100 protein-coding genes and 10 pseudogenes (2 of these 110 running past the window's edge) are annotated in these 112,075 nt (G+C 73.0%); 58 read left to right on the forward strand and 52 right to left on the reverse strand.

What is annotated here, in order from left to right:
• A protein-coding gene (locus tag ACGF8A_RS16485) for a DUF4031 domain-containing protein (protein WP_393108623.1) crosses the window boundary here: on the forward strand, positions 1-16 show its 3' end. 245 nt of this gene lie to the left of the window's left edge; 16 of the gene's 261 nt are visible here — the last part of the coding sequence; its start codon lies beyond the left edge, outside the window; the stop codon is at positions 14-16.
• 54 nt (positions 17-70) lie between these two features.
• On the opposite strand, the gene ACGF8A_RS16490 is transcribed toward ACGF8A_RS16485, so the two are convergent.
• Together ACGF8A_RS16490 and ACGF8A_RS16495 are read right to left on the reverse strand one after the other, a co-directional pair.
• Positions 71-1,165 (reverse strand): GNAT family N-acetyltransferase, encoded by a 1,095-nt coding sequence (locus tag ACGF8A_RS16490; protein WP_393108625.1) that lies wholly within the window; start codon positions 1,163-1,165, stop codon positions 71-73.
• 27 nt (positions 1,166-1,192) lie between these two features.
• Positions 1,193-1,837 carry a hypothetical protein gene (locus ACGF8A_RS16495; protein ID WP_393108627.1) on the reverse strand — a complete coding sequence of 215 codons (645 nt, stop codon included), beginning with the start codon at positions 1,835-1,837 and terminating at the stop codon, positions 1,193-1,195.
• Positions 1,838-1,866: 29 nt separating this feature from the next.
• On the opposite strand from ACGF8A_RS16495, the gene ACGF8A_RS16500 reads away from it, so the two are divergent.
• Both ACGF8A_RS16500 and ACGF8A_RS16505 read left to right on the forward strand, forming a co-directional pair.
• Positions 1,867-2,544: a maleylpyruvate isomerase family mycothiol-dependent enzyme gene (locus tag ACGF8A_RS16500; protein ID WP_393108629.1), complete on the forward strand. Its 678-nt coding sequence runs from the start codon at positions 1,867-1,869 to the stop codon at positions 2,542-2,544.
• Between the two features lie 123 nt (positions 2,545-2,667).
• Complete coding sequence (locus ACGF8A_RS16505; protein WP_393108631.1) at positions 2,668-3,372, forward strand: copper homeostasis protein CutC; 705 nt, start codon at positions 2,668-2,670, stop codon at positions 3,370-3,372.
• Positions 3,373-3,746: 374 nt separating this feature from the next.
• Here ACGF8A_RS16505 and ACGF8A_RS16510 read toward each other — a convergent pair.
• Positions 3,747-5,058 (reverse strand): annotated as a pseudogene (locus tag ACGF8A_RS16510) (ATP-binding domain-containing protein).
• 220 nt (positions 5,059-5,278) lie between these two features.
• Here ACGF8A_RS16510 and ACGF8A_RS16515 point away from each other — a divergent pair.
• Positions 5,279-5,464 carry a hypothetical protein gene (locus tag ACGF8A_RS16515; protein WP_393108633.1) on the forward strand — a complete coding sequence of 62 codons (186 nt, stop codon included), beginning with the start codon at positions 5,279-5,281 and terminating at the stop codon, positions 5,462-5,464.
• A 17-nt stretch (positions 5,465-5,481) separates the two neighbouring features.
• A complete protein-coding gene (locus ACGF8A_RS16520) occupies positions 5,482-6,642 on the forward strand; it encodes a glycosyltransferase 87 family protein (protein ID WP_393108635.1) in 1,161 nt (386 codons plus the stop codon).
• Here ACGF8A_RS16520 and ACGF8A_RS16525 read toward each other — a convergent pair.
• Complete coding sequence (locus tag ACGF8A_RS16525) at positions 6,594-8,237, reverse strand: DNA repair helicase XPB (RefSeq protein ID WP_393108637.1); 1,644 nt, start codon at positions 8,235-8,237, stop codon at positions 6,594-6,596. The two genes, ACGF8A_RS16520 and ACGF8A_RS16525, sit on opposite strands and share 49 nt — an antisense overlap.
• A 250-nt stretch (positions 8,238-8,487) precedes the next feature.
• On the opposite strand from ACGF8A_RS16525, the gene ACGF8A_RS16530 reads away from it, so the two are divergent.
• On the forward strand, positions 8,488-8,844 hold the full coding sequence (locus ACGF8A_RS16530; protein ID WP_393108639.1) for an ATP-binding protein: 357 nt from the start codon (positions 8,488-8,490) through the stop codon (positions 8,842-8,844).
• Here ACGF8A_RS16530 and ACGF8A_RS16535 read toward each other — a convergent pair.
• The 3 genes from ACGF8A_RS16535 to ACGF8A_RS16545 form a co-directional block, all read right to left on the reverse strand.
• On the reverse strand, positions 8,822-9,052 hold the full coding sequence (locus ACGF8A_RS16535) for a hypothetical protein (protein WP_393108641.1): 231 nt from the start codon (positions 9,050-9,052) through the stop codon (positions 8,822-8,824). The genes ACGF8A_RS16530 and ACGF8A_RS16535 overlap by 23 nt on opposite strands.
• Before the next feature lie 83 nt (positions 9,053-9,135).
• Positions 9,136-9,264, reverse strand: coding sequence for a hypothetical protein (locus tag ACGF8A_RS16540; RefSeq protein WP_393108643.1), 129 nt, complete (start codon positions 9,262-9,264; stop codon positions 9,136-9,138).
• A 191-nt stretch (positions 9,265-9,455) separates the two neighbouring features.
• On the reverse strand, positions 9,456-12,011 hold the full coding sequence (locus ACGF8A_RS16545) for a helicase-associated domain-containing protein (protein ID WP_393108645.1): 2,556 nt from the start codon (positions 12,009-12,011) through the stop codon (positions 9,456-9,458).
• A gap of 122 nt (positions 12,012-12,133) precedes the next feature.
• Here ACGF8A_RS16545 and ACGF8A_RS16550 point away from each other — a divergent pair, with 122 nt between their 5' ends.
• Complete coding sequence (locus ACGF8A_RS16550; protein WP_393108647.1) at positions 12,134-13,126, forward strand: hypothetical protein; 993 nt, start codon at positions 12,134-12,136, stop codon at positions 13,124-13,126.
• A gap of 204 nt (positions 13,127-13,330) precedes the next feature.
• Positions 13,331-13,966, forward strand: coding sequence for an HAD family hydrolase (locus ACGF8A_RS16555; protein WP_393108649.1), 636 nt, complete (start codon positions 13,331-13,333; stop codon positions 13,964-13,966).
• Here ACGF8A_RS16555 and ACGF8A_RS16560 read toward each other — a convergent pair.
• Positions 13,942-14,193, reverse strand: a complete 252-nt coding sequence (locus ACGF8A_RS16560) for a hypothetical protein (protein WP_393108651.1) — start codon at positions 14,191-14,193, stop codon at positions 13,942-13,944. The two genes, ACGF8A_RS16555 and ACGF8A_RS16560, sit on opposite strands and share 25 nt — an antisense overlap.
• 164 nt (positions 14,194-14,357) lie before the next feature.
• Here ACGF8A_RS16560 and ACGF8A_RS16565 point away from each other — a divergent pair, with 164 nt between their 5' ends.
• A complete protein-coding gene (locus ACGF8A_RS16565) occupies positions 14,358-14,741 on the forward strand; it encodes a cold-shock protein (RefSeq protein WP_393108653.1) in 384 nt (127 codons plus the stop codon).
• 7 nt (positions 14,742-14,748) lie between these two features.
• On the opposite strand, the gene ACGF8A_RS16570 is transcribed toward ACGF8A_RS16565, so the two are convergent.
• From ACGF8A_RS16570 to ACGF8A_RS16585, 4 genes are all read right to left on the reverse strand, one after another.
• Positions 14,749-15,591, reverse strand: coding sequence for a 1,4-dihydroxy-6-naphthoate synthase (locus ACGF8A_RS16570; RefSeq protein ID WP_393108655.1), 843 nt, complete (start codon positions 15,589-15,591; stop codon positions 14,749-14,751).
• Positions 15,588-16,292, reverse strand: a complete 705-nt coding sequence (locus tag ACGF8A_RS16575; protein ID WP_393108657.1) for a futalosine hydrolase — start codon at positions 16,290-16,292, stop codon at positions 15,588-15,590. The genes ACGF8A_RS16570 and ACGF8A_RS16575 overlap by 4 nt, the downstream gene beginning before the upstream one ends.
• 23 nt (positions 16,293-16,315) lie before the next feature.
• Positions 16,316-16,786 carry a DUF2771 domain-containing protein gene (locus ACGF8A_RS16580; RefSeq protein ID WP_393108659.1) on the reverse strand — a complete coding sequence of 157 codons (471 nt, stop codon included), beginning with the start codon at positions 16,784-16,786 and terminating at the stop codon, positions 16,316-16,318.
• A 62-nt stretch (positions 16,787-16,848) separates the two neighbouring features.
• The gene (locus tag ACGF8A_RS16585) at positions 16,849-18,273 is read right to left on the reverse strand and encodes an MFS transporter (RefSeq protein ID WP_393108661.1); all 1,425 of its coding nucleotides are present in this window, start codon (positions 18,271-18,273) and stop codon (positions 16,849-16,851) included.
• Positions 18,274-18,574: 301 nt separating this feature from the next.
• Between ACGF8A_RS16585 and ACGF8A_RS16590 the strand changes: the two genes are divergently transcribed.
• The 4 genes from ACGF8A_RS16590 to ACGF8A_RS16605 all read left to right on the forward strand — a co-directional run bounded on the left by ACGF8A_RS16590 (position 18,575) and on the right by ACGF8A_RS16605 (position 25,033).
• The gene (locus ACGF8A_RS16590; RefSeq protein WP_393108663.1) at positions 18,575-19,501 is read left to right on the forward strand and encodes a DUF3027 domain-containing protein; all 927 of its coding nucleotides are present in this window, start codon (positions 18,575-18,577) and stop codon (positions 19,499-19,501) included.
• 319 nt (positions 19,502-19,820) lie between these two features.
• Positions 19,821-22,934 (forward strand): sacsin N-terminal ATP-binding-like domain-containing protein, encoded by a 3,114-nt coding sequence (locus ACGF8A_RS16595; protein WP_393108665.1) that lies wholly within the window; start codon positions 19,821-19,823, stop codon positions 22,932-22,934.
• A gap of 185 nt (positions 22,935-23,119) precedes the next feature.
• The gene (locus ACGF8A_RS16600) at positions 23,120-23,992 is read left to right on the forward strand and encodes a calcium-binding protein (protein ID WP_393108667.1); all 873 of its coding nucleotides are present in this window, start codon (positions 23,120-23,122) and stop codon (positions 23,990-23,992) included.
• A gap of 138 nt (positions 23,993-24,130) precedes the next feature.
• Positions 24,131-25,033: a hypothetical protein gene (locus ACGF8A_RS16605; protein ID WP_393108669.1), complete on the forward strand. Its 903-nt coding sequence runs from the start codon at positions 24,131-24,133 to the stop codon at positions 25,031-25,033.
• Here ACGF8A_RS16605 and ACGF8A_RS16610 read toward each other — a convergent pair whose 3' ends face one another.
• The 3 genes from ACGF8A_RS16610 to ACGF8A_RS16620 all read right to left on the reverse strand — a co-directional run bounded on the left by ACGF8A_RS16610 (position 25,034) and on the right by ACGF8A_RS16620 (position 28,797).
• On the reverse strand, positions 25,034-27,427 hold the full coding sequence (locus tag ACGF8A_RS16610) for an HAD-IC family P-type ATPase (RefSeq protein WP_393108671.1): 2,394 nt from the start codon (positions 27,425-27,427) through the stop codon (positions 25,034-25,036).
• 122 nt (positions 27,428-27,549) lie between these two features.
• A complete protein-coding gene (locus ACGF8A_RS16615) occupies positions 27,550-28,404 on the reverse strand; it encodes a class I SAM-dependent methyltransferase (RefSeq protein WP_393108673.1) in 855 nt (284 codons plus the stop codon).
• Between the two features lie 111 nt (positions 28,405-28,515).
• Positions 28,516-28,797, reverse strand: a complete 282-nt coding sequence (locus tag ACGF8A_RS16620; RefSeq protein ID WP_393108675.1) for a DUF2530 domain-containing protein — start codon at positions 28,795-28,797, stop codon at positions 28,516-28,518.
• Positions 28,798-28,971: 174 nt separating this feature from the next.
• Here ACGF8A_RS16620 and ACGF8A_RS16625 point away from each other — a divergent pair, with 174 nt between their 5' ends.
• The gene (locus ACGF8A_RS16625; RefSeq protein ID WP_393108676.1) at positions 28,972-30,423 is read left to right on the forward strand and encodes an NCS2 family permease; all 1,452 of its coding nucleotides are present in this window, start codon (positions 28,972-28,974) and stop codon (positions 30,421-30,423) included.
• Here the strand turns inward: ACGF8A_RS16625 and ACGF8A_RS16630 are convergent.
• Entirely contained in the window at positions 30,416-30,598 is a 183-nt protein-coding gene (locus ACGF8A_RS16630; protein WP_393108678.1) for a ribbon-helix-helix protein, CopG family, read from the reverse strand. The two genes, ACGF8A_RS16625 and ACGF8A_RS16630, sit on opposite strands and share 8 nt — an antisense overlap.
• Before the next feature lie 152 nt (positions 30,599-30,750).
• Between ACGF8A_RS16630 and ACGF8A_RS16635 the strand changes: the two genes are divergently transcribed.
• Positions 30,751-31,188, forward strand: a complete 438-nt coding sequence (locus tag ACGF8A_RS16635; RefSeq protein ID WP_129803609.1) for a MarR family winged helix-turn-helix transcriptional regulator — start codon at positions 30,751-30,753, stop codon at positions 31,186-31,188.
• A 28-nt stretch (positions 31,189-31,216) separates the two neighbouring features.
• On the forward strand, positions 31,217-32,599 hold the full coding sequence (locus ACGF8A_RS16640; protein ID WP_393108680.1) for an MFS transporter: 1,383 nt from the start codon (positions 31,217-31,219) through the stop codon (positions 32,597-32,599).
• Between the two features lie 22 nt (positions 32,600-32,621).
• On the opposite strand, the gene ACGF8A_RS16645 is transcribed toward ACGF8A_RS16640, so the two are convergent.
• A complete protein-coding gene (locus ACGF8A_RS16645) occupies positions 32,622-32,840 on the reverse strand; it encodes a hypothetical protein (RefSeq protein WP_393108682.1) in 219 nt (72 codons plus the stop codon).
• A 103-nt stretch (positions 32,841-32,943) separates the two neighbouring features.
• Here ACGF8A_RS16645 and thpR point away from each other — a divergent pair, with 103 nt between their 5' ends.
• Positions 32,944-33,516 (forward strand): RNA 2',3'-cyclic phosphodiesterase, encoded by a 573-nt coding sequence (thpR, locus tag ACGF8A_RS16650; RefSeq protein WP_393108684.1) that lies wholly within the window; start codon positions 32,944-32,946, stop codon positions 33,514-33,516.
• A gap of 177 nt (positions 33,517-33,693) precedes the next feature.
• Here the strand turns inward: thpR and ACGF8A_RS16655 are convergent, their stop codons facing one another.
• The 3 genes and pseudogenes from ACGF8A_RS16655 to ACGF8A_RS16665 form a co-directional block, all read right to left on the reverse strand.
• Entirely contained in the window at positions 33,694-34,689 is a 996-nt protein-coding gene (locus ACGF8A_RS16655; RefSeq protein WP_393108686.1) for an aldo/keto reductase, read from the reverse strand.
• Positions 34,690-34,743: 54 nt separating this feature from the next.
• Positions 34,744-35,046: pseudogene (locus tag ACGF8A_RS16660) on the reverse strand (Uma2 family endonuclease); the annotation flags it as partial.
• Positions 35,047-35,166: 120 nt separating this feature from the next.
• Positions 35,167-35,841, reverse strand: coding sequence for an SGNH/GDSL hydrolase family protein (locus ACGF8A_RS16665; protein WP_393108688.1), 675 nt, complete (start codon positions 35,839-35,841; stop codon positions 35,167-35,169).
• Positions 35,842-35,928: 87 nt separating this feature from the next.
• Between ACGF8A_RS16665 and ACGF8A_RS16670 the strand changes: the two genes are divergently transcribed.
• Complete coding sequence (locus ACGF8A_RS16670) at positions 35,929-36,909, forward strand: WD40 repeat domain-containing protein (protein ID WP_393108690.1); 981 nt, start codon at positions 35,929-35,931, stop codon at positions 36,907-36,909.
• Here ACGF8A_RS16670 and ACGF8A_RS16675 read toward each other — a convergent pair.
• Entirely contained in the window at positions 36,906-37,673 is a 768-nt protein-coding gene (locus ACGF8A_RS16675) for a TetR/AcrR family transcriptional regulator (protein ID WP_393108692.1), read from the reverse strand. The two genes, ACGF8A_RS16670 and ACGF8A_RS16675, sit on opposite strands and share 4 nt — an antisense overlap.
• 92 nt (positions 37,674-37,765) lie before the next feature.
• Between ACGF8A_RS16675 and ACGF8A_RS16680 the strand changes: the two genes are divergently transcribed.
• Positions 37,766-38,731 carry an ATP-binding cassette domain-containing protein gene (locus ACGF8A_RS16680; protein ID WP_393108694.1) on the forward strand — a complete coding sequence of 322 codons (966 nt, stop codon included), beginning with the start codon at positions 37,766-37,768 and terminating at the stop codon, positions 38,729-38,731.
• A complete protein-coding gene (locus tag ACGF8A_RS16685; RefSeq protein WP_393108696.1) occupies positions 38,728-39,549 on the forward strand; it encodes an ABC transporter permease in 822 nt (273 codons plus the stop codon). The genes ACGF8A_RS16680 and ACGF8A_RS16685 overlap by 4 nt, the downstream gene beginning before the upstream one ends.
• An 83-nt stretch (positions 39,550-39,632) precedes the next feature.
• Here the strand turns inward: ACGF8A_RS16685 and serC are convergent, their stop codons facing one another.
• Positions 39,633-40,751: a phosphoserine transaminase gene (gene serC / locus ACGF8A_RS16690; protein ID WP_393108698.1), complete on the reverse strand. Its 1,119-nt coding sequence runs from the start codon at positions 40,749-40,751 to the stop codon at positions 39,633-39,635.
• A 202-nt stretch (positions 40,752-40,953) separates the two neighbouring features.
• Between serC and ACGF8A_RS16695 the strand changes: the two genes are divergently transcribed.
• Positions 40,954-41,925: a DMT family transporter gene (locus ACGF8A_RS16695; RefSeq protein ID WP_393108700.1), complete on the forward strand. Its 972-nt coding sequence runs from the start codon at positions 40,954-40,956 to the stop codon at positions 41,923-41,925.
• Positions 41,926-42,011: 86 nt separating this feature from the next.
• Positions 42,012-42,362 (forward strand): DUF6247 family protein, encoded by a 351-nt coding sequence (locus ACGF8A_RS16700; protein WP_393108702.1) that lies wholly within the window; start codon positions 42,012-42,014, stop codon positions 42,360-42,362.
• A 36-nt stretch (positions 42,363-42,398) separates the two neighbouring features.
• Here the strand turns inward: ACGF8A_RS16700 and ACGF8A_RS16705 are convergent, their stop codons facing one another.
• Positions 42,399-42,590 carry a DUF397 domain-containing protein gene (locus ACGF8A_RS16705; RefSeq protein WP_393108704.1) on the reverse strand — a complete coding sequence of 64 codons (192 nt, stop codon included), beginning with the start codon at positions 42,588-42,590 and terminating at the stop codon, positions 42,399-42,401.
• Positions 42,577-43,422, reverse strand: a complete 846-nt coding sequence (locus tag ACGF8A_RS16710) for a helix-turn-helix domain-containing protein (RefSeq protein ID WP_393108879.1) — start codon at positions 43,420-43,422, stop codon at positions 42,577-42,579. The genes ACGF8A_RS16705 and ACGF8A_RS16710 overlap by 14 nt, the downstream gene beginning before the upstream one ends.
• 120 nt (positions 43,423-43,542) lie before the next feature.
• Here ACGF8A_RS16710 and ACGF8A_RS16715 point away from each other — a divergent pair, with 120 nt between their 5' ends.
• The 8 genes from ACGF8A_RS16715 to ACGF8A_RS16750 all read left to right on the forward strand — a co-directional run bounded on the left by ACGF8A_RS16715 (position 43,543) and on the right by ACGF8A_RS16750 (position 53,691).
• Positions 43,543-44,337, forward strand: coding sequence for a TIGR03084 family metal-binding protein (locus ACGF8A_RS16715; protein WP_393108706.1), 795 nt, complete (start codon positions 43,543-43,545; stop codon positions 44,335-44,337).
• Positions 44,334-46,013, forward strand: a complete 1,680-nt coding sequence (locus ACGF8A_RS16720; RefSeq protein WP_393108708.1) for an acyclic terpene utilization AtuA family protein — start codon at positions 44,334-44,336, stop codon at positions 46,011-46,013. Before ACGF8A_RS16715 ends, ACGF8A_RS16720 begins: the two co-directional genes overlap by 4 nt.
• Positions 46,010-47,608, forward strand: a complete 1,599-nt coding sequence (locus tag ACGF8A_RS16725) for an acyl-CoA carboxylase subunit beta (protein WP_393108710.1) — start codon at positions 46,010-46,012, stop codon at positions 47,606-47,608. The genes ACGF8A_RS16720 and ACGF8A_RS16725 overlap by 4 nt, the downstream gene beginning before the upstream one ends.
• Positions 47,609-47,614: 6 nt before the next feature.
• Positions 47,615-49,456, forward strand: coding sequence for a biotin carboxylase N-terminal domain-containing protein (locus ACGF8A_RS16730; protein WP_393108712.1), 1,842 nt, complete (start codon positions 47,615-47,617; stop codon positions 49,454-49,456).
• A gap of 81 nt (positions 49,457-49,537) precedes the next feature.
• Positions 49,538-50,698 carry an acyl-CoA dehydrogenase family protein gene (locus tag ACGF8A_RS16735; RefSeq protein ID WP_393108714.1) on the forward strand — a complete coding sequence of 387 codons (1,161 nt, stop codon included), beginning with the start codon at positions 49,538-49,540 and terminating at the stop codon, positions 50,696-50,698.
• A gap of 49 nt (positions 50,699-50,747) precedes the next feature.
• The gene (locus tag ACGF8A_RS16740) at positions 50,748-52,316 is read left to right on the forward strand and encodes a 4-coumarate--CoA ligase family protein (RefSeq protein WP_393108716.1); all 1,569 of its coding nucleotides are present in this window, start codon (positions 50,748-50,750) and stop codon (positions 52,314-52,316) included.
• Positions 52,313-53,047 carry an enoyl-CoA hydratase family protein gene (locus tag ACGF8A_RS16745; RefSeq protein WP_393108718.1) on the forward strand — a complete coding sequence of 245 codons (735 nt, stop codon included), beginning with the start codon at positions 52,313-52,315 and terminating at the stop codon, positions 53,045-53,047. The genes ACGF8A_RS16740 and ACGF8A_RS16745 overlap by 4 nt, the downstream gene beginning before the upstream one ends.
• Positions 53,035-53,691 (forward strand): TetR/AcrR family transcriptional regulator, encoded by a 657-nt coding sequence (locus ACGF8A_RS16750; RefSeq protein ID WP_393108720.1) that lies wholly within the window; start codon positions 53,035-53,037, stop codon positions 53,689-53,691. Before ACGF8A_RS16745 ends, ACGF8A_RS16750 begins: the two co-directional genes overlap by 13 nt.
• Before the next feature lie 28 nt (positions 53,692-53,719).
• Here the strand turns inward: ACGF8A_RS16750 and pdxH are convergent, their stop codons facing one another.
• Positions 53,720-54,394, reverse strand: coding sequence for a pyridoxamine 5'-phosphate oxidase (gene pdxH, locus ACGF8A_RS16755; RefSeq protein WP_393108722.1), 675 nt, complete (start codon positions 54,392-54,394; stop codon positions 53,720-53,722).
• Between the two features lie 344 nt (positions 54,395-54,738).
• Here pdxH and ACGF8A_RS16760 point away from each other — a divergent pair, with 344 nt between their 5' ends.
• From ACGF8A_RS16760 to ACGF8A_RS16770, 3 genes are all read left to right on the forward strand, one after another.
• Positions 54,739-55,839: a citrate synthase 2 gene (locus ACGF8A_RS16760; protein WP_393108724.1), complete on the forward strand. Its 1,101-nt coding sequence runs from the start codon at positions 54,739-54,741 to the stop codon at positions 55,837-55,839.
• Positions 55,840-56,153: 314 nt separating this feature from the next.
• Entirely contained in the window at positions 56,154-56,990 is an 837-nt protein-coding gene (locus ACGF8A_RS16765; RefSeq protein ID WP_393108726.1) for a GNAT family N-acetyltransferase, read from the forward strand.
• 158 nt (positions 56,991-57,148) lie between these two features.
• Positions 57,149-58,597: a PAS domain-containing protein gene (locus tag ACGF8A_RS16770; protein WP_393108728.1), complete on the forward strand. Its 1,449-nt coding sequence runs from the start codon at positions 57,149-57,151 to the stop codon at positions 58,595-58,597.
• A gap of 94 nt (positions 58,598-58,691) precedes the next feature.
• Here ACGF8A_RS16770 and ACGF8A_RS16775 read toward each other — a convergent pair whose 3' ends face one another.
• Positions 58,692-59,447, reverse strand: coding sequence for an SIS domain-containing protein (locus ACGF8A_RS16775; protein WP_393108730.1), 756 nt, complete (start codon positions 59,445-59,447; stop codon positions 58,692-58,694).
• 318 nt (positions 59,448-59,765) lie between these two features.
• Here ACGF8A_RS16775 and ACGF8A_RS16780 point away from each other — a divergent pair, with 318 nt between their 5' ends.
• Positions 59,766-60,458: a metal-dependent transcriptional regulator gene (locus ACGF8A_RS16780; protein ID WP_129796318.1), complete on the forward strand. Its 693-nt coding sequence runs from the start codon at positions 59,766-59,768 to the stop codon at positions 60,456-60,458.
• Positions 60,459-60,993: 535 nt separating this feature from the next.
• Positions 60,994-61,908, forward strand: coding sequence for an alpha/beta fold hydrolase (locus ACGF8A_RS16785; protein WP_393108733.1), 915 nt, complete (start codon positions 60,994-60,996; stop codon positions 61,906-61,908).
• A gap of 208 nt (positions 61,909-62,116) precedes the next feature.
• Here ACGF8A_RS16785 and ACGF8A_RS16790 read toward each other — a convergent pair whose 3' ends face one another.
• The 6 genes and pseudogenes from ACGF8A_RS16790 to ACGF8A_RS16815 all read right to left on the reverse strand — a co-directional run bounded on the left by ACGF8A_RS16790 (position 62,117) and on the right by ACGF8A_RS16815 (position 70,206).
• A complete protein-coding gene (locus ACGF8A_RS16790) occupies positions 62,117-62,776 on the reverse strand; it encodes a hypothetical protein (protein ID WP_393108735.1) in 660 nt (219 codons plus the stop codon).
• A complete protein-coding gene (locus tag ACGF8A_RS16795) occupies positions 62,773-63,210 on the reverse strand; it encodes a hypothetical protein (RefSeq protein WP_393108737.1) in 438 nt (145 codons plus the stop codon). The genes ACGF8A_RS16790 and ACGF8A_RS16795 overlap by 4 nt, the downstream gene beginning before the upstream one ends.
• A gap of 28 nt (positions 63,211-63,238) precedes the next feature.
• Positions 63,239-67,438 carry a CHAT domain-containing protein gene (locus ACGF8A_RS16800; RefSeq protein ID WP_393108739.1) on the reverse strand — a complete coding sequence of 1,400 codons (4,200 nt, stop codon included), beginning with the start codon at positions 67,436-67,438 and terminating at the stop codon, positions 63,239-63,241.
• A gap of 18 nt (positions 67,439-67,456) precedes the next feature.
• A complete protein-coding gene (locus tag ACGF8A_RS16805) occupies positions 67,457-68,230 on the reverse strand; it encodes a hypothetical protein (RefSeq protein ID WP_393108741.1) in 774 nt (257 codons plus the stop codon).
• A 114-nt stretch (positions 68,231-68,344) separates the two neighbouring features.
• Positions 68,345-69,506: pseudogene (locus ACGF8A_RS16810) on the reverse strand (transporter); the annotation flags it as partial.
• A gap of 37 nt (positions 69,507-69,543) precedes the next feature.
• Positions 69,544-70,206, reverse strand: a complete 663-nt coding sequence (locus ACGF8A_RS16815) for a bifunctional DNA primase/polymerase (protein WP_393108743.1) — start codon at positions 70,204-70,206, stop codon at positions 69,544-69,546.
• 316 nt (positions 70,207-70,522) lie between these two features.
• On the opposite strand from ACGF8A_RS16815, the gene ACGF8A_RS16820 reads away from it, so the two are divergent.
• The gene (locus ACGF8A_RS16820) at positions 70,523-71,908 is read left to right on the forward strand and encodes a transcriptional regulator (protein WP_393108745.1); all 1,386 of its coding nucleotides are present in this window, start codon (positions 70,523-70,525) and stop codon (positions 71,906-71,908) included.
• A 200-nt stretch (positions 71,909-72,108) separates the two neighbouring features.
• Complete coding sequence (locus tag ACGF8A_RS16825; protein WP_393108747.1) at positions 72,109-73,857, forward strand: hypothetical protein; 1,749 nt, start codon at positions 72,109-72,111, stop codon at positions 73,855-73,857.
• Positions 73,858-73,956: 99 nt separating this feature from the next.
• On the opposite strand, the gene ACGF8A_RS16830 is transcribed toward ACGF8A_RS16825, so the two are convergent.
• A complete protein-coding gene (locus tag ACGF8A_RS16830) occupies positions 73,957-75,264 on the reverse strand; it encodes an ABC transporter substrate-binding protein (RefSeq protein ID WP_393108749.1) in 1,308 nt (435 codons plus the stop codon).
• A gap of 117 nt (positions 75,265-75,381) precedes the next feature.
• On the opposite strand from ACGF8A_RS16830, the gene ACGF8A_RS16835 reads away from it, so the two are divergent.
• Both ACGF8A_RS16835 and purU read left to right on the forward strand, forming a co-directional pair.
• Positions 75,382-75,900 carry a hypothetical protein gene (locus tag ACGF8A_RS16835; protein WP_393108751.1) on the forward strand — a complete coding sequence of 173 codons (519 nt, stop codon included), beginning with the start codon at positions 75,382-75,384 and terminating at the stop codon, positions 75,898-75,900.
• A 56-nt stretch (positions 75,901-75,956) separates the two neighbouring features.
• The gene (purU, locus tag ACGF8A_RS16840; protein ID WP_393108753.1) at positions 75,957-76,868 is read left to right on the forward strand and encodes a formyltetrahydrofolate deformylase; all 912 of its coding nucleotides are present in this window, start codon (positions 75,957-75,959) and stop codon (positions 76,866-76,868) included.
• Between the two features lie 234 nt (positions 76,869-77,102).
• On the opposite strand, the gene ACGF8A_RS16845 is transcribed toward purU, so the two are convergent.
• Positions 77,103-78,269, reverse strand: coding sequence for a maleylpyruvate isomerase N-terminal domain-containing protein (locus ACGF8A_RS16845; protein WP_393108881.1), 1,167 nt, complete (start codon positions 78,267-78,269; stop codon positions 77,103-77,105).
• A gap of 53 nt (positions 78,270-78,322) precedes the next feature.
• A complete protein-coding gene (locus ACGF8A_RS16850; RefSeq protein ID WP_393108755.1) occupies positions 78,323-78,895 on the reverse strand; it encodes a sigma-70 family RNA polymerase sigma factor in 573 nt (190 codons plus the stop codon).
• A 344-nt stretch (positions 78,896-79,239) separates the two neighbouring features.
• Here ACGF8A_RS16850 and ACGF8A_RS16855 point away from each other — a divergent pair, with 344 nt between their 5' ends.
• Together ACGF8A_RS16855 and ACGF8A_RS16860 are read left to right on the forward strand one after the other, a co-directional pair.
• Positions 79,240-79,620: an STAS domain-containing protein gene (locus tag ACGF8A_RS16855; protein ID WP_393108757.1), complete on the forward strand. Its 381-nt coding sequence runs from the start codon at positions 79,240-79,242 to the stop codon at positions 79,618-79,620.
• 137 nt (positions 79,621-79,757) lie between these two features.
• A complete protein-coding gene (locus tag ACGF8A_RS16860) occupies positions 79,758-80,270 on the forward strand; it encodes an EF-hand domain-containing protein (protein ID WP_393108759.1) in 513 nt (170 codons plus the stop codon).
• Here the strand turns inward: ACGF8A_RS16860 and ACGF8A_RS16865 are convergent.
• Positions 80,254-81,216: pseudogene (locus ACGF8A_RS16865) on the reverse strand (class I adenylate-forming enzyme family protein); the annotation flags it as partial. The gene ACGF8A_RS16860 and the pseudogene ACGF8A_RS16865 overlap by 17 nt on opposite strands.
• Positions 81,217-81,460: 244 nt before the next feature.
• Here ACGF8A_RS16865 and ACGF8A_RS16870 point away from each other — a divergent pair.
• The 4 genes and pseudogenes from ACGF8A_RS16870 to ACGF8A_RS16885 all read left to right on the forward strand — a co-directional run bounded on the left by ACGF8A_RS16870 (position 81,461) and on the right by ACGF8A_RS16885 (position 85,645).
• A pseudogene (locus ACGF8A_RS16870) lies at positions 81,461-82,673 on the forward strand (amidohydrolase family protein).
• Positions 82,673-83,805 (forward strand): annotated as a pseudogene (locus ACGF8A_RS16875) (acyl-CoA dehydrogenase family protein). The pseudogenes ACGF8A_RS16870 and ACGF8A_RS16875 overlap by 1 nt, the downstream one beginning before the upstream one ends.
• A gap of 2 nt (positions 83,806-83,807) precedes the next feature.
• Positions 83,808-84,692, forward strand: coding sequence for an acyl-CoA dehydrogenase family protein (locus tag ACGF8A_RS16880; protein ID WP_393108761.1), 885 nt, complete (start codon positions 83,808-83,810; stop codon positions 84,690-84,692).
• A gap of 455 nt (positions 84,693-85,147) precedes the next feature.
• Positions 85,148-85,645 carry an ATP-binding protein gene (locus ACGF8A_RS16885; protein WP_393108883.1) on the forward strand — a complete coding sequence of 166 codons (498 nt, stop codon included), beginning with the start codon at positions 85,148-85,150 and terminating at the stop codon, positions 85,643-85,645.
• A gap of 411 nt (positions 85,646-86,056) precedes the next feature.
• Here ACGF8A_RS16885 and ACGF8A_RS16890 read toward each other — a convergent pair whose 3' ends face one another.
• On the reverse strand, positions 86,057-86,983 hold the full coding sequence (locus ACGF8A_RS16890) for a cyclase family protein (RefSeq protein WP_393108763.1): 927 nt from the start codon (positions 86,981-86,983) through the stop codon (positions 86,057-86,059).
• Between the two features lie 173 nt (positions 86,984-87,156).
• Here ACGF8A_RS16890 and ACGF8A_RS16895 point away from each other — a divergent pair, with 173 nt between their 5' ends.
• The 3 genes and pseudogenes from ACGF8A_RS16895 (at position 87,157) to ACGF8A_RS16905 (ending at position 91,306) form a co-directional block, all read left to right on the forward strand.
• Complete coding sequence (locus ACGF8A_RS16895) at positions 87,157-88,137, forward strand: zinc-binding dehydrogenase (protein WP_393108765.1); 981 nt, start codon at positions 87,157-87,159, stop codon at positions 88,135-88,137.
• A 105-nt stretch (positions 88,138-88,242) separates the two neighbouring features.
• Positions 88,243-88,792 (forward strand): annotated as a pseudogene (locus tag ACGF8A_RS16900) (MFS transporter); the annotation flags it as partial.
• 138 nt (positions 88,793-88,930) lie between these two features.
• On the forward strand, positions 88,931-91,306 hold the full coding sequence (locus ACGF8A_RS16905) for a SpoIIE family protein phosphatase (protein WP_393108767.1): 2,376 nt from the start codon (positions 88,931-88,933) through the stop codon (positions 91,304-91,306).
• On the opposite strand, the gene ACGF8A_RS16910 is transcribed toward ACGF8A_RS16905, so the two are convergent.
• The 4 genes from ACGF8A_RS16910 to ACGF8A_RS16925 all read right to left on the reverse strand — a co-directional run bounded on the left by ACGF8A_RS16910 (position 91,303) and on the right by ACGF8A_RS16925 (position 95,627).
• Positions 91,303-91,902, reverse strand: a complete 600-nt coding sequence (locus tag ACGF8A_RS16910; protein WP_393108885.1) for a flavin reductase family protein — start codon at positions 91,900-91,902, stop codon at positions 91,303-91,305. The genes ACGF8A_RS16905 and ACGF8A_RS16910 overlap by 4 nt on opposite strands.
• 80 nt (positions 91,903-91,982) lie before the next feature.
• Entirely contained in the window at positions 91,983-92,774 is a 792-nt protein-coding gene (locus tag ACGF8A_RS16915) for an enoyl-CoA hydratase/isomerase family protein (RefSeq protein WP_393108769.1), read from the reverse strand.
• Positions 92,775-92,961: 187 nt separating this feature from the next.
• Entirely contained in the window at positions 92,962-94,314 is a 1,353-nt protein-coding gene (locus tag ACGF8A_RS16920; RefSeq protein ID WP_393108771.1) for an acetate--CoA ligase family protein, read from the reverse strand.
• A gap of 119 nt (positions 94,315-94,433) precedes the next feature.
• Positions 94,434-95,627, reverse strand: coding sequence for a flavin-containing monooxygenase (locus ACGF8A_RS16925; protein WP_393108887.1), 1,194 nt, complete (start codon positions 95,625-95,627; stop codon positions 94,434-94,436).
• Positions 95,628-96,270: 643 nt separating this feature from the next.
• Between ACGF8A_RS16925 and ACGF8A_RS16930 the strand changes: the two are divergent.
• The 4 genes and pseudogenes from ACGF8A_RS16930 to ACGF8A_RS16945 form a co-directional block, all read left to right on the forward strand.
• Positions 96,271-96,722, forward strand: a pseudogene (locus ACGF8A_RS16930) (DoxX family protein).
• The gene (locus ACGF8A_RS16935; protein WP_393108773.1) at positions 96,719-97,123 is read left to right on the forward strand and encodes a Zn-ribbon domain-containing OB-fold protein; all 405 of its coding nucleotides are present in this window, start codon (positions 96,719-96,721) and stop codon (positions 97,121-97,123) included. Before ACGF8A_RS16930 ends, ACGF8A_RS16935 begins: the two are co-directional and overlap by 4 nt.
• Positions 97,124-97,171: 48 nt before the next feature.
• On the forward strand, positions 97,172-97,780 hold the full coding sequence (locus ACGF8A_RS16940; protein WP_393108775.1) for a GNAT family N-acetyltransferase: 609 nt from the start codon (positions 97,172-97,174) through the stop codon (positions 97,778-97,780).
• A 15-nt stretch (positions 97,781-97,795) separates the two neighbouring features.
• Positions 97,796-97,978: pseudogene (locus tag ACGF8A_RS16945) on the forward strand (GNAT family N-acetyltransferase); the annotation flags it as partial.
• A 19-nt stretch (positions 97,979-97,997) separates the two neighbouring features.
• Here the strand turns inward: ACGF8A_RS16945 and ACGF8A_RS16950 are convergent.
• The 3 genes from ACGF8A_RS16950 to ACGF8A_RS16960 form a co-directional block, all read right to left on the reverse strand.
• The gene (locus ACGF8A_RS16950) at positions 97,998-98,663 is read right to left on the reverse strand and encodes a pyridoxal 5'-phosphate synthase (protein ID WP_393108777.1); all 666 of its coding nucleotides are present in this window, start codon (positions 98,661-98,663) and stop codon (positions 97,998-98,000) included.
• A gap of 28 nt (positions 98,664-98,691) precedes the next feature.
• The gene (locus tag ACGF8A_RS16955; protein ID WP_393108779.1) at positions 98,692-99,117 is read right to left on the reverse strand and encodes a pyridoxamine 5'-phosphate oxidase family protein; all 426 of its coding nucleotides are present in this window, start codon (positions 99,115-99,117) and stop codon (positions 98,692-98,694) included.
• Positions 99,118-99,192: 75 nt separating this feature from the next.
• Complete coding sequence (locus ACGF8A_RS16960) at positions 99,193-100,362, reverse strand: acetyl-CoA acetyltransferase (RefSeq protein WP_393108781.1); 1,170 nt, start codon at positions 100,360-100,362, stop codon at positions 99,193-99,195.
• Between the two features lie 4 nt (positions 100,363-100,366).
• On the opposite strand from ACGF8A_RS16960, the pseudogene ACGF8A_RS16965 reads away from it, so the two are divergent.
• Positions 100,367-100,558: pseudogene (locus ACGF8A_RS16965) on the forward strand (nitroreductase/quinone reductase family protein); the annotation flags it as partial.
• A 32-nt stretch (positions 100,559-100,590) separates the two neighbouring features.
• Here the strand turns inward: ACGF8A_RS16965 and ACGF8A_RS16970 are convergent.
• Entirely contained in the window at positions 100,591-101,211 is a 621-nt protein-coding gene (locus tag ACGF8A_RS16970) for a LysE family translocator (RefSeq protein WP_393108783.1), read from the reverse strand.
• Between the two features lie 82 nt (positions 101,212-101,293).
• On the opposite strand from ACGF8A_RS16970, the gene ACGF8A_RS16975 reads away from it, so the two are divergent.
• Positions 101,294-101,746, forward strand: coding sequence for an Lrp/AsnC family transcriptional regulator (locus ACGF8A_RS16975; RefSeq protein ID WP_393108785.1), 453 nt, complete (start codon positions 101,294-101,296; stop codon positions 101,744-101,746).
• 110 nt (positions 101,747-101,856) lie between these two features.
• On the opposite strand, the gene ACGF8A_RS16980 is transcribed toward ACGF8A_RS16975, so the two are convergent.
• The gene (locus tag ACGF8A_RS16980; protein WP_393108889.1) at positions 101,857-102,492 is read right to left on the reverse strand and encodes a TetR family transcriptional regulator; all 636 of its coding nucleotides are present in this window, start codon (positions 102,490-102,492) and stop codon (positions 101,857-101,859) included.
• A 138-nt stretch (positions 102,493-102,630) separates the two neighbouring features.
• On the opposite strand from ACGF8A_RS16980, the gene ACGF8A_RS16985 reads away from it, so the two are divergent.
• Entirely contained in the window at positions 102,631-103,365 is a 735-nt protein-coding gene (locus ACGF8A_RS16985; RefSeq protein WP_393108787.1) for a VOC family protein, read from the forward strand.
• Between the two features lie 323 nt (positions 103,366-103,688).
• Positions 103,689-106,037 (forward strand): PQQ-binding-like beta-propeller repeat protein, encoded by a 2,349-nt coding sequence (locus tag ACGF8A_RS16990; RefSeq protein ID WP_393108789.1) that lies wholly within the window; start codon positions 103,689-103,691, stop codon positions 106,035-106,037.
• 65 nt (positions 106,038-106,102) lie between these two features.
• On the opposite strand, the gene ACGF8A_RS16995 is transcribed toward ACGF8A_RS16990, so the two are convergent.
• Entirely contained in the window at positions 106,103-106,258 is a 156-nt protein-coding gene (locus tag ACGF8A_RS16995) for a hypothetical protein (protein ID WP_393108791.1), read from the reverse strand.
• 18 nt (positions 106,259-106,276) lie between these two features.
• Between ACGF8A_RS16995 and ACGF8A_RS17000 the strand changes: the two genes are divergently transcribed.
• Positions 106,277-107,851, forward strand: coding sequence for a FadD3 family acyl-CoA ligase (locus ACGF8A_RS17000; RefSeq protein ID WP_393108793.1), 1,575 nt, complete (start codon positions 106,277-106,279; stop codon positions 107,849-107,851).
• A gap of 113 nt (positions 107,852-107,964) precedes the next feature.
• On the opposite strand, the gene ACGF8A_RS17005 is transcribed toward ACGF8A_RS17000, so the two are convergent.
• From ACGF8A_RS17005 to ACGF8A_RS17015, 3 genes are read right to left on the reverse strand one after another with little or no spacing between them, the layout of a single operon-like run.
• Positions 107,965-108,756, reverse strand: coding sequence for an ABC transporter permease (locus ACGF8A_RS17005; RefSeq protein ID WP_393108795.1), 792 nt, complete (start codon positions 108,754-108,756; stop codon positions 107,965-107,967).
• Entirely contained in the window at positions 108,753-109,709 is a 957-nt protein-coding gene (locus tag ACGF8A_RS17010; protein ID WP_393108797.1) for an ATP-binding cassette domain-containing protein, read from the reverse strand. The genes ACGF8A_RS17005 and ACGF8A_RS17010 overlap by 4 nt, the downstream gene beginning before the upstream one ends.
• A 17-nt stretch (positions 109,710-109,726) precedes the next feature.
• Positions 109,727-110,398 (reverse strand): DUF4097 family beta strand repeat-containing protein, encoded by a 672-nt coding sequence (locus ACGF8A_RS17015; protein ID WP_393108799.1) that lies wholly within the window; start codon positions 110,396-110,398, stop codon positions 109,727-109,729.
• A gap of 243 nt (positions 110,399-110,641) precedes the next feature.
• On the opposite strand from ACGF8A_RS17015, the gene ACGF8A_RS17020 reads away from it, so the two are divergent.
• A complete protein-coding gene (locus ACGF8A_RS17020) occupies positions 110,642-111,385 on the forward strand; it encodes a helix-turn-helix domain-containing protein (RefSeq protein ID WP_393108801.1) in 744 nt (247 codons plus the stop codon).
• Between the two features lie 22 nt (positions 111,386-111,407).
• On the opposite strand, the gene ACGF8A_RS17025 is transcribed toward ACGF8A_RS17020, so the two are convergent.
• Positions 111,408-111,917 carry a DUF6415 family natural product biosynthesis protein gene (locus ACGF8A_RS17025; protein WP_393108803.1) on the reverse strand — a complete coding sequence of 170 codons (510 nt, stop codon included), beginning with the start codon at positions 111,915-111,917 and terminating at the stop codon, positions 111,408-111,410.
• 131 nt (positions 111,918-112,048) lie between these two features.
• Positions 112,049-112,075 carry the final stretch of a GntR family transcriptional regulator gene (locus tag ACGF8A_RS17030; RefSeq protein WP_393108805.1) on the reverse strand. Its footprint extends 702 nt past the window's final position, so only the last 27 of its 729 coding nucleotides appear in the window; its start codon lies off the right edge, out of view — the gene reads right to left on this strand; its stop codon occupies positions 112,049-112,051.

Genomic DNA, 112,075 nt, shown 5'->3' on the forward strand with positions numbered 1-112,075 from the left:
GCCCAAGGGCCGGTGAGCCGGGGCCGGACAGGCCGTACGGCCGTGTTCAGGGCCCGCCGCAGCTCGTAGTTCAGGGCCGCCGCAGCTCGTACGCGAACTGCTCGTCCCCACCCTCGCTCACCCGTACGAACCCGGCCCGCTCCAAGACCCTCTGCGAGGACACGTTGCCCTTTTCCACCGTCGCGAACAGGGACCGTACGTCCTCCCGGTCCAGGGCCCGGTCCGCGAGGGCGCGCAAGGCCTCCGTGGCGTAGCCGTGGCCGCGGGCCGGCTCGGTGAGGTCGTAGCCGATCTCGGCGCGGGCGTCCTCGCCGGGGGCGCCGTGGAAGCCCATGCCGCCGATCGCCCGGCCGTCCTCGTGCCGCACCAGGACGAAGAGGCCGAACTCCGGGCGGTGCACGCCCGACTCGTACGCCTTCGCCGTCATCCCGGCGGCCTCGCGCGTGCCCTCGAAGGGGCCGCCCCCGACCCAGTCGAACCCGCCGTCGCCGCCCGTGGCGAGGTCGGCGGCCGCGCGCGGGGTGACGCCCTCCAGGGTGAGGCGGGCGGCGGGGATGACGAGATTGTTGCACCAGCGCCAGTCCGCGACCGGGGCGCGGCCCGGGAGATCGCCGCGGCCGGTGGCCCACAGGAGGGTCCGCCAGGGGTCGGCGGCGGGCTGGACGTGCGGGAAGATCGTGCCGAGGACGTAGGCGCAGAGGCCGGCGGGCGGTTCGTAGGCGAGGCCGAGGCCCTCGGCGATGTCGTGCGTGTGGAGCAGCACCTCCGCGACGCCCATCGCCGCGAAGCCCTCGCGGCCCGCGCTGCGGAAGGGATACGGGTGGAAGGCGCGCACCTCACGGGGCGTGGTGCGGATCGCCGCGGTGAGCAACGCGCCCGTGGTTTCCAGGACGTGGAGAACGCCGTCGTTGCCGACCGGTCCGAGGCCGTCCTCGCCGTCGCCGCCGAGTGTGATCTCGAAGGGCACGTAGGCGTCCTGCGCGCGGCCGGCGAGCTGCCCCGCGTAGGCCAGCAGGCAGCTCGCCACGTGCTCGGCCGTCCGACGGCAACTCCACGCCGTTCTGCCCGCGTCGACCCCTCGCCAGTCGCGGTCCGTGACCGTCCCCAGCACCGCGACGGCGCTCGTGACGGCCTGCTGCACCATGTCCCCACCCGTGTCTGCCATGCGGCGCAGAGTAGGGGACGAATGCCCTCAGGACGACAGGATTTCCAGCTCGGAGGTGAGGTTGTAGCGGGCCGTCGCCTCCCAGTGCTCCGCGCCGTAAGGGGTGCGGTACAGGCGCGGCAGGGCGAGCAGGTCGCGCAGGACGGCGGACCGGCCCGCGCGGAAGGCGTCGGACGGGACGAAGCCGTACTCCTCGCGGACGGCGGCCGTGTAGGCGGCGTACGCGGACGGCGGCGAGGCGAGGATCGCGAGGTCGGCGTCGCACAGGACCTGGCCGTTGCGGTCGTCGTCGGCGGGCGCGTGGCCCGCGGTGAGGCGGACCAGGCGGGCGACTTCGGCGGTCCTCGCCTCGGGGACGCCCGCCTCGGGCAGCGCGCGTTCGGCCAGCCGGGCCGACCGTTCCTCGTTCTCGGAGCGGTCCGGGAGGTAGACCGCGTCGTGGAACCAGGCGGCGAGGCGGACGAGATCGGGGGCGTCGGCGTACTCCTCCAGCACGTCGATGTGGTCGAGCACCGCGGTGAGGTGGGTCAACGTGTGGTAGTGCCGCTGCGGCTCCTGCCAGCGGGCGATCAGATCGTCGGCGTACGGAACCGGATCGGGGCCGCCCTCGGGGGCCCGGGCGGATTCCAGCGCCTGACGGAAGCGGACGCGAAGCGTGCTGGGTTCGGGCATGCCGTCAATTCTGCGCCTAGCGTGGGTGCATGACTTCAGCTGACATGCACGGCGAGGTACGGGACCCGGAGCTGCCGGGGCGGCTGCTGGTGGTGGAGCGGGATCAGCTGATCCCGTGGTTGCGGGGGCGGGCGGACGCGGACTTCGCCAGGCCCGCGGACGCCTGTCCGGGGTGGACGGTGCGGGACGTGCTGGCGCACTGTTCGTCGGCGCTCATGCGGGCGGTGGAGGGACGCTTCGAGGAGGGCGTGTTCTCGCCCGAGGCCAACGACCGGGACATCGCGGAGCGCGCCGGATGGACCGACGCGCGGATCGTGGACGAGCTGGAGCGCGGGATGACCGCGGCGGGGCCCGTGATCGCCGAGGCGGGCGGCGCGCTGGACGGGCTCGCGCTGGGGGAGTGGGTGCACGCGGGGGACGTGCGCGCGGCGCTCGGGGAGCCGGAGGCGTACGCCGGGAAGGGACTGCCGTACGCGCTCGAACTGCTCGTCCGGATCACGCGGGAGCGGGGGCACGTGGCGCTGCACGCCGACCTCGACGACATGGACGAACCGCTCAGGCTCGGTGACGCGAGCGGGGACCGGCCGCCGGGTCGGTACATCGGCGACGCGTCGACGCTCGTGCGGCTGTACTCGGGGCGCTCGGTGGACGCGGCCGGGTTCGAGCTGGCGGGCGTGCAGGTGGGGGAGCTGAACATCATCGGCTGACCGGCGCGGCGCCGGGCCCCGGTGGGGGCGCGACGCGGTCTCGCGGGCCCGATCCCCGCGGGCGTACCCTGATATTGGACTAGACCTGTAGCCGCTTCGGGGAATGCCCAAGAAAGGGGTGCCATGAGCACGCGTGCAGTCCTGGAGGTGATCGCCCTCGACGCCGAGGACGCGATCGCCGCCCAGGCCGGAGGCGCGGACCGCCTCGAACTGGTCACCGACATGGCGGCGGACGGACTCACGCCGTCCGTCGAGACCTTCGTCGCGATCCGGGCCGCCGTCGACATTCCGCTGCGCGTGATGCTGCGACTGGCGGACGGGTTCGCGGCCGGTGAGGTGCGGCGGCTCGTCGAGGTGGCCGGGCGGATGCGGGAGGCCGGGGCCGAGGAGTTCGTGCTCGGGTTCCTCGACGCGCACGGCGGGGTGGACCTCGACGCGGTGGAAGGCGTGGTCGGCGCGCTGGCCGGGTGCCGGTGGACCTTCCACCGGGCCATCGACAGGGCGGCGGACCGGGACGCGCTGCGCAAGTCGCTGGACGGTATGCCAGGCCTGGACACCTATCTGACGGCCGGGGCGGCCGGAGGCGTCGACGAGGGACTGCCGGTGCTGCTCGCCGAGGCGGGGCGGCGCGGCGAACCGGGGTACGAGCAGCAGATCCTGGTGGGCGGCGGCCTGCGGCTGGACCACGTGCCTCGGCTGGTGGCCGCCGGGGCCGACGCGTTCCACATCGGCGGGGCGGCGCGGCCGGGAGGCTGGCAGCAGCCGGTGTCGGCGCCGGCGGTCGCCGAATGGCGGGACATGCTGGACGGCGCCCCCCAGGCGGCCTGACCGGCGGCTCCCTGCCGAGGCCGCCGCTCGCCGGCGCCCGGACCATGCCCGTCCCCGCCTCCCCGTGCCGCCCCGGCCCCGCCTGAGCCGCCGACTCGCCCGCCCCGCGATGCGACCGCCGGGCAGTGCCCCGCCTGGTTGCTGGAGCGGCCGGACGCGGGCACCCGGGCGGCCCGCGTGCGCCGGGCGGCACCAAGGCCCGTGTGGCGGCGGGTGAGCCGGGCCCGGCGGGCCGATCTCGCGACGCGAATCGCCGGGCTGCACCAAGGCCCGTGTGGCGGCGGGTGAGCCGGGCCCGGCAGGGGTGCCGGGTGCGCCGATCCCGTGATGTCGTTCGCCGGGTGGGCGCCGGGGGCGGGGATGCCCTTGTGGGGTCAGGTGAGTCGGGCCGGGAGGGGGGCCGTGTGGGTCACCGTCAGGCCGGACACCGCGCGGGTCAGTGCCACGTACAGGCGGCGCAGTCCCGTCCGTTCGTCCGGCTCGCCGTCGACGACGGCCTGGGGCTCGTCCAGGACGACGTAGTCGTACTCCAGGCCCTTGGCCAGGGAGGCCGGGACCAGGGTCAGCCGGGTCTCCTGCGATGTCTCCTCGCCGGGGGCCAGATGGCCGATCCCGGCCGACCTGAGCGCCTCCGCGAGCGCCGGGACACGGGCGTCCGCGGCGATCAGGCCGATCGAGCCCTCGTGGGTGAGCGACTCGGCGCAGGCCGCCACCACGTCCGTGTCGCCCGCGACCCGGCGCACCTCGAACTCGCCGGGGTTCTCCCGCACGGACGCCACCGGCGTCAGCCCGGACGCGATGTGCGGCAGCAGCCGCGAGGCGTACGCGATGACGTCCGCCGGGACACGGAAACCGGCCGTCAGCTCCTCGACCACCGCGTCGTCCTTGCCCAGGTGGGCCAGCGCCTCCTGCCAGCTGCGTGTCGCCCACGGTGTGGTGCCCTGCGCCAGGTCGCCGAGGACCGTCGCGGAGCCGGTGGTGCAGCGCCGGCCGACCGCCCGGTACTGCATGGGCGCGATGCAGGCCGACGGCGGTCTTTCCGGTGCCGGGGCCGCCCTGGACGCACACCGAGCCGCCCAGCCCGCTGCGCACGATCTCGTCCTGCTCCGGCTGGATCGTGGCGACGACGTCGCGCATCGGGCCGACACGGGGGCGCTCGATCTCCTGCTGGAGCAGTCTGCTGGCCCGTGCCGCCTCGGCCGGGTCGGACAGGTGCTCGTCCTCGTAGGCCGTCAGCTCCCCGCCGGTGTAACCGAAGCGGCGGCGCAGTGCGATGTCCATCGGGTCCTTCTTGGAGGCCCGGTAGAACGGCTGCGACACCGGCGCCCGCCAGTCGATGACCATGGGGTCGCCGTCCGCGTCGTGCACATGCCGGCGCCCGATGTGCAGTGTCCGACAGGCCTCCTCCGGCCACGGGCGTTCCCCATCCGCGCGCTCGGCCTGCTCCGCGCCCGGTGCGTGCAGATGGTCCAGGCGGCCGAAGAACAGCGGGGTGTCGCCGAGGTCGGCGAGGGCCTTGACGCGCTCGTCGATCTGGCGTTGCAGGACCTGGGCGTCGACCCAGTTCGCGGTGACGTCGCCGATGTCGAGGGATTCGACGTCCTCCCGCATGGCCCGCAGCGCGGCACGGGACGCGGCGAGATGGGAGCGCTCACGGGCGAGCGGATCGTCGGCGGGGGTGGACACGGCGGTGCCTTTCTAGGTGAGCGGCACAGGGCGGGCCAGCGGATTTCCTCCCCGCCCACGCCCGGTCCGGCCCGCGGGCCCGTGCGGCCCCTAGGGAACGGGTGCCCCCGGCTCCTCCGTCCCCAGGCCCACCGCTCCCTCTCAGGGGCTACCGCGGGATCGCCGAGGTTCGGTCCCGAGACCGATGCCGTCTTCGGGGTGCGAAATCCACCATGGACACATGAGTGCAGCGACCTTCACCCCGGCTCCCGCCCCGCACCGCCCCACCGGGGCCACGGCCCTCACCGGCAGCCACCGTCACCGCCTCGGCGAAGCCCTGCGGGCCGTGCGGGTGTTCGCCGGCGCCGCGTTCGACGTGGTCATCCTCGGTGAGTACGGCGAGGAGGCGGGCGTCCGCCGCAAGTGAGCGTCTAGTGTCACGGGGTGACGAGACGATCACGTTCGGCAGCGCCCGCGACACTCCTGGCCGTCTCCGTCGTGGCCTTCGCCGTCCTGTGCGTCGTGCAACGCCCGGCCATGGCCGACGCCCTGGTGTACCGGGCCGAGGGCGCGGCCGTACTGCACGGCCACGACCTCTACGGCTTCACCGTCACCCGGTGGCGCCTCCCCGCGACCTATCCCCCCTTCGCCGCACTCCTGTTCACCCCCGCCGCCTGCATCCCGGTCGCGGTCCTCAAGGCCGGGTTCCTCGCGGCCAACACGCTGCTCACCGGCTGCCTGGTGCACCTCTCCGCCCGCCTGGCGGGCCGCCCGCTGCGCCTGCCCGCCCTCTGCGCGGTCACCGCACTCGCCCTGTGGCTGGAGCCGGTCTTCCAGACCCTCCTCTACGGCCAGATCAACCTCGCCCTGGCCTGCCTGGTCCTGTGGGACCTCACCCGCCCGCCCGGCGCCCCCGCCAAAGGCCTCGCCGTGGGCATCGCGGCCGGTGTCAAGCTCACACCGGCCGTCTTCATCGCGTACCTGCTGCTGCGCGGCCGCCACCGTGAGGCCGCCCTCGCCACGGCCGCGTTCGTGGCGACCGTCGCCCTCGGCGCGCTGGCCCTGCCCGCCGCCAGCGCGGACTTCTGGCTGCGCCGTCTCTACGAGACCGACCGGGTGGGCAAGCCGTGGATCATCGACAACCAGTCGCTCCAGGGCCTGTTCGCCCGTGCCCTGGGCGACCCGGCGCCGGGCCCCGCCTGGGTGGCGGCCACCCTGGCGGTCGTGGCCGGCGCCCTGTGGCTCATCCGCCGCACGCCGGGCGACCGGCACGCCCTGCTTCTGACGGCCGTCACCGCGTTGCTGGTCTCTCCGATCAGCTGGTCCCACCACTGGGTCTGGTGCGTCCCCGTCATCGCCGTACTGCTGGCGGACGGCCGCGGCCGGCTGGCGTTCGCCGTGACGTTCCTCTTCACGGCGCGCACCATGTGGCTCGTCCCCCACCAGGGCGACCTGGATCTGCAGCTCCCCTGGTGGCAGCAGCCGCTGGCCTCGCCCTACCCGCTCCTGGGCCTGGCGGCGCTGACCGCGGTGGCCCTGCGCACGCTGCTGGGCCGTCAGCTCTCGGTCAGCAACTCGTCCGCGTCCACGATCCGGTACGCGTAGCCCTGTTCCGCCAGGAACCGCTGGCGGTGGGCCGCGAAGTCCTGGTCGATCGTGTCGCGGGCGACGACGGAGTAGAAGTGCGCCTGGTGGCCGTCGGCCTTCGGGCGCAGCACACGACCCAGCCGCTGTGCCTCCTCCTGCCGCGATCCGAACGTCCCGGAGACCTGGATGGCTACGGTCGCCTCCGGCAGGTCGATGGAGAAGTTGGCGACCTTGGAGACGACCAGGACGCTGATCTCGCCCTCCCGGAAGGCGTCGAAGAGCTTCTCGCGCTGGGCGTTGGACGTCTCGCCCTTGATCACCGGCGCGCCGAGATGCTCCCCGAGCTCGTCGAGCTGGTCGATGTACTGCCCGATGACGAGGATCTGCTGCCCGGCGAACCGGCGCACGATCGCCTCGGTCACCTTGCGCTTGGTCTCGGTCGTCGAGCAGAAGCGGTACTTCTCCTCGGGCTCCGCCGTCGCGTACGCCAGCCGCTCGGAGTCCGTGAGGTTGACCCGGACCTCCACGCAGTCCGCGGGCGCGATGTAGCCCTGCGCCTCGATCTCCTTCCACGGGGCGTCGAACCGCTTCGGCCCGATCAGCGAGAACACGTCCGACTCCCGGCCGTCCTCGCGCACCAGCGTCGCGGTCAGCCCCAGCCGCCGCCGCGCCTGGAGGTCGGCCGTGAACTTGAAGACCGGCGCCGGCAGCAGATGCACCTCGTCGTAGACGATCAGCCCCCAGTCCCGGGAGTCGAACAGCTCCAGGTGCGGATAGACACCCTTCCGCCGGGTCGTCAGCACCTGGTAGGTGGCGATGGTGACCGGCCGGATCTCCTTCTTCGTGCCGCTGTACTCGCCGATCTCCTCCTCGGTCAGCGAGGTCCGCTTCACCAGCTCGTGCTTCCACTGCCGGGCCGAGACGGTGTTGGTCACGAGGATCAGCGTCGTCGACTGCGCCTGTGCCATGGACCCGGCGCCGACCAGTGTCTTGCCGGCACCGCAGGGCAGGACGACCACCCCGGACCCGCCGTGCCAGAAGTTCTCCACGGCCTGCTTCTGGTACGGCCGCAGGGCCCAGCCGTCCTCGTCCAGCTCGATCGGGTGCGCCTCGCCGTCGACGTACCCGGCGAGGTCCTCGGCGGGCCAGCCCAGCTTCAGCAGCACCTGCTTGATCTGCCCGCGCTCGGAGGGGTGCACCGCCACGGTGTCCGGGTCGATGCGGGCGCCCACCAGCGGGGTGATCCGCTTGGAGCGCAGCACCTCCTCCAGGACCGGCCGGTCGGTGCTGGTCAGCACCAGGCCGTGCGCCGGGTGCTTGCTCAGCGTCAGCCGCCCGTAGCGGTCCATCGTCTCGGCGATGTCCACGAGCAGGGCGTGCGGCACCGGGTAGCGGCTGTACTGCACCAGCGCGTCCACCACCTGCTCCGCGTCGTGCCCCGCGGCGCGCGCGTTCCACAGCCCGAGCGGCGTCACCCGGTAGGTGTGGATGTGCTCCGGCGCCCGCTCCAGCTCGGCGAACGGCGCGATCACCCGGCGACAGTCGTCGGCACGCTCGTGGTCGACCTCCAGCAGGAGGGTCTTGTCGGACTGCACGATGAGTGGACCGTTCACGTACTTACATTCCTTCCGCGCGGGCCAAACGTCCAGTGTGCCTGATCGTTGTGCACGGCGTGCAGGACATCACCCGTGCCCCGTCCCCGCCGTCCACCACCCTCGGCTACGCGCTCTTCGCCACGCGCTGGCTGCAGGCCCCCCTGTACTTCGGCCTCGTGGCCGCGCAGGGGGTGTACGTCTACAAGTTCTTCAACGAGCTCACCTGGCCGTCGGCCTCGGGGTGCGCGCCTGCCAGGCGGGGCACCGGGTGCTGTTCGCGACCGCGGGCGAGTGGGCGGCACGGCTGGCGGCGGCGCAGAGCGACGGCAGGCTCGTGGAGGAGCTGCGCCGCCTCGACGGCTACGCCCTGCTGATCGTCGACGAGGTCGGGTATCTGCCTCTCGGCGACGACACCACGCAGCTCTTCTTCCGGCTGGTCGCGCACCGCTACGAGCGCGGCTCGCTGATCGTGACCGGCGACCGCCCCCCGGCGCGGTGGGACGAGGTGTTCGGCGGCCCCGCCGCCCCGGCGATGGTGGACCGGCTGGCCCACCACGCCGAGATCGTGCGCCTGGAGGGGGACAGCTACCGGATGCGCCGGGCTACCTCGGAGTGGGCAGGGTGAGGTTGTTGATCAGCGGCTGGGCGAAGACGTGCCCGTCGATGTGGACGAGCGGTTCGCCTCCGGGCCGCGCGATCGGCAGTGGCAGCGGCGCGGCGGGCGCCGCCGAGGCCTCGGGCGCGAGCGCGGCCACGAGGGCGGCCGCGGTCACCAGTGCGGCGGCGGAGACGGCGATGGCGGACCGGGCGCGGTCGGGAAGGTTGGAACGCATGGGGACGTGAGGGCCTTTCAGGGGGTCCGTCGGGGTGGGCCGGACCCGGGACGCGGGGGCCGGCCCGAGGAAGGCGGGGCGTGTCAGATCTGCGGCGTCTCCAGGACCAGTCCGGCCACGTCGATGGCGATGGCAGCGGCCCGGGTGGTGAGGGCGCCGAGCATCACGGCGGTGGCGGACAGCACGGCGGCGACACGACGGGCAGCTCGCATGGGGGTTCCTTTCGGCTGTGCTCGCCCAGGGCCCCTGACGGGCGGCCCGGGCATGATCAGGACTCCCGTTGGCTGCCCGGCCCACGGCACGGCGATGCGGGACGTTCCCCGAGCTCCCTCATGGGTGGGAAGTGTCCGGCGTGGCGTGCATGGATCCCGCCGTACGCCCGGAGGGGTGAGGCGGCCGGCGGCTACTCGTCCGCCAGCTCCGCCACGCCCGTGATGCGGTGCAGCGGGTAGGTGCGGACCTCGTCGGCGGTGTGGTCGTACGCCGTCACGAAGCCGCCCTCCACCCGCACCGGCGCGATCACCCGCTGACTGGCGGCGCCCTCGGCGTTGACGTACCCGATCCACAGGGCCTGGCCGGTCAGGACGGCGGCCTGCATGGTGGCGAGGGTCTCGGCGGACCCGGTGCGTGGCAGGCCGCCGCCCGCGGCGGTGGGCGCCGGGGCCTTCCGTGGCGTCGTCGAGGCCAGGTCGCCCGCCCGGATCGCGCGGACGGCGGCCGCCAGGAGCGTGGCGTCGGGCGTGGGCGGGCCCTCCGGCACCGGCTCGGGCGGGGTGCGCGGCGTGGTGCGGCGGGCGTGCGCGCGTGTGATCAGCACGTCGCCCTCGGCGGATTCGGCGGCGGGCGCGAAGCCCATCGCGCGCAGCCCCTCCAGCAGGGCGGCCGGTTCGGCCTGCGCGGCCAGCACGGTCGGCGCGAGGCGGCGCAGCCGCAGTCCGGCGGACCGCCTGTCGGCGAGGATCTCGCCCAGCATCGCGTCGTCGTCGCAGCGCACGTACGCCGAGGCGGCGCCCACGCGCAGGTGCCCGTGTCTGCGGGCCACGTCGTCGATGAGGTACGCCAGGGGCTGCGGGACCGGGGTGCGGGAGTGCTCCTTGAGGAAGGCGTGCAGGTCGGAGGCGGCCCGGCCGGCGTCCAGGGCGCGGCGTACGGAGGCGGGTGTGAAGCGGTAGACGGTCGCGCCGCCCTTGGACTCCACGTCGGCGAGCACGTCCAGGGTGTCGGCGAGGTGCCGCTGCAACGGGCCGGGCGCCACCGCCGTCAGATCGGCCTGGAGCAGGACGTGGTCGAGCGGTTCGGGCAGCAGCGGCGCGAGCAGCCGCGCGGCCGTCGCGGCGGCGACGGACCGTCCGGCGGGGGTGAGCGGTTCGAGGGGAGGGGCGGGGCGGTGGTGGACGGGGAGTTTGTCGCCGGGGCCCTCGGGCTCGTCGTCGGGCGCGTGCGCAGGGGCGTGGGCACCCACCAGTGCACGCCCCTGCGCCGAGAGCGCCCCCCGGCCGGTCACCCCGAGCAGCTCGGCCTCGGAGAGCGCCCACCGGGCGAGCCGCACCCGCAGGTCGGCGTCGGGGCCGGTGTCCCGCGAGCCGTCCCGCTGCGGGTCCCGGCGCAGCGGCCGCTCCCACCGCAGCCGCGCCAGCACCGACTCGCCCGTCGGCGCCGCACCTTCCGGCAACTCCGCCAGCAGGCCCAGCACCCGGTGCCGTACCTCCGGGGCCGCCGACCGGTCGAGCCCCGGGCCCAGGGCGGCCAGCGCGCGGTCCTTGGCGTCCCGGCCGCCCACCAGCCCGGCCGTCCGGGTCGCCGTCAGCCAGGTCTGCGCGAGCCGGGCCCAGCGCTCGGCGGCGGGCTGCTCCAGCCACTCGTCGTAGGCCGGGGTCGCCGCGTACCGCTCGTCGGCCTCGCCGTCGGAGGCGATCAGGCCCGCCGCGTAGGCGAGCTCGACCCAGAACGCGGCGACGGGTTCGGACACGTCGAGCGCGACGGCCGTCCGCTTCAGGTCGCGGACGCTGAGCCCGCCCGCCCGCAGCACCGCCGGACCGCCCTCGTCCCAGTCCTTCAGCAGCTCCTCGACGGTCGCCAGCGTGGTGTACGCCTGTCCGGCCGCCGTGGTGTCCACAACCTGTGGACGATGCGTGGCCGCCACCTCCACGGGCGGCGCCACCGGCTCCGGCGCGCGGTGCGCCCGGCCGCCCCGCAGGTGCAGGGCGGCCTCGCGGGGAAGTACGACCGTGCCGGGCGCCGTCGGCAGCAGCAGCCCGCGGTCCAGCAGCCAGCGCAGCCGGGGCGCCGGATCGGCGGTGACCTGGCCGTACGGCGGCCCCCACACGAGCCGCTCCAGCACCTCCACCGAGTCGGCCGGAGCCTCGTCGAGCAGCGCGGACATACGGGTGCGATCGCCGAACAGGGCGGCGAGCGCGGCCGTCGCGGAGACGGAGTCGTGCGTGGAGGACAGTCCGGCGGCCGTGACCAGCTCCTGGATCCGGCCGGGCGACATCCCCGCCGTCGCCTCCTGCACGGTCGGGCCCAGCCCGGTCGGGGACGGGTGCTGCGGCGTCGGCGCGAGCAGCTCCCGTGCGGTGCGCACCAGGCGCAGCCGGTCGTCGGGACCCCACACGAGGGCCTGCTCGCGCAGGGTGCCGAGGGCGCGCGGCAGGGCGGCGGTGACGAGGGGGTCGCCGTCGTCACCGGCCATGAGCCCGAGCAGTTCCCCGTACGTCGCCGGGTCGGCCGCCACGGCCAGCGCCTCGGCCGTCTGGAGGGCGAAGCGGTCCAGCCGCTCCAGGGCGCGGACCACCGAGGCACGCGTGCCGGCACGGGTGGCGAGCTGCGTGAGGTCGGTGGGAACGGGCGTGACGAGATCGGGCCGGGCGCGCAGGAGCGCGGACAGCGAGTCGTCGTCCCGCGCGCGAAGCGCCTCCGCGAGGGAACGCGGGGCCGCCGGCTTCTCCTCGGTGCTCATCCGGTCCACGGTAGCGGGTCGGCGGTGCGCCGGGGCCGGCCTGACCGGGCGTCGGGTGCGCCGCCCTGCGCTAACGTCGTGCGACACGGCGAAACCGGCACACCCGCCCCGGAGGGGACAGCGTGGGGATCGAGAGCGACAAGGTCGTCTACGAGTATCTGAGCCGCGTCGGTGACGTGGCTCAGCAGCGTCAGCTGCCCTCCGCCACCCGTATGCGCCTGGTCTCCCAGCTGCGCGACGAGATCGGCCGGCGCCGCGCCAGGTCCGTCGTCGACAGCCCCGCCGCCGTCCGCCGCATCCTCTCCCGCATCGGCGATCCGGACGAGGTGGTCGCCGCCGCCGGCGACGGCGCGAGCGGCGGTGCGGTGCGGGCGCCGGGCGCCGCCGTGCCCGAACCGCGAAGGACGCCGGAGAGGGAGGCGCGGCCGGGGGCCAAGGGGCTGCGCCGGGTCGTGCCGCCGCCCCGGCCCGCCGGGCCGCGGTCGCCGCTGCCGCCCGCCGACGCGCCCGCTCCGCCGCACCGCGCGGGCGAGCACGAACTGGGCGACGACGCCACCCGGCCCGACTGGTGGCGGGTGGACAGCAGCCCCTTCGGGGTGGGCGACAGCGTGCCCGGGTTCGTCGGTGGCGTGGAGATCCCCGAGCTGCTCAGGCCGCCGGAGCAGGAGAAAGGGGCCGAGCCCGCGCCGGCCGCGTCACGGCCCCCGGACGCCGACCTGGACGCGGAGTCCGGTGCCGGCCGGGCCCCGGCGCGTCGCCGGTTCCTGCCGTCCCCCGGGAAGTGGAACAACCCCCTCCTGCTGCTCGCGGCCGCCCTGCTGGCCGCCGGTGCCGTACTCGGCAACCTGCTCCCGCTCGCCGCCGGCTGGCTCATCGCGTACGCCTCCCGCCGGCTGACCAGCTGGGAGACGAAGTGGGCGGTGATGATCCTGCCCGGCGCCGCGGTGGCCGTCGGTTTCGGCTGGCTGTGGGGCAGACTCGACGGCCGCTGGGGCGCCCCGATCGCCGACGGGCAGATGAACGACGCCCTGTCCGGGACCTGGCCCTGGGTGCTGCGGGGGGCGGCGGTGGCGTCGGCGCTGTTCCTGGTGTGGCGCTCACAGAGGAAGGGGTGAGCGGGGGCGCGGTGTCCGTGGGGGTGGGGGTGCCGTGGCGGCTGGTCGCGCGGTTCCCCGCGCCCCTGGGGGCGTGCGTGGTGTGGGTCGTGGTGTGGTGCGGGTTCGTGGTGGCTGGTCGCGCGGTTCCCCGCGCCCCTGGGGGTGACGGTTCGGGGGGCTCCCTCGCACCCCGTTCGCCTGGCCGTGTCCTCGGTCGGCACAATGGCGGGCATGACCTCGCGCCCGCTCACCGTCGGCTTCGATCTCGACATGACGCTCATCGACTCCCGCCCCGGCATCCACGCCTGCTACACGGCGCTGGCCGAGCGGACGGGGACGTACATCGACGCCGATCTCGCGATCACCCGGCTGGGGCCGCCGCTGGAGCAGGAGCTGCGGCACTGGTTCCCGGCGCAGAAGATCGCCGCGATCGCCGACGTCTACCGGTCGATGTACCCGGACATCGCGATCGCCGCGACCCCTGCCATGCCCGGCGCGCACGAGGCGATGGCGGCGGTCCGGGCCGCCGGCGGGCGCACGGTCGTGGTCACCGCCAAGTTCGAGCCCAACGCCAAGCTGCACCTCGCCCACCTCGGCATCGAGCCCGACGCGGTCGTCGGCGACCTGTGGGCGGAAGCGAAGGCGGCGGCGCTGCGTGAGCACGGCGCGGGCGTCTACGTCGGCGACCACACCGGCGACGTCCGTGGTGCCCGCGCGGCCGACGCGCTGTCGGTGACGGTGGCGACCGGCCCCTGCGACGCCGAGGAGCTGCGGCTGGCGGGCGCCGACGCCGTACTCACCGGCCTGGGCGAGTTCCCGGAATGGCTTTCGGCCTATCTCGACGCGCCGCGCGCCTGACGCCGGCCCGCCGCGATCGCCCGGAGCGTCCCCGCCCCGGCGATGAGGAAGCCGGCGCCCATGAGCATGCTCAATCCGAACATGTACGTCGGAAAAGGCGTCGTACCGAGGAACAGCGGAGCCACCGTGACCACAGTGGCCACGGCTCCGACGAGGAAGACGACGGCACCGGCACGGATCAGTCGGTCACCGGGCCCGGCGGAATTCGGTTGGGTTTTGTCACGCACCCGACCAGGGTAGTTCCCAGCGCGAAGGAACAACCGGGCGACGTCTTGTCACCGGCCTGAAGACCATTAGCCTTGGTACCGGCGGGTCACGGACGACCCGCCCAAGTGCTATCAAGAGCCGTTTCAGAAGCAGTTTTCCGACGAGTACGAGGACGAGGACAGACGTGCCTACCGGCAAGGTCAAGTGGTTCAACAGCGAGAAGGGCTTCGGCTTTCTCTCCCGTGACGACGGCGGTGACGTCTTCGTCCATTCCTCGGTTCTCCCCGCCGGAGTCGAGACCCTCAAGCCGGGTCAGCGCGTGGAGTTCGGGGTCGTCGCCGGTCAGCGCGGCGACCAGGCGCTCTCGGTCACGATCCTGGACCCGACCCCGTCGCTCGCCGCCGCCCAGCGCAAGAAGCCGGACGAACTGGCCTCCATCGTCCAGGACCTGACCACGCTCCTGGAGAACATCACGCCGATGCTCGAAAAGGGCCGTTACCCCGACAAGGCCTCCGGCAAGCAGATCGCCGGTCTGCTCCGCGCGGTCGCCGATCAGCTCGACGTGTAAACCCGCTCTACGGGAAGTCCAGCGCATCCGGGCCGAGGGGCGGCACCAGCCCCTCGGCCGCCGCACGTGTGAGCAGACCGCGTACGGCCGCATAGCCGTCCTCGCCGAGACCGGCGGTGAACTCGTTGACGTAGAGCCCGATGTGCTGGTCCGCGACGGCGGGGTCCATCTCCTGGGCGTGCGCCATGACGTACGGGCGTGACGCCCCGGGATCCTCCCAGGCCATGTGCACGGACGTGCGGACGGCCTCGGCGAGCCGGGTCAGCGTCCGGGCCCCCAGTGACCGCCTGGCGATGATCGCGCCCAGCGGGATCGGCAGTCCGGTGGTGTCCTCCCAGTGCTCGCCCATGTCGGCGAGCTTGTGCAGGCCGTAGTTCCGGTAGGTGAAACGCGCCTCGTGGATGACCAGGCCCGCGTCGGCCTTCCCGTCCCGCACCGCCGGCATGATCTCGTGGAACGGCATGACGACGATCTCGCCGACCCCGCCGGGCAGCGTGTCGGCGGCCCACAGCCGGAACAGCAGGTACGCCGTCGACGTCTCGCTCGGCACCGCGACCGTACGGCCGGCCAGGTCGGTGCCCGGCTCCCGGGTCAGCACCAGCGGGCCGCAGCCCCGGCCCAGCGCGCCGCCGCACGGAAGCAGGGTGTAGGTGCGAAGGACGTACGGCAGCACGGCGTACGACACCTTCAGCACGTCCAACTCGCCGCGCTCGGCCATGCCGTTGGTGACGTCGATGTCCGCGAAGGTCACGTCGAGGCCGGGCGCGCCGGGGACGCGGCCGTGGGCGAGGGCGTCGAAGACGAAGGTGTCGTTGGGGCAGGGCGAGTACGCGATGTGCAGTCGGCTCATGCCGGTTTCCAACTCTCCAGTACGGGGGCCAGCTTCCCGAAGGCGTCCGTGAGTGCGGCGAGCGCCTCGCCGATCCGCCAGGCGGCGCGGTCACGCGGGCCCACCGGGTTGGAGATCGCGCGCAGCTCCAGGACGGGCGTGCCGTGCGCGGCGGCGGCCTCGGCGACGCCGAAGCCTTCCATGGCCTCGGCGAGGGCACGGGGGTGGCTCTCGCGCAGGGCGGCGGCGCGGGCGGCGGTGCCGGTCACGGTGGAGACGGTGAGGACCGTGCCGGGGCGGGCTCCGGTGGCGGTCGCGGCGTCCCGTACGAGTGCTTGTGGCGGACGGTGGGTGACGGTGCCGAAGCCCAGTTCGGTGACCGGAAGGAAGCCCTCGGCGGTCTCGGCGCCGAGGTCGGCGGCGGTGATCTCGTCGGCGACGACGAGCGAGCCGACGGGCGCCTCGGGGGCGAAGCCGCCCGCGATGCCGGCGCAGACGACCAGCGTGTAGGGCCTGCCGTGCAGGGCCGCGGCGGTGAGGGCGGTCGCGGCGCGGGCGGCGGCCGGAGCCGGGCCCACACCGGCGGCCAGCAGGTCGGGGCCGGCCGGAAGGCGGTGCAGGACGGCCCCGACCTGCTGGCCGCCGGGGAGCGGGACCTCGGTGGCGGCACCCGGGAACGCCCGTGCCACCGCGTCCCGTTCGGCGGGGACGGCGGTGGCCACGAGGATCCTTGCGGTGGACGTGGTCAGGCGTCCTTCTTCAGCTTGAAGGACCACAGGCCGGTGACGTCCTGCTCGCCCTCCTTGATGGAGACCAGCGTGGAGTTGCCCTGGGCGCCGTACTGGGCGTTGAAGAACACGCTGCCCGGGATGGTCCGGTAGGTCTTGGTGCTGGCGTCGGTGAGCGGCTGGCCGTTCATCAGGATCGTCCAGCCCTCCTCCGCGATCTCCGGGTCCACACCGAAGCGGACGGTTTCGTCGGGATCGACCGAGATGGTCTTGATGCCGGAGTCCTTCAGGCACCCGGCCAGCTCCGTCGTCTTCAGGGTGGCACCGTCGTCGTAGCAGGTCGCCTCGGAGCTGACCGAATTGGAGCCGACGGTGATCGTCGACATCGGCGACGGCTTGTCGCAGGCCGACAGGACGAGCAGTCCGGCGGAAACGGCGCCGGCGGCGGCGACGGCGCGGCGGCGTCGCACAGCGGATTGCATGGTCATGGTCGAAGGCTATCGGGCACGTCCAGCCCCTTCCCCATGCGGGGTACGGGGCGTGCCGGTGGTTAGGCCACTCGCGGGCGGGCGCGGCCGCCCTGGCGGGCGGAGCCGAGCAGGCCGCGGACGGTGGTCAGCCAGCCGGCGGCCAGTACGGCGGCGGCCACCGCCATGCCCAGGGTGCCGTTCAGCGGCAGGGCGATGCCGATCGCGCCACCGAGCACCCAGGCCATCTGGAGCAACGTCTCCGAGCGCGCGAACGCCGAGGTGCGCACCAGCTCCGGCACGTCCCGCTGGATCAGCGCGTCCAGCGACAGCTTGGCCAGCGCCTGCGCGAATCCGGCGACCGCCGCCAGGCCGGCCACCAGGAACGCGCTGAAGAACAGTGCCGCCGTGACCGCGACCGCCAGCTCGATCGCGACGACGGTCACGATGATCACCTCCGGCGCCCGCGACTTCAGCCACGCCCCGACCGCCGTTCCCAGCGCGTTTCCCACCCCGGCGGCGACGGCCACCATCCCCAGCGAGACCGCCGCGCTCTGCCCGGCCAGCGGATGCTCACGGAGCAGGAACGCCAGGAAGAAGATCAGGAACCCGGCCAGGCAGCGGATCGCCGCGTTGACCGCCAGGGCGTGCGTGACAGCGATGCCGACCGTGCGCAGCCCCGGGCGCTTGAGCGGCTTGCGGTGCGGGCCGTGCAGATGCGCCTCGTCCGCCGCGAGCAGCGCCGTGTCCTCGCCCTTGGCCGAGTCGACCTTGTGCGGCAGCGTGAAGGAGAGAACCGTGCCGGCGACGAAGATCACGAAGGCGCCGTACAGCGGCCAGCGTGGGCCGAGCGCCTGGAGTCCGGCGCCGACGGGCGCGGCCAGCCCGGTGGCGAGCAGGCCGCCGAGGGTGACCCGGGAGTTGGCCTTCACCAGGGAGAAGCGTGGTGGCAGCAGCCGGGGCACGACCGCGCTTCTGACCACGCCGTACGCCTTGGACGCGACCAGCACGCCGAGTGCCGCCGGGTACAGCTCGATACCGCCGTTGATCACCGCGCCGGACAGCACGAGCGCGAGCAGCGCCCGGGCCAGCATCGCGCCGGCCATCGCCGCGCGCCGGCCGTGCGGCACCCGGTCGAGCAGGGGGCCGATCACGGGGGCGAGAAGGGTGAACGGCGCCATCGTGATCGCGAGGTACAGGGCGACGCGGCCGCGCGCCTCGTCGGTGGGGACGGAGAAGAAGACGGTGGAGGCGAGGGCGATGGTGATCATGACGTCGCCCGCGCCGTTCACGGCGTGCAGTTCGATCAGTTTGCCGAGGCCCGACTCGCCGGCGCCGTGCGCGTGCGTGGCCTTGCGGATACCGCGGGCGGTGCCGGTCACCGGGAAGTGCAGGGCACGGCTGAACGAGCGGAGCCGGCCGCCCGTACGGCCCGCTCCGCCGCTTCGGTTGTTCCCCTTGACGCCGCCGGTCCCGGTGGCGCCCTGGGGCGACCTTGCGGTTGCCACGACGTTCATAGTGCCCTGAGATGGGCGTCAGTAGTGCGGTTCCGGCGCGTATGGACGCGCACTTAGTGGCGATCATGTCCCGTCGGTGTAGGCCCAGCGGCGGCGAAGGGGTAGCGTGCGTAGCGCGCCGTGGCGAACGTTCTCGGCCGCGCGCCTCTCGGCCATCCCGCAGAATGGATGACACAGGTGCGCCCGAGCGCGACAGGGCGCGGACGTCGACGCGGTCCCCAGGTCCGCTCCGTCCGCTCCGTCGCCTTCAGGCTGGCGCACCGAGAGACGGCGTAGGAGAGAAGCGATACCTGTGAGCGCAGCGACCACGCGAAGCCGCACCCCCGACCGCCTGTGCGCCGAGGCCGTCGACCTAGCACGTGCCGCGGCCGAGGAGGCCGCCGCGCCCGGGGTCGTCGGGGAACACGCCGAGGTGGTCTCCGAGGGCGACCGCGTCGTCACGCACTTCTTCGAGTGCAAGGAGCTGGGGTACCGCGGCTGGCGGTGGGCCGTGACCGTGGCGCGGGCGTCGCGCGCGAAGGTCGTGACGCTCGACGAGGTCGTGCTGCTGCCCGGCCCGGACGCGTTGCTGGCGCCGGAGTGGGTGCCGTGGAGCGAGCGGCTGCGGCCCGGGGACATGGGGCCCGGCGATCTGCTGCCCACGGACGCCGAGGATCTGCGGCTGGAGCCGGGCTGGATCGGCGAGGAGACGCCGCTGCCGAGTTCCGCGGTCTCCGAGGACATGGCGGAACTGGTCGAGGCCGAGGACGCGGAGGTCACCGCGGGACCGCCGGCCAGCCTGCCGGCGGTGCCGACCCGGGGCTCCATCGCGGCCGTCGCGGAGGAACTGGGCATGCGGCGCGCCCGGGTGCTGTCGCGGTACGGCCTGCATGTGGCGGCCGACCGCTGGGAGGAGTCGTTCGGGCCGAAGACCCCCATGGCGCAGGCGGCCCCCGCGGCGTGCGTGACGTGTGGCTTCCTGGCGCCGATCGGGGGGTCGCTGGGGCAGGCCTTCGGGGTCTGCGCGAACGAGTTCTCGCCGGCCGACGGGCGGGTGGTGTCGCTGGCGTACGGGTGCGGGGGGCACTCCGAGGCGGCGGTCATGCCGAAGCCGCCGCAGCCGGCTCCGCCGGTGATCGACGAGACGCGGGTGGATCCGTTCCCGCTGCGGCCGGCGCGGGATTCCGGCTCGGTATCGGACGTCTCCGACGAGGCCGCGGCGGAGCTGGGTCACTCGTAGCGCTCCACGACTTGGCCGCCCCGGCCCGCTCGCGCGACACGTCGGATCGTCGTGCGATGCCGATGTCCCGGGGGACGCTGGTCATCGCCTTCGGTACGGCCCCGATGTCCGGGGCCCCGGCGTGGGTGATGGCGGACAGCGTGGCCGGCGCGAGGTCCTCGCGGATCTCGGCCGGTTCGGTGATCACCGGCGTGTTGTGCGGTCCGGCCGCCAGCGGGCGCAGGGTGAGCAGCGGCCACTGGCGCGGCCCGAAGCGGCCAGGCGGCGTCCTGTCGCTCCGGGGCGATACCTTCTCCTCAGGGCGATGAGGAGAGTCAACGTGAGCAAGTTCGTGCGGCCGGCGGCCGAGGGTGCCGATCCGTTCGGGACCGCCCGGCTGCGGCGCGGCGTCCTGGACGCCTGGGCCACCAGTCCGGCCCGCTTCCGGGAGGACGCCAACGCCGAGGAGGACCTCGTCCTCGGCGGCTACCGGGACCGGCTCGTCGTCGAGCTGGCCCAGAACGCCGCCGACGCGGCCGCCCGCGCCGGCGTGCCGGGCCGGTTGCGTCTCACTCTCCGCGACGGCGTCCTCGTCGCCGCCAACACCGGCGCCCCCCTGGACGCGGCCGGCGTCGAGTCGCTGGCCACGCTGCGGGCCTCCGCCAAGCGGGACACGCCCTCGATCGGCCGGTTCGGCGTCGGCTTCGCGGCCGTCCTCGCCGTCACCGACGAGCCCGCCGTGGTCGGCCGGCACGGCGGTGTCCGCTGGTCCCTCGCCGAGGCCCGTGACCTCGCCGCCGAGACCGCCCGGCACAGCCCCGGCCTGGGCGACGAGATCCGGCGCCGGGACGGTCACGTACCCCTGCTGCGGCTGCCGTTCGCCGCCGAGGGCACCGCTCCCGACCCGTACGACACCGTCGTCATCCTCCCCCTGCGCGACACGGCCGCCGCCGGTCTCGCGGAGCGTCTGCTGCACGCCGTCGACGACTCCCTGCTGCTCTCCCTGCCGGGACTTGAGGAGGTCGTCGTCGAGACCGGCGCCGACGCTCCCCGCACGCTGCGCCGCCGGGCCGAGGGCGCCCTGACCGTCGTGGAGGACTCGCGCGACGGCGTCACCCGGTGGCGTACCACCACCGCGCACGGCCCGCTCACGCCCGAACTGCTCGCCGACCGGCCGGTCGAGGAGCGGCTGCGCCCGTACTGGTCGGTCACCTGGGCCGTGCCCGTGGACGGCGACGGCACTCCCGCCCGCCCGCGCACCAGCCTCGTCGTGCACGCCCCCACCCCGAGCGACGAGCCCCTCGGTGTGCCCGCGCTGCTCATCGCGTCGTTCCCGCTGGACACCACCCGCCGGCACGCCGCGCCCGGCCCGCTGACCGGCTTCCTTGTCGAGAAGGCCGCCGACGCGTACGCTGAACTGCTCGCCGGCTGGCGGCCGGTGACCGCCGGGATCATCGACCTCGTGCCCGGGCCGCTGGGCAAGGGCGAGCTGGACGGGGCACTGCGGCAGGCGATCCTGGAGCGGCTGCCGCGCACGTCCTTCCTGCCCCCGGCCCATACGGCTCCCGACGAGGACCTGCCCGAGTCGCTGCGGCCGCGTGACGCCGAGGTCGTCGAGGGGGCCGGCGCGGACACCGTGCGGGTGCTCGCCGAGGTGCTGCCCACGCTGCTGCCCGCCGGGCTGGAACGCCGGGTGGAGCTGCGGACGCTGGGCGTCGCCCGGGTGCGGCTGTCCGACGCCGTCGACCGGCTGGCCGGGCTGGAGAAGGAGCCCGGCTGGTGGCGGCGGCTGTACGACAGCCTGGCGGGCGTCGATCCCGACCGGCTCACCGGCCTGCCCGTGCCTCTGGCCGACGGCCGGACCACCATCGGGCCCCGGCAGGTGCTGCTGCCCACCGCCGACGCCGTGAGCGTCGAACCCGCGACCCTGATCCGGCTCGGCCTCAAGGTCGCCCACCTGGACGCCGCCCACCCGCTGCTGGAGAAGCTCGGTGCGCTGCCCGCGACGCCGCGCGCGGTCCTCACCACGCCGCAGGTGCGCGCCGCCGTGGCGGCCTCGCTCGACGACGAGGGCGCCCTGTCCTGGGAGGAGGACGCCCTGGACGCCGAGGAACTGGCGGACACGGTGCTCACCCTGGTCCGCGACGCCGGTCTCGAACCGGGGGACGAGCCGTGGCTCGGCGCCCTGGCCCTCCCCGACGAGGAGGGGGAGCCGGCGCCGGCCGGTGAGCTGGTCTTCCCCGGCGGCCCGTTCGCGCAGGTCATGCGGGAGGGCGAACTGGCCTTCGTGGATGCCGAGTTCGCCGGGCGTTTCGGTGAGCAGCCGCTGGCCGCGTGCGGGGTGCTGGTGGACTTCGCGCTCGTCCGGGCCACGGACGTCGTCCTCGACCCGGACGAACTGGAGCCCCGCGACGGGGAGTACGCCGAGCCGGACGACCCCGGTCTGCTGGACGCGGTGGACGTCTGGTGCGAGGACATCCTCGACCGGTTCCCCGACTCCCCGGTGCCGCCGGTCGCCACCGAACTGGTCGCGGTACGGGACCTGGACCTCGTCGACGACGACAAGTGGCCGCAGGCCCTGACGCTGCTCGCGCGGCCGCCGCTGCGGGACGCGCTCACCCAGCCGGTGCGGATCCTGCTGCCCGACGGCACCCATGAAGTCGTACGGCCGTACACGGCCTGGTGGCTGCGGGGGCACCCGGTGCTGGACGGCCGGCGCCCGGCCGGTCTGCTCGCCTCCGGCGGCGATCCGCTGCTGCGCGGCCTGTACGACGAGGCCGACGCGACCGGGTTCGACGACGAGCAGGTGCTGCGGGCGCTGGGCGTCCGCACCTCGGTGGCGGCCCTCCTGGACGAACCGGGCGGCGGCGCCGAGCTGCTGGACCGGCTCGCCGACCCCGAGCGGCCGGTCACCGGCGCCCAACTGCACGCCCTCTACGGCGCGCTGGCCGAGCTGGACCCGGAGCAGGTGACCCTGCCGGACGAGCTGCGGGCCGTCGTGGACGGGCGGGTCGAGGTCGTGGACGCGGCCGGCGCGGTGGTCGTCGACTCGCCCGACCTGCTGCCGTTCACGGCGGGCGTGCCGCTGCTGCCGGTCCCGCCGGCGCGGGCGGCGGAGCTGGCGGAGCTGTTCCAGGTGCGGCGGCTGAGCGAGTCCGTCACGGGTGAGGCCGACTCGCAGGGCACGGAGCACGACGTACCCGAGTCGGTGCGGGTCCTGCTGGGGACGCGCACGCCGGACTCGTACGTCGAGCACGAGGAACTGGTCGTCGACGGCGTGGAGATCGACTGGCGGGTCACGGACGACGGGGTGCTGCACGCCGCGACCCTGGAGGGTGTCGCGGCCGGGCTCGCCTGGGCGGCCGGGCAGTGGCCACGGCGGTTCGAGGTGGCGGCCCTGCTGGAGGATCCGTCGCGGACGGAGGAGCTGGCGCGGGATCGCTGGTTCGACTGAGTCGCCGTGGGCGGACCGGTGGTGCGCGGCCGCCGCGCCTTCTCCTCACCGGGAGTACAACCTTTCACCACAGGCGTGGGTCAGATCGCGTGAGTCAACAGACTCCACGATCACTTGGGCCTCGCCGCGCTCACGCGCCGCAGGGAACGAAGGGCAGCGAGGCCCCTCTCCTCCATGGGGAACACATGCGTATACGAGCCACCGTGGCCGCCGTCACCGGCGCCCTGGCCCTGTCCGCCCTCGCCGCGCCGGTCGCGCAGGCCGATTCGCACGGTGTCGAGCTGGACCGTCCGGGCGTGGCCGAGCGTTTCGGCACCTCCTCCGCCAAGCCGTCACTCCGTACCGGCGCGACGGCAGCGCCCACCATCACCGCGGTGACGGTGAACTCCAACACCAACGTGGTCGTCGGCACCGGCGCCAAGACGATCAAGGTGTACGTGAAGGCCAGCCACCCGAGCGGCATCTCGGACGCCTACATCGACCTGTGGCACGGCAGCGACCCCGAGTACGACATCGACGGCTGGCTCCCGCCGAACGAGCAGGCCGCCTCCTGCACGGCCAGCAGTGCCACGACGTCGACCTGCATGCTCACCATCACCGCCACGCCCGGTGCGAACGGCGACGGGGTGGGCGACCTCTACGCCAACATCCTCGCCGGCACCTGGAACGTCGCCGTCGGCGTCCTGGCCAACGACGACGAGATCTTCTACACGGACTTCTACAAGACCCACAAGGTCCAGCGCGCCTCCGTGCTCACGGTCAACGCCACGCCGGAGCCGGTGAAGAAGGGCGGCACCCTGACCATCACCGGCAAGCTGACCCGTGCCGACTGGGGGACCCGTAAGTACGTCGGCTTCAGCGGCCAGAAGGTGGCCCTGCAGTTCCGCAAGTCCGGCCCCACCTCGTACGCGAACGTGAAGGGCATCACCGCCGCCACCGGCGGTGCGCTGAAGACCACCTACAAGGCGTCCTACGACGGCTACTGGCGCTTCAACTACTCGGGCATCGCGAGCACCGCGGCGGTCGGCGTCGCGGGTGACTACGTCGACGTGAAGTAGGCGACGGCTCGCCCGGGTGGACCGGCACTCCACGAAATCCGCCAACTTCCCCCACCCGGGCAACCGTTCCCCGCACTCGCCCATCTGGTCAGGAGAGCCAACAGGCTCCGAGATCACTCGCGACCATCTGGGGAACGCATGCGCATACGTGCCACTGTCGCCGCCGTCACCGGCGCCCTGGCCCTCTCCGCCCTCGCCGTACCGGCCACGCACGCCGCCGGCGGCGACGGCTTCGACCACCGCGAGTCGTTCGCGAAGATCAGCCGGGCCGCGCACAAGGGCGACCGGGCCCCCGGTCAGCCGTACGACATGGACGTCACGTTCTCGGACTTCAAGATCGCCAAGGCGGTCAAGCTCGGCTCGGGGACGCACTACTCCACCACGGTCACCTACAGGATGACCCACGCCGCGGGCATCAACGTCAGAGCCGGGGACTTCCTGACGAACCCGGTCCTCTACCGCGGTGAGCTCGACGCCCCGACCAGCGCGCCCCTCGTCGGCGTCAAGCCGGCCACCTGCGCGGTGAACACGGCCACCACGGCCACCTGCACCGGCAAGATCGACTTCTACCCGCGCGAGGACCTGCTCAACTCCGACGCCGGTACCTGGAAGGCGGGCGCCGGCGCCCTCGCGCTCAACGGTCAGGACCCGGAGGGCCTGGACTTCGACATCACCAAGGTCGGCTACGCCGAGAAGGGCGACCTCGGCACCACGCTCATCCAGCGCGCCTCCACCCTCTCGGTCGACGCCTCGCCGGAGCCGGTGAAGAAGGGCAGGACCCTCACCATCACCGGCAAGCTCTCCATCGCCAACTGGGAGACCGGCAAGTACGTCGGGTACGTGAACCAGTCGGTCGCCCTTCAGTACCGCAAGAAGGACGTCCTGGCGTACTCCAACGTCAAGGGCATCAAGACCAACAGCAAGGGCGAGCTGAGGACCACGGTGAAGGCGTCGGCGGACGGCTACTACCGCTTCACGTTCAAGGGCAAGACGACGGTCCCGGCGGTCAACGCGACCGGCGACTACGTCGACGTCCAGTAGTCACGCGGGGAAGCGGCGGTCGACCCACCTCCAGAGGAACTCCAGGGCGACCGCCGCGCCCGCGGCCGTCCCCACCGCGATCCACGGCACCGTCATCCCCACCAGCCGCAGGGCGAAGAAGTCCTGGAGCCAGGGCACCACCAGCACCACCACGAACAGCGCGCCCATCGCCGCCAACAGCGCCAGCCGCCACCAGGTGTACGGACGGGCGATGATCACGAGCACCCACATCGCGATCAGGAACAGCGTCAGCGTCGCGGCGCTCGTCTCCGCGGCCAGCGCACCGGGCCCCGTGTAGTGGTGACGGGCGATCAGATACGTTCCGAACGTCGCCACCGCGGCCAGCACCCCGCCCGGGATCGAGTACCGCATCACCCGCCGCACGAAATTCGGCTTCGCCCGTTCCTTGTTGGGCGCGAGGGCGAGGAAGAAGGCCGGGACGCCGATCGTCAGGGTGGACAGCAGCGTCAGATGACGGGGCAGGAACGGGTACTCGACCTGCCAGCACACCACCAGGATCGCCAGCAGCACCGAGTACACGGTCTTGACCAGGAAAAGGGTCGCCACGCGCGTGATGTTGCCGATGACGCGGCGGCCCTCGGCCACCACCGACGGCAGCGTGGCGAAGCTGTTGTTCAGCAGCACGATCTGCGCCACCGCACGTGTCGCCTCCGAACCCGAGCCCATCGCGACCCCGATGTCGGCGTCCTTCAGGGCGAGCACGTCGTTCACGCCGTCACCGGTCATCGCGACCGTGTGCCCGCGGGACTGGAGCGCCCCGACCATGTCCCGCTTCTGCTGCGGGGTGACCCGCCCGAACACCGTGCCCTCGTCCAGGGCCCCGGCCATCCGGTCGCGCTCGGCGGGCAGCCGGCGCGCGTCCACCGTCGTGCCGGTCAGGCCCAGCTTGCCGGCGACCGCCCCGACCGACACCGCGTTGTCGCCGGAGATGACCTTGGCGGCGACGTCCTGGTCGGCGAAGTAGCGCAGGGTGTCGGCGGCGTCGGGGCGCAGCCGCTGTTCGAGGACGACGAGCGCGGCGGGCTTGGCGTCGCGGGTGATCTCGGGGCTGTCCAGCTCGCCCGGGACACGGGCCAGCAGGAGCACCCGCAGGCCCTGTTCGTTCAGCCGGTCGGTTTCGGCGAGCGTCGGGTCGTCCTCGTGGAGCAGCACGTCGGGGGCGCCGAGGAGCCAGGTACTGGACTCCCCGTTGCCCTCGCTGAACGCCGCACCGCTGTATCTGCGGGCGGAGGAGAAGGGCAGCGCCTCGACGCAGCGCCAGTCCTCGCTGTCGGGGTAGGCGTCGATGATGGCCTGGAGGGAGGAGTTCGGGCGTGGGTCGGACTCGCCGAGGGCGCCGAGCACCTGCCGTACGTACGCCTCGTCGTTGCCGTCCAGCGTGCGCAGCTCGGTCACGTCCATGCCGCCCTCGGTGAGGGTGCCGGTCTTGTCCAGGCAGACGGTGTCGACGCGGGCGAGACCCTCGATCGCGGGCAGCTCCTGGACCAGGCACTGCTTGCGGCCGAGCCGGATCACGCCGATCGCGAAGGCGACGGAGGTGAGCAGCACCAGGCCCTCGGGGACCATCGGGACGATGCCGCCGACGGTGCGGGCGACGGAGTCCTTGAAGTCGGTCTCCTTCACCACCAGCTGGCTGATGATCAGGCCGATGGCGGTCGGCACCATCATCCACGTCACGTACTTGAGGATCGTGGAGATGCCCGAGCGCAGCTCGGAGTGGACCAGCGTGAACCGCGACGCCTCCTCGGCGAGCTGGGCGGCGTACGCCTCCCGCCCGACCTTGGTCGCCTGGAACGCCCCGGCCCCGGCGACCACGAAGCTGCCGGACATGACCTCGTCCCCCGGCCGTTTGACGACCGGGTCGGCCTCGCCGGTGAGCAGCGACTCGTCGATCTCCAGCCCGTCGGCCTCGACGCAGGTGCCGTCGACGACGACCTTGTCCCCGGGGCCGATCTCGATCAGGTCGTCCAGCACGATCTCCGCCGTGCCGACCTCGGCGGCGACCCCGTCCCGCCGCACGGTCGGCCGCACTTCACCGATCAGGGCCAGTGAGTCGAGCGTCTTCTTCGCCCGCCACTCCTGGAGGATGCCGATGCCGGTGTTGGCGAGGATGACGAAGCCGAACAGGGTGTCCTGGATGGGCGCGACGACCAGCATGATCGCCCAGAGCACGCCGATGATCGCGTTGAACCGGGTGAAGACGTTGGCGCGGACGATGTCCGCCATCGACCGGCTGCTGCGCACCGGCACGTCGTTGACCTGCCCTCGCGCGACCCGCTCGGCGACCTCGGCGGTGGTCAGTCCGCTCGTGTGGGAGGGCAGGCGCAAGGGGTGCACGGGGTCGAGACCGGCGCCCGCGTCGATGTGCGTCATGCATTCGACGGTACGTGCGGAACCACCGCTTCACCTGCCGAGTGCGCGGAAGGTCCGACCTGGGGAGGACACTGACGGTCCCGTGGTCGTACGGCGGTTGTACGACGCCCGGACGGCGGCCCCTAAGCGGCGGTGTCCGTGCGGCGCGCGGTGAACAGCAGGTACTCCCACTCCATGACGGTGGGTCCGCCGCCCGCCGCCCGGTCGTGCCGCCGGGCGAGGTCCACCAGGTCGCGGTCGAGGGCGGCGGTGCGCTCGGGGTCCGCGGCGTTGGCCCGGTAGACGGCGATCACGGGGCCGTAGCGCTCCTTGAAGTAGTCGCGGAAGGCCTCGGGTGTCCCGAAGCGGTCGATCACGACGGTCCGGCGCACGGCGGTCACGTCCGTCACCCGGTCCCCGAGAAGCGCGCGCACATGATCGGGGTCTCCCCACAGCGGGGCCGGCTGCGCGCCGGGCGGGGGCGGTGGCGCGTACGGCTTCAGCGCGGCCAGCATCCGTCCCAGGAAGCCCTCGGGTGTCCAGTTGAGCAGGCCGATGGTGCCGCCCGGCCGGCAGACCCGGACCATTTCGCCGGCGGCTGCCCGGTGATGCGGGGCGAACATGACGCCGACGCAGGACAGCACGGTGTCGAAGTCGGCGTCCGCGAAGGGCAGCGCCTCGGCGTCGGCCTCCCGCCACCGCAGGTCGACGCCGCTCCTGGCGGCCGTCCGGCGTCCGGTCTCCAGCAGTTCGGGTGTCAGATCGGCGGCTACCACGTCCGCACCGGCCAGCGCCGCCGGGATCGCGGCGTTGCCGGTCCCGGCGCCCACGTCCAGGACCCTGTCGCCCGCCTTCACCCCGCACGCCTCGACCAGCAGCGGTCCCAGCTCCGGAATCAGCTCGGCGGCGACGGAGGGGTAGTCGCCCGAGGCCCAGATCGCCCGGTGCTTGGCCTTCAGGGCCCGGTCCGCCGCGGCGGTGTCGGTCTGCTGCGCCATGACTGTGCTCCTCACCGTGCGGCCACGGCGCTACGCGTCGCGGCGACGTTCGGCCCACGCCTCTCAGCGTGGCACGAGGTGGACCGCGCGACGACCGCTGGCGGTGGGGGCTCAGTCCGCCCGGGAGTGGTCGGCCGCTGCCGTCTCGGGGGACTGGGCGCGCTTGATGGCGGCGTCGCGCCTGCGGACGTACCAGATGCCGAGCAGGCCCAGACCGCCGCCGGCCAGGCAGGTCCACAGCCACCAGGTGTGGCCGTGCTCGTCGAACCAGCCGTAGAAGGGCAACTGGACCAGGAAGAGGGCGAACCAGACGATCGTGCCGCCGATGACGGTGCCGACCACCGGGCCCTCCAGGGGCTCCGGCGCCTCGTGCTTGGGGGTCCACTTCGCCATGGGGACAGCTTACGAGGCCGCCGCGCGGGTCCGGGAGGCGCGTGGCCGGAGGGGTCGGCGGGGCGCCGCGCCCGTGCGGCGTGAGGGTCTACGCGCGGAGATGGCACATCGACCCTCATATGTTCATACTGAAACCGTTTGCCTTTGACCGGTTCTGCTCGTAGGAAAGTACAAATGCCCACCTCGGCCTCACCCAAGGCTCCCGCGCCCGAGCAGCCGGGCGGCGCGCCCGCGTACGGCGCCCTCGACCGCTACTTCAAGATCTCGGAACGCGGCAGCACGCTCGCCCGGGAGGTCCGGGGCGGTTTCGCCACCTTCTTCGCGATGGCCTACATCATCGTGCTGAACCCCATCATCCTGGGCAGCGCGAAGGACATGTACGGCAACCAGCTCGACAACGGTCAGCTGGTCACCGCGACGGCGCTGACCGCGGCGTTCACGACCCTGCTGATGGGCGTCATCGGCAACGTGCCGATCGCGCTGGCCGCCGGTCTGGGCGTGAACTCGGTCGTCGCGCTCCAGCTCGCCCCGCAGATGTCCTGGCCGGACGCCATGGGCATGGTGGTGCTGGCCGGTTTCGTGGTCATGCTGCTGGTCGCCACCGGTCTGCGTGAGCGTGTGATGAACGCCGTGCCCTACGGCCTGCGCAAGGCCATCGCCATCGGCATCGGCCTGTTCATCATGCTGATCGGTCTCGTCGACGCCGGTTTCGTCTCCCGTATTCCGGACGCCGCCCAGACCACCGTCCCGCTCCAGCTCGGCGCCACCGGGAACCTCAACGGCTGGCCGGTGCTGATCTTCGTGCTCGGTGCGCTGCTCACGCTGGCGCTGATCGTGCGCAAGGTGTCCGGCGCGATCCTCATCTCGATCGTGGCGATGACCGTGCTCGCCGTGATCATCAACGCGATCGCGGATGTCCCGTCCTGGGGGCTGACCACGCCCACGTGGCCCGGCAATCCCGTCGCCACCCCCGACTTCGGCCTGCTCGGCCAGGTCAGCGTGTTCGGCGGTTTCGCCAAGGTCGGGGTCCTGACCGGCATCCTGTTCGTCTTCACGGTGCTGCTGTCGTGCTTCTTCGACGCGATGGGCACGATCATGGGCGTCAGCGACGAGGCCAGGCTGACCGACGCCGAGGGGCAGATGCCCGGCATCAACAAGGTCCTGTTCGTCGACGGCATCGCCGTCGCCGCGGGCGGCGCCAGCTCGTCCTCGGCCACCACCTGCTTCGTGGAGTCCACCGCCGGCGTCGGCGAGGGCGCCCGCACCGGCTTCGCGAACATGGTCACGGGCGGTCTGTTCGCCCTGGCGCTCTTCCTGACGCCGATCGCCACCATGGTCCCGTCGCAGGCGGCCACGCCCGCGCTGGTCGCGGTCGGTTTCCTGATCATGGCCGGCTCGGTCCGGGAGATCGACTGGTCGGACTACACGATCGCCGTCCCGGCCTTCGTGACGATGCTGATGATGCCGTTCACCTACTCGATCACCAACGGCATCGGCATGGGCTTCATCACCTTCGTGGTGCTGCGCCTGGCCGCGGGCCGGGGCCGGGAGGTCCCGGCGGCGATGTACGCCGTGTCGACGGTCTTCGCCTTCTACTACCTGATGCCGGCGCTGGGTCTCACGTGACCCCGTAGAACCGCTCCGTCTCCTCGACGGCGGCCTGGAACCGCTCGTCGAAGTCATCGCGAACGAGCGTCCGGACGACATAGTCCTGGACGCTCATTCCGCGTGCGGCCGCCCGGTGCCGCAGGCGCTCGAGCAGGTCACCGTCTATTCGCAGGCTGAGCACACTGGTCCCCATGTGCACGAGGGTCGGGGGCGCCGCCGGGCGGCGGGTCACGTTCCGCGGCTGGATCACTCGTATGGGTGAAGGTAGGGTTTCGTGGCGTGTCTCACGGGCAGCCGGCGTGTCGCGGGTGTTCTTTAGCGAGGGTAATGAGTTAAGCTAAACACATGCCGGACCTTACCCATGGCGACGACGCTGCCGCCGTGAACTCCCTGCGATCGGCCGTGATGCGGCTGTCCCGTCGGCTCAAGCACCAACGGGTCGACGAGTCACTGAGCCCCACCGAGATGTCGGTGCTGGGCACCCTGGCCCGCTGCGGCACCGCCACCCCGGGCGAACTCGCCCGGAAGGAGCACGTGCAGCCGCCCTCGATGACCCGCATCGTCGCGCTGCTGGAGGCCAAGGGCCTGGTCCGGCTGGAGCCGCACCCCGAGGACCGGCGCCAGAAGGTCGTCACGCAGACGGAGCGGGCCGAGGCGATGCTCGAGGAGAGCCGTCGCAAGCGGAACGCGTTCCTGGCCTCACTGGTCGAGGACCTCGACGAGGACGAGTGGGCGAAACTGCGCGCCGCCGCCCCCGTGCTGGAGAAGCTCGCGCACCTGTAACCGCACCGCCGTAGGGAGGCGAACCCCTTTGAGTACGGGATCCGGAGCAGACTCCGCCCCCGCACCGACCACCCCCGACGCCCCGCCCACCACCGACCCGCCGGACATCGCCGCCGGGGACACCCGCAAGTCCTCGATGTTCAGCTCGCTGAGGGTCCGCAACTACCGCCTCTTCTTCCTCGGCCAGGTCGTCTCCAACACCGGCACCTGGATGCAGCGCATCGCCCAGGACTGGCTGGTCCTCAGCCTGACCGGCTCCGCGACCGCCGTCGGCGTCACGACGGCGCTGCAGTTCCTTCCGATGCTGTTCCTCGGCCTCTACGGCGGGGTCCTGGTCGACCGCCTCCCCAAGCGCCCCACGCTGCTGGTCACCCAGACGGCGATGGCGTTCACGGGCCTGGCCCTCGCCGCCCTGACACTGACGGGCCATGTGCAGGTCTGGCACGTGTATGTCGCCGCCTCCGCCGTCGGCCTCGCCACGGTCGTCGACAACCCGGCCCGCCAGTCCTTCGTGAGCGAGATGGTCGGCCCCGACCAGCTCCAGAACGCCGTCAGCCTGAACTCCGCGAACTTCCAGTCCGCCCGCATGATCGGCCCCGCCGTCGCCGGCGTTCTCATCACCGGCGTGGGCACGGGCTGGGCGTTCCTGTTCAACGGCCTGTCCTACGTCGCCCCGCTGGCCGGCCTGCTGCTGATGCGCGGGCGCGAACTGCACCCCGTCCGGCGCGCGCCGCGCGGCAAGGGGCAGCTGCGTGAGGGACTGACCTACGTCGCCGGGCGCCCGGAGCTGGTCTGGCCGATCGTGCTGGTCGGCTTCATCGGCACGTTCGCGTTCAACTTCCCCGTCTACCTCACGGCCTTCGCCGACGACGTCTTCCACGCCGGTGCCGGCGCCTACAGCCTGTTCAACACCCTGATGGCGGTCGGCTCGGTGACCGGTGCGCTGCTCGCCGCACGCCGGGGCACGGCGCGGATGCGGCTGCTGGCCGCGGCGGCGCTGGTCTTCGGCGCGGTGGAGATCGTGGCTGCGGTGACCCCGTCGCTGTGGCTGTTCGCCCTGCTGATGATCCCGCTCGGCGTCTTCGGCATGACGGTCAACGTCACCGCCAACACCGGCATCCAGATGGCCACCGACCCGGCGATGAGGGGCCGCGTCATGGCCCTGTACATGATGGTCTTCCTGGGCGGCTCCCCGGTCGGCGCCCCGATCGTCGGCTGGATCACCGACACCTACGGCGCCCGCGTCGGCCTCGCGACCGGCGGCGCGGTCGCGGCCCTGGCCGCCACCGTCGTCGGCCTGATCCTGGCCCGCGCCGGGAACCTGCGGCTCTCGGTCGGCTGGCACCGCGGCCACCCCAGGGTGCGCTTCGTGCCCCGCGAACGCCGGGAGGAGCTGGCGCCGGCGGCCTGATCCGGCGGGCGGGCGGCCGGGTTCAGTCGCGGGGGAACTCGTCGGTCTTGAGGACGAGGCCGACCACCGTGCCGGTCAGGTCGACCTCGTCGCCGAAGGGGAAGCTGACGTACCCCCCGACGACCTCGGTCCGGTATCCCTCGGGGACGGGCATCTCTTCCAGCCACTCGAACAAGGTGTCGAGCGTGAGCTCGTCGCCGCCGTCGTGTGCCATCTCGATCCTCTCTTCGAGGACGGTCATCGTGGCGCTCCTCCCCGGCTGCCGCTCACCCGAGTGCAGCCGCGCGGTACAACGATACGCACGGTGATCGGGACACGCCGGTGCGCGCGGGCAGACTGGCCCCATGAGACTTTTCGCCGCCGTGCTGCCCCCCGAGGACGTCGCTCGCGAACTGGCGTCGGAAGTGACCGCTCTGCAGGGGCTGCCCGGTGCCGACGGGCTGCGCTGGACCGGCAGGCCCGGCTGGCACTTCACGCTCGCGTTCTACGGAGAGGTGGCCGAGGACGTCGTGCCGGAGCTGTCGGCCCGGCTGGAGCGGGCCGCGCAGCGGACGCCGGAGTTCGAGCTGGCCGTGCGGGGCGGGGGCCAGTTCGGGCAGGGACGGGCCCTGTGGGCCGGGGCCGAGGGCGACCTCGCGACGCTGCGGCTGCTGGCCGAGCGGGCGGAGGCGGCGGCGCGCAAGGCCGGGGTGGAGATGGGGGAGCATCGGCGGTACAAGGCCCATCTCACGCTGGCCCGCAGCCGGGACGCCAGGAACGTACGGCCGTACCTCGACGCCCTGGCCGGGTTCACCAGCCGCACCTGGACCGTGGCCGAGCTGGCGCTGGTGCGCAGCCACCTGCCCCGGTCCGGGGTGCCGGGCGAGCAGCCCCGTTACGAGGCGGTCGCCCGCTGGCCGCTCGGCGGCGCCGGTTAGTCTCGGTACGTGGACCCGAAAACCCGGAACCGGATCATGGCCGGTGTGCTTGTACTGATGTTCGCTGTGGTGGCCGTGGCGTCGGCCGTCAGGTAGCGCTGCGGCACCTCCCGAGGGGCGGGGGCCGTGGCTCGCGCAGTTCCCCGCGCCCCTCGGGGCGTCCAGCTGCGACCTTGGCTACCAGGCGAACGCCTCCGGCGACGGGCCCGGGCCCGGGAAGATCTCGTCCAGGCCGGACAGCAGCTCCTCGGGCAGCTCCAGCTCCACCGCCCGCAGCGCGGAGTCCAGCTGCCCGGCGGTGCGCGGGCCGACGATCGGGCCGGTCACGCCGGGGCGGGTGAGCAGCCAGGCGAGGGCGGCCTCGCCGGGTTCGACTCCGTGCTTGTCGAGCAGGTCCTCGTACGCCTGGATCCGCCTGCGTGCCGCCGTGTCGGCCAGGGTGTCGGCGGCCCGGCCCGAGGCCCGGCGCCCGCCCTCGGCCTGCTTCTTCAGGACACCGCCCAGCAGCCCGCCGTGCAGCGGCGACCACGGGATGACGCCGAGGCCGTAGTCCTGCGCCGCCGGGATGACCTCCATCTCGGCGCGGCGCTCGAACAGGTTGAACAGGCACTGCTCGCTGACGAGGCCGATGGTGCCGCCACGGCGGGCGGCGGTCTCGTTCGCCTGGGCGATCTTGTAGCCGGGGAAGTTGCTGGAGCCGACGTAAAGGATCTTGCCCTGCTGGATCAGGACGTCGATGGCCTGCCAGATCTCCTCGAAGGGCGTGGCGCGGTCGATGTGGTGGAACTGGTAGACGTCGATGTAGTCGGTCCGCAGGCGCTTGAGGCTGGCGTCGACGGCGCGGCGGATGTTCAGCGCGGAGAGCTTGTCGTGGTTGGGCCAGGCGGGGGAACCGTCGCCGGCCATGTTGCCGTACACCTTGGTGGCGAGGACGACCTTGTCCCGCCGGTCGCTCCCCTTGGCGAACCAGTCGCCGATGATGCGTTCGGTACGGCCCTTGTTCTCGCCCCAGCCGTAGACGTTGGCGGTGTCGAAGAAGTTGATGCCCGCGTCCAGCGCCGCGTCCATGATCGCGTGGCTGTCGGCCTCGTCGGTCTGCGGGCCGAAGTTCATCGTGCCGAGGACGAGACGGCTGACCTTGAGTCCGGTGCGTCCGAGCTGCGTGTACTTCATGGTCCACAGCCAACGTCTTGAAGTGGGCTCAAGGCAAGCGGTGCGGCGGCCGGGTCAGTCGCGGGGGAACTTGGCCGTGTCCAGGGTGAGATCGAGGAGGGTGTGGGTCAGGTCGATACGCTCACCGAAGTCGAACCGGGACTCGGTGCGGTACTCGCCGTCCTTGGGGTCGGTGAAGAGGTGGCAGCGCCCTTGGTAGGGATCGGCGATGAGGTAGACGGGAACCTCGGCCTCCGCGTACGCGGCCTTCTTCGGGCCGTAGTCGTTCATCCCGGTGCCGCGGGAGATGACCTCGGCGACGAACTCGACGTCCTCGTGGCGCCAGCCGCGCTCCGGGTCGCGTTCCGCGTCGTCCCGAGCAGCGCCCGGCGCTTGCCTGGGCACGGGCCGAGTACCTGGGCAGGAGGTGGGCGGGGCACCCGAGGGGGCCCGCCGGTGCGCCGACGCCCTCGTGCGGCGCCTGCGCGCCGTCGCCGGTCAGCCCTCGTAGTCCCCGCCCAGCCCCCACCCCTGGTACAGCGCCTCCGCGAACGCCTGAGCGATCTTGTGCTCGCCGCTCGCGTTCGGGTGGGTGCCGTCGTAGGTGTCCGTGTGGATGTCGTACGACGCCGGCGGCGTCGCCGGCAGCAGTGGCGAGCGGGGCTCGTCCAGGTCGGCGACCGCCTTCGCGAGGAGCTCGTTGAAGGCGGCGACCTGCTCGGCGAAGGGCGCGTCCGACGCGCAGCGGACGTTCGGGATCACGGGGAGCACGACGACGCTGATGCGCGGGTTGGCCTCGCGCGCGCCCGCGACGAAGGCGCGGACGTTCTGCGCCGTCTGCTCGGCGTTGGTGTAGAACCCCAGGTCGATCAGGCCGAGGGAGACCAGCAGCACGTCCGCCCGGCACTCGCGTACCGCCCCGCCGATCAGCGGTGCCATGTGCAGCCAGCCCTCGCCCCAGCCGGCCAGGTGGCGGCGCGGGAAGTCCGGTTCGGCGTAGGCGTACGACACCGGCTCCTCGGCCGCCTTGTCGTACAGCGTCTCGCGCGGGCCGACGAGGGTGAAGGGACCGCCGTACGTTTCGCACAGGTGCCGCCACATCCGGTAGCGCCAGGTGTGTTCGCCCGCGCTGCCGATGGTCATGGAGTCGCCGACGGGCATGAACCTGAGCATCCGCTCATGATGGACGATCAGCGCCCCAGGCGGGGTGTGAGGCCGACCACGCCGGTGAAAAGCCGGTCGGGGTGGCAGTCTTGGGGCATGCGCCGATCACTCACCGTCCTCGCCGCTGCCCTTCTCGCGGGCGCGCTCACCGTGCCGACCGCCTCCGCCGCCGACGGGGACGAGGGGTTCGTCATCAAGGACCCGCGCATCACCGAGTCCAGCGGCCTCGCCGCCTCCCGCCGGCACCCCGGCATCTACTGGACCCACAACGACAGCGACGACGGCGCCTATCTGTACGCCGTGGACGGCGTGACCGGCGAGACCGTCGCCACCCTCACGCTCACCGGCGTCGGCCGCCCGCGCGACGTGGAGGCCATCTCCATCGGGCCGGGCGACCAGATCTACGTCGGTGACATCGGCGACAACCTCGGCGGCACCTGGGACCACGTCTGGATCTACCGGCTCCCCGAGCCGGAGGAGCTGAGGGACGAGACCGTCCGGGCCACGCAGTACGTGGTCGAGTACGCCGACGGGGCGCGGAACGCCGAGTCCCTCGTCGTGCATCCCCGGACCGGACGCGCGTACATCATCGACAAGAACGAGGCGGGCGGCCATCTCTACGAGGGCCCGGCGGAGCTGTCCTCCTCCGGCACCAACGTCTTCGAGCCCGTCGCCGCCGTCCCCGACCTGGAGGCCACCGACGCCGCGCTCTCCCCGGACGGCGAACGACTCGTCGTGCGCAGCTACTTCGGCTCACTCGTGTACGACTGGAACGACGGCCGGATCAAGAGGACCGGGCGGCTCGGCGTGCCGTCCCTGGGGCAGGGCGAGTCGGTGACGTACACCGCCGACGGGACGAAGGTCATGTTCGGCAACGAGGGAGCGGGAAGCTCGGTGGAGCCCATGGACGCCCCCGGTGCCCCGGCGGGCGGCTCCGGCAAGTCGCCGTCCGAGGAGAGTGGTTCGGCAGCCGGGAAGAGCGAGGACGGCGGCCTCTCGGTCGGCACCGGGGCCGTCGCGCTGGTCGTGGCCTGCGCCCTGATCCTCGGCCTGGGCCGGCTGCGGCGCAGAGGCTAGGCCGGCGCCTGCCGCTGGGCCACGATCGTCTCCAGGCCGTCCAGGATGCGCTGGAGCCCGAACTCGAAGTGGTCGAAGTCGGGGCCCCAGGTGTCCTCGTCGAGGGATGCCATGACCGGGTAGCGGCCGCTGGCCATCACCTTCTCCAGCACCGGCACCTGCGCCTGCCAGAACTCGGCGTCCGTCAGGCCCGTCCGGCGCTCCGCCTCCTGCTGGTGCACCTGCGTGCGGGCTGCGCCGACGACGTAGGAGTCGACCAGGATGATCGCCGAGACCAGTTCGCGGTCGGACAGGCCCATCGGGCGGATGCGGGTGAGGACCCTCTCCATGCCCTCGATGGCGGCGGGTCCGAGGATCGGGCGGGACTGGTTGACGTGCAGCAGCCAGGGGTGGCGGCGGTAGAGGTCGAGGGTGGCGCGGCCCAGGGCCTCCAGGGCGGCGCGCCAGCCGTCGCCGAGGCCGGACGGGTCGGGGGACGGGCGCTGCACACGGTCCAGCATCAGGTCGAGCAGCTCGCCCTTGCCGGGGACGTAGCGGTAGAGCGACATCGCGCCGGTGCCGAGTTCGGCCGCGACGCGCCGCATCGACACCGCGTCCAGGCCCTCCGCGTCGGCGACCCGGACGGCGGCTTCCACGATCCTCTCGAGCGTCAGGCCCGGCTTGGGGCCGCGGCTGGGCCGCCGGCCGGTGTCCCACAGCAGTTCGAGGGTCCGCCGGATGTCGCCGCTGCCGCTGGTGCGGGTGCCGTCCTTGCCGCTCGTCATACGGCTCAGTCTAGGTGCCGGGAAGAGAAACCGGGTACACCGTACGCGTAATCGGGTACGGTGTACCCGGTTGCGAGGAGAAGGGGGACCCCATGAGTGACGGATACGCGGTACGGGCCGAGGGCCTGCAGAAGCGCTACGGCGAGAAGCGCGCCCTGGACGGCTTCGATCTGACGGTGCGTGAGGGCACCGTGCACGGCCTGCTCGGGCCGAACGGCGCGGGCAAGACCACCGCCGTGCGCATCCTGGCCACGCTGCTGCGGCTGGACGGCGGACGGGCGACCGTGGCCGGGCTGGACGTGGCGCGGCAGGCGCGCGAGGTGCGGGCCCGTATCGGCCTCACCGGGCAGTACGCGGCGGTGGACGAGGTGCTCACCGGCCGGCAGAACCTGGAGATGTTCGGCCGGCTGTTCCATCTGGGCGGGAAGCGGGCGAAGCTGCGCGCCACCGAGCTGCTGGAGCAGTTCGACCTGACCGACGCCGCCGACAAGGGCGTCGGTGGCTACAGCGGTGGGATGCGGCGCCGCCTCGACCTGGCCGCGTCGATGATCCTGGCCCCCGCGGTCCTCTTCCTCGACGAGCCGACGACGGGACTGGACCCGCGCAGCCGCGGCGAGGTCTGGGAGTCGGTGCGGGAGCTGGTGGCGGGCGGCACGACCGTGCTGCTGACCACCCAGTATCTGGAGGAGGCCGACAAGCTGGCCTCCCGCGTCACCGTCATCGACCAGGGGCGCGCGATCGCCGACGACACCCCGGACGGGCTAAAGAACCGGATCGGCGGCGACCGGATCGAGGTCGTGGTCGCCGAGCGGGCGGACATCGCACGGGCGGTGAAGGTCGTCGCCCGCGTCTCGGACGGTGAACCGGAGGCGGACGAGAGCGAGTTGCGTGTGCACGCCGCCGTCGCCGACCGGGTGACCGCGCTGACGGACGTCGCCCGCACCCTCCAGGACGAGGGGGTCCGGGTCGAGGACATCGGGCTGCGCAGGCCGAGCCTCGACGACGTGTTCCTGCGCCTGACCGGACACCGCACGGAAGCGAAGGAGACCGTCGCGTGAGCACCGCACACCTGGCAGCACCGGCCCCCCGGGGACGTACGTACTGGCTGCTCGCCGACTGCTGGAACATCGTCCGCCGGGGCCTGACCCACTACCGGCGCCAGCCCGTCAACATCGCCTGGCAGCTCGGCTTCCCGATCCTGTCCGTCCTGCTGTACGGCTATGTCTTCGGCAGCGCCATGAAGGTGCCCGGCGGCGGGGACTACCAGGACTTCCTGATGCCGGGCATGTTCGTGATGACGATGGCGTTCGGCTTCATCAACACCGCCACGGTGGTGGTGTACGACGCCACCAAGGGCGTCATCGACCGGTTCCGCTCGATGCCGATGGCCTCCTCGGCCGTGGTCGCCGGGCGCGGGGTGACCGATCTGATCGTCGCCTGCGCCGAGTTGGCCATCATGATGCTGACCGCGTTCGCCATGGGCTGGCGGCCGGACGGGGGCCTGGGCTTCCTCGCCGCGTTCGGGCTGCTGCTGTGGCTGCGGTTCGCGCTGATCTGGATCGGCGTGTGGCTCGGCCTGCTGGTGCCCAACCCGGAGGCGGCCGGCGGTCTGTTCGCCGTGGCCTTCCCGCTGACGATGATCTCCAGCATCTTCGTCGCCCCGCAGCTGATGCCGGACTGGCTGGGCTGGGTGGCCGCGTGGAACCCCATCTCCTCGACGGCCGCGGCGACCCGCGAGCTGTTCGGGACGCCGGTCGGCGGGGGCGAGACCTGGATCGAGCAGCACGCGCTGCTGATGGCGGGGGTGTGGCCGGTGGTGCTGACCCTGGTCTTCCTGCCGCTGGCGGTGCGCCGCTTCCAGAAGCTGAGCCGCTGACGCCGTGGAGCGTAGAACGAGAAAGGGCCCGGAGTGACGTTCCGGGCCCTGCCTCGTTCCGCCGCGGGCGTGCCGTTGCGGGACTACATCTGCTCGATCACGTGGTCGACGCACTTCGTCAGCGCCTCGATGTCCGCCGGGTCGATCGCCGGGAACATCGCCACACGGAGCTGGTTGCGGCCGAGCTTGCGGTACGGCTCGGTGTCGACGATGCCGTTGGCGCGCAGCACCTTGGCGACGGCCGCCGCGTCCACCTCGTCGGTGAAGTCGATCGTGCCGATGACCTGCGAGCGCTTGGCCGGGTCGGCGACGAAGGGGTTGGCGTACTTGATGTCCTCGGCCCAGCCGTACAGCGTGCGCGCGGAGGTCGCCGTGCGGCGCACCGCCCAGTCCAGGCCGCCCTGGCCGTTGAGCCACTTCAGCTGCTGGTCGAGCAGGAAGAGGGTGGCCAGCGCCGGGGTGTTGTACGTCTGGTTCTTGCGGGAGTTGTCGATCGCCGTCGGCAGGCTGAAGAACTCCGGCACGTGCCGGCCGGACGCGTGGATCCGCTCGGCGCGCTCGATCGCGGCGGGGGAGAAGACGCCGATCCACAGTCCGCCGTCGGAGGCGAAGGACTTCTGCGGGGCGAAGTAGTAGACGTCCGTCTCGGCGATGTCGACCGGCAGGCCGCCGGCGCCGCTCGTCGCGTCCACGAGGACCAGCGCGCCCTCGTCGGCGCCGGCCACCCGCTTGATGGGCATGGCGACGCCGGTCGAGGTCTCGTTGTGGGTGAACGCGTAGACGTCCACGCCCGCGGCGGCCTCCGGCTGGGGGTGCGTGCCCGGGTCGGCGGAGATGACGTCGGGCTCGGCCAGCCAGGGGGCGAGCTTGGCGGCCTTGGCGAACTTGGAGCTGAACTCGCCGAAGGACAGGTGCTGCGACCTGTTCTCGATCAGGCCGTGCGTCGCGATGTCCCAGAACGCCGTCGAGCCGCCGTTGCCGAGGATCACCTCGTAGCCGTCGGGGAGCTGGAACAGCTCGCGGATGCCCTCGCGTACCGAGCCGACCAGGTTCTTGACCCGGGGCTGGCGGTGGGAGGTGCCCATGAGGGACGTGCCGGTCGCGGCCAGGGCGTCCAGCGCCTCCGTCCGCACCTTGGAGGGGCCCGCGCCGAAACGACCGTCCGCGGGCTTGATGTCAGAGGGAATCCGGATCTCAGCCACGAGGCGAGACTATCCGCTGGGGGAAACGTGGTCGAAGCGTCGTCCGTCGGGTGAGACGGCGTTTCGCGGGGCCGGTGGGGGAGGGCACAGTGGTCAGCGGCAAAACAGGTTCACACGCCTGACCAAGTCCATTACCCTGGACTGGTAAGTACAGCGAGGTGAACGTTCCCCGTCTTTGTCCCCCGTCCCTTGGAAGGCCCTCGTGAGCACGCCCAGCGCCACCCCCTCGTCCCCGGCGACGACCCCGTCCGCGCCGACCGCGGCGAGCGCGCCCTCGCCGGTGAAGGGGGGACAGGGCGGCCGCTTCACAGGCTCCCTCGGCCCGGTCGGCCTGGTGCTGGCCGGCGGGCTGTCGGTGCAGTTCGGCGGCGCCCTCGCGGTCACCCTGATGCCGCGGGCCGGCGCGCTCGGCATCGTGACCCTGCGACTGGCGGTGGCCGCGCTCGTGCTGATGCTGGTGTGCTGGCCACGACTGCGCGGGCACTCCCGCACCGACTGGGGCACCGTCGTCGTCTTCGGCATCACCATGGGCGCGATGAACGGCCTCTTCTACCAGGCCGTGGACCGCATCCCGCTCGGCCCGGCGGTCACCCTGGAGGTGCTCGGCCCGCTCGCCCTGTCCGTCATCGCCTCCCGCCGCGCGATCAACCTCGTCTGGGCGGGCCTCGCTCTGGCCGGCGTCTTCCTGCTCGGCGGCGGCAACTTCGAGACTCTCGACCCGGTCGGCGCGGCCTTCGCGTTGGGCGCGGGCGCCATGTGGGCGGCGTACATCCTCTTCAGCGCGCGCACGGGCCGCCGTTTCCCGCAGGCCGACGGGCTGGCGCTGGCCATGGTGGTGGCGGCGGTGCTGTTCCTGCCGCTGGGCGTCGCGGAGTCGGGCACGAAGCTGTTGGACCCCGAGATCCTCGCGCTCGGCGCGGCCGTCGCGCTGCTGTCCTCCGTCCTGCCCTACACCCTCGAACTCCTCGCCCTGCGCCGCCTGCCCGCCCCCACGTTCGCCATCCTCATGAGCCTGGAGCCCGCCATCGCCGCGACGGCCGGCTTCCTGGTCCTGGACCAGGCCCTGACCGCCATGGAGGCCGCGGCCATCGCCCTGGTCATCGCGGCGAGCATGGGCGCGGTCCGCACCCAGGTGAGCCGCCGCAAACGCCCACTGACGGCAACACCTTCCTGACGCACGGGGCGGCGCGCCGGGGGGCTCGGGGGCTAGAGTCGGATTCGTGACCGGCGATGCGCCGGGGACACGAAGGGAACGTCAGCATGAGCGTGCAGCACACCGAGACAGCCGGTGACGGATGGCTGATCCCGCGCCCGGAGCGGACGCCGGACGCCCTCCGCGCGGCGTGTGCCGTGGTGGCCCCGCAGCTCCTGCCCGCGTACGACCAGGCCAAGGACAAGGCCCTCGCCGAGGCGGTGGAGCATGGCTCTCTGGCCCCCGTGCACGCCTGCCTGCGGCACTGGTCCGCGCTGATCGAGATCGAACGCCACCCTGGGACGGCGAAGGAATATCACCGGGCCGAGTACCTCGCGCAACTCGCGGGCTCGCACCAAGAGGCCCGCGAGCACCTGAGCGTTGCCGCCGGAATCTATCGGGGTGCGGCTTCTACATGATCACGCCGCGCGCGGAACTCGTCACCATCTGGCAGGTCACGCCCGACCCGTTGTGATACCTACCTGCGAGACCGCTGCCACGAAGGCGGTGAACGCGTCCGTGCCGAGGGTGAGGGTGCCGTGGGTGGGGTGCTTGGAGTCGCGGACGGCTATGTGGGCTCCGAGGTCGGCGACTTCGACGCAGTCGCCGCCGCTGCTGCTGCTGTGGGATGACTTACGCCACCGCACTTGCGTCACGTTCGGGTTGCTCCCCATAGCGCTCCTCCATCACGTGGGCGATCAGCTGTGCCGAGTCCCGTACCGAGAGCGCGGCAGCTCGGAGTTGATCGTAGTGGAGCCAGCCCTCGCTGACAGTGTCCGGATTGGCCGTCATGTGGCCTTGGATGAAGTCCTCGGTGTACACAATGTCCGGGTCGTCGCCGAAGCGCAGCAGATTGAAGGCGCCGGGCAACCCGGGGTGTTCCCCCGCCGAAAAGGGCAACACCTGTACCTTCACACGTCGTTGGTCACGAAAGCTCAGCAGGTGCGCCAGCTGGTCCCGCATAACCTCCCGGCTGCCCATGGGCCGGTTCAGCACCGCTTCGTCCAGCACGACCCACACCAGCGGCGGCTTCTCCTTCCGGAGGACGCGTTGCCGTTCCATGCGAGCCGCGACCAGCTCGCCTAGAGTCGCCGGCTGGGGCGCGCCCAGCACCGCGCGCGCGTACTCCTGCGTCTGCAGTAGCCCGTACACCACCTGCGACTGGTACGTCGAGATATATGTAGCCCGCCCCTCCATCTCCGCATACGGCTGGAACCACCCCGGCAACTGGCTCCGCAGTACCAGCCCCACCAGCCGCGAGAACAACCCGTCCGTCCCCAGCGCGGCGTCCACCCGTTCGGAGAAATCCCGTTGGGGGACCTTCGCCGCCGTCTCGATCTGCCCGATCAGCGACCCGGTGCAGAACACGATCGAGCCGAGCTGCGCCAGTGTCAGTCCCGCCGCCTCCCGGCAGCGCCGCAGCTCGTAGCCGTAGTAGTCCAACGGCGATGCGCCCGGGTCCAGTTCGCGGCTCCGCAATCCGACCACCTCCCATGACGGAGAGTAGTCAAAGCGATGCGCAACGGCACCGCGAATCGGCAAAACAGAATCATGCAAGCGTGCTTGATTTGTTCCGGTGTCGCTGCCACGCTCCTGCCCATGGCCGACCCCACCCCCGTCTTCGACGACCTGCGTGCCGAAAGCGACGAACTCGACCGGCTCGTCGCCGACTTGCCGCCGGAGCGCTGGACACTGCCGACCCCCGCGCCCCGCTGGACCGTCGCCCACCAGATCGCCCACCTCGCCTGGACCGACCGCTCCGCCCTGCTCGCCGTCACCGACGAGGACGCGTTCCGGACGCTGGTCGAGAAGGCCTTCGCCGCGCCGGACTCCTTCGTGGACGACGGCGCCGACGAGGGGGCGCGGCTTGCGCCCGCCGAACTGCTCACGAGCTGGAGGGAAGGGCGTGCCGCCCTCGACGCCGCCCTGCGCGCCGCCCCGCCCGGTGCCCGTTTCCCCTGGTACGGCCCGCCCATGTCGGCCGCCTCCATGGCCACCGGACGGATCATGGAGACGTGGGCCCACGGCCAGGACGTCGCCGACGCCCTGGGGGTCGAGCGCACCCCGACGGACCGGCTGAAGCACGTCGTCCGCATCGGCGTCCGCGCCCGCGACTTCGCCTTCGCGGCGCACGGCCTGCCCGCGCCCGGCGAGGAATTCCGGGTCGAACTGGTCGCCCCGTCGGGCGAGTTGCTGACCTACGGTCCCGAGGGCGCCGCCCAGCGTGTCACCGGCACCGCCTACGACTTCGCGCTCCTGGTCACCCAGCGCGCCCACCGCGACGACGTGGACGTGCGCGCAGAGGGCACGGACGCGGACCGCTGGCTCGGCATCGCCCAGGCCTTCGCGGGCCCGCCCGGCGACGGCCGCCCGCCGAAGGGTGACGCCCGGTGACCCTGCGCATCGGCAACGCCTCCGGCTTCTACGGAGACCGTTTCGACGCCCTGCGTGAGATGCTCACCGGCGGCGGACTCGACGTCCTCACCGGCGACTACCTCGCCGAGCTGACGATGCTGATCCTGGCCCGGGACCGGCTGAAGGACCCCGGCGCCGGATACGCCCGGACCTTCCTGCGCCAGCTGGAGGAGTGCCTCGGCCTCGCCCACGAGCGGGGCGTCCGCGTCGTCACCAACGCGGGCGGGCTCAACCCCGCCGGACTCGCGGGTGCCGTCAGGAAGCTGGCCGACCGCCTGGGAATCCCCGTGCGGGTCGCGCACGTGGAGGGCGACGACCTCACCGCCCGGTACCCGGGCAGCCTCGCCGCGCACGCCTACCTCGGCGGCTTCGGCATCGCCGCCTGCTTGCGGGAGGGCGCCGACATCGTGGTGACGGGCCGGGTGACCGACGCGGCGCTGGTCACCGGGCCCGCCGCCGCCCACTTCGGCTGGCGGCCGGGGGACCACGACCGCCTCGCGGGCGCCGTCGTCGCCGGGCACGTCCTGGAGTGCGGCACCCAGGCCACCGGCGGCAACTACTCCTTCTTCCACGAGCGGCAGGCCGACGTCCGCAGGCCCGGCTTCCCGCTCGCCGAGATCCACGCCGACGGCAGCTGCGTGATCACCAAGCACCCCGGAACCGGCGGTTTCGTGGACGTCGGCACGGTCACCGCGCAGCTGCTGTACGAGACGGGCGGCGCCCGTTACGCCGGCCCCGACGTCACCGCGCGCCTCGACACCGTACGGCTCACCCAGGACGGCCCCGACCGGGTGCGGATCGACGGCGTGCGGGGCGAGGCGCCGCCCGGGACCCTCAAGGTCGGCCTCAACCGGATCGGTGGATTCCGCAACGAGGTCGTCTTCGTCCTGACCGGACTCGACATCGACGCCAAGGCCGGCCTCGTCCGCCAGCAGATGGCGGACGCGCTGGCCAAGGCGCCGCCGGCCGAGATCCGCTGGGACCTGGCACGCACCGACCGGCCCGACGCCGGTACCGAGGAGAGCGCGAGCGCCCTGCTGCGGCTGGTCGTACGGGACCCGGACGAGACGAAGACCGGGCGGGCGCTGAGCGGGGCCGCCGTGGAACTGGCCCTCGCGAGCTATCCCGGCTTCCACGTCGTCGCGCCCCCGGGGAAGGGCTCTCCCTACGGGGTCTTCGAGGCCGGATACGTCGCTCAGGACGCCGTCGAGCACACGGCGGTCCTCGACGACGGACGCCGTGTACCGGTCGCGCCGGCCGCCGCCACCCTCGTACCGGAACCCGTCCCGGAACCGCCCCTGCCGCAGCCCCTGCCGGCCGGGCCGGTGCGCCGCGCCCCCCTCGGCCTCGTCGCCGGAGCCCGCAGCGGCGACAAGGGCGGTGACGCCAACGCCGGCGTGTGGGCGCGGACCGACGACGCCTGGCGCTGGCTCGCCCACGAGCTGACCGCCGACCGCTTCCGGCAACTGATCCCCGAGGCCCGCGACCTGCCCGTCACCCGGCACGTCCTGCCGAACCTGCGCGCCCTGAACTTCGTCGTCGAGGGCATCCTCGGCGAAGGCGTCGCCGCGCAGGCCCGTTTCGACCCGCAGGCCAAGGCCCTCGGCGAATGGCTGCGCTCCCGCCACCTGGACATCCCGGAGGCCCTCCTGTGACCGTCCTGACCTCCGCCCTCGACACCACGAGCCCCGAGTACCGGGCGAACCGTGACGCGATGCTCGGCAAGCTCGCCGAGCTGGACGCCGAGCACGCCAAGGCCCTCGCGGGCGGCGGCGAGAAGTACGTCGCCCGGCACCGGGGGCGCGGCAAGCTCCTCGCCCGCGAGCGCGTCGAGCTGCTCCTCGACCCGGACACGCCCTTCCTGGAACTGTCCCCGCTGGCGGCCTGGGGCAGCGACCACACCGTCGGCGCCTCCCTCGTCACCGGCATCGGCGTGGTCGAGGGCGTCGAGTGCCTGATCATCGCCAACGACCCGACCGTACGCGGCGGCGCGAGCAACCCGTGGAGCCTCGAAAAGGCCCTGCGCGCCAACGACATCGCCCTCACCAACCGCCTGCCCTGCATCAGCCTGGTGGAGTCCGGTGGCGCCGATCTGCCGTCCCAGAAGGAGATCTTCATCCCCGGAGGTGCCGTCTTCCGGGACCTCACACGGCTGTCGGCGGCCGGCATCCCGACCGTGGCCGTCGTCTTCGGCAACTCCACGGCCGGGGGCGCGTACGTCCCCGGCATGTCCGACCACGTGATCATGGTCAAGGAGCGCGCCAAGGTCTTCCTCGGCGGTCCGCCCCTGGTGAAGATGGCGACCGGCGAGGAGAGCGACGACGAGTCCCTGGGCGGCGCCGACATGCACGCGCGCGTGTCGGGCCTCGCGGACCACTTCGCCGTGGACGAGCGGGACGCCCTGCGCCAGGCACGGCGCGTGGTGGCCCGCCTCAACCACCGCAAGGCGTATCCGGATCCCGGGCCCGCCGAGCCCCCGAAGTACGCGGCCGAGGAACTGCTGGGCATCGTCCCCGGCGACCTGAAGGTGCCCTTCGACCCGCGCGAGGTCGTCGCCCGGATCGTCGACGCCTCCGACTTCGACGAGTTCAAGCCGCTGTACGGGACCAGCCTGGCCACCGGCTGGGCCACCCTGCACGGCTACCCCGTCGGCATCCTCGCCAACGCCCAAGGGGTGCTGTTCAGCGAGGAGTCGCAGAAGGCGGCCCAGTTCATCCAGCTCGCCAACCAGCGCGACATCCCGCTGCTGTTCCTGCACAACACCACCGGCTACATGGTCGGCCGGGAGTACGAGCAGGGCGGCATCATCAAGCACGGCGCCATGATGATCAACGCGGTCTCCAACTCGCGCGTCCCGCATCTCTCCGTCCTCATGGGCGCCTCCTACGGCGCCGGGCACTACGGCATGTGCGGCCGCGCCTACGACCCGCGCTTCCTCTTCGCCTGGCCCAGCGCCAAGTCCGCCGTCATGGGCCCCCAGCAGCTCGCGGGCGTGCTGTCCATCGTCGCCCGCCAGTCCGCCGCCGCGAAGGGGCAGCCCTACGACGACGAGGCGGACGCCGCCCTGCGCGCGATGGTCGAGCAGCAGATCGAGTCCGAGTCCCTGCCGATGTTCCTGTCCGGGCGCCTCTACGACGACGGCGTCATCGACCCGCGCGACACCCGAACCGTCCTCGGCCTGTGCCTGTCCGCCCTCCACACCGCCCCGTACGAGGGCGTGCGCGGCGGCTTCGGCGTCTTCCGGATGTGAGGCCCAGTGATTACTTCCGTTCTTGTCGCGAACCGGGGCGAGATCGCCTGCCGGATCTTCCGCACCTGCCGTGAACTCGGCATCCGCACCGTCGCGGTGCACTCGGACGCGGACGGCGACGCCCTGCACGCGCGCGTGGCCGACACCGCCGTACGGCTGCCGGGGGCGGCGCCCGCCGAGACGTATCTGCGCGGCGACCTGATCGTCAAGGCCGCGCTCGCCGCGGGTGCCGACGCCGTGCACCCCGGCTACGGCTTCCTCTCCGAGAACGCCGGCTTCGCGCGCGCGGTCCTCGACGCGGGGCTGCGCTGGATCGGCCCGCCGCCGGAGGCCATCGAGACGATGGCGTCCAAGACCCGCGCCAAGGAACTGCTCGGGCTCGGACCCCTGCAGAAGGTCACCGAGGCCGACCTGCCGGTCCTGGTGAAGGCGGCCGCGGGCGGCGGCGGACGCGGGATGCGGATCGTACGGCGCCTGGAGGACCTGGACGGCGAACTCTCGGCGGCCCGCGCGGAGGCGCTCGGTGCCTTCGGCGACGACGAGGTCTTCGTCGAGCCGTACGTCGAGAACGGCCGGCACGTCGAGGTGCAGATCCTCGCCGACACCCACGGCACCGTCTGGGCCCTCGGCACCCGCGACTGCTCCCTCCAGCGCCGCCACCAGAAGGTGATCGAGGAAGCCCCGGCACCGGGTCTGTCCGACGCGCTCACGCGGGAGTTGTGCGCCCTGGCGGTGCGCGCCGCCCGCGCGGTCTCCTACGTGGGCGCCGGGACCGTCGAGTTCCTCGTCGCGGACGGCCGCGCGCACTTCCTGGAGATGAACACCCGCCTCCAGGTCGAACACCCGGTGACGGAAGCCGTGTTCGGGCTCGACCTCGTCGCCGAGCAGATCCGCGTCGCCGAGGGCCACGCCCTCCAGAAGGACCCGCCGCCCGCGCGCGGCCACGCCGTCGAGGCCCGCCTCTACGCCGAGGACCCCGCCAAGGGCTGGGCCCCGCAGACCGGCACCCTGCACCGCCTCGACGCCCCGGAAGGCATCCGCCTCGACACCGGCTGCACCGGCGGCGACGAGATCGGAGTCCACTACGACGCCATGCTCGCCAAGGCCGTCGCCCACGCCCCCACGCGCGCGGAGGCCGTCCGCAGACTGGCCGGCGCCCTGGAACGCACCACGATCCACGGCCCCACCACCAACCGCGACCTCCTGATCCGCTCGCTGCGCCACGAGGAGTTCACGACGGCCCGCATGGACACGGGCTTCTACGACCGCCACCTTCAGGAAGTGACCGAACCCACCCCTGACCCCTACGCCCCGCTGGCAGCCGCCCTCGCCGACGCCCACGGCCGCTCCCGCTTCGGCGGCTGGCGCAACGTCCCGTCACAGCCGCAGACCAAGCGCTACGAGCGGGCGGGCGAGGAGATCGAGGTCCGGTACCGGCACACGAGGGACGGCATCACCGCGGACGGCGTACGGGTCGTGCACGCCGACGCGCGCACCGTCGTCCTCGAAGTGGACGGCGTACAGCGCCGGTTCGAGGTCGCCCGGTACGGCGACCAGGTGTACGTCGACGCCACCCGCCTCACCGCCCTGCCCCGCTTCCCCGACGCCACCACCCAGCACGCCCCCGGCTCCCTCCTCGCTCCCATGCCGGGAACGGTCGTCCGCGTGGCCGAGGGCCTCACCGAGGGCGTCGCCGTGACGGCCGGGCAGCCGCTGATCTGGCTGGAGGCGATGAAGATGCAGCACCAGATCTCGGCGCCGGCCGACGGCACACTCACCGCACTGCACGCCAAGCCGGGACAGCAGGTGGAGCCGGGCTTGCTGCTGGCGGTGGTGCAGCCGACCTGAGGGGCGCGGGGCTGCATTGAATATGCGGCTCCGCCGCGTGAGCGCGACCAGCCACCCACCACCCGCACCCGGAGGAACCGCATGACCACCCTCATCGAACCCGCGGAGCACAAGGCCCTGCGCGAAGCCGTCGCCGCCCTCGGCAAACGCTACGGCCGCGAGTACCTCACGAAGACGGTCGCCGAAGGCAAACCCCCCACCGAACTCTGGCTGGAGGCAGGCAAATTCGGCTACCTCGGCGTCAACCTCCCCGAGGAGTACGGCGGCGGAGGCGGCGGCATCGCGGAACTCTCCATCGTCCTCGAAGAACTCGGCGCGGCCGGCAGCCCCCTGCTCATGCTGGTCGTCTCCCCGGCGATCTGCGGCACGGTGATCTCCCGCTTCGGCACCGAGGAGCAGAAGCGGGGATGGCTCCCGGGACTCGCCGACGGCACCCGGCTCATGGCCTTCGGCATCACCGAACCCGACGCCGGCTCCAACAGCCACCGCATCACCACCACCGCCCGCCGGGACGGCGCCGACTGGCTCCTGACCGGCCGCAAGGTGTTCATCTCCGGGGTCGACATGGCCGACGCCGTCCTGATCGTTGGGCGCACCGAGGACGCCCGCACCGGCAACCTCAAGCCCTGCCTGTTCATCGTCCCCACCGACGCCGACGGCTTCCACAAGCGCCCCATCGACATGGAACTCAACGCCGCCGAGAAGCAGTTCGAGCTGACCCTGGACGACGTACGGCTGCCCGCCGACGCCCTCGTCGGCGACGAGGACGCCGGCCTGCTGCAACTCTTCGCCGGCCTCAACCCCGAACGCATCATGACCGCCGCCTTCGCGATCGGCATGGGCCGCCACGCCCTCGCCAAGGCCCTCGACTACGCCCGCGAGCGCACCGTCTGGAAGTCGCCCATCGGCGCCCACCAGGCCATCGCCCACCCCCTCGCCCAGGCCCACATCGACCTCGAACTCGCCCGCCTGATGACGCAGAAGGCGGCGCACCTGTACGACGCGGGCGACGACACCGGCGCCGGCGAGGCCGCCAACATGGCCAAGTACGCGGCGGGCGAGGCCTGTGTGAAGGCCGTCGACCAGGCCGTGCACACCCTCGGCGGCAACGGCCTCACCCGTGAGTTCGGCCTCGCCTCGCTGATAACGGCCGCGCGCGTGGCTCGTATCGCGCCGGTGAGCCGGGAGATGATTCTCAACTACGTGTCCCACCAGACCCTGGGCCTGCCCAAGTCGTACTGAGCCGCACCGCCCCGCCGTCCCGAGCCGGGCCGCACCGCTTGGAGGAACCGTGTTCCGCAGCGCGTACGCCGACGTCCCGCCCGTAGAACTCCCCATCCACGAAGCCGTACTGGGCCGCGCCGCCGACTTCGGCGAGCTGCCGGCCCTCGTCGACGGCACCGACGGCACCACCCTCTCGTACGAGCAGGTGGACCGGTTCCACCGGCGGATCGCCGCCGCGCTCGCCGAGGCCGGCGTGCGCAAGGGCGACGTCCTCGCCCTGCACAGCCCGAACACGATCGCCTTCCCCACGGCCTTCTACGCCGCCACGCGCGCGGGTGCCGCCGTCACCACCGTGCACCCCCTCGCCACGGCCGAGGAGTTCGCCAAGCAGCTGCGCGACTCGGCGGCCCGCTGGATCGTCACCGTCTCACCCCTGCTGGACACCGCCCGCCGGGCCGCCGAACTCGCGGGCGGCGTCCAGGAGATCTTCGTCTGCGACAGCGCGCCCGGACACCGCTCACTGATCGACATGCTGGCCTCCACGGCCCCCGAGCCGCGGCTCGCCATCGACCCCGCCGAGGACGTGGCCGCCCTCCCGTACTCCTCGGGCACCACCGGCGTCCCCAAGGGCGTCATGCTCACCCACCGGCAGATCGCCACCAACCTCGCCCAGCTCGAACCGGCGATCAGCGCGGGTCCCGGCGACCGCATCCTCGCCGTCCTGCCCTTCTTCCACATCTACGGCCTCACCGCCCTGATGAACGCGCCCCTGAGAGTCGGCGCCACCGTCGTCGTGCTGCCCCGCTTCGACCTGGAGCAGTTCCTCGCCGCCATCCAGAACCACCGCATCACCGGCCTGTACGTCGCCCCGCCGATCGTCCTCGCCCTCGCCAAGCACCCCGCGGTCGCGCAGTACGACCTGTCGTCCCTGAAGTACGTCATCAGCGCCGCCGCACCGCTGGACGCGAACCTCGCCGCCGCCTGCTCCCGGCGCCTGGACCTGCCGCCCCTCGGCCAGGCGTACGGCATGACCGAACTCTCCCCGGGCACCCACGTCGTCCCCCTGGACGCCATGACGGACGCCCCGCCCGGCACCGTCGGCCGGCTCATCGCCGGAACCGAGATGCGCATCGTCTCCCTCGACGACCCCGGCAAGGACCTCGGCACCGGAGAACCCGGCGAGATCCTCATCCGCGGCCCCCAGGTCATGAAGGGCTACCTCGGCCGCCCCGACGACACCGCCGCGATGATCGACGCCGACGGCTGGCTGCACACCGGGGACGTCGGGCACGTCGACGGCGACGGCTGGCTGTTCGTCGTGGACCGCGTCAAGGAACTGATCAAGTACAAGGGCTTCCAGGTGGCCCCCGCCGAACTGGAGGCCCTCCTCCTCACCCACCCGGGCATCGCCGACGCCGCCGTCATCGGCGTCCACGACGAGGACGGCAACGAGGTCCCGCGCGCGTACGTCGTCCGCCAGCCGGCCGCGCCCGGCCTGACCGCGAACGAGGTCATGATGCACGTCGCCGAACGCGTCGCCCCCTACAAACGCGTCCGCCAGGTCAGCTTCATCGCCGGCGTCCCCCGCGCCGCGTCCGGCAAGATACTGCGCCGCCGGCTCCGGGAGACCACGTGACCCTGATCGGCCGCACCCGCACCCGGGGAGTCGAGACCCTCACCCTCGACTCCCCGGCCAACCGCAACGCCCTGTCCGCCGCCCTGGTCGGCGAACTCGCCGCCGCCCTGGCCGACAGCGGCAAGGACACCGACGTCCGCGCCGTCGTCCTCACCCACACCGGCAACACCTTCTGCGCGGGCGCCGACCTGCGCGACCCTCCCGACCCGGACGCCCTCGTCGGCCTCCTCCGCCAGATCGCCGAACTGCCCCGACCCGTCGTCGCCCGCGTCACCGGCCACGTCCGCGCGGGCGGCCTCGGACTGCTCGCCGCCTGCGACATCGCGGTGGCGTCCGGCGCGGCGACCTTCGCCTTCACCGAGGTCAGGATCGGCGTGGCCCCCGCCGTCATCTCCCTGCCCCTGCTGCCCCGCACCGACCCGCGCGCCCTCGCCCGCTACTACCTCACCGGCGAACGCCTCGACGCAGCCGAGGCCGCCCGCATCGGCCTGCTCACCGCGGCCGGCGACGACGCCGACGCCGTACTCGAACCGATCCTCGACGGGCTGCGGCGCTCCTCACCGCAGGCACTGGCCGAGACGAAACGGCTGCTCACGGCTAAGGTGCTTCAGACGTTCGACCGGGACGCGGCGGAGCTGACCGCCCTCTCGGCCCGGATGTTCGCCTCCGCCGACGCCCGCGAGGGCATGACAGCCTTCCTCGAACGACGGGATCCACCATGGGTGCTGTGAACCCGGCCGGCGCGGCCGGCGCGGCCGGCGCGGTCACGACGGTGACCGCCGGGGACCGCGCCGACCGCGTACCCAAGCAGGACCGCAGCCGCGCCACCCGGCAGCGGCTCCTCGAAGCCGCCGTGGCCTGCCTCGCCGAACACGGCTGGGCAGGCTCCACCGTCACCGTCGTCGCCGAACGCGCCGGCGTCTCCCGCGGCGCCGCCCAGCACCACTTCCCCACCCGCGAGGACCTCTTCACGGCCGCCGTCGAGTACGTCGCCGAGGAACGCTCGGGCGCCCTGCGCGCCCTGTTCCCGCACGGCGCGGCGGGCGACCGCCGCGCGGTGGTCGCCGCACTCGTCGACCTCTACACCGGCCCGCTGTTCCGCGCCGCCCTCCACCTGTGGGTCGCCGCCTCCGACGAGGACCAGCTGCGCCCCCGCGTCACCGAACTCGAGGCCCGCGTCGGCCGCGAGACCCACCGCATAGCCGTCGACCTCCTCGCCGCCGACGAATCCCGCCCCGGCGTCCGCGAATCCGTCCAGGGCCTCCTCGACATGGCCCGAGGCCTCGGCCTCGCCAACCTCCTCACCGACGACACCGCCCGCCGCGACCGCGTGGTCACCCAGTGGGCGGCACTGCTGGGGGAGGCGTTGGGGTGAGGCGAACGCCCGCCGGGCCCCGGCGGCGTCACGGACTGAGCCGCTCCACCCCCCAGCTCCCGTCCGCCCGGGACACGTAGCGCAGGCGGTCGTGGAGGCGGTTCTCGCGGCCCTGCCAGAACTCCACCGTCCGCGGGACCACCCGGAAGCCGCCCCAGTGCGGGGGGACCGGGACCTGTTCGCCCTCGGGGTAGCGGGCCGAGAGCTCCGCGTAGGAGGCGTCCAGGTCCGCGCGGGTGCCGATCACCGTCGACTGGGCGCTCGCCCACGCACCGAGCTGCGAACCGTGCGGGCGGGTACGGAAGTACGCGGCGGTCTCGTCCCGGCCGGTGCGCCGCGCCACGCCCGTCACGATGACCTGGCGGGCCATCGTGTACCAGGGGAAGAGCAGCGAGACGTGCGGGTTCTCGGCGAGATCGCGCGCCTTGCGGGAGTCGTAGTTCGTGTAGAAGACGAAGCCCGCCTCGTCGAAGTGCTTCAGCAGCACCGTACGGGAACTGGGGCGGCCCTGGGCGTCGGCCGTGGAGACCACCATCGCGTTCGGCTCGAACAGCCGGCCCTCGGTCGCGGCCTGCTTGAACCACCGCGCGAACTGCTCCACCGGCGTGGCGGCCAGCTCGGTCTCGGACAGCCCCTCCGCCCGGTAGTGCTTGCGCATCGCGGCGGGATCGGGCGCAGCGGGGACGGTGTCTTCGTCGGTCACGCGGTCATCCTGCCGTATGCACGGCAGGGCTCCGGCATGGTGTGGTTCGTCACGCATTGGCACTGGGTGCCGTCACCTCTCCCCAAGGGTGGCACCCGGGGATATCGTGCAGATGCCCTTGTGGTGGGGTGACCGCCCGCCTCACGGGGCATCACCCCCCATGACCGCCCAGGACCGCGAGTCCGCAGACCGACCGTGGATCCCCCGGGCGATCACCCGTCTCCACACCCGGAACACGGTCACCGGCACCGGCAGGACCGGTCACCCGGCCACACCCGCACACGGGGTGCCGCACCACTCCGTGGCCCACAACCGCCCGTCGCACACATCCGAGGAGCCGCCTGATGTCCGACTTCGTACCCGGACTCGAAGGAGTCGTCGCGTTCGAGACGGAGATCGCCGAACCGGACAAGGAGGGCGGCGCCCTCCGGTACCGGGGCGTCGACATCGAGGACCTGGTCGGTCACGTCTCGTTCGGCAACGTCTGGGGACTGCTCGTCGACGGCGCCTTCAACCCAGGCCTGCCGCCCGCCGAGCCCTTCCCCATCCCCGTGCACTCCGGCGACATCCGCGTCGACGTCCAGTCGGCACTCGCCATGCTCGCCCCGGTGTGGGGCCTGAAACCCCTGCTCGACATCGACGCCGAACAGGCCCGGGAGGACCTCGCCCGGGCCGCCGTGATGGCCCTCTCCTACGTCGCCCAGTCCGCCCGGGGCCAGGGCCGCCCCATGGTTCCGCAGAGCGAGATCGACAAGGCCCAGTCCGTCGTCGAACGTTTCATGATCCGCTGGCGCGGCGAGCCCGACCCCAAGCACGTGGCGGCCGTCGACGCCTACTGGACCAGCGCCGCCGAGCACGGCATGAACGCGTCCACCTTCACCGCCAGGGTCATCGCCTCCACCGGCGCCGACGTGGCGGCGGCCCTCTCCGGAGCCGTGGGAGCCATGAGCGGCCCCCTCCACGGCGGCGCCCCCTCCCGCGTCCTCGGCATGATCGAGGAGATCGAACGCACCGGCGACGCCGAGGCTTACGTCAAGCAGGCCCTCGACCGGGGCGAACGCCTCATGGGCTTCGGCCACCGCGTCTACCGCGCCGAGGACCCCCGCGCCCGCGTCCTGCGCCGCACCGCCCGCGAACTCGGCGCACCCCGCTTCGAGATCGCGGAGGCGCTGGAGAAGGCGGCCCTGGAGGAACTCCACAATCGCCGCCCCGACCGGATCCTCGCCACCAACGTCGAGTTCTGGGCGGCCATCATGCTCGACTTCGCCGAGGTCCCCGCCCACATGTTCACCTCGATGTTCACGTGCGCCCGTACGGCCGGCTGGTCCGCCCACATCCTCGAACAGAAGCGCACCGGCCGCCTCGTCCGCCCCTCCGCCCGCTACATCGGCCCGGGCCCCCGCGACCCGCGCTCCATCCCGGGCCACGACGACATCGCCCGCTGACCCCGCGAAGGCCCCTGAACGCAGACGACCCGCGAGTCCGGTTCCTCCAAGGAGGAGCCGGCCGGACGTACCGGCGACTCGCGGGTCGGGTGACTGCTCGGGATTGGGCCGGCCGCACGCGTCTTTCACGTGCTGGTCCGGCGCCGCACAGAGTGTGGTGCCGGGCCGCTAGCCCGCAGCCACCTCACGCGTCCGGTATGCATACATGTGCCGAACCACCTCCCTTCTCGTGTACGCGCCACCTTAGGAAGCCATCCGGCGGCCATCAACCGTTTTTCCGTGAAGCTGACGGGACCCGCGTTAGCGTTCTGCGCATGACAATGCGGCGGGTGGTTCTCAGTGGGTCGGTGTTCGAGGAGCGGATCGGGTATGCGCGGGCCGTCGTCGACGGGGACTGGGTGCATGTGTCCGGGACGACCGGGTTCGACTACGCGGCCATGTCCATCTCGGACGACGTGGTGGAGCAGGCCGAGCAGTGTCTGCGGAACATGGGCGCGGCGCTGGCGGAGGCCGGCTGTACGTTCGCGGACGTCGTGCGCGTGCGGTACCTGCTGCCCGAGCGGGACGACTTCGAGCCCTGCTGGCCGGTGTTGCGCCGGGTGTTCGGGGAGGTGCGGCCGGCCGCGACCATGATGGTGTGCGGGCTGGCGGACGTCCGGATGAAGATCGAGATCGAGGTGTACGCGCGGCGCGGGCCGGTCGCCGGGGTGCGGATCGAGGCCGTCGAGGGCGAGCGGATGCTGGAGGAGTGGCGGCATGTGCACAACACCGTGGTGCCGCCCGGCGCGCTCTCCCCGGAGGAGGTGCGGGAGCGGAGCGGGCGGTACCGGCTGGTGAACGCGTACGTCGGTGAGGCGCTCGTGGGGTGCTCGACCGTGCGGCCCCCGGAGCGGGAGGGCGGCGCGGTGACCGTGATCGCCCGGGCGCTGCCCGAGTGGCGGGGCCGGGGCGTCGGGCGCGTGCTCTACGACGACGGGCTCGCGCACGCGCGTGTGCTGGGTGCCGGTGTGGTGGAGACCTGCGTTCTGGCGGCCAACGGGGACGGTCTGCGGTTCGCCGCCGCGCGTGGGTTCGCCGAGGTTGACCGGTATGTGCTCCCGGGGGAGCAAGACGAGTGGGTTGACCTGCGGCTTTCGGTCATCGAGAGTTAGCGGGCGGTTGTCGCGCGGTTGTCGTGCGATTTCCGCCGCACAACGATTCCGGCAATCTTGCGGGAACCATATGTGGGCTGCGTCACGTTCGAGTTGAATGATGGCAAGTGAACGAACCGACGCGCCGTTCGTGCTGACGCAGCCTGCAGGGGGTTCAGGTGAGTGCTTCCCGGCGTAGTGGGACCACGGACGAACTGGGACCGGACGAGCCCGGTCCGCAGGGTCCGGACGGCCCGCAGGGGCCGCAGGGGCCGGACGGATCTGAGGGTTCGGGTGGTTCGGATCTGCTCGCCGCCCTGCTGGACGGCATGGACGCGGCGCTGTGCGCTTTCGACGCCGACGGGGTCGTGACCCACTGGAACCGCGAGGCGGAGCGCATTCTCGGCTGGACGGCCGAGGAGGCGGTGGGGCGGCACGGCTTCGCCGGGTGGGCCGTGCGCAGCGCCGACGCCGAGGAGGTCGAGGGGCGGCTGCTGTCCGCCATGAACGCGCCGGGCCGCCAGGTGCACGAGTTCGCGCTGCTGACCAAGGACGGCGGGCGGGTGCTGGTGCGGACCCAGTCGGCTGCGGTGCCGGGTCCGGACGGCAAGCCCGCGGGGGTGTACTGCGCCTTCAGCGAGGTGCACGCGCAGATCGATCTGGAGCGGTCCATCGCGCTGAGCGAGGCGTTGTTCGAGGACGCGAGCTGGGGTGTGGTCCTGGTCGACGCGGATCTGCGGCCCGCCGTGGTGAACGCGCACGCGGCCCGCGCGCTGGGCATCGGGCGCACGGCCGCGCTGGGACGGCCGCTCGGCGAGTTGCTGGCGCAGGGTGTGGAGGAGCTGGAGAGCGCGCTCACGCATGTGCTGGGTGAGGGCGCGCCTCCCGCGCCGGCGGAGATATGGGTGAGCGTGCGCACGCCGGAGGGCGAGAGGCGGCGTTGCTGGCGCAGCGGGTTCCTGCGGCTGGCGTCGCCGCTGGCGGAGGAGCCGGTTCCGCTCGGGGTGGGCTGGCTGTTCCAGGACGTCACCGAGGCCAAGCAGGGCGAGCAGGAGGCGGCGCTGCTTCGGTTCCGCGGCAGTCAGCTGCACCGGGCCGCCCGTGCGGCCGCCGAGTGCGAGGACGCGGCGGAGGCCGCGACCGTCCACCTGGACTTCGCGCTGGCCGGGTTCGCGGACCATGCGCTGATCGACCGGGTGGCGGGCGGTGCGCTGTCCGACGCGGAGTCCGTGGGGCCGGTCCGGCTGGTACGGGTGGCCGGCACGCCCTCGGGTGCGCCCGGGCCGAGCCTGCTTTCGGGGCACGCCGGGCTGCCCGCGCGGTACGGCGAGGGGCATCCGGCCCTGCAGTGCGTGGAACGCATCGGCACCGTCCGGGCCAGCGTCGGCAGTGTGCCGGCCGAGCGGGCGCGTGCGTGGGCGACGACCAGGCAGTGGCCGGCGGACGCGGTGCACGCGCTGTGCGCGGTGCTGCGCAGCCGGGGGCGCACGCTCGGTGTCGTGACGTTTCTGCGGGGGAGCGGGCGGAGCGCGTTCGAGCGTTCCGACACCGTGTACGCCGAGGACGTGGCCGTCCGCATCGCGACGGCACTGGACCTGGCGGGGCTGGTGGGGGAGGACCGGGGCTGAACGGCGTCCGGCGGAGTGGTGGGGCCGGACGGCGTGCGGCGGAGTGGCGGGGGAGTGCGAGTCTGCCCGGGCTCGGTCGGCGCGCCCCGGGGCCTCAGTGCCGGTAGAAGATCCGGTCGCCGTACTCCTCCAGCACCCGCCCGTTCCAGTCGTGGCCGCCGTCCACGTTGCCCGAGCGCAGCAGGGGAGGCTCGATGCCGCTGTCGGCCAGCGCGACGGCTGCCGTGGCCATGACGGACTGGAGCAGGGCCGCGGTCACCACCGTGGAGGCGGGGGCGAAGGGGGCCGGGACGGAGTCGTGGGTGAGTTCCGCGTCGCCGACCGCGATCTTCGAGTCGAGGACGATGTCGCAGTGGTCCTTCAGATACGACCCGGACGAGTGCCGTGAGGAGGTCTCGGCGGCGTACGCGACCGAGGTCACGCCGATCACCCGCACGCCCAGGGCGCGGGCTTCGAGCGCCATCTCCACGGGGAGGGCGTTGCGGCCGGACAGCGAGATGATCACCAGGGCGTCACCCGCGCGCAGCGGTGAGGAGCCCAGGACGGCGGCGGCGAGGCCGTCGACGCGCTCCAGGGCGGAGCCGAGCGTGGCGGGCATCACGTCGACGCCGACGACTCCCGGCACGACGAGCAGGTTCATCAGCGCGAGCCCGCCCGCGCGGTAGACCACGTCCTGGGCGGCGAGCGAGGAGTGCCCGGCGCCGAAGGCGAACAGCCGGCCCCCCGCGGCGACGGTGCCGGCGAGGAGCCGGCCGGCGGCCGCGATGTTCTCGGACTCCTCCTCACGGACGCGCTGCAGCAGACCGGCGGCGGCGTCGAGGTACTGGTCGGCCGGCGTGCTGTCGCCCATATGAGCTCCTTCGCTCCGCTTCACGCACTCGCACTGTCTCGCACCGGGTGGCACTGTCTCGCGCCGAGTCGCGCAGTGTCGCAGCCCGCTGTGTCGCACTGTGTCGCGGATCACGGTGCGGTCTGGACCAGTGGGATGTCAATACGGGCGCGGCGGGCGGCGTCCGCGCTGTACGCCCCGCCGTCACGTATCAGCATGTACCCCCTGGTTTCGGCGGCGCGGCACGGTTGTCGGTGGTATCCGGCAGAATTGAAGCCAGGGCCAGCGCACGCGCCGGAGAGCGGTCGAGCCTTCGGCAGAGCTAATCAAGGGGCACGTATGTCCGGACTGATCGACACCACGGAGATGTATCTCCGCACCATCCTTGAGCTGGAAGAGGAAGGTGTGGTCCCCATGCGCGCCCGTATCGCCGAGAGGCTGGACCAGAGCGGGCCGACGGTGAGCCAGACGGTGGCGCGCATGGAGCGCGACGGCCTGGTGTCCGTGGCCAGCGACCGCCACCTGGAGCTCACCGACGAGGGCCGCAGGCTGGCGACCCGTGTGATGCGCAAGCACCGGCTCGCCGAATGTCTGCTGGTCGACGTGATCGGCCTGGAGTGGGAGCAGGTGCACGCCGAGGCCTGCCGCTGGGAGCACGTGATGAGCGAGGCGGTGGAGCGCCGGGTCCTGGAGCTGCTGCGCCACCCCACCGAGTCGCCGTACGGCAACCCGATCCCGGGCCTGGAGGAGCTGGGCGAGAAGGACGGCGCCGACCCGTTCCTGGACGAGGGCATGGTCTCGCTCGCCGACCTCGACCCGGGCGTGGAGGGCAAGACCGTCGTCGTGCGCCGCATCGGTGAGCCGATCCAGACGGACGCGCAGCTGATGTACACGCTGCGCCGGGCGGGTGTGCAGCCCGGTTCGGTGGTGAGCGTGACGGAGTCGGCGGGCGGGGTCCTGGTGGGCAGCGGCGGCGAGGCTGCCGAACTGGAGTCGGACGTCGCCTCCCACGTCTTCGTCGCCAAGCGCTGAGTCCTCCCCGCTCTCGCCGGGCTCTCGCAGCTCATCTGGCGCGCGGCTCGGCGGGTGGTTCTCGTCGAATCCTGGACTCGGTATGCCGAATCGCAGCGCCCGGACGCCCGGCGTGCCAGGCTGTCGCCTGAGCGGAGGGTCCGAGGGGGCGGGGTGGGGATGTGCCGGAGGCGAACGGAGGGCCCCGGCGCCGTGTGGCGCCGGGGCCTGTCCTCCCCTTTTCTGACCCGGAGCCCCGAGCTCTCAGGGTCGTCCCCCTCGGACCGTTTTTCCCCGAGCGGTCCGCCTCCCGCTGAAGATCTCCCCTGGGGCGGCGGGATCATTCCTGCAGCGGCGTCACTCAAACGAGGGGTGTTGCCCGCAGAAAGCCCATTCTCGAAAGCCCATTCGATAGTCTGCAGAGGCAGAACCGGTCCCGTGGGGCGCGCGGTACGACAACTAGGACAAGCAGGGGTAGCAGGGCCGTAGGGCGAGCAACACGGCGGCCAGTACGGGTACGAGCGGGTCCGAGCGGAGCTTGGGGGTGCCGGCAGCAATGGCGCGACGCATCGACGTGATCGGGGCGGGCGGCGTACGACTCGCGGCGTGGGAGTTCGGTGACCCACCGAAGAACGACCCCGAGCCGGTGACGGGCGACCCGGCAGCCGGCCCCGCAGCCGGTTCCGCAACCGGCCCCGACCCCTCGCCCGGCGTGCTGTTACTGCACGGCCTGATGGGCCGCGCCTCGCACTGGGCCTCCACCGCCCGCTGGATCTCCGGACGTCACCGTGCCGTGGCGCTCGACCAGCGCGGTCACGGCCAGAGCGAGAAGCCCCCGCAGGCCGCGTACACCCGTGAGGCGTACGTCGACGACGCCGAGGCCGCCCTCGAACAGCTCGGCCTCGCCCCCGCCGTACTCATCGGCCACGCCATGGGCGCGCTCACCGCCTGGCAGTTGGCCGCCAAACGCCCCGACCTGGTCAGCGGCGTGATCATCTGCGATATGCGGGCCTCCGCCCTCGGGGCCGCGTCGCAGCGTGAGTGGGTCGACTGGTTCGGGTCCTGGCCCGTCCCCTTCGCCACCCTGGGCGACGTGCGCAAGTGGTTCGGCGAGGACGACCCCTGGGTCGAGCGGCCGAATCCGGCCCGCGGCGCGTTCTACGCCGAGGTGATGCACGAGTCGCCGGACGGCTGGCGGCCGGTCTTCGACGTCGAGCAGATGCTGAAGTCCCGCGAGACCTGGGTGTACGACGCCCACTGGGACGAGCTGGCCCAGGTGCGCTGCCCGGCCCTCGTCGTCCGCGGCCTCGACGGCGAGCTCGGCAGGGCGGAGGCCCAGGAGATGGTGCGTGTCCTCCCGCGCGGCGAGTACGCCGAGGTGGCCGACGCCGGCCATCTCATCCACTACGACCAGCCGGAGGCGTGGCGCGCGGCGATCGAGCCGTTCCTGGAGTCGGCGTTCGGCGTGTGAGGCGCGCCCGGGGCCGCCGGTGCTCCCGCGCTCCGCTACCCCGTTGCCCTGCTGCCCTGCTGCCCTGCTGCCCCCGTTGCCCCGTTGCCCCGTTGCTCCCTTGACCCCTTGACCCCTTGACCCCTTGCCCCCTTGTTCCCTTGACCTCCTGACTCCTTGTTCCCTTGTTCCATTGACCCCTTGTTCCCTTGACCCGCTGGTCCGGGTGTCACTTGCCCGTGACCGCCAGGAACGCCACCGCACCGGTCGTGACGAGCAGGATCCCGAGCAGACACCAGCGCCGGGCCGTGTGCAGGGCCGCGCGGATCTGCCAGACGTGGGTCATGGCGAGCAGCCAGCGCACATAGGGATCGGTGCGGGCGACGTTGGCGCGCGCGCGGGCCAGGTGACGGCTGAGCAGTTCACGCCGGTGCGGGTCGGGTTCGCGGGCGATCGCGCGCTGGATGTTCGCGGCGACGGTGCGGTGCCGCAGCAGGTCGTCCACGCCGGTGGCGGCGGAGCCGAAGAAGTCGGCGGGCGCGGCGTCGATCAGCTCGCGCAGGCCGCGTACGGAGGGATCAAAGAGCGTGGCCGTCGTGGTCACCGGCGGCTCCAGCACCCGGCTGACCTGCCAGACGGCAAGGGTTACCCCGCTCAGGGCGAGGGCCAGGGCGGCGCCGGCGACCACCGCCTCACCGAGCCCGTGCACCTTGCCCACGGCGACCAGCGGGCCGGCCCCGATCAACGCCGCCCCCACCGCCCCGAACGCGGCGATCATCCACCGCGCCGCCGCACGCAGCTCGGGCACGGCGTCCAGGGGTGAGGGCAGCGCGTCGAACTGCGTCCCGAGCGCGCCCGGGGCTCCCTCCGGTGGCGGCGGTACGGTCACGTCGCACCCCCGTCCCCGCGCAGGCCGCCGCGCCACCGCCCCCTGCCGCCCTCCCGGCCCCCGGTGTCCGGCCGGTCGCCGTCCCCGCTGCCGGCGAGGTCGGGCCCCGGCCGGTCGCCTTCTCCGCTCCCGGTGCTGGGCTCGGGCCCGTCGTGGCCCCGGCTCCCGGTGTCGGGACCTGGCCCGTCGTGGCCCCGGCTCCCGGTGTCCGGCGCAGGCCGGTCGTCGTCCGGTGTCCCGCCCTTCGGCCTCGGCCCGTCGTAGCCACGGTTCCCGGTGTCCGGCCACCTCTCCTCGTCGCGGCTCACCGCGAGCGGCGGAGCCTCTTCGTCGTCCGGTATGTCCGGGTAGTCCCTCCACTGCGCCCCGTCGAAGTACTCCAGCGAGCCGTCCGGCCCGAGCCGTACGTCGTTCAGCCGCGGTTCCTCCGCCACAGCCCCTCCCTTCACCGTGTCTCCCGACTCACCGTGTCTGTCGACCCAGCCTTCCCTCGATCCCGTCGAGGCAGTGCAGCACCGCCCCCACCACCGCCCGCTGCGCGGGCTCGCGCAACCGCTCCGGGAGCGCCGGGTCGCGGCTCCCGGCGAGGATCTCCTCCAGCACCGGGGCCAGCGCCCGCAGGGCGGGATCGGCGTGGAAGTCGTCGAGGGTGGCCCGGTTGGCGTCGGCGGTTGCGCCGTGGCCCGCGGCCGTGGCCACGAAGTTGCCCAGGGCCAGGCTCAGATGCAGGCTGGGCCAGAGTCCGGCGGCGATCTCCTCCTCGCCGCGCAGCGCCCCGAGAGCGCGGCGGGCCACGTCGGCGTCCAGCGGCCCGAGCCCGGCCGTCACACCCGGGTCGCGCTCCCCGTCGAGGATGTGCCGCAGGACGCGGCTGAGCGCGGCGAACTGTGGGGTCATCGCGCCCTGGCGCGCCAGATGCTGACGCAGCTTCACCCTGGCCGCGGTGTTGCCACGCTCGGCGGCGACGAGGGCCGCGACCGACGGCTCCCACACCATCCGCCACACCGCTGCCGCCAGAGCGCCCGCGTCGGCCTCCTCGCGGGCCTCGCGCACCAGCTCCGCCAGTACCTCCCGCACCCGCCCGCCGTCGGGTACCAGCCGGTCGAGCAGCCGCGCGAGGTCGACGCCGGGAACCAGCGCCACGCGCGCGTTCAGGGCGTCCGGACCGCCGGGCAGGCGGGCGTCCGTCCCGAACTCCCGCAGATCACTCACGACCGCGCCCAGGCCGCCGGCGGTCCGGCCGCCGGTGAGGACGCCCAGCAGCACCCCGGCGAGGTGGTGGGCGACGGCTCCGGAGCCGTCCCGCGCGTGGGAGTGCAGATAGGCGCCGAAGTTCGCGTGGCTGACGGCGACGGTCGAGGGGACGCCCGCGCGGTAGGCGTACCGCAGACAGTCCCGCCCCCGGGCGAGTGCCGCCGCGCCCCGCCCGCGCGCGTCCTCCACGGTGGCGAGCGCGCCGAACACCTCGCCCAGCAGCAGATCGTCGGCGGCGGCCTCGAAGACCTCCCGGCACTCCTCCAGCAGGGCCAGCGCCTCCTGGACGCGGCCGAGCCGCAGCAGGGGCATGTAGGCGGGCAGGCGGGCCTGCGCGTGTTCGGCGGCCGGCGCGCCTCGGCCCGCCGTGGACGCGCACAGTTCGGCGTTGTACTCCAGCGCCGTCCGCCACTCCCCGGCGTCGACGGCGCCCCGCTGGGCCGTGTCGCACAGCTCCTCCCAGACCTCCCACCACAGCACGCCCTCGGCACCGACCCCCTTCCGGGGCAGCTCGCGCATCCGCCGCAGCAGTACGGCCGCCTCGGCCACGACCCGGCCGGACTCGCCCTGTTCGACCAGCACGTGCAGCCGGTGCACCTCGCCGAGCAGCCGCGTCCACATGCCGAGCCCGGCCTCGCGGGCGTGGGCGATCTCGGCGTCGGCGAAGGCGAGCGCTTCGGCGGGCCGTCCGGTGCGCAGACACAGACCCGCCAGGGCACCGGCCGCCGTGGCGGCGCCGGCGTGGTCCCGCCGTTCCAGCGCCTCGGCCAGGGCCGCCCTCGCCTGCCGTTCGGCCGCCGGCGGGTCGGTCGCCCACAGCACCTCGGCCAGCGCGCCGTGCGGCGGGGGTGCGCCGGTGCCGGTGGCGGCGAGGGCGGCGAGCCGGCGCAGCACGGGCAGCACCCGTGCCCTGGTCGCCCGGCTGCCGTCCCGGCGCAGCACGGCCTGGAGCAGCGCCTCGGCGCCCTGCCAGATCCGCTGCCGGATCAGGTAGGGCGCCGCCGAAAGGCCCGCGCGCGCGAGTACCGGCCCGGCGAGGCGGGCGCCTTCCGAGTCGGTGCCCTCCCGGCTCCACGCCATCTCGAAGACCCGTACCCAGTACCCGGCCATCCGCGTGTCGATCAGCTGCCGGAACGTCTCCCCGGCGCGCGCCCGCCCCTGCGAGGCAACGGCGGGCTGGACGTCGTACGACTCCCGGGTCCCGCGCGGTGCCGGGGCGGACCGGCGGCGGGTGAGCAGCCCGCACCCGACCAGGGTGTCGAGGAGCGGGTCGAGGGGCGCGTCGGGGTGGCCGAGGCCGGCGCGCAGATCGGGCCAGTTGTGGTCGAGGACGGGGCGGGTGCGGTCGGACTCCTGCAGGCAGCACAGGACGTGGAACAGGTCGCGCGGCGCGGGGGCGAGGGCGTCGGCGATGCCGCCCGCCCAGACGCGCAGCACGCGCACGTGGTCGTCGTCGCGGGTGGCGGCCGGGCCGGCCGTGAAGAAGCCCTCGGGCACCCGGCCGGTCTCCGCCCAGGCCCGTCCCGCGGAGCTGAGCAGCGCGGTGAGCCGCGCCGGGTCGGCCGCCTGGCCGTCGGCGAGTTCGAGCAGCTTGGGGTGGCCCTGGGTGAGGTCCAGCAGACCGGTGAGGTGACGGCGGCCGGCGGCCGGGGTCACGCCGGGCGCGCGGCCGTCGGCGAGGGCCGCGAGGTGGGGCAGTTCACGCACGAGGAGCAGCGACTCGTCCGGGTTCAGCAGGTCGACCGGTTCCGTCGGCACCCGGGGGCCCGGGCCGGGCGGGCGTACGCGGCCGGTCAGGACGAGGCGCCCGGGCCCGGGGTGCTGCGACAGGGCGGCGAGCAGCACCTGCCACCGCTCGTCCCGCCAGGTGCCGGCCGGGGTGAGGAGCCCGTCGAGATGGTCCATGACGAGCAGCACCCGCCGCCGCGCGAGACACCGGGCGACGGCGTCCGCGAACTCCTCGAACCGTTCGTCGGCGTTGGGGAGTTCCGGCACCACCCCTTCCCACACCGACGAGAACTCCGCGAGGACTTCCCGCGTGTCCGTCTCCGTCCGTTCCGGCGCCTTGAACCAGACGACCTCCTCGAAGGCGTGCGCGTGCGTCTCCACCAGCTCCCGCGCGCAGGCCGTCTTGCCGACTCCCGGCATGCCTTGCAGCAGTACGCCGCACAGGCCGCTGCGCGGGGCGAGTACGGCACCGGCGCGCGCCATGAGGGGGACCCGGCCGACGAAGTGCTCCGGCAGGGGCGGGACTTCGGGCGGCAGCCGATCGGTTGGCGGCGTACGCAGCGGTGACGCCGCCAGCCGCAGTCGCGCGGCCCGTGCCCCGAACAGCGCCGGTGTCCCCGCCTCCAGCGCCGACCACCCTTCCGTCAGCACCCCCGTGAGCGCCTCCGTCAGCGGCTGCCCGTCGACGATCAGGCGGCGGTACAGCCCCTGCGCCAGTGCGATGGCGAAGTGGTCCGTCACGGGATACCGCATCGCCAGTACCGCGCACCCGAGCCGCCCCACCAGCTCCCCGGCCAGCGTGCCCACCACGTCCGGGTGGGCTCCCTCGTCGTCCGGCACCCCGGCCGCCGGCACCCCGAGCGCCCGCCGCTGCTCCCGTACGGCCGACGCACCCGACCAGCACGCCGACACCGTCACCAGCGAGACCCCCCGCGCCTGGCTCAGCAAGGCCCCCAGCTCCGGTGCCCGGATCCGGTCCGGCCCGCCCGCCGCGGTCTCCAGCAGCAGCTCACCGGGCGCCCCGTGCCCGGACACATGGACGACGTCCCATCCCTCGGCCAGCACCTCCCGCAGCCGCTCCCGCGTCACCCCGTACTGCACGGTCCGCACCTCGACGTCCCGTCCGGCGCCGGTGAACAGCCCGGTCAGCGCCAGCCGTTCCCGCCGCAGGTTCAGCGCCCGGCTCCCCTGGGGCTGGCTGAACAACGCCAGCATCCGCACCGGCCGGGCCGCTGCCGCCGGTTCGCGCGGGTCACCGCTGTCCCCGACCTGCATCACGAGGGAGACGCCCCGCAGGGCCAGTGGCCGCCCGTCGAGGTGGGCGAGCTCCAGCGGCACGTACAGCAGCCGCCGTGCCCCCGGGACATCGGCCGGGACCACGACCCGCACGACCACGGGGGCGGCCGCCGGCAGGACGCCGGCGGCGGGGCCGAGGATCTCCGTGCCGATCCACGCGCCCACCTCCCGCACGATCTCCCGCTCCCGCGCGGTCCGCCGGTCGGGCGCGGCATGCCGCCGTATGTGGCCCGGGATGTCGAGGAAGGCCTCGTACTGCGCGCAGCCGGGGTCGAGCCGCACCTCGTGCCGGGCCAGTACGCGCCCGTCGGCCGGGTCGGTCAGCTCCCAGCGCCAGCGGTGGAGCCCGGCGAAGTCCTGTACCTCAAGGAGTAGTTCCGCCACCCCAGGCCCCCTCGCGGCTCAGATGCCGAGTGCCCTGCGCAGGTGACGGATCCGCTCCACCGCCCCCTGGACGGAGGCGTACGCGGGATGGGTGCGGGGGAACTCGCGCAGGGCGCGTTCGTACAGCGTCTGCGCCTCGGCGGCGTGCCGGACCTGACCGCTCTGCACGAGCCCGAGCAGCGCGCCGCCGAGGTTGACGAGCCGCACGGGGTGCATCGGATCGCCGGCCGGGGTGTGGTCGAGCGCGGCGCGGGCGTGCCGTACGGCCTCCTCCAGCGCGGCCGGGTCGGGGAACTTCTGGGACCGGCGGAGCAGCGCGTTGGCGAGGTTGGACTCCTGCCCGGCGTGTTCGGGGTGGCCGGGCGCGAGGAGGTCGAGGCAGCCGCGGTAGAGGGCGATCGCCTCGTCGATGTCCTGCTGCCGGCCGGTGCGGTCGAAGACTTCCTGGAGCGAGGTGGCCAGCGACGACATGTGCCGGCCCAGTTCGGGATCGCCGGGCGGGGAGGCCTCGACGGCCTCCCGGCCGTACGTCACGGACCGGTCCAGCAGCCGGGCGTCGCGTTCCCGCTCCCAGCGCAGCCGGTACAGCATGCACAGCGCGGACAGGGCGGCGGCGTGGCGCGGGTCGTCGGCCGCAGAGCCCTCGCGGGCCTGTTCCGCCGCCTGGACCGCCCGGCGCAGCAGGGCCGGGTCGCCCCTCTGCCCGTACGCCAGGCGCAGTTCGTCCGCGGTGCCCAACGGGTCGTCGTCGCCGGGCTGCCGTCCTCGGGACTTGCCGAACCATCTGGCCACTCGCGCCCCCAACGCCGACTGCCGTCTCCGGATCGTAAGCCCCAATGGCAGGCACACAACAGGAGTTGACGCCGGGGAGCGGCTCAGCCCCTGCTGACGGCCGCCAGGAGCGGCTCAGCCCCTGCTGACGGCCGCCAGGATCTCCGGCAGCCGCTGTGCCGTGCGCGGTGCTGCCAGCCGCAGCCCGAGCCAGGTGAGCCCCGCCCCGTAGGCCGTCCCGGCCGGCAGCAGCAGCCAGCTCCATGTGCCGCCCTCCGCGCTGGTGTTGATCAGGATGGTCAGCACGATGACGGGCACGCAGAGCAGGGCCGCGGCCACCATCCCGCCGAAGATCGCGATCCAGGCGAGGCCGGCCTGGCCGGGGGCCACGTTCTCGTAGCCCTCCTGCGGGATGGAGCAGGGAAAGCGCGCCGAGGTCCACGCCCCGGTCGCCAGCATCGCGCCCAGCGGTGCGAACGACAGCCCCAGCACCTCCGCCAGCCTGGCCCAGTCGCCGAGCAGCGCCGTGGTCGCGACGGTGACGAGGGCGGCGTACGGCAGGGTGATCAGCAGCAGGGCGCCGGCACGCGCGCGCAGTTCGGCGTAGGCGTCGCGGGTGGAGGAGATGGTCATGGCGACCATCCAGAACGCGGACGTGTCCTGCCCGAACTGGTTGTACATCTGGATGCCGAGCATGCCCGCGGCGAAGCACGCGAAGTAGATCGACCCGGTGCCCTGCAACGCGTTGAACACGGGCACGATCAGTCCGATGGCCAGCGAGGCCACCCAGGCCGCCTTGGTCTTCGGATCGCGCCAGACATAGCGCAGGCTGCGCTCCATGACGGTCCCGGTCCGACCGCCCGGCAGCAGCCGCGCCCACCCGCGCGACGACCGTTTCGCGTACGGCGGTGTCGGCCATGGCCTGGATCGTCGAGCCGTCGGGCGAGGTCATCAGCCGGTCCAGATGCCGCGCCCACACCCTGACCAGCGCAGCCAGGGCCAGTGCCGTCAGGGCGAGCTGGGCGGCGGCGATGCCGTACGAGCCGTCCCCGGCCGCGTCGACGGCGCCCAGCGCCGAGGCGGGCGGCACCCAGCGCAGCACGTCGGCGGCCGGTTCGAGCTGCCCGAGACCGGCCGAGCCGAGCCGCTGCGCACCGAAGTTGACGACCTGGGCGCCGACCGCGACGACAAGGCCGCTCAGCACGGCCAGATCGCGTCCCTTGCGGCTGGTCAGCAGCCGGATGTTGGCGGCGGCGACGGCCCGCGCCAGGGCCACGCAGACCAGCAGCGCCAGTATGAGAACCCTAAGGGGAGCCCTGTTCCGTGGGAGTCGGTCAGCGGTCCCGTCCGCAGGCGTACGCGAGCGGGGAGAGCAACTCCTCGGCGTCCGGCAGCCATCGGTTGGCGGGGGTGGGGCGGCAGGCCCACTGGACGGCGCCGCGTGAGCCGTAGCGGGTGGGGGGCGCGGCGACGTAACTGCCCTCGCCCAGCGCGATGAGGTCGAGCGATCCGAGCGCCCAGCCCAACTTCCGCACCAGGTCGGGGGCCTTCACCGACGCGCCCGGCAGCACGAGGAACTGCATCCGCCGGTCCGGGGTCAGCGTCACCGGTCCCAGGCTCAGCTCCATCCGCTCCATGCGGGCGAGCGCCAGGAAACCGGCGGTCTCCGGCACGGAGATCGCGTCGAAGGTCCGGCCCGTCGGCAGCAGGATCGACGCGTTCGGCTGCTTCTGCCACATCCGCCGCGCGACCGTCGCGCTGCCGGTCGCCTGCGTCGCCCAGTCCGGCCGGGCCGGATGCGCCCCCGGCGCACCGCACGCGGCGTCCCCGCAGGAGCAGCGCTGCACTCCGTCGACGGCTTCCAGCCAGGTGCCGGGGAACACGTCCCAGTGGCGCTCCTCGGCGTAGCGAACGGCGGTCTCCAGCAGCGATTCCCCGCGCTGCTTCGGAATCTGTGCGGCTTCGGTGGCCGGGATCGTCTCTTCCACGCTCAACACAACTCCCAGCCCCACCTCGGGTTACGGCCGGACCGCGCGCGGGGGAGGAGCATCGATTCGGCATCCGGGGCGCACGGGTGCATGTCCGGGGGCGCGCGGGAGGATCCGCGGCGGGAGCTGGGTAGCCAGGTGTGGGGTCGGCAAGCGCCTGTACCCCGGCAATCCTCGCATGTCTCGCATTTTCGGTATGTCAGCGGGGCATTGATCTTCACGGCCGGAATTCCCGGGCGCCCGCGAAAGGGCCCGGCGGGTCCCGGTCGTGGAAGACACGACAACTCGGTGTGCGGGCGGGCACCGCAGCCTCAGGGGGTACGCCATGGCCGCAAGGCCTCTCGTCGCACGGCAGCCGAACGAACGGCTGCAAGCGCTCATCCAGGAAGCGGGTTGCTCCAACGCCGGGCTGGCCCGGCGGGTCAACATGTGCGGCGCCGAGCACGGTCTCGACCTGCGCTACGACAAGACGTCCGTGGCCCGCTGGCTGCGCGGACAGCAACCGCGCGGACGCGCGCCGGCGGTCATCGCCGAGGCGCTCGGCCGCAAGCTCGGCCGTGCCGTCACGATCGACGAGATCGGCATGGCCAACGGCAAGAACCTCGCCTCGGGCGTCGGCCTCCAGTTCTCGCCGACGGTACTGGGAGCCATCGAGCAGGTCTGCGAGCTCTGGCGCAGCGACGTGGGGCGCCGGGACTTCCTGTCCGGTTCGTCCGTCGCGGCCTCCGCGCTGGTCGAGCCGAGCCGCGACTGGCTGATCTCGGCGCCCGACGCGCAGGTGGCGCGCTCGGCGGGCCCGCGCGTGGGCCAGTCGGACGTGGCGGCCGTGCGGGCCATGACCCAGGCGCTGGTCGACCTGGACCACCAGTACGGCAGCGGGCATGTGCGCCCGGTCGTCGTGCACTATCTCAACAGCGTCGTCTCGGGGCTGCTCGCCGGCTCGTACCGGGAGGCCGTCGGGCGGGAACTCTTCGCGTCGGTCGCCCGGTTGACCGAGCTCGCCGGGTACATGGCGGTCGACACCGGCCAGCCGGGCCTCGCCCAGCGCTACTACATCCAGGCGCTGCGGCTCGCGCAGGCCGCCGGTGACCGTGGATACGGCGGTTATGTGCTCGCCGCGTCCATGAGCCACCTGGCCGCGCAGCTCGGAAACCCCCGGGAGATCGCGCAGTTGGCGCGGGCGGCGCAGGAGGGGGCGCGGGGGCGCGTGACGCCGCGCGCGCAGGCCATGTTCCTCGCCGCCGAGGCACGCGGGCACGCGCTGATGGGCGACGCGCGCGCCACCCAGGAGGCCGCCGGGCGGGCGGTGACCGCCATGGAGCAGGCGGACGGGGCCTCCGGCGACGACCCGGCGTGGATCAAGCACTTCGACGAGGCCTACCTCGCCGACGAACTGGCCCACTGCCACCGTGACCTCGGCCAGGCGGAGGCGGCGGCGCGGTGCGCGCGGGAGTCGCTCGACGGCCACCCCGAGTCCCGGGCGCGCCGGCGGGCGATCGGCTATGTGCTGCTCTCCACGGCACAGGTGCAGCAGCGCGAGATCGAGCAGGCCTGCCAGACGGGGCTGAAGGCGGTCGAACTGCTGGGGACCCTGCGTTCCAACCGGGGCGCCGAGTATCTGGAGGACCTCCAGCAGCGGCTGGAGCCGTTCCAGGAGGAGTCCGTGGTACGGGAATTCGGGGCTCGGCTGGACCTCCAGGCAGCCGCGTGAAATGTGCCTCGCGTGCGCGTGAACACGCGACGAACCAGGCCGCCGGAGGCGGGAGGTGACGTAAACAGCGTGCCGCGGGCCGGTTTTGTTACGGCCGTCACAGGGCAGGAGGTCAGGTCCTGTGCTGCGTGGCGACCCGCTCGGGGGACCCGGTAGCGTGAGCCGACGATTCCGATGGTCCCCCATTCGTAGGAGTCCCGGTGACGCAGAGTGGACAGGGCGAGGAGCCCTCGGCGCGACCCGCGCGCGAAGGCATCGTGCTGCCCTCCGACGGTGGCGAGCCGCTGCTGCCGGGTATGACGGGCGGACCGGGCGACCGGCCCGCGGACCCGCAGCACGGCGGCCCCGCCCCGGCGTCGGCGCCGCCCGGCGGCCAGGCCTGGGGCCGGCCGTGGGGCCCCGAACAGCACCAGGCCCCGGGCCCGCAGCCCGGCCAGGACTGGCAGACCCCGCCCGCCGAGCCGTGGCAGGCGCAGCAGCCCGCGCCGTGGGCGGCGCAGGACCAGCCGGGCCCGCTCCCGCCCGCGGGAGCGCACGGTCAGGCCTACGGCGGTGGCGCACCGGCCTCGTACGGCGCCTACGGGGCGCCGGGCCACGGCGCACCGCTGGCCGAGCCGGGCGCCCCGGCGCCGCTGCCGCCCGCCGGTCACGGCGCGCCGGGCATGCCGCTGCCCCCGGCCGACGACGGGGCGACCCAGTACATACCGCCGGTCGCGGCCGCGTCCGGCGACGAGGGCGCCACGCAGTACATCCCGCCGGTGGGAGCTCACCACCCCGCCCACGGCGGGTCCGGGAGCGAGGGCGCCACCCAGTACATCCCGCCCGTCACCGGGGGACCCGGTGACGCAGGGGCCACCCAGTACCTGCCGCCCGTGGCCTCCGGCCCCGCCTCGCACGACGAGGGCGCCACGCAGTACATCCCGCCGGTCGGTCCCGGGGCGCTGCCGCCGGAGATGCCGCCCGGGGGGCCGGCGGACCGGCCCGCCGGGACGACGGCGTACCTCGGCCGGTCCCCGGAGGGCGGCGGGGCGGCCGGACCCATGCCGTCCGGATCCGACGCCGACGCCACGCAGTACATCCCGCCCGTGCCCGGGCAGGGCGCGTACGGGGACCGGCAGCCGCCCGCCGAGTTCGACAACCTCTTCCGCAGCGGACCCGGCGGCGACGCGGGCCAGGCCGGCGCGACCCAGCACATGCCCCGCTACCAGGGCCCGCAGAGCACCGGGCACGCCGCACCGCAGCCGTCCTACGACACCCCCGGCCCGGCGCAGGGGCGGCGGGCCGCCCGGGACGGCGCAGGCCGTACCCGCTCCAAGGTGCCGCTCATCGCGGCCTGCGGGGTGGCCATCGTCGTGGTCGGCATCGGCGCCGGGGCGCTGCTCGCCGGTGGCGGCGGTGAGCAGGACAAGGACCCCCAGCCCGTCTCCGCCACCGCCCCCTCCGCCGCCGGCACCGAGGCCTCGTCCTCGGCCTCGCCGTCCGCCGACCCCGCCGAGCAGCAGGCCGTCGCCCTGGACAAGCTGCTCGCGGACAGCGGTGACAGCCGGGCGACGGTGATCAGGGCCGTCGGTGACGTGAAGTCCTGCGGCAATCTCGCCCAGGCCGCCAAGGACCTGCGCGGCGCGGCCGAGCAGCGCAACAGCCTGGTCACCCAGCTGGCCGGGCTCCCCGTGGACGCACTGCCCGAACACGCGGCGCTGACCGCCGCGCTCAACAAGGCCTGGAAGGCCTCCGCGTCCGCGGACAACCACTACGCGGCCTGGGCGGACCAGGTCGCCGGGCAGCGGGGCAAGCTCTGCAAGAAGGGGCAGGCCCGCAGCACCGGCCAGACCGCGGCAGGCAACCAGCAGAGCGGCATCGCCACCACGCAGAAGGGCGAGGCCGCCAAGCTGTGGAACGCGATCGCCCGGAAGTACGGCCTGACCGAGCGCCAGCCGACCCAGTTGTGAAAGACCTGGGACCTTGGAAAGGGGCCGCCTGGGGCCGTCTGGGCCCGCGGGGGGCCGGTGACCGGCGGCCGGTGACGGGTGCGCGGCGGCGCGGGAGCGTCAGTCCTCGTCCTCGGTGCCCTGCAGCGTCTTCGTCACATCGATGGAGCCCTGGCGTTCCGCCACCAGCTGGCCCTCCTTCACCACCTGGAGGGTCACGTCGGTGTTGACCAGGCGCGGCAGGCCGACGGAGGCCAGCACGTCCTGGAACTGCCAGCGCAGGGTCGGCGTGAGCCCACCCGTGGTGACCTTGAAACCGTCGTCCAGGGTGCGCCGTACCGTGTCGGCGGACACCTCGTTCTCGCCGAGCGACTTCACGACGGCCTCCAGGACGGTGTACGCGATCCAGGTGGTCTGCACGCCCGCGTCCGCGGGGTCGATCCGGGTGTCGGTGAAGGCCTGTTCGCGGATGACCTTCTTCATCCCGTCCCAGCGCTGGTCCGTCTCCACCGGGTACCAGCCGGTGATGTGCGCCCCCTCGTACGGGCTCGACGCGCCGCCGGTCGCGTCGATGACCGTCTGGTCGACGCTGCCGAGCACGGTGCCCATGCGCACCTCCTCGTACTCCTCGCGGTCGCGCCGGAAGGAGTCCATGAAGATGTTGGTGCGGTCGCCGAGCGCGGGCACCACACAGCCCCGGGCCGAGGGGTCCTCGGTGGCGCGGGTCAGGGCCTGCTCGGACTGGGCGTAGAACTCGGTGGCCTCCTCCGCCGCGCGCAGGTCGGCCGCGTCCTGGTGACCACCCGCTTCGAGGCCCGCATTGAGCAGGTTGGGCAGTTCGTCACCGGCGATGGTGTCCGGCCGGACCAGCGCGACCGGGCCGCAGGTGCTCGCCAGTTGCCTGCCGAGGCCCGCCAGCAGGGCGGGCTGGCCGCCGTTGACCGGGTAGGACAGCGGGCTGGTGAACTCGGCGTTCGTGATGCCGTAGCCACCTATGTACGGGATGCCCGCTCCCTCCAGGATCGGGAAGAACGAGTCGGCGAACTGGCTGTAGGAGCCGACCACCGCGGCCGCCTTCTGCTTGACCGCGCGGCGCGCGCACTTCGCGGCGTGCACGCTGTCGTTGCGGTCGTTGCAGATCACGACCTTGAGCTTGCGTCCGTTGATGCCGCCGTTCGCGTTGACGTGGCGGGCGTAGGCGAGCGCCAGGGCGGGCATGCCGGGCTTGTTCGTCGCGTTGGTGTCCTGCGGCGCCCAGGTCATGACGGTGATCTCGTCGTCCCCCGCGCCGCCCGAGAGGCCGGGCACGGCCCCGCACCCGGCGGTCAGCGACGCGCACGCCACCAGGGCGGCCGCTGTGCGCAGGGCTTTTCCGGGCCTGGTGAGTACGGAGAAAAGGGGGCTGCTGCTGCGTCGCCTGCCGGTCATGGACACGCACGATTCCGCCACATTCCTAATCTCTGAGTGACCCTTGTTCAACTGGAGGTGACGGCCAGGTGAATTGCGGGGTCCCGTGAACGGCGTGCGTCGAGGAACGTACGATCGATGACCGTGCAAGGTGTGCAAGGAGTGCAAGGTTCGGTGAACCCTTCCCGTCGCGGGCATCGCTCATCCACGATGGGTGGCATGCCACTGAACGACATGCCGTGGTGGCGCTGGCGCAGCAATGTGCGCTCCGCGCTGCACATGCTTTCCGATCCGGTGTTCCAGCGGGACGTCTGGCTCGCGGGCGTCGAGGGATACGGGGACGTCACCGACGCCGTGTACCGGCTCGTCGAGGACACCTGGCTCGACCACTGGTCCGCCGAGAAGTACGTCGGGACCATATTCCGGGACTCGCAGGAGGCCGCGCTGGTCGACACCGCGGTGCTGCGGGTGCTGCGGATCATGCACCAGGTGGGGCCGGACGCGCCGGTGTCCTCGTACATGGAGCATCCGGCCTGGCCGGATGCGGTGCGGGCGGCTCGGGACGCGCATGTGCGGATGGCCGCGAGCGACGGGGAGGATCCGGAGGTGGCGCCCCGGACGCTCGAGGTCCTGCGGATCTTGACGCGGTCGGCCTAGGCGGGGCGGTCGGTCGGGTTTCTGCCTGCTCAGGTCGCTGTGGGACCCTGTGGTGCATGAACGAACAGCCCAGTCGAGCCGAGGCCGTGGAGAACGCAGCGGCCACCGAGGCCACCGAGCCCGACGAGTATGTCCTCATCCTGTCGTGCCCGGACAAGAAGGGCATCGTGCACGCCGTGTCGAGCTACCTGTTCATGACCGGCTGCAACATCGAGGACAGCCAGCAGTTCGGTGACCACGACACGGGGCTGTTCTTCATGCGCGTCCACTTCTCGGCGGAGGCGCCGGTGACGGTGGACAAGCTGCGGGCCAGCTTCGCGGCGATCGGTGACTCGTTCCGCATGGAGTGGCAGATCCATCGGGCCGACCAGCGGATGCGCATCCTGCTGATGGTCAGCAAGTTCGGGCACTGCCTGAACGATCTGCTGTTCCGGGCGCGGATCGGTGCCTTGCCCGTGGAGATCGCCGGGGTGGTGTCCAACCACACCGAGTTCGCCGAGCTCGTGGGTTCCTACGGGATTCCGTTCCACCACATTCCGGTGACGAAGGACACGAAGTCGCAGGCCGAGGCGCGGCTGCTGGAGATCGTGCGGGAGGAGCGTGTGGAGCTGGTCGTGCTGGCCCGCTACATGCAGGTGCTCTCCGACGATCTGTGCAAGCAGCTGAGCGGGCGGATCATCAACATCCACCACTCGTTCCTGCCGAGCTTCAAGGGTGCGAAGCCGTACCACCAGGCACATGCGCGGGGCGTGAAGCTGATCGGCGCGACGGCGCACTACGTGACGGCGGATCTCGACGAGGGGCCGATCATCGAGCAGGAGGTCGAGCGGGTGAGCCACGATGTCAACCCGGACCAACTGGTCGGGATCGGGCGGGATGTGGAGTGCCAGGCGCTGGCGCGGGCCGTGAAGTGGCATGCGGAGCGGCGGATCCTGCTGAACGGGCGCCGGACGGTCGTGTTCGCGTAGCGGCGGTGCGGGTTGCCCGCGGCGGCCTGCGGTCGTCCGGTCTGGGGTGCTGTGACGCCGTGGGGTGGCGGCGGGTGGGTCGGGGTCGCGCCCTGAACTCGCCCGTGTCGACGCGCCAGCCGCTGCGGGCGCACACCCCCCGACGAGGCCCCTTCCCGCCGTGGGCGACTGCGGGTCCGCGGGGCTACGCCCGGAGGCATGCTCGCCCTTCTCGCCGTGCGTGGGTGCGGGTCGCTACATGCGGCTCAGGGATGCGGCCGCGAACAGGACGTCTCTGATGGCCTCGCGGTCGCCCAGCTGGCCCGCTGCCGCCTCGTCGGGGGAGACGTGGCCCGCGGCCAGGCGGCAGAACTCGACGCCGTCCAGGGCCACGTGGGCCACCTCGTGGTCGGCGGAGCCGATCTCGGCGGGGGAGTCCAGCGGGATCAGCCACTCGCCGCCGCCCGAGCCCTCGATCTCCAGGCGGAGGGTTCGGCCGGGGGTGCCGGCCGGGACCAGGTGGCGCGGTGTGTGGGCGGGAGAGGCCAGGCCCGCTGCGCGGCGTGCGGCGAGGGTGGTGGGGAGCAGGCGGGCCGCCAGGTCGATCATGCTGTTGAGGTGGCGCGCCGGCGGCGGGTCGTAGGGGTAGTCCACGGCGCCCGCGATGTCCTCCGCGTGTACCCAGCACTCGAAGGCTCGCTCGATCATCGCGTCGTGCAGCGGCAGCTCGCCCACGCCGTAGGGCACGCCGAGCCTGCCCGTGCCGCCGCCGGTGAAGGACACCGTGCGCACGATGCCGTGGCCCTGTTCGCGCCAGGGTGCCCGCACCGTGCGGGTCGGCGGGAAGTGCGAGGCCCGCCAGTACGCCTCCGTGCGGGCCGTGGGCGTCGGTGGGTCGGCGTCGGTGTCGCCGAGAGGGTCGTCCAGGCCGAGGGCGACGGCGATCAGGCCGTCGACCGCCAGGAGGTGGGCGATGACGCCGGCGACGGTCGTGCGGCGGCTGGCCGGCTCCGTGCCGTCGAACCAGCGCAGCCGAACGGGCGCGTGCCACTCGGCGTCGCCGAAGTCCTGGAGCAGGGCGTCGAGACGCGCGGTCTCTCCGTCGTAGGGCCTGGCCCATTCGGGGACGGGGATGCGCGGTGGGCGCCGCTCGAGGCAGGACGCCAGGATGCGGGTGCGCAGTCCCGGGTCGAGGTCGAGGCTGTCGGGGCGTTGCAGCAGGCCGACCGCCTCGCGGAGCCGCCGGGCCTCGTCGGCGCAGCTTCCGCACAGGCCCAGGTGGTCCTCGACCGCCGTCGTCTCCTCGGGGGAGCAGGCGGCCAGCGCCCATGCGCCCAGCAGGGACTTCAGGACCTGGTGTCCGAGGGGTGGGCGGAGCGTGGGGAGGGGGAGCCCGGTGTCCTCGACCGAGGCCCTCGGCATCGGTATGCGGGGCTGGTGGGCGGGGGTGTGCGGGTCGTGGTGGTCCGGGTCCGTCACACCGCACCTCCGTAACCGGGTGGTGCGCCGGCGTCGTGGGCCGTCGACAGCAGTTGCAGGCCCAGACGGAGGCGGCGGCGTGCCTCGTCCTCGGTGATGCCCAGGTCGGTGGCGGTCTGGCGGTAGTCGCGGCGCTGGAAGTAGGCCCGCTCCAGGGCGGCGCGCAGGGGTGCCGGCATGGACTGGACGATGTAGTCGGCGCGGGCGGCGACCGAGGCGTGGCGGACCTTGAGCTCCAGGTCCTCGCCGGAGTCGTGGCCGCCTTCGGCGAGGGCGGCTGTCTCGGTGGCCCGCAGGCGCTGCACGGCCAGGCGGTGGGTCAGGGCGGCCACCCAGGAGCGGAGGGGGCCCTGCCTGGGGTCGTAGGCGTCGGGGTGCTCCCACAGGTGTACGAAGACCTCGCGGGTGATGCCGTCGGCCGCCCGCTCGTCGTCGAGCACGCGGTGGGCCAGGCCGTGCACGAGGGAGGCGAAACGGTCGTAGAGCTCGCCCAGGGCGGCCGCCTCACCGCGTGCGAGTCGCTGCTGCATCTTGCGGTCCCAGCGGGGCGGTGCGTCCTTCTTCGCCATGCGGCCCCTCCCCCTGCTTCGTCCCGGTGTCCAGCCTGCGTCCATCGCCACCTCGAATGTAGTCGGCACGTCTGACAGCGCACGCCCCTTTGTGGCAATGCGCGCCCCTCGGCGAAGCGCAGGTGGTAGTGCGCATTCCGGCCGCGCCTACCCAGGGTGGGCGAGACCAGACCTGATCGAACTGGATTGAATGCGACAGAATCAAGCCCTTTTCGTTCGGTTTTCGTTTTCGGCAAGGAGTTTCAGGGAACGGCCGCTGGGCAGCCGCGCCGCAAGGAAGCGTAGGGACTGGTTCCGTTTCCGGGTGGTTCCGGCCGTTTCCGCACGTTCCGGCGACGAAGGGCATGGTGGTGGCGTTCAAAGTGACCGGCGGCGAGCAGGGCGACTGGGCCGTGCTCCATGTGTCGGGCGAGCTGGACCTGGTGACCTCGCCGGTGCTGCGTCAGCGCGTGCACGACGCGGTGGCCGAGGGCCGCCACAGTCTCGTCCTCGACCTCTCGGAGGTCTGGTTCTGCGACTCCAGCGGCGTGGGGGTGCTGATCGCGGCCCGTCGGCTGCTGCGCTCCTGTCAGGGGCGGCTGCGGCTGATACTCCCGGCCCAGGGCGCGGCCGACGGCTCGCACGTCAACCGTGTGCTGGGCGCACTGGGGGTGCGACGGCTGTTCGACGTCCATCCCGACCTGGCCTCCGCGACCTCGGACGACGCCGGTCCTCTCTCCGCCTGAACTCTCTGCCACACCGTTGTTCCAGAATTCCCCCCGGTCTTGGCACAACCGTCGTTTTCCCGCTCCTGAACCGCCCGAGGCGTCGTACGCTCCCTGGCGAGAAGCACCCCGACATGACGTGAGGCGGCCTGAAAGACATGGTCAGCAGCGAGTACGAGCGCAGGATCGCGGCCCGGTTCGCCACCTTCGACCAGGACGGCAACGGCTACATCGACCGTGAGGACTTCAGCGGCGCGGCCAAGGCGCTGCTCGCGGAGTTCGGCACGGCGCCCCGCTCCGACAAGGGACAGGCGCTGTACGGCGGCGCGGAGGCCTTCTGGCAGGGCATGGCCGGGATAGCGGACCGGGACGGTGACCAGCGCATCACCCGCGAGGAGTTCGTGGGCGGCGCGGTCAAGCGGCTGCGCGACAACCCCGACGGTTTCGCCGAGATCGCCCGCCCCTTCCTGCACGCCGCCCTGGCCGTCGCCGATCCGGACGGCGACGGCGAGGCGGCCGTCGAGGACCTCGCGCGCATGCTGCGGGCGCTCGGCGTGCCCGAGGACGTGGCGCGTGCCGCGGCCGCATCGCTCGACGGCGACGGCGACGGCAAGGTGGGCGAGGCGGAGATCATCCCCGCGTTCGCCCGGTACTTCACCGTCCCCGAGTAGCCGAGAAGCGCTCCCTGAGCTTGTACTTCAGCACCTTCCGCAGGGCGTCGTTGCGCGGCAGGGCGTCGACCACCTCCAGTTGCTCCGGCAGCTTGTGGACCGACAGCCCTTCCGCGCGCAGGTACGCGGTCACCCTCTCCAGGGTCAGCGCACCGGCGCCGGCCGGCTGTTCGACCACCGCGCACACCCGCTCCCCGCGGTCGGCGTCCGGCAGGCCGATCACCGCCACGTCCGCGACCGCCGGATGCCGGTGCAGCAGCTCCTCGATCTCCTTGGCGGAGATGTTCTCCCCCTTGCGGATGATCACGTCCTTGAGACGGCCGGTGAGGACCAGGTGCCCCGAGGCGGTGAGATGCCCGAGGTCGCCGGTGCGCAGGAAGCCGTGCTCGTCGAAGGACTCCGTCGTCTGCGCCGGGTCCAGGTAGCCCCGGCAGACGGCCTCCCCGCGCAGCCGCACCTCGCCGTCGACGATCCGTATCTCCATGCCCCGCGGCGGCCGTCCCTCGGTCGTCGCAAGGTTCTCCGGGGTGTCGTCCGGCGCGCCCATGGTGATCATCGGCACCTCGGTCATGCCGTATCCGTGGGTGAGCTGGACGCCCATCTCGCGGACGACGGCGTGGTAGAGGTCGGGCGGCTTCGGCGCCCCGCCGCCCGCGAGCAGCCGCAGGGAGGGGACGACAGGGGTCCCGGGCTGCTTGCGCTGCTCAGCCAGGAACAGGGAGTAGAACGCCGTCGAGCCGCCGGCGATCGTCACCCCGCGCGCGCGGTACGCCGGCAGGGCGTCGGGCAGCGCGAACTGCTCCACCAGCAGCGCCGGGAAGCCGTACAGCAGGAGCATCACCGTGTAGTCGGCGCCGCCAATGTGCGCGTACGGGAAGGCGATCGACCCCACGTCGTCGGCGGTGGGGCGCAGGGCGCCGAAGGTCAGGGTGCGGTCGTCCTGGAGGAGGACGGGGCGGTCGGGGGTGAGGTCGGCGCGGCGGGCGAGCAGCTCCCACAGGGTGGGTGCGGTGCTGAGGTCGTGCGCGGTGGTGTGCAGGGTCACGGCGGCCCCCGGTGAGCTGACGGATAGTCAGATGATGGGGTGAGCGTAGGGCCGGGCGCCTTGTCGGGCCAGGGGTGCGGGACTAGCCTTCCGGTACGGCGGTATCTGACGAGTCATCAGATCCGTATCTCCGCGGAGGGGACCCATGACCGAACTGCCCCGCATCATCAGCGTCGACGACCACGTGATCGAGCCCGCGCACCTCTTCGAGACCTGGCTGCCCGCCAGGTACCGCGACCGCGGGCCCCAGCCGCTCACCGCGGGCATCGGCGAACTCGCCTACGTCGGCGGCAAGTACCAGATCACCATGGACCCGGAGGGTCAGCCCACCGACTGGTGGATCTACGAGGACCTGAAGTTCCCGTACAAGCGCAACATCGCCGCCGTCGGCTTCGACCGCGACGAGATGACCCTGGAGGGCATCACCCGCGAGGAGATGCGACGCGGCTGCTGGGACCCCAAGGCGCGGCTCGCGGACATGGACCTCAACCACGTCGAGGGCAGCCTGTGCTTCCCGACCTTCCCGCGCTTTTGCGGGCAGACCTTCGCCGAGGCGCACGACAAGGAGGTCGCCCTGGCCTGCGTGCGCGCCTACAACGACTGGGATGGTCGAGGAGTGGTGCGGTGACAGCGGCGGACGGCTCATCCCGCTCTGCCTGATCCCTCTGTGGGACATCGACCTCGCGGTGGCGGAGATCCGGCGCAACGCCGCGCGCGGGGTGAAGGCCGTGACCTTCTCCGAGATCCCCACGCACCTCGGGCTGCCGTCGATCCACTCCGGCTGCTGGGACCCGTTCTTCGCGGTCTGCCAGGAGACCGGGACAGTCGTCAACATGCACATCGGGTCGTCGTCCCAGATGCCGGCCGCCTCCCCGGACGCGCCCCCCGCCGTCCAGGCCTCGCTGTCCTTCAACAACGCGATGGCGTCGATGACGGACTTCCTCTTCAGCGGCGTGCTGGTGCGCTTCCCGCACCTGAAACTGGCCTACTCCGAGGGGCAGATGGGCTGGATCCCGTACGCCCTCGAGCGTGCCGACGACGTCTGGGAGGAGCACCGGGCGTGGGGCGGCGTCCGGGACCTGATCCCGGAGCCGCCGTCGACGTACTACTACCGGCAGATCTTCTGCTGCTTCTTCCGCGACAGGCACGGGGTGGCGTCCCTGGACGTCGTCGGGCGCGACAACGCCACCTTCGAGACCGACTACCCGCACGTCGACTCCACCTTCCCGCACACCAAGGAGGTCGCCCTCGACCACGTCAAGGGCCTCGACGACGAGACCGTGTACAAGCTGATGCGGGGCAACGCCATCCGCATGCTGGACCTGGACCTGGACCTGGACCTGGACCGGGACCGGTAGTGGACCTGATGTACACGCCCGAGGAGGAGGAGTTCCGGGTCCGGCTGCGGAAGTGGCTCAGGGGCGTGCTGCCCTCCCTGCCGCCCAAGCCGTCCCCGGACGACTGGCCGGGGCGGCGCGCCTACGACCTCGGCTGGCAGCGGACGCTGTACGACGCCGGGTACGGCGAGGTCCACTGGGACGCCTCCCCGACCGTGCGGCTGATCTTCCTGGAGGAGCCGAGCGTGCGGGCGCCCCTTATGTGGGCGCCAACTTCGTCGGGCTGCTGCACGCGGGGCCCACCATCGCCGCCGAGGGCACCGACGCCCAGCGCGCCCGCTGGCTGCCGCCCGTCCTGCGCGGTGAGCAGGTCTGGTGCCAGGGCTTCAGCGAACCGGACGCCGGGAGCGACCTCGCGGCGCTGCGCACGCGCGCGTGGCGGGACGGCGACGAGTACGTGGTGACCGGTTCGAAGATCTGGACCTCGCACGCCGAGGTCGCCGACTGGTGCGAGCTGCTGGTGCGCACCGACCCGGCCGCGCCCCGGCACCGGGGGATCAGCTGGCTGGCCATGCCCATGGACGCGCCGGGCATCACCGTACGGCCGCTGCGCACCCTCGCCGGTTCCGCCGAGTTCGCCGAGGTGTTCCTCGACGAGGTGCGGGTGCCGGTCGTCAACCGGGTCGGTGCGGAGAACGACGGCTGGCGGGTCACCATGGTGACACTGTCGTTCGAACGCGGCACGGCGTTCGTGGGCGAGGTGGTGGCCTGCCGCCGGGTGCTGGGCGAACTCGCCCGCGAGGCCCGGAAGAACGGCCGCTGGGACGATCCCGTCCTGCGCCGCCGGCTGGGGCGGCTGAACGCCGAGTTCCGGGCGCTGTGGCGGCTCACCCAGTGGAACGTGAGTGAGGCGCAGGCCTCGGGCGGGGTCCCCGGGGTCGGGGGTTCGGTTTTCAAACTGAGGTATTCGCACGCGCGCCAGGACCTCTACGACACCGCCGCCGACGTCCTCGGCCCCGAGTCGCTCGACCTGGACCGGCCCTGGACGCTCGACCGCCTGGCCTCGCTGTCGTACACCATCGCGGCCGGCACCTCGCAGATCCAGCACACCATCGTGGCCGAACGGATCCTCGGCCTGCCGAAGGGACGGTAGCCGTGCGCTTCCAACTCACCGACCAGCAAAGCGCGTTGCGGGCCACGCTACGGCAGCTGCTCGGCCGGCGCTTCGACGGCGAGGCACGCCGGGCGGCGGCGCGGCGGGCGGCGCCCGCGCTGGACCGGGCGCTGTGGCGGGAACTGGGCACGACGGGGTTCTTCGCGCTGCGTCTGCCGGAGGCCGCGGGCGGCGTCGGACTCGGTCTGCCGGAGGCAGTGCTGGCGTTCGAGGAGGCAGGACGGGCGCTGCTGCCGGGCCCTCTGGTGGCCACGCACCTGGCGGCGGGCGAGGTGCCCGGCGCGGCCGACGGGTCGGCGGCCGTGGCGGCCGTCGACGCGGGCGGGCTGGTGGAGTGGCTGACGCAGGCCGACGCCGTGCACGGGGACCCCTCCGGCGCCGTACCGCTGCGGTCGGTCGACCCGCTGACCCCGCTGCACCGGGTGCCGGGGGCCCGGCGCGCGGCGGACCCGGTGGCCGTGCTGCTCACGGCGGCCGAGCAGCTCGGCTCGGCCGTGCGTACGTGCGAGCCGGCGGCGCAACACGCCCGGACCCGTGAGCAGTTCGGACGGCCAGTCGGCGCCTTCCAGGCCGTCCAGCAGCTGTGCGCGCGAACGCTGGTCCGGGTGGAGGTGGCCCGTGCCGCCGTGTACGCGGCGGCCGGCACGGCGGACCCCGTGGACGTCGCCGCGGCGCGGCTGCTCGCGGACGAGGCGGCCGTGCGCGGCGCCCGCGACTGCCTCCAGGTGCACGGCGGCATGGGCTTCACCTGGGAGGCAGAGGTCCATCTGCATCTGAAGCGGGCCTGGGTGCGGACCCAGCGTGCGGGCGGTGTCACGGAGAGTGAGGAACTGCTCGCATGGGATCTGGTGGCCGAAGCGGCCTGAGGGGGCCCCGGCCTGCGACGTCGGCGAGCCCTGGAGAGCGGATGTCGCGGATTGTGGCGTACCGGAATTACGGAGCGTTGATATCGGCTTGTGTCCTAGGTGTGACTCGTCACGTCCTGGAGTCGAAGGTCCGCTCCGGTACCTTGTGTGAGATGCGAGAGGTTCCGAGCTCGAGTCACGCCGGTGACGGGCCTTGTTCCGCCGCCTGTTCGACTCTCTGCGACGAGCGTCGCACAGTATGCCGCACGGGTACTCCTTCGCGCTGGAATATGCCCGAAGCGCTTGTTGGGGTGACTGTACGTCAACCATGCTGTTGCGTAAGGGATTCACGTTCCGTGATCCCTGCTCTGGCCGTTGTTCTGGTCATGCAGAAAATGGCTACGATCGTGGCCCTCATGAGGCGTGAGCCTCTGTGTCCACCGGTTCGGATGGTGTGAGCGGTGCAGGTGCTTCAAGTGCAGCTGGAGATCCGGCCCGACCCCACGGAAGTGGGGCGCGCGCGGCGCTGGGCCCGCTCGCGGCTTGCCGGGTGCGGCATAGCGGCCGACGAACCGCTCGCCGAGACGCTGATCCTGCTCGTCTCGGAGCTTGTCACCAACGCCGTGGTCCACACCGGATGCCCCGCCGTACTGCGGCTCTCCCTGCCCCAGCCGGCCACCGTCCGCGTGGAGGTCGCCGACGGCAGCACCCGTGCCCCGGTCCCGCGGTGGGCCGACGGCGACGAGACCGGCGGCCGCGGCCTCGCGCTCGTCGACGGCCTCGCCGACCGCTGGGGCTGGAGCCCCGACGGCGCCGGCAAGCAGATCTGGTGCGAACTCGACCGCTGCGCCGAACCGCACACCGCGGCGACGCGGTACGGGGGTGGCGCGGTGGCCGCCCGCGAAGACCTGCAAGGGCTCGACGGCTACGACGGCTACGACGGCTACGAGGGGCTGGCGTACGAGGCCGTGTGAGGCGCTCGGTGTCCCGGCCCGGGGCACGGTGGCAGAGGTGCCGGACCCGCAAGGTCCGATGGGGGGATGTGCGCCCGTGTGTGCTTCCGTGCGCGCCTCTGCCGAACGGGATGTAACCGGCAAATCCCCGAACAGCTGTTGACGCGACGTGTCCGGCTGATCACGCTGGGGGCAGCGAATCGCCGCGAGGGGACGACGAGGGCTGCGGTGACGGAGGCCCTCGTCGAGTGCGAGTCGTGATTCGGCGTTGGTTCGCCCGGCAGGGCATGAGGAACCCGGGGGCGGGTGCGCCGGAGCCGGATGGCGGCGTGTGGCGCCGCGCTCGGGGCGAGCGCACACGCGCCGCCATCCGGATCAGACTGCAACGCCCGGCGGCCGGGCTCGCGGGACCGCTCGCCCCGCCGTACGGATTCACAGCACCGCGACCGGCGCCACCGGTGCCCCCGTCGCGCCGGCGAACGGCTCGGGTGTCGCTGTCAGCAGGAACGCGTAGCGGCCCGTTTCTCCACAGGCTGTGGACAACTCCTCGAGATTCCAGTTCTGGCCCTGCGGCATCCCCATCTCCACCAGATGCAGCGCGTGCACGGGCAGCCACAAATCCTCTATCTCCGGCGGAAACATCTCAAACGTGAGGGTGTCGTTCGCGACGGCCGCCACGTCCCGCGCGTGGAACCACTCGGGGGTGCGGACCGACAGCCCCGGCGAGGGGTACGCGTACCCGTGCTTGTCCCCGGCGAGGTACGCCTGGATCTGCCCCGTCCGGACGAGCGCGACGTCACCGGCGCGTACGCGCGTGCCCGCGAGTTCCTCCGCCAGGTCGAGGTCCTCGGGGGTGACCGCGTGGCCGCCGTCCAGCCGGTCCGTCCCCCGCGCGCGGGCGACGTCCAGCAGCACGCCGCGCGAGACGAGGTGCCGCGCCGTGCCGATGCCGCTGAACTCGGCGCCGCCGTGCGCGGTGACGGTGCCCGCGGGGCGGCCGTTGTAGAGCCGGCCCGAGTGCGAGACGTGGGTGAGGGCGTCCCAGTGGGTGCCCGCCTGGAGTCCCATGGTCACCGCGTCGTCGCTGCACGCGACCGTGCCCGGCCCGAACAGTTCCTGGTTGATCTGCACCATGACGTGCAACGGGTTGACCCGCCCGGGGATCATCCCGGTCTGCACGCCGTCCTGCCGCAGCGGCAGGGCGAGGGGCATGCGGCGCCCGGTGCGGACCTCGCCCGCGGCCCGGCGTACCACCTCGTCGTTGATCAGGTTCAGCGTCCCGATCTCGTCGTCCGCCCCCCAGCGGCCCCAGTTGTTCACGCGCCCCGCGATCTCGTGGAACTCGGCCGGCAGTGACATGGGCCCTCCCTGGGGCTTGTGTCCGGGCGTCCGACGGGACATAGAATCTAACGGACCGTCAGAAACCGCGGGAAGGGGCCGGACGTGGGGAACTTCTTGACCGGCGAGGTCGTCGTCGTCACCGGAGCGGGCCGCGGCATCGGCCGTGCGGCATCGCCGGGCCGAAGATCGCGGTGTGGGCGCAGCCCCGGGAGCTGCGCGCGGCGTATGCCGAAGGGGCGTGGACACCGGAGCGGATCGCCGGCTTCCTGCCGGGATCGGTGGGGGTGCTGGGGCATGAGGGCGCGGGCGTGGTGGAGGTGGTGGGGGAGGGCGTGACGCATGTGGCGCCCGGCGACCATGTGTCGCTGTCCACGCTCGCCAACTGCGGCACGTGCGCCGACTGCGACCGGGGCCGGCCGACGATGTGCCGGCGGGCGATCGGACGGCCGGGGCGGCCCTTCACACGGGACGGCCTGCCGCTGCACCAGTTCGCCGCCAACTCGGCGTTCGCGGAGCGGACCGTGGTCAAGGCCGTGCAGGCGGTGCGCATCCCCGACGACATCCCGCTGACGTCCGCCGCGCTCATCGGCTGCGGGGTGCTGACCGGGGTCGGCGCCGTGCTGAACCGGGCCCGGGTGGACCGCGGTGACAGCGTCCTGGTGATCGGCACCGGCGGCGTCGGGCTGAACGTCCTGCAGGGCGCGCGGCTCGCGGGCGCCCTGCGGATCGTGGCGGTGGACACCGACCCGGACAAGGAGGCGGTGGCCCGGGAGTTCGGCGCGACGCACTTCCTGACCTCGGTGGACGGCGTGCGGGAGATACTGCCTCACGGCGCGGACCACGCCTTCGAGTGCGTCGGCCGGGTGGAGCTGATCCGGCAGGCGATCGATCTGCTCGACCGGCACGGGCAGGCCGTCCTGCTGGGGGTGCCGCCGGCCGGCGCCGAGGCCTCCTTCGTGGTCTCGTCGATGTACCTGGACAAGTCGGTCCTGGGCTGCCGCTACGGCTCCTCCCGCCCCCAGCGGGACATCGCCCTGTACGCCGAGCTGTACCGGCAGGGCCGCCTCCTGCTCGACGAACTGGTCGGCGGGACGTATCCGGTCGAGGACTTCGCCACGGCGCGGGCGGACGCGGAGGCGGGGCGGGTGGCGCGGGCGGTGCTCACGTTCTGACGGCGGACGTTCTGACGGCGGAGCTCCTGAGGGCGTCGCGCGGATCTTCTCCGGGTCACCGGGCACCGGGCCGGAATCGCATAGCGGCTGCTTGGCCTGGCGGTGGGGCCCTTCTGGCTGCCGGCCGGGACGTTCGCGATCTGCGGCGCCTCCACCAACGGGCTCATCCAGAGCCACTTCGTGCCTGCCGCCCACGACGACGGCATGCCGATCACCGCGGCGGCCTCGCTGCTCGCCGTCACCGGGGTGTTCGACGTGATCGGCACCGTGGCCTCCGGCTGGTTCACCGACCGCTTCGACGCGCGGCGGCTGCTGGCGGTGTACTACGCGCTGCGCGGCGTCTCGCTGCTCTTCCTGCCCCTGCTGGCACCCGGCGTGAACCCGCCGATGATCTTCTTCATCGTCTTCTACGGACTCGACTGGGTCGCCACCGTGCCGCCCACGATGGCGCTGTGCCGGGAGCAGTACGTCTTCGGCTGGGTGCTGGCGTCGCACCAGGTCGGCGTGGCGGCGGTGGCGTTCCTGGGCGGGGTCGCGCGCGATGCGTTCGGCTCGTACGACGTGATGTGGTACGCCTCCGGGGCGCTGTGCGCGGTGGGCGGCGCTGATGGCGCTGGTGATCCGGCGGAAGGCGGGCACCCCGGGGCGGGCTTGACCGCCGCTCGCGGCGGGAATCCGCGCCCGCGGCGCGACGCCGCGGGCCGCGCCGCGCGGGCAGGCGGGCGAGCGCGCGTGCGGTTGTCGTCCGTGGTGCGGCACGCGATGCTGAGGGTGCACGAAGGGAAGCGGTGCCATGGATCGTTTTCCGAATGCCGCCGACGTCGATTTCCACAGCCCACTGGACCTCTCCAAGGCCGCCGTCGCGGTACTGGACGCCGACGGCCGCGTTTCGGGGTGGGGATCCTCGGCCCAGCGTCTCCTCGGCCACGCACCCGAGGACGTGCTCGGCCGTCCGGCCGCCCGGCTGCTGGCGGCGGCCGACGCCGGGGAGCGGCTGGCGGCCCTCTGCAAGGTGCGCAAACCCCGCAGCGCGGTCCTGGATCTCTGCTGCCGGGACGGGCGCGCGCTGCGCGCGGCCGTGACGTTCAGCCCGCTCGTGAGCCAGGGCGTCGCCGCGACCGTCGTGGTCGCGGCCGGCCTGGAGGGGCTGCGCGGCTGGGAGGCGCAGCTGGCGATGTTGCAGGGGCTGGCGACCGAGTCCCCCGTGGGCCTGACGATCTTCGACACCGACAAGCGGGTCGTGTGGGGGAACGTCTCGACCGACCTGGAGCTCGCCGGGATCGCCCAGTACATCGGCCGGCCGGCCTCGGACCTCTTCCCGGAGGGCGAATTCATCTCCCGCCACCACTCGCCGGACGAGGACGAGGTGATGGACCATGTGATGGCGACGGGGGAACCGGTCATGGGCATGCACTATCGCGGGCGTGCCCCCGCCGACCCGGTGCGCGAGCACGTCTGGTCCTGCTCGTACCACCGGCTGGTGGACGCCCGGGGCGAGACGCTGGGGCTGTTCGAGGAGTCCCTGGACATCACCGACCGCTACCGCGCCCAGGAGCGGCTGTCGCTGCTGGTGCGGGCGGGAAAGCGGGTCGGCGCCTCGCTGGACGTGCGCCGCACGGCCGCCGAGCTCGCCGACGTGGCGGTACCGCAGCTGGCCGACCAGGTCCTGGTGGACCTGCCGCCGGCGGTCATCGAGGGACGGCAGCCGCCGACGGGCTCGGCGCCGGGGCACAATCTCCTGCGGATGCACGGCCGGACCCCGGAGGACTTCCGGACCAGTCCCGTCTCCTATCCGCCGTCGTCACTGCAGGCGCTGAGCCTGGCCACCAGCCGTCCCGTCGTCGACGACGCCCTGCCCCGGACGCCGGGCGAGAAGGGATCGGCCGCCGCGCACTCCAGCCTCTTCGTGCCGCTGCTGACGCGTGACGCGGTCCTCGGGCTCGCCACCTTCCGGCGCAGCGGCAACCCGGACCCTTTCGGGCCCGAGGAGCGGGCGCTCGCCGTGGAGCTGGCCGAGCGGGCCGCCGTCGGTATCGACAACGCCCGCCGCTACACCAGCCAGCACGCGGCAGCGCTGGTACTCCAGCGCAGCCTGCTGCCGCAGCACCTGCCGGAGCAGAGCGCGGTCGACGTGGCGTACCGCTACCTGCCGGCCGACAGCCGGGTGGGCGTGGGCGGCGACTGGTTCGACCTGATCCCGCTGTCCGGCGCCCGAGTGGGCCTGACGGTCGGCGACGTGGTGGGCCACGGCGTGCACGCGGCCGCGACCATGGGCCGGCTGCGCGCCACCGTACGGACCCTGGCCCTGCTGGACCTGGACCCGGCCGAGCTGCTCACCCGGCTGGACGGCCTGGTCGCGCAGGACTCGGAGCCCCACGCGGACGACGGGCTGGGCGACGAGGCACTCGGGGTGACCTGCCTGTACGCGATCTACGACCCGGTCAGCGGCCGGTGTGTGTGGTCGAGCGCGGGTCATCCCCCGCCGATCGTGGCCGATGCGAACGGCTCGGCGGCCCTGTCCTCGCCGGCGCCGGGCCCGCCCCTGGGGCTGGGCGGCCTGCCCTACGAGAACGTCGAGCTGAGCTTGTCCGACGCCAGCGTGGTGGCGTTCTTCACCGACGGCGTCGTGGAGGACCGGCGTACCGACATCGACAGCGGCATCGACCGCCTCGCCCATGTGCTCACCTGGCAGCGCTGCCCACTGGAGGAGCTCTGCGACCGGGCGCTGTCGGTCCGGCCGCCCGGACCGCAGGTGGACGATGCCACGCTGCTGCTCGTGCGCACCCGGCGGCTCGACACCGACCGGGTGGCGGACCTGGAGCTGCCGCCCGACCCGGCCATGGTGGCTCATGCCCGCACGGTCACCGAGCGCCAGCTGGAGGCCTGGGGTCTGTCGGAACTGTCGTTCACCGCCGCGCTCGTGGTGAGCGAGCTCGTCACCAACGGCATCCGGTACGCCACCGGTCCGGTCATGGTGCGGCTGATCAAGGACCGCTCGCTGCTGTGCGAGGTCTCGGACAACGAGCACACCGCTCCGCACCTGCGGCGGGCGCGCCGGGACGACGAGGGTGGCCGCGGCCTGTTCCTCGTCGCTCAGATGTCCCAGCGCTGGGGCACCCGGTACACCTCGTCCGGGAAGACCATCTGGGCCGAGCTGGGCGTCCCCTAACCACCGGCCAGGAACCGCCCCTTGTGGAACAGCAGCGGGGCCCGGTCCTCGCCGTCACCCGTGCCCAGCGCCGCCACCCGCCCCACCACGATGAGGTGGTCCCCGCCCGTGTGCACCGCGTGGATCGTGCAGTCGATCCACGCGAGGGTGCCCGCGAGGCGGGGCGAGCCGGAGACGGGCGCGGTGTCGTACGCGGCCCCGGCGAACTTGTCGCCGCCGCGCACCGCGAACCCCCGGCACAGCTCGCCCTGCCCGGCGCTCAGGACGTTCACGCAGAACACCCCGGCGCGGGCGATGCGCGGCCAGGTCGTCGACGCGCGGCCGACCATGAACGCCACGAGGGGCGGGTCGAGGGAGAGGGAGGAGAAGGACTGGCAGGCGGAGCCCGCGGCGCCGTCGGGCGCGGGCGCCGTGACGACGGTGACGCCGGTCGCGAAGCTCCCGAGCACGCGCCGGAACTCCTGCGCCTCCACGGGCGCCCGCTCGTCCTCCCGCACGCACCGCAACTCCGGCCGCGGCAGGGCCTCCACGACCTCGCGGCCACCGCGCACCCTGAGATACCGCACTGCGGCTTCGGCAGTGCCCGCTTGTCCCATCACGCCGCCATTAGAACTGACGAAGGGTCAGATGTGAAGGGTCCGCCCTGTACATCCTGAGCCGGGGCTGACGGATGTCCTCAGCGTCCCCGGTACCGGGGGCTTCTGCGTTCCACGAAGCTTGTCAGGCCCTCGTGGGCGTCCTGGGTCGTCATGTTGATCTCCTGGGCGGCGGCCTCGGCGGCGAAGGCGGTGGCGCGGTCGGTGTCCAGGGAGGCGTTGACGAGCTGCTTGGTGAGCGCGAGGGCGCGGGTGGGGGCGACGGCGAGGCGGGCGGCCCACTCCGGGGCCGTCTTGTCCAGGTCGCCGTCCGGCACGACGCGGTTGACCAGGCCGAGGCGTTCGGCGCCGGGGGCGGTCAGCGCGTCGCCGAGGAACATCAGCTCCTTGGCCCGCTGCGGGCCGACCAGGCGGGGGAGGAGATGCGCGCCGCCGCCGTCCGGCACCAGGGCGCGGCGTACGAACACCTCGATGAACCTGGCTGACTCCGCGGCGAGTACGAGGTCGCAGGCGAACGCCAGATGAGCGCCGAGGCCGGCCGCCGTGCCGTTCACGGCGGCGATCACGGGCTTCTCGCAGTCGAGGACGGCGGCGATCAGCCGCTGGGCGCCGAGACGGAGGGTCCGGGCCACGTCCCCGGCGGTCCGCTCCTCGCCCGCCGCACCGCCTCGCAGGTCGGCGCCCGCGCAGAAGCCACGCCCGGTGCCGGTGAGCACGACGGCCCGTACGTCCGGGTCGGCGGAGGCGTCGGTGAGCAGGTCGGTCAACCGGTCGCGCATGTCCGGGGTGAGGGCGTTGAGGGACTCGGGGCGGTCCAGGGTGAGGTGGGTGACGTGCTGTTCGGTCCGGTGGCGTATCCACGGCTCGGGCACGGTCAGGCTCCGTTCCCGGGGGCGGCGCGGGCCATGCGGGGGCGGACCTGCCCGTCCTCGCGGCGTCGGGGCCGGCCCCGCGTCGCGGCAGCGGGTCGACGACGTCCGGGTGCGGCTCCCGGCCGTCCGGGGCCGCGAGGGCCGAGAGGAGGCAGCCGCACCGGTTCCCGGTGTCCGGGTACCGGGCTCACCGGCACACCGCCAGCGCGTCCAGCGCCACCGCCCCCTGCCCGCGGGGCAGCACCATCAGCGGGTTGATGTCGAGTTCCGCGAGTCGGCCGCCGAGTTCCAGGGCCATGCGCTGGACGCGCAGGACGACCTCGACCAGGGCGTCCAGATCGGCCGGGGGACGGCCGCGCACCCCGTCGAGGAGGGCCCGGCCGCGCAGTCCGGCGAGGGCGGAGCGGGCCTGGTCCTCGCTGAACGGGGGCACGCAGACGACGGTGTCGCGCAGCACCTCGACGAGCACGCCGCCGAGCCCCACGGTCACCGTCGGGCCGAAGAGGTCGTCGTGGGTGACGCCGACGACCGTCTCGACGCCCTGCTCGACCATCTGGCAGACCAGGACCCCGTCCAGCGGGGCGCCCTCGTGGCGGGCGATGTCGGTCAGCTCGCGGTAGGCGTCGCGGACCTGCGCGGCCGAGGTCAGGCCGATCTTGACCAGGCCCAGCTCGGTCTTGTGGGCCAGCTGGGCCCCGGAGGCCTTCATCACCACCGGGTAGCCGACCAGCCCCGCCGCCCGCACGGCCGCCGCCGCGCTGGTCACCAGCTGCTCGCGCGGCACCCGGATGCCGTACGCCCGCAGCAGTTGCTTGGCCGCGTGCTCGCTCAGCTGCTGCCCCGGCCGCATCAGCTCGCGCGCCTTGCGGAAGGAGGGCGAGGGCGTGCGCGGGGCGTCGTCGAAGGGCGAGCGGTAGGAGCTGACGAAGCGGTGGTGGGAGAGGTAGGCGCGGACGGCGGTCAGGCAGTTGCCGACGGTGCGGAAGGTGGCCACGCGGGAGGAGCCCAGCAGCACCTCCCGGTACGCCGGCTCGGTCCCGACCGGCGAACCCCACACCACGCACACCAGCTTGTCCGTCTCCTGGGCCGCGTCGACCAGGTCCCGCACCAGCCGGTCGCTCAGGGGCGGGAACGGGCCGGTGACGGGGCAGATCAGCACCCCCACCTCCGGGTCGGCGAGGATCGTGTCGATGATCTTCCGGCCGCGCCGGTCGCCCACCGGGTGGCCGCCGTTGTCGACCGGGTTGGCCACGCTCAGATGCCGCGCGCCGACCCGCTCGGCCCAGCCGGTCAGCTGCCGGGTGACGCCCGTGTTGGGCCGCCCCTCGGCGTCCGAGGCGCCGATCACGGCGACGGACTCGGGGCGGAAGAAGCGGTCCAGGTCGGGGACGTCGGCGTACAGCGGACGGCCGCTGACGTCGAGGTCGTCCGCGTCTGCCGCGCGGCCGTGGACGGCGGGGCCGGTCCGGCCGTCGCCGCAGGCGATGACCCGGGCCCGGCGGGCGTCGGTGGTGAGGGTGCCGTGGGTTGATCCAAGCATCGGTCCGCCCGCTTCTGTGTGACGGCGTTGGTAGCTGACGCAGTGTCAGGTTACTGAACTGACGTAACGTCAGGACACGGTCGTGCGGGCGGAATTCAGGAGAGGGCCGGGTCCGATGGTCAGCCGGGCACGCGGGAGACCCGGTCGGCGCTTCTGCGGGCCACCGCTTTCGCGATCTTCTCGGCGTCGAGGGCGAGTTCGCGGAGCATGCCGCTGATGGGGTTGGTGAAGCCCGTGAAGTACAGGCCGGGGGCGTTCTCCGGGGTGCGGGCGCCGTGCGTCACGGGCCTGCCGCGGGCGTCCAGGACGTCGAGATGGCCGAGGAGCGGTTCGAGGGCGCGGACGTATCCGGTGGCGGCGACGACCGCCTCGGGGCTGATGCGGTCGCCGCCGGCGAGGACCACCTCGTCGCCGTCGAACGAGTCCACCGCGGCCACGATCTCGACCTTGCCCGTGCGGACCGCGTCGATCAGGCCGACGTCCTGGACCGGGATCGAACCCTCGGTGACCCTGCTGTACAGGCCGGTGCCGGGGCGGGGCAGGCCGTGCTCGGCGAGGTCGGGCACACTGACCTTGGCCAGCGGCCGGGCGAGCCGGTCGACCAGGCCGACCGGGAGGCGGCGCACCAGGATGCCGGTGTACTGGGCGGCCCAGCCGGCGGTGGAGCGGCGGACGATGTGCGGCGCGGTGCGCACCGAGAGCCGTACGCGCTTCGCCCCGCCCTCGACGAGGTCGACGGCGATCTCGGCGCCTGTGTTGCCCACGCCGACGACCAGGACGTCCCGGCCCGCGTAGGGCGCGGGGTCGCGGTACGCGCAGGCGTGCAGGAACTCGCCGGTCCAGGTGTCGCGGCCGGGCCATTCCGGGACGCGGGGCGTGTGGTTGTAGCCGGTGGCGACGACGACCGCGCCGCCCGTGAGCCGGCGGCCACCGGTGGCGTGCAGCAGCCACCCGGTGCCGTCGGGCGCGGGCTCGACGCGGGTGACCTCGACGCCGGTGACGATCTCCAGCTCGTGGTGCTCGGCGTACTTCTCGAGATACCGCACGACGTCGTCCCGGGACACCCAGCGCCCGAACCGGCGCGGCATCGGCAGTCCCGGAAGGCCGGACAGGCGCCGGGTGGTGTGCAGATGGAGGCGGTCGTAGTGCCGCCGCCAGGAAGCGCCGACGCGGTCGGACTTCTCCAGGACGACGGCCCGGATCCCCCGTGCCCGCAAGGCGTGCGCGACGGCGAGCCCACCGGGTCCGCCACCGATGACGTAGACGGGCCGATCGGCGGGCGCCTGCCCCCGACGTCCCTTCTGCCGCGGCACGCTCCCGGCCCCGGGGCGCCTGCCCTCGGGGTGCGGCGGCGCCCCCTCGACCTCGCTGCGGATGCCCGCCGGCGTCTCGGCGTCGGAGCCGACGGGTCGCGGGCCGACGGGTCGCGGGCCGTCGGACCGCGGGCTCAGGAACTCGGGGTGCGTGTGCGTCGGCGTTCCGGTGCCAGGAGCGGTGGCCCGCGAGCCGTCCGACTCCGGGCTCCCGGCACCGGGGCCCGCGACAGTCGGCCTCGCGTCCGGCGAAGTCCCGGTCTCCGGCCTCGCGTCCGAAGTCCCGGTCTCCGGCTTTACGTCCGAAGCCTCGGTCTCCGGCCTCGCGGGCGTCGGGGTCTCGGCCTCCGGGTTCGCCGACGCCGGCCTCGCGGCCTTCGGTGCCTCTTCGTTCGTGGGCGGTGTGGAGTCGGGCATGGTACGGAGCGTAATCACATGGCGGGTTGATGGGTCTCGGTCAAGACCGGAATTGGTTGCGGATCGATCACGGATGGGGAGGGGTGGGCGGGATTTGTGGCGCGGGGAGATCGGTTGTGCCCGGCCGGCGGGGCAGACGCGCACTCCTCGCAGAGGGCTGGACAGCCGGCCTCCGTCCGCCTTGACTGACGTACCGTCAGATGCCGGCTCGTCGGCGGGAGCGTCCATGGACACGATCTGGCTCACCGGTGCGCAGTGGCTGGCCGTGCTGCGGATCGGGCTCGGGCTGTGGTGGCTGGAGAGCTGGCGGCACAAGGACAAGAAGACCTCGTTCGAGCGCGGCTCGGGCATCGCCTGGGCCGCCGACGTGGCCGCCAAGCACCGCTGGACCGCGGTGCGTTCGGGCTTCCGTACCGTCGTGGAGCCCCGCCCGCGCGTGATGGCGTACGTCGTCGCGTACGCCGAACTCGCCCTGGGGCTGGCCTGATCACCGGATTCCTCACCCCGGTCGCCCTGGCCTGCGGGCTGCTCCTGAACGCCGTCTACTTCGTCCTCGTGGTCCACGACTGGGCCGAGCAGGGGCAGAACCTGATGATGGCACTGATCTCCCTCGTCGCGCTCTTCGGGATGTCCTGGCAGACCTGGTCCCTGGACGGCGCGCTGGGGTGGTTCGGATGAGCGCGCGCTACGACGTACCGGAGGCGGACGCCTTCACGCGGACCTACTGGGAGGCCGCCGCGCGCGGCCGGTTGCTGGTGCGGCGGTGCGGGGCCTGCGACCGGGCGCACCACTACCCGCGGGAGTTCTGCCCCTACTGCTGGAGCGAGGACGTGAGCTGGGAGGAGGCGTGTGGCCGCGCCACCCTCTACACCTGGTCCGTGGTCCACCGCAACGACCTGCCGCCCTTCGACGGGCGCACCCCCTACGTGGCCGCGGTCGTCGATCTCGCGGAGGGCCCGCGGATGATGACGGAGATCGTCGGCCTGCGCGACGAGGGCGAGGTGCGGGCCGGTGCCGAGGTCGAGGCCGGCTTCCGGGAGGGCGTCCCGGTGTTCCGTATCAGGCCGGATCCGGGGTGAAACCCGGAGGTCGAGGGGATTGAGGGGCCGAGGGGATTGAATGGGGCGATGGCCCTCATGAACTCCCGGTCCTCCGCCCACCCCCGACCCGATCTCCACGGCCACGGCCTGCGCCTGCGCCCCTGGGACCCGGCCTCCGACGCCGATGCCGAGGCCTGGCTGCGCGGCATGTCCGACCCGGAGTTCCGGCGCTGGAACACCCCGCTGAGCCCGGTCACCGACCTGGACGCCGCCCGCGCCTCGCTCCGCGCGAAGGCCGACAGCGCGGTGAACGGCACCAGCGCGTCCTTGCGCATCACCGACGCGGAGACGGGTACGACCCTCGGCCACATCGGCGTCAACGAGATCGACCACGTCTTCCGCGTCGCCCGCGTCGGCTACTGGATCCTCCCCGAGGCCCGTGGCCGCCGCGCCGCCACCCGCGCCCTCACCGTCGCCACCCACTGGGCCTTCACCGAGCTCGGCCTGCACCGTCTGGAACTCGGCCACGCCGTGGGCCACGACGCCTCGTGCCGCATAGCCGAGCACTGCGGCTTCCCCTACGAGGGCACCCTGCGCGGCGCGATGTGGGAGTCGGACCGCCAGGACGCCTTCCGCGACGTCCACCTCCACGCCCGCCTGTCGACCGACCCGGCCCCCGGCCGCCCGGCGGGGTGACGGCCGTGGGACACGTCGGCCGAGGTGAGCCGCGCCGCGCGGGCGGCGGGCGCCGGGGAGGTGCTGCTGTTCACGGACTTGGCCACCCCCACCAGCAACAAGCTCTATCGCAGGCTCGGGTACCGGCCGGTGGCGGAATCGGCGGAGTACCTCTTCGATCAGCGCGTCGTCGATCAGCCCGGCGTCGAGCAGCGGTAAGGGCGGCGGTGCGGGCGCCTCAGGGCCACAGCAGCTGCTTGACCCACGCCCCACCGCTCCTGAGATACCGCAGCCGCACGTGCCGCCGCCGCTCGTCCCCCTGGAAGAACTCGATCTCGTCCGGTGCCAGGCGGTACAGCGTCCAGGTGGGGGACGGGGCGCCGGGGTTCCGCTGGGCCTGGGACCATGCCTCCTCGGACACCTCGGCGAGGTCCTCCAGGGAGTTCAGCGGCTCGCTCTGGCGGCCGGTCAGCGCGGCCGCCAGGGCGCCGGTCGAGCGGGCGTGCAGGTCGGCGAGGCTCTCGTCCGGTGACGCGGTCGTGACGGGGCCGCGGACGCGGACCTGGCGTCCCTGGACGTGCCAGTAGAAATTGAGGGCGGCGTACGGCCGGGTGGCGAGCTGCCGGCCCTTGCGGCTGGTCGCGTGGGTCGCGAAGGTCCAGGCCTCGCTGTCCGCGCCGTGCAGCATCACGATCCGTACGTCCGGCCGGCCCTCCTCGTCGGACGTGGCCAGGGACATGGTGTGCGGCTCGGGCTGGCCGGCCGCCGCGGCCTGCGCGAACCAGGTGGTGAAGAGGGGGAGCGGGGTGCCGGGCGCGGCGTCGGGATCGAACGGCGGCAGGGAGGTGGCCTCGGGGTCCCACACCCGCAGGGACCTCAGGAGTTCGTGCAGATCCGGTTCCATGCCGTCGAGTATCGCGGGAGCCGGGGGGCTACACCGTGCCGAGGTCCGACGACACCCAGCGCTCCGGGCGCATCCGGACGACCACCATCTCGCCGTGGTTCTTCCAGGCGAAGTCGACGTACGCGTCGACCTTCTCGGCCGGCAGATAGCGCGCGGAGATCTCGCGCAGCTTCTCCACGGTGGCCGGGACGGTCTCCACGACCGGCCCCTCGACCGACACGTACCGGATGGTGGGCTCCAGCCGGTCGATCATGAGCGTGAACCGTCCGGCCGCGTTGATCAGCTTGTTCTTACGGGAGTCGAGGCCCGTCAGGATCCACGCGTCACCGCCGGGCTCGTACTGGTACCAGATCGGCACGCTGAGCGGTGCCCTGCCCTCTTCCGCGGTCACGGCCAGTGCGGCGATGTGCGGTTCGGCCAGGAACTGCTCACGCTCTTCGCGGGTCAGTGCCATGACGGATCTCCTCCAGCGGCGTCGTCGTCGAACAGCCTCTGCGTCCACAACACCACGTCAGGAGCCGATGTTCCGTCAGCGACCCAGCACCATCGTCCCCGCGGAGCAGAACCATCCCCCCGTCCCCGACGCCACGCCCAGTCGTGGCGGCCCGCCGTCCGCCCCGCGCACCTGCCGGGCCCCCGCCTCGCCGCGCAGCTGCCGCACGGCCTCCACCAGCAGGAACAGCCCCCGCATCCCGGGGTGCTGGGCCGACAGACCGCCCCCGTCGGTGTTCACCGGCAGTTCCCCGCCCTCGACCCTGAGCCGCCCCTTCCCGACGAAGGCCCCGCCCTCCCCCTTCGCGCAGAAGCCCAGGTCCTCCAGGGTCACCAGCGTCATGTAAGTGAAGGCGTCGTAGATCTCCGCGAAGTCGATCTCCGAGGGCCGTACCCCGGCCCGTTCGAACGCCAGCCGTCCGCTCACCGCGGCCGGGGACCGGGTGAAGTCGGGCCACTGCGACATCGCGGCGTGCGAGACGTGCTCTCCGGTGCCGAGGACCCACACCGGCGGGGTGCGGCAGTCGCGTACGACGTCCTCGGCGGCGAGCAGGACCGCGGCCCCGCCGTCCGAGCGGACGCAGCAGTGCAGCTTGGTGAAGGGGTCCGCGATCACGGGTCCGTCCAGGACGTCGTCGACGGTGATCGGCGTGCGGAACATGGCCTGCGGATTCAGCGCCGCGTTCGCCCGCGTCTGCACCGCCACCTGCGCCAGCTCCTCGACGGTCGTCCCGTGTTCGATCATGTGGCGCCGGGCCGCCATCGCGTACTTGGCGATCAGCGTGTGTCCGTAGGGCACTTCGAACTGGAGGGGCCCGCGCGCCCCGAACGAGAGGTCTCCGGTACGCCGCCCGGCCTTCACGTCCGCGCGGGCCGTCGACCCGTACGCCAGCAGCACCGCCCGTGCGTGCCCGGCCGCGATCGCGTCCGCCGCGTGCGCCGCCATGAGCTCCCAGGTCGAGCCGCCGACCGACGTCGAGTCCACCCAGGTGGGGCGCAGGCCCAGGTACTCGGCCACCTCCACCGGCGCCAGCACGCCGGTGCCGGCCGACGCGAAGCCGTCGACGTCCGAGCGGTCAAGACCGGCGTCCGCGAGGGCCCGGCGGGCGGCCTGGGCGTGCAGGGTGTACGGGGTGGCCTCGTCCACACGGCCGCAGTCGGACAGGGACACGCCCACCACGGCGACTTTCCGGGTAGCAGCAGCCATGTATCTGACGGTACATCAGAACTCAGAACTCGGTCTGGGCGTCCGGTCGCAGGCGGCCGCGGTGACCGCCTGGCTGCCGGCGGGGGAGGAGCGGGCGGCGGCCTGGCGGGAGGTGCTGGCGTTCTGGCCGCCGTACGCGACGTATCAGGCGCGGGTGGCGCGTGGGATCCGGGTGTTCAGACTCGTACGGAGGTGACCCCTCCGCGGCGGCGGACCAGGGCGGGGGCGCTACAGCGTCGCCAGCCGCTGCACGAGCAGAAAGGCCCCGATCCCCAGCATCGCCGCCCCCGAGGTCCGTGCCACCGCCCGCGCCGCCGCCGGGCGCGCCCCCAGGACCGCCCGCGCCGCGAGGCCGACCCCCAGGTAGACCACGGCGCAGCACGCCATGTGGAGCAGTCCGAGGACGGCGGTCTGGGCCGGGACCGGCAGGTGTCCCTGCCCCATGACGAGGAACTGCGGGAGCACGGAGAGGTAGAGCAGCAGCCCCTTGGGGTTCAGCCCGCTGATCATCGCGCCGCGCAGGAACACCCGGCCGCGGGCCACCGGGGCGGCGTCCCCGGCCCGCGGCGTGCCGGGCCGGCGCAGCACGCCCCACCCCAGCCACACCAGATACGCCGCTCCCACCACCGTCAGCGCGGTGAGCAGCAGTGGCGATCCCGCCACCAGGACCGCCAGACCCGCCGCCGCCAGCACGGTGTGCAGCGCATAGCCGCTGACCAGGCCCGCGACCGCCGTGACCGGCGAGCGGTCGCGCAGACCGGCCGAGATCACATAGGCCCAGTCCGCACCCGGGACGCACACCAGCAGCAGGTCGAGGGCGAGGAAGGCGAGCAGGGTTGCGGAGTCCATGCCGGGCAGATTAGGCGGAAAGTGCCCGAAGGTGTTTTCGAAGTTTCCCCGTGATCGCTGGTTCTGAGGGAGAATCTTCCCCATGGACGACATGGACCGGAAGATTCTTGCCGAGCTGCAGCAGGACGGGCGGCTGACCGTCACCGAGCTGGCCGCACGGGTGCGGCTGAGCGTCTCGCCGTGTCACCGGCGGCTGCGGGAGCTGGAGCGGTCGGGGGCGATCAGCGGATACCGGGCCGTGGTCGAGCCGGGAGCCGTGGGGCTGACCTTCGAGGCGCTGGTCTTCGTGTCCATGCGGCAGGAGGACCGGGACACGGTCGCCGAGTTCGAGAAGGCGGTCAGCGAGGTGGAGCACGTGCTGGACGCGCAGCGGCTGTTCGGGGAGCCCGACTACCTGCTGCGGGTGGCCACCGCGGACCTCGCCGCGTTCCAGCGGCTCTACGACGAGCGGCTCGCGACACTGCCGGGGGTGCAGCGCCTGACGTCCACGCTGGTGATGAAGCACGTGGTCAAGGACCGGCCGCTGCCGGCGTGACCGGTGACAGGCGGCGGTCCACGCGGGTGAACCACCGGCTGCCTGACAGGACTTGGAGCAAGGCGGAAGAAAGAAGAGGGGGCGGGCGGAGGGAAAAGGGATGGGGGCGGCTACTTCGCCGGCTTCTTCCCCGTGATGCCCAGGTGCACCAACAGTGCCAGATTCGGCTTCAGTTCGGCCTGCTTGACACCCCAGGTCTGGAAGCCCTTCTGGTGCGCGGCGACCGCCGCCAGCATCGCGACCAGGGAACCGGCGATCGCCGCCGGGTTCACGTCCTTGTCGACCCGGCCCTTGGACTGGAGTTCGGTGACGGCGTCCACCAGGGAGTTGTTCACCGAGTTCAGGATCTTCATCCGCAGCTTGTAGAACCGCTTGTCGCCCTCGGCGGCGCCGAGGTCGACCACGCGCAGGATGGCGTCGTTCCTGCGCCAGAACTCCAGGAAACCGTCGACCAGTTCCTGGGCGGTCTGCCAGCCGGCCTTGCCGACCCACGTGCGCCCTTCGAGCAGTTCCGTCAAACCGGCGCCCTCGGCCGCCATTTGCTCGGCGATCTCCAGGACGGCGCCTTCGACGTCCGGAAAGTACTGGTAGAAGGTCGCGGGCGAAGTGCCCGCCTTCCGGGCGACATCGATGACCTTGACGTCCCGGTAGGGAGAGGAGCTGAGCATCTCGCTGAGGCAGTCCAGCAGCTTCTGCCGCGTCGCCTGCCCACGCCGACCGGCCACGCGGCCGTCGACGGTACGCACTTGTCCTGTCATGCCGTCAGCTTACCGAGGGGTGATGGGAGCGCGATTCGGCCGACTGCAAATGGGGTGCGGGGGGGGGGGATCGGGGCGTGCTCCGGCCGGTGAGCGCGGTGCCGACGACGACGTTACTTTGGCCGCATGGCCGAAAACAGCACATCTCCTCGCGAAGCGGCGTACACCGAGGGCGTCCCGTGCTGGGTGGACGCGCAGCTCGCCGACGTCGCGGCGGGCAGGCGCTTCTACGGTGAGCTCTTCGGGTGGTCCTTCGAGCCGTCGTACGGCGGGACGGTGTGGGCGTACCACGACGGCGAGCCCGTCGCCGCGCTCGCGCAGAAGGCGGACGGCCGGCTGCCCACCGTCTGGACGGTGTACTTCGCGACGCCGGACGCCGACGGGCTCAGCCGGCGGATCCGGGCGGCCGGCGGGCAGGTGGTCACCGCGCCGATGCCGGTCGGCGAGCTGGGGGTGGCCGCGCTGGCCGCCGACCCCGAGGGCGCGGTGTTCGGCCTGTGGCAGCCGGGGACCCACGCGGGCTTCGGTCTGCGGCACGCGCCCGGCGCCTTCGTCTGGGCGGAGCTGTACGCCCGTGACACCGCCGCCGCCAACGACTTCTACGGCGAGCTCTTCCACGACGCCCTGTTCGGGCCGGAGGCCGAGCCCGACTTCGGCCGTGCCCCGCTCGCCGGCGCCTTCCCGGCCGAGATGCCGCCGCACTTCGTCGTCCACTTCGGGGTGGAGGACTGCGAGGCGGCGCTCGGCGACGTGAGCCGGCTGGGCGGCCGGATCCAGGGGGGACCCTTCGACACCTCCTACGGCACGGTGGGGGTGGTGACGGACGACCAGGGGGCCTCGTTCGCGGTACTTCAGCGCTGAACCGACTCCGGGTCCCCGGGTCGGGGCGCGGACCGGCGAGGGACGGGCTCGTCGCCGGTCCGTCGTTCGATCCGTCGTGGATCCCGCCGTTCCGCCGCCCTTCGGCCGCCGGTGGGACGGGCGTGCGCCACCGCTTGTGCCGGAATGCGCCACCTCTTGCCCTGGTATGCGGTGAGACACCCAATATGTCACCGGGTTCGCAACCTGTGGCCGGGACAGGAAGAATCGGGGTGCGTGCCGCCACGGCGGTGCGGTGGTGAGACGCTGCACGGGGTCGCGTACATATGTGGGTGACGCGGCTCGTACGGGGAGGTGGCAGGCAAGTGGTGGATCAGCTGACGCAGCACGATCCGCGGCGTATCGGGCCGTTCGAGGTGCTGGGACGGCTGGGTGCCGGCGGCATGGGGCTGGTCTATCTCGCGCGCTCGGCGTCCGGCCGGCGCGTGGCGATCAAGACCGTGCGGACGGAGCTCGCCGAGGACCAGCTGTTCCGCGTCCGCTTCACACGCGAGGTCGAGGCGGCCCGCGCGGTCTCCGGCTTCTACACGGCGGCCGTGGTCGACGCCGACCCGCGCGCCGCCGTGCCGTGGCTGGCGACCGCGTACGTCCCCGCGCCCTCCCTCGAGGAGATAGTGAACGACTGCGGGCCGCTCCCGGCCCAGGCCGTGCGCTGGCTGGCCGCGGGCGTCGCGGAGGCGCTCCAGTCGATCCACGGTGCGGGGCTGGTCCACCGTGACCTCAAGCCCTCGAACGTCCTCGTCGTCGAGGACGGCCCCCGGGTGATCGACTTCGGTATCGCCTCCGGCGTCTCGAACACCCGTCTGACCATGACGAACGTCGCCGTCGGCACCCCCGCCTACATGTCGCCCGAGCAGGCGAAGGACTCGCGCTCCGTCACCGGCGCCAGCGACGTCTTCTCGCTCGGCTCGATGCTGGTCTTCGCCGCCACCGGACACCCGCCCTTCCACGGCGCCAACCCGGTCGAGACGGTCTTCATGCTGCTCCGCGAGGGCCCGGACCTCGAAGGGCTCCCGGACGAACTCCGCCCGCTGATCGAGTCCTGCATGCAGATGGACCCGACCGCCCGCCCCAACCCCGCCGACCTCCAGTCCCAGCTCGCCCCGCACCTCTTCGGCTCCGGCTCCGACGACAGCGGTACGGCGTCGGCGTGGCTGCCGGAGAAGGCCGTCGCCCTGATCGAGTCCCGCCGCGGCGGGCGCCCCGCCGCCAAGCCCGCCTCGGGCGCCGGCCGCAGCTCCGGCCGCCCGCCCGCGGTACCGCCCCCGCCCGCGCACGACCCCGTCGTCCCCGCGCCACCGGTCCCCGCCCCGGTCGGCGCCGACGCCGGCCCGGTCCGGCTGGCCGGGGCCGCCGTGCCCATCGGCCCCGGCCCGCGCGTCGCCGACGCCCGCGCCGCCGCCGTCAAGGCGCCGCCGCCCGAGGCGGGCCTGGCCGCCTCCTGGGTCAGGCCGCGCCCCGGCGTCAACGGCGCCGAACCCGCCGTACCGGCCGCGCCCGCCCCCGCGACGGCGGAGAGCCCCTCAGGCTGGCGGCCCTGGCGCTTCCGTATGTCCAACGACGTCTGGGGCACCCCCGCCGTCGCCGAGGACCTCGTGTACGTCACCTCCTTCGAGGTGCACGCCCTCGACGTGGCCACCGGGCGGCGCCGGTTCAAGACCCGGGACGTGGCCTGGTCGATGGCGGTCGCCGACGGCCGTATCCACGCCTCCGACGGGCCCACCCTGTTCGCCCTGGACGCCCGCGAGGGCACGGACCTGTGGCGGCTGTCCACGGACGCCTGGGTGTACTCCCTGACGGCCGAGCGCGGGACCGTCGTCACCGGTACCCGCGGCGGTGGCGTCCAGGCCTGGGAGGGCGCGAACGGCCGCAAGCTCTGGGAGATCACCGGCTGCCAGAGCGACTTCGAGTCCCCCGAGGCCGGCCCGGCCCTGCACGACGGCACGGTCTACGTCTGGCAGGACGCCCGGCTGCGCGCCCTGGACGCCCGCACCGGCGACGAGCGCTGGTCGTACCCGATCGGCGACGCGGCCTCCTGCGGCGGTGTCCCGGTCCGGGTCGCGCCCGCCGCCGACGGCTACGTGTACATCACCGCGGGCACCCGGGTGCTCGCCGTCGACATCGCCGCGGGGCACGTCCGCTGGCACTTCGAGGCACCCGCCGTCTTCCTCTCCCCGCCCGCCTTCGCGCCCGGTCCCGCGGTCACCGGCGGCGGCGTCTACCTCACCGACTACCTCGGCACGGTGTACGCCCTGGACGCCACCGACGGCCGCGACCGCTGGCGCATCGCCACCGAGGCCCGCACCTCCGTCGAACCGGTCCTGGTCGCGGCCGGCCACGTCCACGTCGGCAGCGGCACCGGCCTCTACACCCTGGACGCGGTCACCGGCACGCCCAAGTGGCGCTTCCAGGCGGGCGGCGACATCGTGGGCTCGCCCTCGGTCGCCGAGGGCCGCATCCACTTCGGCGCCACCGACCACCTCCTGTACACGCTCAAGGCCGACGACGGCCGGCTGCGCTGGAAGCTCGCCACCGGCGGCGAGATCACCGGCTCCCCGGTCGTCAGGGACGGGATCGTGTACGCGTGCAGCAAGGACCGCTGCGTGTACGCCCTCGACGCGGAGAAGGGCACGGGGACGGCCCGCACGACCTGACCGGCGGGGGGAGGGCGTGCCACATGGCGCGTCCGCGGCGTGATCCGAACGACCGGCCCTGGCCCTCAGCGCGTCCGGTGCTCCCGGTGCCGACCGCGGAACAGCTCCGCCTGCCGCCCGGCGGGCAGGTTCCCCAGCGCGACCAGCGCGGGCGCCTGCGCGAACGCCGTCGCAAGGGCCGCCTCCCGGCCCGCCCACAGCGCCCGTACCGTCCCCTGCACGGTCGTCGGGAGGCTGTTGTGCGCGGAGATCTCGCAAGCGGCGGGGAGTGGGGGAGCATTCCCGGTCTGGTCCGGTGGGCGGCCGAGCGGTACGCGGACGTCGAGGCAGTGGTGGAGGGCCGCACCCGGATCTCGTACGCCGAACTGGGCACCCGGGTCGAACGGGCGGCGGCCGCCTGCCTCGCCCACGGCCTGCGCCCCGGCGACCGGGTGGCCGTCTGGGCCCCCAACTCCCTGGACTGGATCGTCTCGGCCCTGGGCGCGGTGTCCGCGGGCGCGGTGCTGGTGCCCCTGAACACCCGCTTCAAGGGCACGGAGGCACTGGACCTGCTGCGCAGGAGCGGGACCCGGCTGCTCTTCGTCACGGGCACGTTCCTGGGGACGTCGTACGTGGCGTCGCTGCGCCGGGCGGCGGGACGGCCGGGTGAACTCCCCGAGGTGGTCGTCCTGTCCGAGGACGCGCCGCCGGACTTCCGCACCTGGAAGGACTTCCTGGCGGAGGGGGAGGGCATCGGGCCGGCCGAGGTGCGGGAGCGGGCGTCGGCGGTCTGCGGCCCGGCACCCTCGGACATCGTCTTCACCTCCGGCACGACAGGCCGCCCCAAGGGCGCGGTGATCACACACGCGCAGTCGCTGCGGGCGTACGACATCTGGGGAGACCTGGCGGGCCTGCGCCGGGGCGACCGCTGTCTGATCGTCAACCCCTTCTTCCACACCTTCGGCTACAAGGCGGGCGTCCTGGCCTGCCTGATGCGGGGCGCGACGATGATCCCGCAGCCGGTCTTCAACGTCGGAACGGCGCTGGCGAACATCGCGGCGGAACGGGTCTCGGTCCTCCCCGGCCCCCCGACCCTGCTCCAGTCCCTCCTCGACCACCCCTCCCGCGCCGCGCACGACCTCTCCGCGCTCCGGCTGGTCGTGACCGGCGCGGCGGTCGTGCCGCTGCGGCTGGTGGAACGGCTGCGCGGGGAACTCGGCGTCGAGACGGTCCTGACGGCGTACGGTCTCTCCGAGGCGAGCGGCATCGTCACGATGTGCCGCCGGGGCGACGACCCTTCGGTCATCGCCTCGACATCGGGCCGGGCGATCCCCGGCACGGAGGTACGCGTGGACGCGCCCCCCGGCAGCCCCGGAGAGGTGCTGGTCCGCGGCTTCAACGTCATGCGGGGCTACTACGAGGACCAGCCGGCCACGGACGAGGTCCTCACGCCCGACGGCTGGCTGCGCACGGGCGACGTCGGCGTCCTCGACGACGCGGGCAACCTGCGTATCACGGACCGTATCAAGGACATGTTCGTCGTCGGCGGCTTCAACGCCTACCCGGCGGAGATCGAGCAACTCCTCGGCCTGCACCCGGAGGTGGCGGACGTGGCGGTGATCGGCGTACCGGACGCCCGGCTCGGCGAGGTCGGCAAGGCGTACGTGGTCCGCCGGGCGGGTGCCGTACTGACGGCGGACGACCTGATCGCGTGGGCGCGACGGGAGATGGCGAACTACAAGGTCCCCCGCGAGGTGGAGTTCGTGAGCGCTCTGCCGCGCAACGCGAGCGGCAAGGTGGTGAAGGGGAGGCTCCGGGCGCAGGGCCCGGTCTAGAAGGCGGTGTCCCCTCGTACAAGGACGGGCGGCGTACCCCGACGAGGGTGTCGGTGTACGCCGCCCTGGGACGGGACGAGGTGCGGGAGTGCGGGCCCGCGCTGCCATGAGGCCTACCTGGGATCGGCGTCGAACTTCGAGGTCGACCAGAGGTAGCCCAGGACCGCGAGGCCCAGGCACCAGGCCACGGCGAGCCAGCCGTTGTGGCCGATGCCGGTGCCCAGCAGCAGACCGCGCAGGGTCTCGATGGCGGGGGTGAAGGGCTGGTACTCGGCGACGGGCTGGAACCAGCCCGGCATCGCGTCGAGGGGGACGAAGGTGCTGGAGAGCAGGGGCAGCAGGATCAGGGGCAGGGCGTTGTTGCCGGCGGCCTCGGCGTTGGGGCTGATCAGGCCCATGCCGACGGCGATCCAGGTCAGGGCCGTGGCGAAGAGCAGCAGCAGGCCGAACGCCGCGAGCCATTCCAGGACGGTGGCCTGCGATGAGCGGAAGCCGATGGCGACGGCGACGGCGCCGACGAGGGTCACGCTGATGATCGCTTGGAGCACGCTGCCGATGACGTGTCCGACGAGTACCGATCCGCGGTGGATGGCCATGGTGCGGAAGCGGGCGATGATGCCCTCGGTCATGTCGTTGGAGACGGACACGGCGGTGCCGATGGTGGTGCTGCCGATGGTCATCAGCAGCAGTCCCGGGACCACGAAGGCGAGGTACGCGGAGCGGTCCGGGCCGCCGCCGCCGATGCCCGCGCTCATGGTGTCGCCGAAGACGTAGACGAAGAGCAGCAGCAGCATGATCGGGGTGAGCAGCAGGTTCAGGGTGAGGGAGGGGTAGCGCCGGGCGTGCAGGAGGTTGCGGCGCAGCATGGTGGTGCAGTCGCGTACGGCGAGGGTGAGGGAGCTCATCGGGTGGCCTCCGTGGGCTGGTGGGGGGTGCCGGTGCCGCCGGTGAGGGCGAAGAAGACGTCGTCGAGGTCGGGGGTGTGCACGGTGAGTTCGTCGGCCTCGATGCCGGCGGTGTCGAGGCGGTCGAGGAGGGTGCGCAGGGCGCGCTGGCTGCCGTCGCCGGGGATGCGCAGGGTGAGTGCGTCGTCGTCGCGGGTGACGTCGGCCAGGGCGGTGGCGGCGGAGCGGTAGGTGGTGGGGTCGGTGAAGCTGAGCTGGACGTGTCCGCCGGGGACGAGGCGTTTGAGTTCCGCGGCGGTGCCCTCGGCGGCGATCTTCCCGTCGTTCAGGACGGCGATGCGGTCGGCGAGTTCGTCGGCCTCCTGCAGGTACTGGGTGGTGAGGAAGACGGTGACGCCGCCGGTGACCAGTTCCCGGATGATGCGCCACATGGTGTGCCGTGAGCGGGGGTCAAGGCCGGTGGTCGGTTCGTCGAGGAAGATGATCCGGGGGGTGCCGACCAGGGTCATGGCGATGTCGAGACGGCGCTTCATGCCGCCGGAGTAGGTGGAGGCCGGCTTGCCGGCGGCGTCGCTCAGGCCGAAACGCTCCAGCAACTCGGCGGCCACGCGCCGCCCTTCGCGCCTGGGCAGGTGGTGCAGATCCGCCATCAGGAGCATGTTCTCCTCCCCGGTGATCAGCCCGTCGACGGCCGAGAACTGGCCGGTGACTCCTATCGCCGCCCGTACGGCCTGCGGTCGGGCGGCGAGGTCGTGGCCCGCGACCCGTGCCTGTCCGCCGTCGGCGGTGACGAGGGTGGAGAGGATCTTCACGGCGGTGGTCTTGCCGGCCCCGTTCGGGCCGAGCAGCGCGAACACGGATCCGGCGGGGACGCGCAGATCGATGCCGTCGAGGACGGTCTTGCCGCCGTAGGACTTGCGCAGCCCGAGGGCGGAGATGGCCGGTTCGGTCATGAGTAGGGACTCCTTCGTCACAGGCTGCGGGCGGCGACATCGCCGTAGGCGGTGGTCGCGTGGATGGTCAGACCGGCGTCGGCGCCGGCGCTGTTCTTGAGCGCGTTGCTGATCCGGCCGTAGCCGGTGCCGGCGTCCAGGGAGGCCGAGACGCCCTGGGCCGCGCCGACCGAGATGTCGCCCTGCCCGGTGCGCAGCGTGACGGTGCCGCGCACGGCCTCGGTGACGCTGATGGCGCCCTTCTGGGTGCTGATCTCGCCGGGGCCGCCCAGGTGGCCGACCGCGATGTCGCCGGCCTGGAGGGTGAGGCGGGCGCTTGCCGCCTCGTCGAGCTTGACCGTGCCCTGCGCGCCCTCGAAGGTGACCTCGCCGAGCCGTCCGACGCCCCGGAGTTCGCCGGCGGCGGCCTTCGCCTCGACGCGGGAGCCGGCGGGCAGCTGGACCGTCACCTCGACGGAACCGGAGGGGCCGAGGATCCGGTTCCTCGCCGCCGGCGCCTTGATGCGCAGGACACCGTCGGCGTACGCCACCTCGATCTCCTCCGCCGCCTTCACGTCGCGGCTCCTGGCGGCGTCGGCGGGGACGACCTCGACCGTGGTGTCGGCCCGGTCGGCGGCGATGAACCGGATGTGCCCGGCGGGGATGTCGAGGACGGCCGAGACGGGGGCGGGGGTGTCGAACCTCTGCATGGTGCCTCTCCTTCATCTGCGGCGGACTTCGTTCGGCCCGTCGTTTCCAATGTCGTGAACGCTACGTTGCATTCACCGATCAGGCAACATGCTCGTTGCGCGGGAACCCCATAATGGCAGCTCAAAGTGCCAATTTCATTGCAATGATCCTGAAGCTGATGCAACGGCCCTCGCATGCAGCGTTGCAATGAGGTGAATGTGAACGCTATGGTGGGGGCCTCACGCGCAACGAAGGAGGCCGGGATGCCGGGAGGCAGACTCACCCAGCAGGAACGTCAGCAGATCGCGCTGGGGCTGGCCGACGGCCTCGCCTACGCGGAGATCGCCAGACGCCTCGACCGGCCCACCTCGACGATCACACGCGAGGTGATGCGCAACGGCGGCCCCACCGGCTACCGCGCCGACCTCGCCCACCGCGCCACCGAACGCCGCACCCAGCGCCGCAGGCGGACCGCGCCCCGGGGCACGCAGGCGCCCCCTCAGCCCCACGGGCGCGACGCCGAGGCCGTACGTGAGTACGAGGAGCTGCTCACCTCCGTGTTCACGCAGTCGGGCATGCCCGGGATGATGTCCCGGGTCATGGCCTGCCTCACGATCACCGACGAGGGCAGCCTCACCGCGTCGGAACTGGTCCAGCGCCTCCAGGTCAGCCCTGCGTCCGTCTCGAAGGCGGTCGCGTTCCTCGACGGGCAGGGCCTCATCCGCCGGGAACGCGACGAACGCCGCCGCGAGCGCTACGTCGTCGACGGCGACGTCTGGTACGAGTCGATGATGGCCAGTGCCCGCGCCATCACCCAGGTCGTCGAGACCGCGCGGCAAGGCGTCGGTGTCCTCGGCCCCGGCACCCCCGCCGCCGTCCGCCTGGAGAACGTCGCCCGCTTCCTGGACTTCGTCTCCGAGAGCACCGCACGCGCGGCGGAACAGGCCCGCGACATCCTCCACACGACGCCGCAGCCGGCCGGTGCGGAGCCGGAATCGGGTGCCTGACGGCGCACGTCTCCGGGCGGCGCTACGACCAGGGGCCCGGCACCTGGCCCTGCGGCCGCGTCGGGACAAGGGGCGGGCCCGCGCCGGCGGGCTTGCGGCGCAGCTGGTTCCAGTGCCCGCCCAGTCGCCGGCCTCGTTCGCAGCGGCTGTCGTCGGTCCTGCAGACACGGCACGTCGTGCCGTGGATCGCCCAGCGGCGGAAGGCCAGCTGGTCGGGTCGCCAGCGCTGATTCGTGACCGGCCCGCTGTTCAGGGCGGCGTGGTGGCGGCGGAGTTCATCGACCGACCGGGCCAGCCGGCGGACGTGCGCGAGGCCGGCGTCGGGGTCGAGGCGGGAGATGCTCACCGCCATGAGGCGTCGTGCCTCACGGATACCGGCGTGCGCCGCGGCCCGCACCGGGGCGTCCTCGGGGGCGGCCGGGGCGGCGGCCTCCACCTCGCCGACGAGGACGGCGAGTTGCCCGCGTAGGTGAACCGCGAGGGCCGTCGGTTCCTGTGAGCCGGGCGGTTCGGCGTCTCTAGCGTTGGCCACGCCCCGGGACCGTTGCGAGCGGTCGCCGGGGTTCTTTCGCGGCCGTGGGGCGTGGACGACGGCAGTGGCCGACGGCCCGCACGGCGCTACAAGGAGATTGGACCGGTGGACCGGTCCAGTCAAGTGAAGTGTCAGATTCCGTACCCCATCGGGTAGTT

It is taken from the genome of Streptomyces sp. NPDC047706, assembly GCF_043204795.1.
GTDB lineage: Bacteria > Actinomycetota > Actinomycetes > Streptomycetales > Streptomycetaceae > Streptomyces.

Bases quoted from the DNA above. Each gene is read 5' to 3' on its own strand.
- ACGF8A_RS16490 (WP_393108625.1), bottom strand. From the start codon at position 1,165: ATGGCAGACACGGGTGGGGACATGGTGCAGCAGGCCGTCACGAGCGCC.
- ACGF8A_RS16495 (WP_393108627.1), bottom strand. From the start codon at position 1,837: ATGCCCGAACCCAGCACGCTTCGCGTCCGCTTCCGTCAGGCGCTGGAA.
- ACGF8A_RS16500 (WP_393108629.1), top strand. From the start codon at position 1,867: ATGACTTCAGCTGACATGCACGGCGAGGTACGGGACCCGGAGCTGCCG.
- ACGF8A_RS16505 (WP_393108631.1), top strand. From the start codon at position 2,668: ATGAGCACGCGTGCAGTCCTGGAGGTGATCGCCCTCGACGCCGAGGAC.
- ACGF8A_RS16515 (WP_393108633.1), top strand. From the start codon at position 5,279: ATGAGTGCAGCGACCTTCACCCCGGCTCCCGCCCCGCACCGCCCCACC.
- ACGF8A_RS16535 (WP_393108641.1), bottom strand. From the start codon at position 9,052: ATGCGTTCCAACCTTCCCGACCGCGCCCGGTCCGCCATCGCCGTCTCC.
- ACGF8A_RS16540 (WP_393108643.1), bottom strand. From the start codon at position 9,264: ATGCGAGCTGCCCGTCGTGTCGCCGCCGTGCTGTCCGCCACCGCCGTG.
- ACGF8A_RS16545 (WP_393108645.1), bottom strand. From the start codon at position 12,011: ATGAGCACCGAGGAGAAGCCGGCGGCCCCGCGTTCCCTCGCGGAGGCG.
- ACGF8A_RS16555 (WP_393108649.1), top strand. From the start codon at position 13,331: ATGGCGGGCATGACCTCGCGCCCGCTCACCGTCGGCTTCGATCTCGAC.
- ACGF8A_RS16570 (WP_393108655.1), bottom strand. From the start codon at position 15,591: ATGAGCCGACTGCACATCGCGTACTCGCCCTGCCCCAACGACACCTTC.
- ACGF8A_RS16580 (WP_393108659.1), bottom strand. From the start codon at position 16,786: ATGACCATGCAATCCGCTGTGCGACGCCGCCGCGCCGTCGCCGCCGCC.
- ACGF8A_RS16600 (WP_393108667.1), top strand. From the start codon at position 23,120: ATGCGTATACGAGCCACCGTGGCCGCCGTCACCGGCGCCCTGGCCCTG.
- ACGF8A_RS16605 (WP_393108669.1), top strand. From the start codon at position 24,131: ATGCGCATACGTGCCACTGTCGCCGCCGTCACCGGCGCCCTGGCCCTC.
- ACGF8A_RS16610 (WP_393108671.1), bottom strand. From the start codon at position 27,427: ATGACGCACATCGACGCGGGCGCCGGTCTCGACCCCGTGCACCCCTTG.
- ACGF8A_RS16615 (WP_393108673.1), bottom strand. From the start codon at position 28,404: ATGGCGCAGCAGACCGACACCGCCGCGGCGGACCGGGCCCTGAAGGCC.
- ACGF8A_RS16620 (WP_393108675.1), bottom strand. From the start codon at position 28,797: ATGGCGAAGTGGACCCCCAAGCACGAGGCGCCGGAGCCCCTGGAGGGC.
- ACGF8A_RS16625 (WP_393108676.1), top strand. From the start codon at position 28,972: ATGCCCACCTCGGCCTCACCCAAGGCTCCCGCGCCCGAGCAGCCGGGC.
- ACGF8A_RS16630 (WP_393108678.1), bottom strand. From the start codon at position 30,598: ATGGGGACCAGTGTGCTCAGCCTGCGAATAGACGGTGACCTGCTCGAG.
- ACGF8A_RS16635 (WP_129803609.1), top strand. From the start codon at position 30,751: ATGCCGGACCTTACCCATGGCGACGACGCTGCCGCCGTGAACTCCCTG.
- ACGF8A_RS16645 (WP_393108682.1), bottom strand. From the start codon at position 32,840: ATGACCGTCCTCGAAGAGAGGATCGAGATGGCACACGACGGCGGCGAC.
- thpR (WP_393108684.1), top strand. From the start codon at position 32,944: ATGAGACTTTTCGCCGCCGTGCTGCCCCCCGAGGACGTCGCTCGCGAA.
- ACGF8A_RS16655 (WP_393108686.1), bottom strand. From the start codon at position 34,689: ATGAAGTACACGCAGCTCGGACGCACCGGACTCAAGGTCAGCCGTCTC.
- ACGF8A_RS16665 (WP_393108688.1), bottom strand. From the start codon at position 35,841: ATGCTCAGGTTCATGCCCGTCGGCGACTCCATGACCATCGGCAGCGCG.
- ACGF8A_RS16670 (WP_393108690.1), top strand. From the start codon at position 35,929: ATGCGCCGATCACTCACCGTCCTCGCCGCTGCCCTTCTCGCGGGCGCG.
- ACGF8A_RS16675 (WP_393108692.1), bottom strand. From the start codon at position 37,673: ATGACGAGCGGCAAGGACGGCACCCGCACCAGCGGCAGCGGCGACATC.
- ACGF8A_RS16680 (WP_393108694.1), top strand. From the start codon at position 37,766: ATGAGTGACGGATACGCGGTACGGGCCGAGGGCCTGCAGAAGCGCTAC.
- ACGF8A_RS16700 (WP_393108702.1), top strand. From the start codon at position 42,012: ATGAGCGTGCAGCACACCGAGACAGCCGGTGACGGATGGCTGATCCCG.
- ACGF8A_RS16715 (WP_393108706.1), top strand. From the start codon at position 43,543: ATGGCCGACCCCACCCCCGTCTTCGACGACCTGCGTGCCGAAAGCGAC.
- ACGF8A_RS16735 (WP_393108714.1), top strand. From the start codon at position 49,538: ATGACCACCCTCATCGAACCCGCGGAGCACAAGGCCCTGCGCGAAGCC.
- ACGF8A_RS16750 (WP_393108720.1), top strand. From the start codon at position 53,035: ATGGGTGCTGTGAACCCGGCCGGCGCGGCCGGCGCGGCCGGCGCGGTC.
- ACGF8A_RS16760 (WP_393108724.1), top strand. From the start codon at position 54,739: ATGTCCGACTTCGTACCCGGACTCGAAGGAGTCGTCGCGTTCGAGACG.
- ACGF8A_RS16765 (WP_393108726.1), top strand. From the start codon at position 56,154: ATGACAATGCGGCGGGTGGTTCTCAGTGGGTCGGTGTTCGAGGAGCGG.
- ACGF8A_RS16775 (WP_393108730.1), bottom strand. From the start codon at position 59,447: ATGGGCGACAGCACGCCGGCCGACCAGTACCTCGACGCCGCCGCCGGT.
- ACGF8A_RS16780 (WP_129796318.1), top strand. From the start codon at position 59,766: ATGTCCGGACTGATCGACACCACGGAGATGTATCTCCGCACCATCCTT.
- ACGF8A_RS16785 (WP_393108733.1), top strand. From the start codon at position 60,994: ATGGCGCGACGCATCGACGTGATCGGGGCGGGCGGCGTACGACTCGCG.
- ACGF8A_RS16820 (WP_393108745.1), top strand. From the start codon at position 70,523: ATGGCCGCAAGGCCTCTCGTCGCACGGCAGCCGAACGAACGGCTGCAA.
- ACGF8A_RS16830 (WP_393108749.1), bottom strand. From the start codon at position 75,264: ATGACCGGCAGGCGACGCAGCAGCAGCCCCCTTTTCTCCGTACTCACC.
- ACGF8A_RS16835 (WP_393108751.1), top strand. From the start codon at position 75,382: ATGACCGTGCAAGGTGTGCAAGGAGTGCAAGGTTCGGTGAACCCTTCC.
- purU (WP_393108753.1), top strand. From the start codon at position 75,957: ATGAACGAACAGCCCAGTCGAGCCGAGGCCGTGGAGAACGCAGCGGCC.
- ACGF8A_RS16845 (WP_393108881.1), bottom strand. From the start codon at position 78,269: ATGCCGAGGGCCTCGGTCGAGGACACCGGGCTCCCCCTCCCCACGCTC.
- ACGF8A_RS16850 (WP_393108755.1), bottom strand. From the start codon at position 78,895: ATGGCGAAGAAGGACGCACCGCCCCGCTGGGACCGCAAGATGCAGCAG.
- ACGF8A_RS16855 (WP_393108757.1), top strand. From the start codon at position 79,240: ATGGTGGTGGCGTTCAAAGTGACCGGCGGCGAGCAGGGCGACTGGGCC.
- ACGF8A_RS16860 (WP_393108759.1), top strand. From the start codon at position 79,758: ATGGTCAGCAGCGAGTACGAGCGCAGGATCGCGGCCCGGTTCGCCACC.
- ACGF8A_RS16890 (WP_393108763.1), bottom strand. From the start codon at position 86,983: ATGTCACTGCCGGCCGAGTTCCACGAGATCGCGGGGCGCGTGAACAAC.
- ACGF8A_RS16905 (WP_393108767.1), top strand. From the start codon at position 88,931: ATGGATCGTTTTCCGAATGCCGCCGACGTCGATTTCCACAGCCCACTG.
- ACGF8A_RS16910 (WP_393108885.1), bottom strand. From the start codon at position 91,902: ATGGGACAAGCGGGCACTGCCGAAGCCGCAGTGCGGTATCTCAGGGTG.
- ACGF8A_RS16920 (WP_393108771.1), bottom strand. From the start codon at position 94,314: ATGCTTGGATCAACCCACGGCACCCTCACCACCGACGCCCGCCGGGCC.
- ACGF8A_RS16935 (WP_393108773.1), top strand. From the start codon at position 96,719: ATGAGCGCGCGCTACGACGTACCGGAGGCGGACGCCTTCACGCGGACC.
- ACGF8A_RS16940 (WP_393108775.1), top strand. From the start codon at position 97,172: ATGGCCCTCATGAACTCCCGGTCCTCCGCCCACCCCCGACCCGATCTC.
- ACGF8A_RS16950 (WP_393108777.1), bottom strand. From the start codon at position 98,663: ATGGAACCGGATCTGCACGAACTCCTGAGGTCCCTGCGGGTGTGGGAC.
- ACGF8A_RS16955 (WP_393108779.1), bottom strand. From the start codon at position 99,117: ATGGCACTGACCCGCGAAGAGCGTGAGCAGTTCCTGGCCGAACCGCAC.
- ACGF8A_RS16960 (WP_393108781.1), bottom strand. From the start codon at position 100,362: ATGGCTGCTGCTACCCGGAAAGTCGCCGTGGTGGGCGTGTCCCTGTCC.
- ACGF8A_RS16970 (WP_393108783.1), bottom strand. From the start codon at position 101,211: ATGGACTCCGCAACCCTGCTCGCCTTCCTCGCCCTCGACCTGCTGCTG.
- ACGF8A_RS16975 (WP_393108785.1), top strand. From the start codon at position 101,294: ATGGACGACATGGACCGGAAGATTCTTGCCGAGCTGCAGCAGGACGGG.
- ACGF8A_RS16985 (WP_393108787.1), top strand. From the start codon at position 102,631: ATGGCCGAAAACAGCACATCTCCTCGCGAAGCGGCGTACACCGAGGGC.
- ACGF8A_RS17005 (WP_393108795.1), bottom strand. From the start codon at position 108,756: ATGAGCTCCCTCACCCTCGCCGTACGCGACTGCACCACCATGCTGCGC.
- ACGF8A_RS17010 (WP_393108797.1), bottom strand. From the start codon at position 109,709: ATGACCGAACCGGCCATCTCCGCCCTCGGGCTGCGCAAGTCCTACGGC.
- ACGF8A_RS17015 (WP_393108799.1), bottom strand. From the start codon at position 110,398: ATGCAGAGGTTCGACACCCCCGCCCCCGTCTCGGCCGTCCTCGACATC.
- ACGF8A_RS17020 (WP_393108801.1), top strand. From the start codon at position 110,642: ATGCCGGGAGGCAGACTCACCCAGCAGGAACGTCAGCAGATCGCGCTG.